Source organism: Nocardia sp. NPDC004573, from assembly GCF_053602135.1.
In genome coordinates, this window is record NZ_JBSGDA010000002.1 from 344,891 (window position 1) to 460,233 (window position 115,343).

Annotated in this window: 82 protein-coding genes and 2 pseudogenes (2 of these 84 running past the window's edge); 36 read left to right on the top strand and 48 right to left on the bottom strand. The window is 68.1% G+C overall.

Translation table 11 applies throughout. The features are described from left to right. A protein-coding gene (locus ACWEKR_RS04940; protein WP_452353351.1) for an AMP-dependent synthetase/ligase crosses the window boundary here: on the top strand, positions 1 to 1,083 show its 3' portion. The gene continues 750 nt to the left of window position 1, outside the view; 1,083 of the gene's 1,833 nt are visible here — the last part of the coding sequence; the start codon falls outside the window, past its left edge; its stop codon occupies positions 1,081 to 1,083. A gap of 50 nt (positions 1,084 to 1,133) precedes the next feature. Here ACWEKR_RS04940 and ACWEKR_RS04945 read toward each other — a convergent pair whose 3' ends face one another. Both ACWEKR_RS04945 and ACWEKR_RS04950 read right to left on the bottom strand, forming a co-directional pair. After that, complete coding sequence (locus ACWEKR_RS04945) at positions 1,134 to 1,382, bottom strand: hypothetical protein (protein WP_452353352.1); 249 nt, start codon at positions 1,380 to 1,382, stop codon at positions 1,134 to 1,136. Positions 1,383 to 1,456: 74 nt separating this feature from the next. Further along, entirely contained in the window at positions 1,457 to 1,831 is a 375-nt protein-coding gene (locus tag ACWEKR_RS04950; protein WP_452353353.1) for a DNA-directed RNA polymerase subunit beta, read from the bottom strand. Between the two features lie 345 nt (positions 1,832 to 2,176). On the opposite strand from ACWEKR_RS04950, the gene ACWEKR_RS04955 reads away from it, so the two are divergent. From ACWEKR_RS04955 to ACWEKR_RS04970, 4 genes are all read left to right on the top strand, one after another. Continuing rightward, complete coding sequence (locus ACWEKR_RS04955; RefSeq protein WP_452353354.1) at positions 2,177 to 3,055, top strand: helix-turn-helix domain-containing protein; 879 nt, start codon at positions 2,177 to 2,179, stop codon at positions 3,053 to 3,055. Further along, positions 3,052 to 3,258, top strand: coding sequence for a DUF397 domain-containing protein (locus ACWEKR_RS04960; RefSeq protein ID WP_452353355.1), 207 nt, complete (start codon positions 3,052 to 3,054; stop codon positions 3,256 to 3,258). The genes ACWEKR_RS04955 and ACWEKR_RS04960 overlap by 4 nt, the downstream gene beginning before the upstream one ends. Before the next feature lie 113 nt (positions 3,259 to 3,371). Continuing rightward, on the top strand, positions 3,372 to 3,779 hold the full coding sequence (locus tag ACWEKR_RS04965) for a YciI family protein (RefSeq protein ID WP_452353356.1): 408 nt from the start codon (positions 3,372 to 3,374) through the stop codon (positions 3,777 to 3,779). Continuing rightward, positions 3,776 to 4,948, top strand: coding sequence for an RNA polymerase sigma factor (locus tag ACWEKR_RS04970; protein WP_452353357.1), 1,173 nt, complete (start codon positions 3,776 to 3,778; stop codon positions 4,946 to 4,948). The genes ACWEKR_RS04965 and ACWEKR_RS04970 overlap by 4 nt, the downstream gene beginning before the upstream one ends. A gap of 136 nt (positions 4,949 to 5,084) precedes the next feature. Here ACWEKR_RS04970 and ACWEKR_RS04975 read toward each other — a convergent pair whose 3' ends face one another. From ACWEKR_RS04975 to ACWEKR_RS04990, 4 genes are all read right to left on the bottom strand, one after another. Beyond that, complete coding sequence (locus ACWEKR_RS04975; protein ID WP_452353443.1) at positions 5,085 to 5,504, bottom strand: hypothetical protein; 420 nt, start codon at positions 5,502 to 5,504, stop codon at positions 5,085 to 5,087. Positions 5,505 to 5,748: 244 nt separating this feature from the next. Continuing rightward, positions 5,749 to 6,282 (bottom strand): YbhB/YbcL family Raf kinase inhibitor-like protein, encoded by a 534-nt coding sequence (locus ACWEKR_RS04980; RefSeq protein ID WP_452353358.1) that lies wholly within the window; start codon positions 6,280 to 6,282, stop codon positions 5,749 to 5,751. Between the two features lie 23 nt (positions 6,283 to 6,305). Beyond that, positions 6,306 to 7,667 carry a M20/M25/M40 family metallo-hydrolase gene (locus ACWEKR_RS04985; protein ID WP_452353359.1) on the bottom strand — a complete coding sequence of 454 codons (1,362 nt, stop codon included), beginning with the start codon at positions 7,665 to 7,667 and terminating at the stop codon, positions 6,306 to 6,308. A 105-nt stretch (positions 7,668 to 7,772) separates the two neighbouring features. Beyond that, complete coding sequence (locus ACWEKR_RS04990; protein WP_452353360.1) at positions 7,773 to 8,294, bottom strand: GtrA family protein; 522 nt, start codon at positions 8,292 to 8,294, stop codon at positions 7,773 to 7,775. A gap of 107 nt (positions 8,295 to 8,401) precedes the next feature. Here ACWEKR_RS04990 and ACWEKR_RS04995 point away from each other — a divergent pair, with 107 nt between their 5' ends. The 3 genes from ACWEKR_RS04995 to ACWEKR_RS05005 all read left to right on the top strand — a co-directional run bounded on the left by ACWEKR_RS04995 (position 8,402) and on the right by ACWEKR_RS05005 (position 13,009). Next, positions 8,402 to 10,792: a beta-ketoacyl synthase N-terminal-like domain-containing protein gene (locus tag ACWEKR_RS04995; protein WP_452353361.1), complete on the top strand. Its 2,391-nt coding sequence runs from the start codon at positions 8,402 to 8,404 to the stop codon at positions 10,790 to 10,792. A 185-nt stretch (positions 10,793 to 10,977) separates the two neighbouring features. Then, the gene (locus ACWEKR_RS05000) at positions 10,978 to 11,382 is read left to right on the top strand and encodes a VOC family protein (protein WP_452353362.1); all 405 of its coding nucleotides are present in this window, start codon (positions 10,978 to 10,980) and stop codon (positions 11,380 to 11,382) included. 169 nt (positions 11,383 to 11,551) lie between these two features. After that, positions 11,552 to 13,009: a serine/threonine-protein kinase gene (locus ACWEKR_RS05005; RefSeq protein ID WP_452353363.1), complete on the top strand. Its 1,458-nt coding sequence runs from the start codon at positions 11,552 to 11,554 to the stop codon at positions 13,007 to 13,009. A 256-nt stretch (positions 13,010 to 13,265) separates the two neighbouring features. Here ACWEKR_RS05005 and ACWEKR_RS05010 read toward each other — a convergent pair whose 3' ends face one another. From ACWEKR_RS05010 to gmd, 8 genes are all read right to left on the bottom strand, one after another. Continuing rightward, complete coding sequence (locus ACWEKR_RS05010; protein ID WP_452353364.1) at positions 13,266 to 14,615, bottom strand: cytochrome P450; 1,350 nt, start codon at positions 14,613 to 14,615, stop codon at positions 13,266 to 13,268. Between the two features lie 11 nt (positions 14,616 to 14,626). Then, positions 14,627 to 15,904, bottom strand: coding sequence for a flavin-containing monooxygenase (locus ACWEKR_RS05015; protein WP_452353365.1), 1,278 nt, complete (start codon positions 15,902 to 15,904; stop codon positions 14,627 to 14,629). A gap of 109 nt (positions 15,905 to 16,013) precedes the next feature. Further along, positions 16,014 to 17,582 carry a glycosyltransferase family 87 protein gene (locus ACWEKR_RS05020; protein WP_452353366.1) on the bottom strand — a complete coding sequence of 523 codons (1,569 nt, stop codon included), beginning with the start codon at positions 17,580 to 17,582 and terminating at the stop codon, positions 16,014 to 16,016. Between the two features lie 56 nt (positions 17,583 to 17,638). Next, positions 17,639 to 18,817: a nucleotide disphospho-sugar-binding domain-containing protein gene (locus ACWEKR_RS05025; protein WP_452353367.1), complete on the bottom strand. Its 1,179-nt coding sequence runs from the start codon at positions 18,815 to 18,817 to the stop codon at positions 17,639 to 17,641. A 4-nt stretch (positions 18,818 to 18,821) separates the two neighbouring features. Continuing rightward, positions 18,822 to 20,006, bottom strand: coding sequence for a class I SAM-dependent methyltransferase (locus ACWEKR_RS05030; protein WP_452353368.1), 1,185 nt, complete (start codon positions 20,004 to 20,006; stop codon positions 18,822 to 18,824). 1 nt (position 20,007) lies between these two features. Further along, positions 20,008 to 20,955, bottom strand: coding sequence for a GDP-mannose 4,6-dehydratase (locus ACWEKR_RS05035; RefSeq protein ID WP_452353369.1), 948 nt, complete (start codon positions 20,953 to 20,955; stop codon positions 20,008 to 20,010). A 1-nt stretch (position 20,956) separates the two neighbouring features. After that, on the bottom strand, positions 20,957 to 22,210 hold the full coding sequence (locus ACWEKR_RS05040; RefSeq protein ID WP_452353370.1) for a class I SAM-dependent methyltransferase: 1,254 nt from the start codon (positions 22,208 to 22,210) through the stop codon (positions 20,957 to 20,959). Beyond that, positions 22,207 to 23,229, bottom strand: a complete 1,023-nt coding sequence (gmd, locus tag ACWEKR_RS05045) for a GDP-mannose 4,6-dehydratase (RefSeq protein ID WP_452353371.1) — start codon at positions 23,227 to 23,229, stop codon at positions 22,207 to 22,209. Before gmd ends, ACWEKR_RS05040 begins: the two co-directional genes overlap by 4 nt. Before the next feature lie 86 nt (positions 23,230 to 23,315). Between gmd and ACWEKR_RS05050 the strand changes: the two genes are divergently transcribed. Further along, a complete protein-coding gene (locus ACWEKR_RS05050) occupies positions 23,316 to 24,074 on the top strand; it encodes a polyprenol monophosphomannose synthase (protein ID WP_452353372.1) in 759 nt (252 codons plus the stop codon). Here ACWEKR_RS05050 and ACWEKR_RS05055 read toward each other — a convergent pair. The 6 genes from ACWEKR_RS05055 to ACWEKR_RS05080 form a co-directional block, all read right to left on the bottom strand. After that, positions 24,052 to 24,777, bottom strand: coding sequence for a hypothetical protein (locus tag ACWEKR_RS05055; RefSeq protein ID WP_452353373.1), 726 nt, complete (start codon positions 24,775 to 24,777; stop codon positions 24,052 to 24,054). The two genes, ACWEKR_RS05050 and ACWEKR_RS05055, sit on opposite strands and share 23 nt — an antisense overlap. Before the next feature lie 109 nt (positions 24,778 to 24,886). Continuing rightward, positions 24,887 to 25,303, bottom strand: coding sequence for a cupin domain-containing protein (locus ACWEKR_RS05060; protein ID WP_039798180.1), 417 nt, complete (start codon positions 25,301 to 25,303; stop codon positions 24,887 to 24,889). Positions 25,304 to 25,318: 15 nt separating this feature from the next. Then, positions 25,319 to 27,193, bottom strand: coding sequence for a thioesterase domain-containing protein (locus ACWEKR_RS05065; protein ID WP_452353374.1), 1,875 nt, complete (start codon positions 27,191 to 27,193; stop codon positions 25,319 to 25,321). After that, positions 27,190 to 39,354 carry an SDR family NAD(P)-dependent oxidoreductase gene (locus tag ACWEKR_RS05070; RefSeq protein ID WP_452353375.1) on the bottom strand — a complete coding sequence of 4,055 codons (12,165 nt, stop codon included), beginning with the start codon at positions 39,352 to 39,354 and terminating at the stop codon, positions 27,190 to 27,192. The genes ACWEKR_RS05065 and ACWEKR_RS05070 overlap by 4 nt, the downstream gene beginning before the upstream one ends. Beyond that, a complete protein-coding gene (locus tag ACWEKR_RS05075; protein ID WP_452353376.1) occupies positions 39,351 to 60,875 on the bottom strand; it encodes an SDR family NAD(P)-dependent oxidoreductase in 21,525 nt (7,174 codons plus the stop codon). Before ACWEKR_RS05075 ends, ACWEKR_RS05070 begins: the two co-directional genes overlap by 4 nt. 167 nt (positions 60,876 to 61,042) lie before the next feature. Continuing rightward, complete coding sequence (locus ACWEKR_RS05080) at positions 61,043 to 61,402, bottom strand: winged helix-turn-helix transcriptional regulator (protein ID WP_452353444.1); 360 nt, start codon at positions 61,400 to 61,402, stop codon at positions 61,043 to 61,045. 142 nt (positions 61,403 to 61,544) lie between these two features. Between ACWEKR_RS05080 and ACWEKR_RS05085 the strand changes: the two genes are divergently transcribed. The 4 genes and pseudogenes from ACWEKR_RS05085 to ACWEKR_RS05100 all read left to right on the top strand — a co-directional run. Beyond that, positions 61,545 to 62,414, top strand: coding sequence for an NAD(P)-dependent oxidoreductase (locus ACWEKR_RS05085; protein WP_452353377.1), 870 nt, complete (start codon positions 61,545 to 61,547; stop codon positions 62,412 to 62,414). 213 nt (positions 62,415 to 62,627) lie between these two features. Further along, the gene (locus tag ACWEKR_RS05090) at positions 62,628 to 62,846 is read left to right on the top strand and encodes a DUF2945 domain-containing protein (RefSeq protein WP_452353378.1); all 219 of its coding nucleotides are present in this window, start codon (positions 62,628 to 62,630) and stop codon (positions 62,844 to 62,846) included. 16 nt (positions 62,847 to 62,862) lie between these two features. Next, a complete protein-coding gene (locus ACWEKR_RS05095; protein ID WP_452353379.1) occupies positions 62,863 to 63,192 on the top strand; it encodes a DUF3140 domain-containing protein in 330 nt (109 codons plus the stop codon). Between the two features lie 300 nt (positions 63,193 to 63,492). Beyond that, positions 63,493 to 63,609, top strand: a pseudogene (locus ACWEKR_RS05100) (MerR family transcriptional regulator); the annotation flags it as partial. A gap of 167 nt (positions 63,610 to 63,776) precedes the next feature. Here the strand turns inward: ACWEKR_RS05100 and ACWEKR_RS05105 are convergent. Further along, positions 63,777 to 64,898, bottom strand: a complete 1,122-nt coding sequence (locus ACWEKR_RS05105; protein WP_452353380.1) for a helix-turn-helix domain-containing protein — start codon at positions 64,896 to 64,898, stop codon at positions 63,777 to 63,779. 140 nt (positions 64,899 to 65,038) lie between these two features. Here ACWEKR_RS05105 and ACWEKR_RS05110 point away from each other — a divergent pair, with 140 nt between their 5' ends. Then, positions 65,039 to 65,416, top strand: a complete 378-nt coding sequence (locus tag ACWEKR_RS05110; protein ID WP_452353381.1) for an ester cyclase — start codon at positions 65,039 to 65,041, stop codon at positions 65,414 to 65,416. Between the two features lie 53 nt (positions 65,417 to 65,469). Here ACWEKR_RS05110 and ACWEKR_RS05115 read toward each other — a convergent pair whose 3' ends face one another. Next, on the bottom strand, positions 65,470 to 65,829 hold the full coding sequence (locus ACWEKR_RS05115) for an Rv2640c family ArsR-like transcriptional regulator (RefSeq protein WP_452353382.1): 360 nt from the start codon (positions 65,827 to 65,829) through the stop codon (positions 65,470 to 65,472). Positions 65,830 to 65,927: 98 nt separating this feature from the next. Here ACWEKR_RS05115 and ACWEKR_RS05120 point away from each other — a divergent pair, with 98 nt between their 5' ends. The 3 genes from ACWEKR_RS05120 (at position 65,928) to ACWEKR_RS05130 (ending at position 69,238) form a co-directional block, all read left to right on the top strand. Next, the gene (locus ACWEKR_RS05120; RefSeq protein WP_452353383.1) at positions 65,928 to 66,458 is read left to right on the top strand and encodes an ArsI/CadI family heavy metal resistance metalloenzyme; all 531 of its coding nucleotides are present in this window, start codon (positions 65,928 to 65,930) and stop codon (positions 66,456 to 66,458) included. A 307-nt stretch (positions 66,459 to 66,765) separates the two neighbouring features. Next, positions 66,766 to 67,545: an enoyl-CoA hydratase-related protein gene (locus ACWEKR_RS05125; protein WP_452353384.1), complete on the top strand. Its 780-nt coding sequence runs from the start codon at positions 66,766 to 66,768 to the stop codon at positions 67,543 to 67,545. Positions 67,546 to 67,669: 124 nt separating this feature from the next. After that, positions 67,670 to 69,238: an esterase-like activity of phytase family protein gene (locus tag ACWEKR_RS05130; RefSeq protein ID WP_452353385.1), complete on the top strand. Its 1,569-nt coding sequence runs from the start codon at positions 67,670 to 67,672 to the stop codon at positions 69,236 to 69,238. A gap of 163 nt (positions 69,239 to 69,401) precedes the next feature. Here the strand turns inward: ACWEKR_RS05130 and ACWEKR_RS05135 are convergent, their stop codons facing one another. The 7 genes from ACWEKR_RS05135 to ACWEKR_RS05165 form a co-directional block, all read right to left on the bottom strand. Next, on the bottom strand, positions 69,402 to 70,139 hold the full coding sequence (locus ACWEKR_RS05135; protein WP_452353386.1) for an alpha/beta hydrolase: 738 nt from the start codon (positions 70,137 to 70,139) through the stop codon (positions 69,402 to 69,404). Positions 70,140 to 70,338: 199 nt separating this feature from the next. Continuing rightward, positions 70,339 to 70,986 carry a hypothetical protein gene (locus tag ACWEKR_RS05140; protein WP_452353387.1) on the bottom strand — a complete coding sequence of 216 codons (648 nt, stop codon included), beginning with the start codon at positions 70,984 to 70,986 and terminating at the stop codon, positions 70,339 to 70,341. After that, complete coding sequence (locus tag ACWEKR_RS05145; protein WP_452353388.1) at positions 70,983 to 71,969, bottom strand: hypothetical protein; 987 nt, start codon at positions 71,967 to 71,969, stop codon at positions 70,983 to 70,985. The genes ACWEKR_RS05140 and ACWEKR_RS05145 overlap by 4 nt, the downstream gene beginning before the upstream one ends. A 440-nt stretch (positions 71,970 to 72,409) precedes the next feature. Continuing rightward, positions 72,410 to 72,673 carry a hypothetical protein gene (locus tag ACWEKR_RS05150; RefSeq protein ID WP_195087374.1) on the bottom strand — a complete coding sequence of 88 codons (264 nt, stop codon included), beginning with the start codon at positions 72,671 to 72,673 and terminating at the stop codon, positions 72,410 to 72,412. A 109-nt stretch (positions 72,674 to 72,782) separates the two neighbouring features. After that, entirely contained in the window at positions 72,783 to 74,054 is a 1,272-nt protein-coding gene (locus tag ACWEKR_RS05155; protein WP_452353389.1) for a PucR family transcriptional regulator, read from the bottom strand. A 243-nt stretch (positions 74,055 to 74,297) separates the two neighbouring features. Then, complete coding sequence (locus ACWEKR_RS05160; RefSeq protein ID WP_452353390.1) at positions 74,298 to 74,747, bottom strand: MarR family winged helix-turn-helix transcriptional regulator; 450 nt, start codon at positions 74,745 to 74,747, stop codon at positions 74,298 to 74,300. 198 nt (positions 74,748 to 74,945) lie between these two features. Continuing rightward, the gene (locus ACWEKR_RS05165) at positions 74,946 to 75,128 is read right to left on the bottom strand and encodes a hypothetical protein (RefSeq protein ID WP_452353391.1); all 183 of its coding nucleotides are present in this window, start codon (positions 75,126 to 75,128) and stop codon (positions 74,946 to 74,948) included. Between the two features lie 702 nt (positions 75,129 to 75,830). Here ACWEKR_RS05165 and ACWEKR_RS05170 point away from each other — a divergent pair. Beyond that, positions 75,831 to 78,086, top strand: coding sequence for a SulP family inorganic anion transporter (locus tag ACWEKR_RS05170; protein WP_452353392.1), 2,256 nt, complete (start codon positions 75,831 to 75,833; stop codon positions 78,084 to 78,086). Between the two features lie 142 nt (positions 78,087 to 78,228). Here ACWEKR_RS05170 and ACWEKR_RS05175 read toward each other — a convergent pair whose 3' ends face one another. Beyond that, a complete protein-coding gene (locus tag ACWEKR_RS05175) occupies positions 78,229 to 79,626 on the bottom strand; it encodes an ABC1 kinase family protein (RefSeq protein ID WP_452353393.1) in 1,398 nt (465 codons plus the stop codon). Between the two features lie 483 nt (positions 79,627 to 80,109). On the opposite strand from ACWEKR_RS05175, the gene ACWEKR_RS05180 reads away from it, so the two are divergent. Both ACWEKR_RS05180 and ACWEKR_RS05185 read left to right on the top strand, forming a co-directional pair. Continuing rightward, a complete protein-coding gene (locus tag ACWEKR_RS05180; RefSeq protein WP_452353394.1) occupies positions 80,110 to 80,463 on the top strand; it encodes a hypothetical protein in 354 nt (117 codons plus the stop codon). A 406-nt stretch (positions 80,464 to 80,869) separates the two neighbouring features. Beyond that, a complete protein-coding gene (locus ACWEKR_RS05185) occupies positions 80,870 to 82,099 on the top strand; it encodes a PucR family transcriptional regulator (protein ID WP_452353395.1) in 1,230 nt (409 codons plus the stop codon). 43 nt (positions 82,100 to 82,142) lie between these two features. Here the strand turns inward: ACWEKR_RS05185 and ACWEKR_RS05190 are convergent, their stop codons facing one another. The 3 genes from ACWEKR_RS05190 to ACWEKR_RS05200 all read right to left on the bottom strand — a co-directional run bounded on the left by ACWEKR_RS05190 (position 82,143) and on the right by ACWEKR_RS05200 (position 84,620). After that, a complete protein-coding gene (locus ACWEKR_RS05190; protein WP_452353396.1) occupies positions 82,143 to 82,775 on the bottom strand; it encodes a TetR/AcrR family transcriptional regulator in 633 nt (210 codons plus the stop codon). A gap of 83 nt (positions 82,776 to 82,858) precedes the next feature. Beyond that, positions 82,859 to 83,569, bottom strand: coding sequence for a TetR/AcrR family transcriptional regulator (locus ACWEKR_RS05195; RefSeq protein ID WP_452353397.1), 711 nt, complete (start codon positions 83,567 to 83,569; stop codon positions 82,859 to 82,861). 133 nt (positions 83,570 to 83,702) lie between these two features. Further along, complete coding sequence (locus ACWEKR_RS05200) at positions 83,703 to 84,620, bottom strand: hypothetical protein (RefSeq protein WP_452353398.1); 918 nt, start codon at positions 84,618 to 84,620, stop codon at positions 83,703 to 83,705. Between the two features lie 341 nt (positions 84,621 to 84,961). On the opposite strand from ACWEKR_RS05200, the gene ACWEKR_RS05205 reads away from it, so the two are divergent. Next, positions 84,962 to 85,456 carry an NUDIX domain-containing protein gene (locus ACWEKR_RS05205; protein WP_452353399.1) on the top strand — a complete coding sequence of 165 codons (495 nt, stop codon included), beginning with the start codon at positions 84,962 to 84,964 and terminating at the stop codon, positions 85,454 to 85,456. Between the two features lie 139 nt (positions 85,457 to 85,595). Here ACWEKR_RS05205 and ACWEKR_RS05210 read toward each other — a convergent pair whose 3' ends face one another. Next, the gene (locus ACWEKR_RS05210) at positions 85,596 to 85,994 is read right to left on the bottom strand and encodes an OmpA family protein (RefSeq protein WP_195087352.1); all 399 of its coding nucleotides are present in this window, start codon (positions 85,992 to 85,994) and stop codon (positions 85,596 to 85,598) included. Between the two features lie 445 nt (positions 85,995 to 86,439). Here ACWEKR_RS05210 and ACWEKR_RS05215 point away from each other — a divergent pair, with 445 nt between their 5' ends. Next, a complete protein-coding gene (locus tag ACWEKR_RS05215) occupies positions 86,440 to 87,324 on the top strand; it encodes a hypothetical protein (RefSeq protein WP_452353400.1) in 885 nt (294 codons plus the stop codon). 29 nt (positions 87,325 to 87,353) lie between these two features. On the opposite strand, the gene ACWEKR_RS05220 is transcribed toward ACWEKR_RS05215, so the two are convergent. From ACWEKR_RS05220 to ACWEKR_RS05235, 4 genes are all read right to left on the bottom strand, one after another. After that, complete coding sequence (locus ACWEKR_RS05220) at positions 87,354 to 89,000, bottom strand: MFS transporter (protein WP_452353401.1); 1,647 nt, start codon at positions 88,998 to 89,000, stop codon at positions 87,354 to 87,356. A gap of 162 nt (positions 89,001 to 89,162) precedes the next feature. Next, positions 89,163 to 90,563, bottom strand: a complete 1,401-nt coding sequence (locus ACWEKR_RS05225) for a DUF2252 domain-containing protein (RefSeq protein ID WP_452353402.1) — start codon at positions 90,561 to 90,563, stop codon at positions 89,163 to 89,165. Between the two features lie 36 nt (positions 90,564 to 90,599). Further along, positions 90,600 to 91,043, bottom strand: coding sequence for a DUF7144 family membrane protein (locus ACWEKR_RS05230; RefSeq protein ID WP_452353403.1), 444 nt, complete (start codon positions 91,041 to 91,043; stop codon positions 90,600 to 90,602). A gap of 174 nt (positions 91,044 to 91,217) precedes the next feature. Continuing rightward, on the bottom strand, positions 91,218 to 91,754 hold the full coding sequence (locus ACWEKR_RS05235) for a hypothetical protein (RefSeq protein WP_452353404.1): 537 nt from the start codon (positions 91,752 to 91,754) through the stop codon (positions 91,218 to 91,220). A gap of 318 nt (positions 91,755 to 92,072) precedes the next feature. Between ACWEKR_RS05235 and ACWEKR_RS05240 the strand changes: the two are divergent. From ACWEKR_RS05240 to ACWEKR_RS05250, 3 genes and pseudogenes are all read left to right on the top strand, one after another. Continuing rightward, positions 92,073 to 92,456 (top strand): annotated as a pseudogene (locus ACWEKR_RS05240) (trehalase-like domain-containing protein); the annotation flags it as partial. 100 nt (positions 92,457 to 92,556) lie between these two features. Continuing rightward, positions 92,557 to 92,931, top strand: a complete 375-nt coding sequence (locus tag ACWEKR_RS05245) for a glycoside hydrolase family 15 protein (RefSeq protein ID WP_452353445.1) — start codon at positions 92,557 to 92,559, stop codon at positions 92,929 to 92,931. Further along, on the top strand, positions 92,877 to 93,224 hold the full coding sequence (locus tag ACWEKR_RS05250) for an MFS transporter (protein ID WP_452353446.1): 348 nt from the start codon (positions 92,877 to 92,879) through the stop codon (positions 93,222 to 93,224). The genes ACWEKR_RS05245 and ACWEKR_RS05250 overlap by 55 nt, the downstream gene beginning before the upstream one ends. Before the next feature lie 125 nt (positions 93,225 to 93,349). Here the strand turns inward: ACWEKR_RS05250 and ACWEKR_RS05255 are convergent, their stop codons facing one another. Both ACWEKR_RS05255 and ACWEKR_RS05260 read right to left on the bottom strand, forming a co-directional pair. After that, positions 93,350 to 93,640 carry an SHOCT domain-containing protein gene (locus ACWEKR_RS05255; protein WP_195087340.1) on the bottom strand — a complete coding sequence of 97 codons (291 nt, stop codon included), beginning with the start codon at positions 93,638 to 93,640 and terminating at the stop codon, positions 93,350 to 93,352. 12 nt (positions 93,641 to 93,652) lie between these two features. Further along, the gene (locus tag ACWEKR_RS05260) at positions 93,653 to 94,102 is read right to left on the bottom strand and encodes a DUF6325 family protein (protein WP_452353405.1); all 450 of its coding nucleotides are present in this window, start codon (positions 94,100 to 94,102) and stop codon (positions 93,653 to 93,655) included. A gap of 539 nt (positions 94,103 to 94,641) precedes the next feature. On the opposite strand from ACWEKR_RS05260, the gene ACWEKR_RS05265 reads away from it, so the two are divergent. Next, a complete protein-coding gene (locus ACWEKR_RS05265; RefSeq protein WP_452353406.1) occupies positions 94,642 to 96,078 on the top strand; it encodes a hypothetical protein in 1,437 nt (478 codons plus the stop codon). Positions 96,079 to 96,946: 868 nt separating this feature from the next. Further along, positions 96,947 to 97,360 carry an SHOCT domain-containing protein gene (locus ACWEKR_RS05270; RefSeq protein WP_452353407.1) on the top strand — a complete coding sequence of 138 codons (414 nt, stop codon included), beginning with the start codon at positions 96,947 to 96,949 and terminating at the stop codon, positions 97,358 to 97,360. Between the two features lie 328 nt (positions 97,361 to 97,688). Here ACWEKR_RS05270 and ACWEKR_RS05275 read toward each other — a convergent pair whose 3' ends face one another. After that, the gene (locus ACWEKR_RS05275) at positions 97,689 to 98,399 is read right to left on the bottom strand and encodes a maleylpyruvate isomerase family mycothiol-dependent enzyme (RefSeq protein ID WP_452353408.1); all 711 of its coding nucleotides are present in this window, start codon (positions 98,397 to 98,399) and stop codon (positions 97,689 to 97,691) included. Positions 98,400 to 98,615: 216 nt separating this feature from the next. Then, the gene (locus ACWEKR_RS05280; protein WP_452353409.1) at positions 98,616 to 99,722 is read right to left on the bottom strand and encodes a LuxR C-terminal-related transcriptional regulator; all 1,107 of its coding nucleotides are present in this window, start codon (positions 99,720 to 99,722) and stop codon (positions 98,616 to 98,618) included. 156 nt (positions 99,723 to 99,878) lie between these two features. On the opposite strand from ACWEKR_RS05280, the gene ACWEKR_RS05285 reads away from it, so the two are divergent. Next, positions 99,879 to 101,339 (top strand): FAD/NAD(P)-binding protein, encoded by a 1,461-nt coding sequence (locus ACWEKR_RS05285; RefSeq protein WP_452353410.1) that lies wholly within the window; start codon positions 99,879 to 99,881, stop codon positions 101,337 to 101,339. Between the two features lie 2 nt (positions 101,340 to 101,341). Here the strand turns inward: ACWEKR_RS05285 and ACWEKR_RS05290 are convergent, their stop codons facing one another. Both ACWEKR_RS05290 and ACWEKR_RS05295 read right to left on the bottom strand, forming a co-directional pair. After that, positions 101,342 to 101,677: a hypothetical protein gene (locus tag ACWEKR_RS05290; protein WP_452353411.1), complete on the bottom strand. Its 336-nt coding sequence runs from the start codon at positions 101,675 to 101,677 to the stop codon at positions 101,342 to 101,344. Beyond that, the gene (locus tag ACWEKR_RS05295) at positions 101,674 to 102,300 is read right to left on the bottom strand and encodes a hypothetical protein (RefSeq protein WP_452353412.1); all 627 of its coding nucleotides are present in this window, start codon (positions 102,298 to 102,300) and stop codon (positions 101,674 to 101,676) included. The genes ACWEKR_RS05290 and ACWEKR_RS05295 overlap by 4 nt, the downstream gene beginning before the upstream one ends. A gap of 624 nt (positions 102,301 to 102,924) precedes the next feature. On the opposite strand from ACWEKR_RS05295, the gene ACWEKR_RS05300 reads away from it, so the two are divergent. Continuing rightward, positions 102,925 to 103,080, top strand: coding sequence for a hypothetical protein (locus ACWEKR_RS05300; protein ID WP_452353413.1), 156 nt, complete (start codon positions 102,925 to 102,927; stop codon positions 103,078 to 103,080). 61 nt (positions 103,081 to 103,141) lie between these two features. Here the strand turns inward: ACWEKR_RS05300 and ACWEKR_RS05305 are convergent, their stop codons facing one another. Then, the gene (locus tag ACWEKR_RS05305) at positions 103,142 to 106,078 is read right to left on the bottom strand and encodes a helix-turn-helix transcriptional regulator (protein ID WP_452353414.1); all 2,937 of its coding nucleotides are present in this window, start codon (positions 106,076 to 106,078) and stop codon (positions 103,142 to 103,144) included. Between the two features lie 795 nt (positions 106,079 to 106,873). Here ACWEKR_RS05305 and ACWEKR_RS05310 point away from each other — a divergent pair. The 6 genes from ACWEKR_RS05310 (at position 106,874) to ACWEKR_RS05335 (ending at position 111,889) form a co-directional block, all read left to right on the top strand. Next, the gene (locus tag ACWEKR_RS05310) at positions 106,874 to 107,209 is read left to right on the top strand and encodes a hypothetical protein (RefSeq protein ID WP_452353415.1); all 336 of its coding nucleotides are present in this window, start codon (positions 106,874 to 106,876) and stop codon (positions 107,207 to 107,209) included. After that, positions 107,206 to 107,925 carry a maleate cis-trans isomerase family protein gene (locus tag ACWEKR_RS05315; RefSeq protein ID WP_452353416.1) on the top strand — a complete coding sequence of 240 codons (720 nt, stop codon included), beginning with the start codon at positions 107,206 to 107,208 and terminating at the stop codon, positions 107,923 to 107,925. Before ACWEKR_RS05310 ends, ACWEKR_RS05315 begins: the two co-directional genes overlap by 4 nt. Next, positions 107,922 to 109,058, top strand: coding sequence for an FAD-dependent oxidoreductase (locus tag ACWEKR_RS05320; RefSeq protein WP_452353417.1), 1,137 nt, complete (start codon positions 107,922 to 107,924; stop codon positions 109,056 to 109,058). The genes ACWEKR_RS05315 and ACWEKR_RS05320 overlap by 4 nt, the downstream gene beginning before the upstream one ends. An 11-nt stretch (positions 109,059 to 109,069) precedes the next feature. Further along, positions 109,070 to 109,861 carry an aspartate/glutamate racemase family protein gene (locus tag ACWEKR_RS05325; RefSeq protein WP_452353418.1) on the top strand — a complete coding sequence of 264 codons (792 nt, stop codon included), beginning with the start codon at positions 109,070 to 109,072 and terminating at the stop codon, positions 109,859 to 109,861. Further along, positions 109,858 to 110,835: a porphobilinogen synthase gene (gene hemB, locus ACWEKR_RS05330; RefSeq protein ID WP_452353419.1), complete on the top strand. Its 978-nt coding sequence runs from the start codon at positions 109,858 to 109,860 to the stop codon at positions 110,833 to 110,835. The genes ACWEKR_RS05325 and hemB overlap by 4 nt, the downstream gene beginning before the upstream one ends. A gap of 211 nt (positions 110,836 to 111,046) precedes the next feature. Further along, positions 111,047 to 111,889, top strand: a complete 843-nt coding sequence (locus tag ACWEKR_RS05335; RefSeq protein ID WP_452353420.1) for a hypothetical protein — start codon at positions 111,047 to 111,049, stop codon at positions 111,887 to 111,889. A 229-nt stretch (positions 111,890 to 112,118) separates the two neighbouring features. On the opposite strand, the gene ACWEKR_RS05340 is transcribed toward ACWEKR_RS05335, so the two are convergent. The 3 genes from ACWEKR_RS05340 to ACWEKR_RS05350 form a co-directional block, all read right to left on the bottom strand. Further along, entirely contained in the window at positions 112,119 to 112,298 is a 180-nt protein-coding gene (locus tag ACWEKR_RS05340) for a hypothetical protein (protein ID WP_452353421.1), read from the bottom strand. Between the two features lie 772 nt (positions 112,299 to 113,070). Then, positions 113,071 to 113,706, bottom strand: a complete 636-nt coding sequence (locus ACWEKR_RS05345; RefSeq protein WP_452353447.1) for an AAA family ATPase — start codon at positions 113,704 to 113,706, stop codon at positions 113,071 to 113,073. 744 nt (positions 113,707 to 114,450) lie between these two features. Next, positions 114,451 to 115,128 (bottom strand): FadR/GntR family transcriptional regulator, encoded by a 678-nt coding sequence (locus tag ACWEKR_RS05350; protein WP_452353422.1) that lies wholly within the window; start codon positions 115,126 to 115,128, stop codon positions 114,451 to 114,453. A 191-nt stretch (positions 115,129 to 115,319) separates the two neighbouring features. Here ACWEKR_RS05350 and ACWEKR_RS05355 point away from each other — a divergent pair, with 191 nt between their 5' ends. Beyond that, positions 115,320 to 115,343, top strand: the start of a protein-coding gene (locus ACWEKR_RS05355) for an amino acid permease (protein ID WP_452353423.1). It continues 1,452 nt past the right edge of the window; only the first 24 of its 1,476 coding nucleotides appear in the window; it begins with the start codon at positions 115,320 to 115,322; the stop codon falls past the right edge of the window.

The window sequence follows — 115,343 nt, forward strand, 5'->3', positions numbered from 1 at the left end:
CCCGACCCGCGCGAAGTCGCCGCCGCCCTGCCCGACGCGCGCCCGACCACCTTCTTCGGCGTCCCGCGCGTCTGGCAGAAGATCAAGGCCGGTGTCGAGGGCAAACTCGCCGAAGAACCGAGCCCGGTCAAGAAAGCGCTGGCCAACTGGGCGATCGCCACCGGCGTCGCCGCCGCGCGCGCCGATCTGGCGGGCAAGGGCCGCGGTCCGCTGCTGAGCGCGCAGCACAAGATCGCCGAGACGCTGGTGCTGGCCAAACTGCGCCACGCCCTGGGCTTGGAGCAACTGAAAGTCGCCTCCTCCGGCGCCGCCCCCATCCCGCCGGAGACCCTGGAGTACTTCCTCGGCCTCGGCTTCACCGTCAGCGAGGTGTGGGGCATGTCGGAAACCACCGGCGTGGGCACCTACACCGAGCTCGACAAGCCGCGCCCCGGTTCGGTCGGGCGCGCGGCCGACGGCGTGGAGCTGCGGCTGGACGCCGACGGCGAGGTGCTGGTGCGCGGCGCGATCGTCACCCGCGGCTACCGCAACATGCCCGACAAGACCGCCGAGGCCATCGACTCCGACGGCTGGCTGCACACCGGTGACATCGGCACCCTCGACGCCGACGGTTACCTGCGGATCGTGGACCGCAAGAAGGAACTGATCATCAACGAAGCGGGCAAGAACATCGCCCCCAGCAATATCGAGAACTCGGTGAAGGCCGTCTCCTCGCTGATCGGCCAGGTCGTCGCCCTCGGCGACGCCAAGCCCTACATCGCGGCCCTGATCGTGCTCGACCCCGACGTCGCCGCGCTGCGGGCGAAGGAACTCGACGCCACCGGCGAGGACATCGCCACTCTGGCCACCCGCAAGCAGATCGTCGACGAGGTACTCGCCGCGGTCCAGGCGGGCAACGCCAAACTCTCCCGCGTGGAGCAGATCAAGCGGTTCACCATCCTGGGCGCGGTCTGGGAACCCGGCGGGGACGAGCTGACCCCGAAGATGTCGCTCAAGCGCGCCCCCATCGCGGCCAAGTACCAGGCCGAGATCGAAGCGCTGTACGCCAAGGAACCGTCCGAACGGGTGATCAGCGTCAAGTAGGTTCGCGGGAAGCGCTGTGGCCTCGGGTTTCCCGGGGCCACAGCGCTGTCTCACGGCTCCAAATACAACCGCTCGCACGGCAGTCGCGGATACCCGTCGGTGCCATGCATCGACACCTCGACCGCATCGTGCCAGTGCCGGGCACGCCACTCCTGGACGAACAAGCACGCGGCGGTGACGCAGGCGACGAAGTCCATCCGCACGCCGTGCCAGAACACCGACAGATGGACATCCGGCTCGGACGGCCGCGGAGAGCCACGGCGCTCGGCACGATTCGCCGCCGCTTCGTCATCGCGCATGAGCACCGTCCTCCTGGCGTCCGAATGCCACCATTCGGCAGTGCGGCAGCATCTTCCGGATCTCGGTGGCACTCTCAGCCATACGCCAGTCCCCGCCTGCGCCGCTGGACGCACTCGGCAACGCATCCACGGATCGCCGCCACCACAACACTGCCGGAAGGACGGAAAGCGCTGTCGGGCCGCTCGACCCACGCACGGAACGTCGTCCCACGATCGGCCGGACTCGGCAACGCCACGGTGCCACCCGCCCGCACCACCGACACGTTGAGCCGGAACATCTCCGCGAACAAGGCCCTGTCGTCCGGTAGATCGGGTCGCGTGAGATAGGTCCATCGCTTGGACCGAGGATGGGACATGATCGGCCCGACCGCGTAGCCCTTCCGCTGCATCCAGATTTTCACATCCTGGCCCAGCGTGGCGGGCATGATCACCGCCCACGCCACTCCCATGCGTAGAACTATGCGCCCCAGCTGAGGTGGATCTACCTCAGTGGGCAGGTCGCACACCCGCCGGTAGTAGGCGCACCGTGACAGTGGCGTGTCGCCAAAAGGTACATGGACCATCGAACCCCCTACTCGATCGCGCAAATGGTTGAGGTGCGCCAGCTTCGTGTGTCAGGCGAGATGCCTACCGACACTTGATGTTTCCGCTCACGTGGCTGGCCGCTTTCTCAGTAGACCCCCGAGCGCGGCATTTTGGAATATTCCATGGCGCGAGTAGCCTGACTTTCTCCTCATCTTCCAGGCTTACTGCAAAGACGATTCCAAATTCACACAGCACCGTGAGGTGGGCTAATGACTGAGAGTCCGGGCTCCGCAGTTCCTCGCCGCATGCTGGGGCGCCGACTGCGTCAGCTACGTGAGGCGTCCGGCGCGACCGTCGCGCAGGCGTGCAAGGTCATCGAGGTGTCCCCGCAGACGATGTGGCGGCTGGAGGGCGGCCAGGGCGTAAAACTCAAAGACATCTACATCAAAGCCCTCTGTGAACTGTACGGAGCAACGGAGGACGACACGGCAGCGCTGATGGGCCTGGTGCGGGAAACCAAGAGGACCGGATGGTGGCACGCCTACGGCGATGCGGTACCGACCTACTTCGATCTGTATCTCGGTCTCGAAGAAGCCGCCCGGAGGCTGACCACCTTCCATCTCACCTTGCTGCCCGGCTTGCTCCAGACTCCTGCTTACCGGCGCGCAGTGATCTGGGGTGCTTATCCAGGTATGCCCACCGCCGATGTCGAGCGTCGGATCGAGATCGCCACCAAGCGTCAGGAGCGCCTACAGGAAGCGCGCAACCGCTTCGCCATGAACGTATTCCTCGGAGAGGCGGGACTGAGGTATCAGGTTGGCGGACCACCGGTCATGACGGAACAACTGCACCACCTCTTGGCCGTTTCGCGGCTACCAACCGTCACGCTGCGTGTGGTGCCGTTCCGCACCGAGCGCGTATTGCCGCTGGTAGCAGGGTCTTTCACGCTGATGGAGTTCCCAGCGCTGCAGTCGTTTACCGAGCCTCCGGTGGTGTACGTTGAGGGCTACACGGGTGCCCTCTACCTGGACAAGCCCAGTGAAATCGATCAATACACGACAGCATGTAAGGCGGTTCATGCCGCCGCGCTGGATGAGCAGGAAACCAGGGAACTGGTGTCGAAGATCGCTAAGGAGTACGGCGAGTGAGTACCGACCTGGCCAAAGCGGCGTGGTTCAAGAGCAGTCGCAGTGGGCCGAACCAGGATTGCGTCGAGGTGGCATACCTGGAGGACGGGACGATCGGTATGAGGGACTCCAAGAATCCGGCGGGCCCGGCGCTGGTGTTCACCCCCCGGGCGTGGGACGCGTTCACGGCTCGGCTGGCGCGAGGCGTGTTCGATCAGCCTTAGACGAATCAGAAGCTCGAGAATCAGTTCGCCGACGGATGTCGAGAACGTCGTGGCGGCTCCGTCCCAGGGGTGAGCGACCAACCGGGGTCGCGGGTTCGGGAAGGATGAATGTCATGGCGAAGTACCTGCTTCTCAAGCACTACCGCGGCGCTCCGGCGGCGGTCAACGATGTGCCTATGGACCAGTGGACGCCCGCCGAGATCGAGGCGCACATCCAGTACATGAACGATTTCGCCGCCCGCCTGGAGAGCACCGGCGAGTTCGTCGACGGCCAAGCCCTGGCGCCGGAGGGAGCGTGGGTGCGCTACGACGGCGAGGGCAAGCCTCCGGTGACCGACGGCCCGTTCGCGGAGACCAAGGACCTGATCGCGGGGTGGATGATCATCGACGTCGACTCCTACGAGCGCGCCGTCGAACTGGCCGGCGAGTTGTCCGCCGCGCCGGGGGCGGGCGGCAAGCCGATCCACGAGTGGCTCGAGGTGCGGCCGTTGCTGACCGCCGCGCCGACCGTCACCGAATGACGGATGCCGACGCGGTGGACGAAGCCCAGCTGCGGGACCTGATCCCGGGCGTCCTGGCGGCCGTCGTCCACCGCGGGGCGGATTTCGCGACCGCCGAAGACGCGGTGCAGGAAGCGCTGATCCGGGCTGTCGAGGCGTGGCCGAAGCAGCGCCCCGGTGATCCGAAGGGGTGGCTGATCACCACGGCGTGGCGGTGTTTCCTCGATCTGGCCCGCTCCGACCTCGCCCGGTACCGCCGGGAGCTGCGGGACTGCGAGGAGCCACCGCCCGGACCCACCACCTCGGTGGACGAAACGCTGCAGCTCTACTTTCTGTGCGCGCACCCGAGCCTCACCCCCGCCTCGGCTGTCGCCCTGACATTGCGGGCCGTCGGCGGTCTCACCACCCGCCAGATCGCGCAGGCCTACCTCGTGCCCGAAGCGACCATGGCCCAGCGGATCAGCCGCGCCAAACGCACCGTCGCCGAGGTCCGGCTGGACCGTCCCGGAAACCTGAGCACCGTGCTGCGGGTGCTGTATCTGGTGTTCAACGAGGGATACAGCGGCGATGTCGACCTCGCCGCCGAGGCGATCCGGCTTGCCAGGCAGCTGGCCGCGACCACCGGGGACCCGGAGGTCGCGGGCCTGCTGGCCCTGTTCCTGCTCCACCACGCCAGACGCCCGGCCCGCACGCGCGCCGACGGTAGCCTGGTGCCGCTGTCCGAGCAGAACCGCAGCCTATGGCGGCGCGACCTGATCGCCGAAGGCGTGCTGGTGTTGCAAGCGGCGCTGGCCCGCGACCGGCTCGGGGAATACCAAGCGCAGGCCGCGATCGCGGCCCTGCACGCCGACGCGCAGACCGCCGAGGAAACCGACTGGGTGCAGATCGTCGAGTGGTACGACGAACTGCTCCGGTTCACCGACAGCCCGGTGGTGCGGCTCAATCGCGCCGTCGCCGTGGGTGAGGCGGACGGACCGCGGGCGGGGCTGGCCGCGCTCACCGAGCTCGACCCAGCGCTGCCGCGGTACACCGCCTCGTCCGCTTACTTGCATGAGCGGGCCGGAGACCTCGCCACGGCGGCGCAGCTCTACGCGCGGGCCGCCGCACAGGCGCACAACCTGGCCGAACGCAACCACCTGACCCTCCGGGCGGCAACCCTGCGCCAGCGCATGTCGAGTGAAGGAGGATGAGCGACCGATCGCGCCCCACTATTGCCGAAGAGGGCCGGTCGGCGGTTGTCCCCGCGCACCCCTGGTGTGCGCTCTCGGGCGCCGCCCTCGCGGTCGCCCTGCTTCGACGCGGCACCGCATGCACTCCGAGGCGGGGCTACCCCAGTTGCTCCACGGCGAAGCCGACCAGCAGCACGGCGAATCCGCCGATCTCGCCGATGATCAACGCGGCGAGAACGAACCGCATCGACGGCGGTGGATTGCGCATCTGGTTGTCGGTCTCCCGCTGCAGGCCGAGCCGGATGTAGTTCGCGATCGTTACGACGAACAGCAGGATGACGGCCCCCGCCGCGACGGCGTTCACCGCGGTCGGCCAGCCGGACAACTCGACGAACCACGCGATCAATCCGGTCGCGAAGGAGTACAGCAGTGCGGCTCGGTGGGCGATGTCCACGTAGGGGTGGGCCAGGCCGTCCGGCGAGGTGGTCATCGCCTGCCACTTCCATACGCCCAGTACCAGCGCCCACAGGAAGATGAGCCCGGCGAAGAAGAGCACCCAGGCCGTTTCCGTGCGAATGATCAAGTTCGTACCCTCATCAGTCCTCACACGCCCTCTTGGGCGGCTGTCCAGCGGCAGCGTAGTCCCCCCGGTCGGGTCGCGGCTCGGCGAGAATCGAACCAACGCTGGGAAGACCAACCGGTCGGATCGGGTTGCGGTCTACACACCCGTCGTTCACCGCTCCGGAGGCCGCCTCGCAACCGCGCTGCGGAAAGCATTGTGGCCCCGAGCTTTTCGATCGGGGCCACAATCATCTCACGGGCTACTTCTGCTCGTAGGTCGCGATCAGGGTGGCGCGCGCGAGCGTGTGGGAGAACAAGTTGAAGCCCAGATAGGCGGGAGTGGCGTTCTCATCGATGCCGAGGCTCTCGACGTCGACGGCGTGCACGACGATGAAGTAGCGATGCGGGCCGTGGCCGGGCGGCGGAGCCGCGCCGACGAAACCGTGGAAGCCGCCGTCGTTGCGCAGGGTGATCGCACCGGTCGGCAGCGCGCCGCCCTCCTCGCCGCTGCCCGCGCCCGCGGGCAGGGAGGTCGCGCTCACGGGAATGTCGGCGACGGCCCAGTGCCAGAAACCGGAGGCGGTGGGCGCGTCGGGGTCGTACACCGTCACCGCGAAGCTCTTGGTCTCCGCAGGGAAACCCGACCAGGACAGCTGCGGGGAGATGTCCTGGCCTCCCGCCCCGAAGACACCGCTGACCTGCTCGTTCTTGAACGGCTGCCCGTCGGTGACATCGTCGGAGGTGAGCGTGAACGACGGCACCTGCGGCAGCGCGTCGTAGGGGTTGTAGGTCATGGAACCTCTCTTCGGTGATCGGATCAGCTGTGCAGTAGGAAGTGTTCCAGCACGCGGGTGCCGAATTCGAGCGCCTCCACCGGCACCCGCTCGTCGACGCCGTGGAACAGGGCGGTGAAATCCAGCTCCGGCGGCAGCTGCAGCGGTGCGAAGCCGAAGCAGCGAATACCCAAGCGGGCGAACGCTTTCGCGTCGGTGCCGCCGGAGAGCATGTAGGGCACGGTACGTCCGCGCGGATCGTGGGCCAGCACGGCGTTGTTCATCGCGTCGACCAGATCGCCGTCGAAGGTCGTCTCGTAGGAGTCGAGCTTGGTGATCCACTCCCGTTCGACGTCGGGACCGATCAGCTCGTCCACCTCCCGCTCGAACGCCGCCTGCCGCCCGGGCACCACGCGGCAGTCCACCACCGCCTCGGCGGTCTGCGGGATCACGTTGGCCTTGTAACCGGCCTGCAGCATGGTGGGGTTGGCGGTGTCGCGCAGCGTGGCGCCGATGATGCGGGAAATGGTGCCCAGCTTCGCCAGCTGGCCCTCGATGTCGGGACTCGCCGGATCGAACGCCAGACCCGTCTCCTCGGCGACGGCGGCGAGGAACGCGGCCACCGAATCCGAGAGCACCAACGGGAAGGTGTGTTTGCCCAGCCGGGCCACCGCGTCGGCGAGGATGGTGACCGCGTTGTCCTCGTGCAGGAAGGAACCGTGACCGGCGCGGGCCTTGGCGCGCAACCGCATCCAGCCCAGGCCCTTCTCGGCGGTCTCCACCAGGTACAGCCTGCGCTCGCTGCCGTCGGGCCGCGGGACGGTCAGCGAGAACCCGCCGACCTCCCCCACCGCCTCGGTGACGCCGTCGAACAGATCCGGGCGGTTGTCCACCAGCCACTGCGACCCCCACTTGCCGCCGTTCTCCTCGTCGGCGAGGAAGGCGAAGACCAGATCACGCGGCGGCACCGTGCCCTCGAGCTTGAACTGGCGGGCCACCGCCAGCGTCATCCCGACCATGTCCTTCATGTCGATCGCGCCGCGACCCCACACATAACCGTCGCGCACCGCGCCGGAGAACGGGTGCACGCTCCAGTCCGCGGCCTCGGCGGGCACCACGTCCAGGTGCCCGTGGATCATCAGCGCGCCACGGCTGCGGTCGGCGCCCTCCAACCGTGCGAAGACATTGCCGCGCCCGTCGGCGCCGGACTCGACGTATTCGGTGACATATCCCGCTTGATGCAGCTGATCGGCCACCCACTGGGCGCATTCGCGCTCACCCTTGGTGGTGGCCAGCTCGCCGGTGTTGGAGGTGTCGAAGCGGATCAGCGTACTGACCAGCTCCACCACTTCCGACACCGCGCGGGAGCTTCTGTTCGGGTCGATTCCTTCGCCAGTTGCGGACACGCTCCCTTTCCTACCACCCGCGCGGCCGGGCAAACGTCCGGCCGGGGTGTCGAGGCGAGGCGATTCGGCCCGCACGGTGCGCCATCACGCACGACAGGTTTGTCGTCAGGGTGAGCGGAACTCACCCGCCGCGCCGGGGGGCTGCACCTGATCGGGGAACACCACCCGCACGAAGGCCCAGAACCGGAACACCATGCCCAGCGCTGTGCCGATCAGCTGCGCGGCGACGAAGTCGGCCAGGTTCTGGGTGAAGCGGGAGACCTCGGGCACCTCGAGATGCAGCACATACCGCGACACCCACAGTGGTGCGGTGTTGATCGCGACGGCCAGGAAACTGACCAGATAGAACAGCGCGGCCTCGTGATGACCGCGCCGCCCGCCGCGCCCGTCGAAGGACCACTGCTTGTTGAGCACATACGACAGCGTGATCGCCGCCAGCACCGCGGCCACCTTCGCCGTGACCGGATGCGCCTCGAGCACAGTGCTCTTCAAGGTCAGGAACACCGCGGTGTCCAGCGTGAACGCGGCGACACCGACAGAGGCGAAACGCAATAGTTCTCGACGCCGTGCCTCGCCCCCCAGCGCGGACGTCACCCGAGCGAAAACGGGACGTTCGGAAAACAGCACAGGTAAAGTCTCCGGCACATGTCCCTCCCCCACAACAAGATCGGCGGATTCACCGCGTCACCCGCTGCGCGGGTGTACGACCGGTGGATCGCGGGCAGGTGAATAGCGTGAAGAAGGCCAAGCGGCGCATCCGTCCGCAGCCGGAGGTCGACGTCGCGGCGCGTGCCGCGGAGCCCATCGCCGTGATCGGCATGAGTTGCCGATTCGCCGGAGGCGCCGATTCGCCGGAAGCGTTGTGGCGGTTGCTGATCGAGGAGACCGACGCGATCGCCGACGCACCACCGCCCGGCCGCTGGCCGGGGAACCATCTCGGCTCGGACCGAGCGGCCGCGGGCAAGACGGTGTCGGTCGCGGGTGGGTATCTGGCGGATGTCGCCGGCTTCGACGCCGATTTCTTCGGCATCACCCCGCGCGAGGCCGCCGACATGGATCCGCAGCAACGCTTGGCACTGGAATTGGCGTGGGAGGCATGCGAAGATGCGGGGGTCCGGCCCGATCGGGCGCCGCGCACCGGCGTGTACTTCGCCAACAAGTTCAACGATTATCGCGCCGTCAAACTCGCCAGGGGCGCCACCGCGATCACGCCGTTCACCAGCACCGGAGATGTCGAAGGTGTGATCGCCAATCGGGTGTCGTACGTCCTGGGTTTCGACGGACCCAGCATGACGGTGAACGCCTCCTGCGCCGGATCGCTGGTCACCGTGCATCTGGCCTGCCAGGCCCTGCGAGCGGGTGAGAGCGCGCTGGCCCTCGCGGGTGGCGTGCAACTGAACCTGATACCGGAGACCGCGATCGGATTGTCCGCGCTGGGTGTGCTGTCCGCCGGTGGCCGATCCCGCACCTTCGACGCCTCCGCCGACGGCTACGTGCGCGGTGAAGGCGGCGCGGTGGTCGTGCTCAAACCATTGCGCCAGGCCCTGCGCGACGGCGACCGCGTCTACTGCACCCTGCTCGGCAGCGCCACCAACAACAACGGCAGGCACCACTCCATGCCCGCCAGCAGCGCCGACGGGCAGCGGCAACTGCTGCGGCGGGCGTGCGAGCGGGCGGGAGTGGACCCGTCGACGATCGACTACGTCGAGGCGCACGGCACCGGCACCGCCGTCGGTGACCGTGCCGAACTGTCCGCGTTGGCAGCGGTTTACGGCGCGGGCAGGGCTCCCGGCGCACCGCTGATCGTCGGCTCCGTCAAGACGAACATCGGGCACACCGAGGCGGCCGCGGGCATGGCCGGACTGGTGAAAGTCGCGCTGGCCGTGTGGCGTCGGCGGATCCCGCGCAGTCTCCATTTCGACCGGGTGCCCCCCGAATTCGATCCCGCCGCGACGGGAGTGCGGGTGGCCGACACCGCGATGGCGTGGCCGCGTCACGACGGCCCCGTGCGCGCCGCGGTGAGCGCGTTCGGTTTCGGCGGCTCCAACGCCCATGTCATCGTCGAAGCAGCGCCCGCGTCCGAACCGGTCGGCGACGGCAGCGTCGCGGAGCGGCTGGTGGTGCTGTCCGCTCGCAGCGAAGCCGCGCTGCGGGAACACGCGCGTCGGCTGCGCGAGTATCTCGTGGACCATCCGGACACCCGCCTGGGGGACCTCGCGCACACCTTGGCTTCGAGAGCCGCTCTCCGACAACGCCTCTCGACGGTGGCCGACAACGTAGACCAAGTCGTCCAATTCCTCGGCACCTATCTCGATCAGGCCGCCGAGGATACCGACGCAGACGACAGCGAGGTACTGGGCCTCCTGCTGTGCGCGGCCCTGCGCCCCGGCGCCGTGGCTCATCGCGACCTACTGCGCGCGGCGGGCACGCTGTTCGAGCGTGGCGTGGAACCCGACTGGGCGGCGGTGAACCCGCCGGGACGCACGATCTCGCTGCCCACCTATCCGTTTCAGCGCGAACGGCACTGGGCGGACCCGCATACCCCGGACGAGGCACCCGGCGTCGCCGCACCCGCCACGCCTGCGCGGGATGAATCGCTCGCCGCAATCGCGTCGCCCGACGAAGCGGTTCGAAGGTCGCCGGCGGTGCCGTCGGCGACGACTCCAGGAGGAATCGGACCCGCCGCGACCGATGCGGACTCGTCACCGGGCCCGGCAGCGGTCGCGCTGCCCTCCGGATCCGGCGACCACGCATCCACCCCCGCGCCCGGCGTCGCGGCGCTTGCCGCACTGGTCACCACCGAACTGGCCGAAGTCGTCGGCATCGCGCCCGACCGAGTGGCCGCGCGGCAGAACTTCGAACAGCTCGGGATCGGCTCGGTGCACGCCGTGGAGCTGTCGGCCCGCCTCGGAGCCCGCCTCGGTATCGACCTCCCCGCCGCCGTCATCTGGGGCTGCCCCACCGTCGAGCTGTTGGCGGCCGAACTCGACGTCCGACTCACCCCGGCGAAGGAGACGGCGTCCCCGACCCCTCCCGCGGCGGAGGCGGATCGGCGACCGCCGGTGGAGGAAGAAGTCCTGTCCACCGCTGAACTGCTGGCGTTGAGCCGGGAACTGCTCGGCTGAGCCGGACCCGCGAGCGTCGCCGCACTCGACGGGGACGACAGTGGGCATTCCTACCGGGTGGTTACGTGACAGCCGGGCAGGGTCGAATGCGGCTGGACGCGAGGAGTCGTGCTCGGTGCCGCGAAAAGGGTGACAACCCGAAGGGATCGCCGTTCGCACTGTCGTGCACGCGTAGTGTCGCGTGCATGGCTTGCAGGATCACCGAACTCGTCATCGACTGTGCCGATCCGCAGCGGCTGGCGGACTTCTGGTGCGAAGTTCTCGGTTACGTCGAACTCGGCTGGGAGGGTGACGACGCTCTGGAGATCGGCCCGCCCGCAACCGGCTTCGGCGGGCCGCAACCCACGATGGTGTTCCTTCGCAGCACCGAGCCCAAACGCGGGAAACTGCCCGTGCATTTCGACGTGAATCCCACCGACCGCGATCAGAACGCCGAACTGGAGCGGCTGCTCGCCGCCGGCGCGCGCAAGGCCGACATCGGCCAGCCCGCAGGCGTACCGTGGCACGTGCTGGCCGACCCGGAGGGAAACGAATTCTGCCTGCTTCGCCGTCGTGTCGAGGCGTTGGAAGGCGATCCGGGCACGCGGTGACGAACCCGACCCGGGTGCCGGTAGCGATCGATCGAGACCGAGCCGGTCTGCCGGGAAGGTCCACAGGACGGATCGGCCGCGTGATCGCAATGTGAACGCCGCTGGTCCGGAAACGGGGGGTTATGCTGCCTGCGGTCCGGGTGGGCTGGGATCTGGAAGGGGGCCATGGGTGTTGAGGCAGCACGAGTCGTTCGCCGGGTATCTGATCGAGGGCGTGCTCGGGCAAGGCGGCATGGGGACCGTCTATCTGGCCCGGCACCCGCGCCTGCCACGACTGGTGGCGCTCAAACTGCTCAATCGCGCGGTGTCCGAGGACGAGGAGTTGCGCAGACGTTTCGAGCAGGAAGCCAATGTCGTTGCCCGCCTGGACCATCCGGGCATCGTGGGCGTCTACGATCGCGGCACCCACGACGGGCACCTGTGGATTTCCATGCAGTATGTCCGCGGCACCGACGCCGCCCGGCTCGGTCCCCGGTCCACCCGCCCGCAGCAGGTCCTGCAGATCGTCGGCGATACGGCGAAGGCGCTGGACTACGCCCACAGCCGAGGTGTGCTGCACCGTGACATCAAACCGGCCAACATCCTGATCGCCGAGCCGGAGGCCGTTCGCGAAACACGCGCTGTGCTCACGGATTTCGGCATCGCGCGATTGCTCGACGCCGACACGAAATTGACCGCCACCGGAACGTTCACCGCCACCCTCGCCTATGCCTCACCGGAACAACTGTCCGGTGAGCCGGTCGATCACCGCGCCGATCAATACTCCCTCGGCTGCACCCTCTACACGATGCTGGCCGGGCAACCACCGTTCCCCTCGACCAATCCCGGTCAAATCGTCGCCGGGCACATCGCCAAACCGGTGCCGCGCCTCAGCGATACCCGCCCGGAGTTGCCACGGCGGCTCGACGAGGTCATCGCTCGCGCGCTGGCCAAGCATCGGGACGAACGATTCGCCAGTTGCGGCGATTTCGCGGCAGCCGCGGCGGCGGCCCTGCGCGGCGACGCTCCCGCCGCGGCGCCCGCGCCGAGCTTCGTCGACCAGCGCTCCGCCCACCCGGCCACGGCGGTCGACCCGCGGCCGCGTTCGGCCCCGACCCGGCTGAACCAGCCTTCGGAGCCCCGGTGGCGGGCCGAACACCTACCGCCGCTGCAACCTCTCACGCCCATTCACGATCCGGTCCGGCCCTCCGGCGCCGTTGCCAGGATCGGCGCCGTCGTCGCGTTCGGCTTCGGTCTGGTCTTCTGTCTGATCGTCGCCAACGGGGTGATGGAACTGACGACCCCGCACATCGAATACGGTCGCCGCCAGACGCTGCGTGAGGTCGCCCTCGAACTCCTCGCCCCCATGGCGATCTCCACCGCGATGGCATTGTTGCTGCTCGGCGGCTCGATCGGACTGTTCCGGCGCAAGCGAGCGGGGCGCGTCGCCGTGGCGCTGGGTACGGGGATCATCACGCTGGTCGGCTTGGTCGGAGTCGGAGCCGGCCTGAGTGGCGACAGCCGCGTCAGCGACTTGGTCTTCGTCGGCACGGTCCTGCTGTTCTCCTGCACAGGGCTGCTGTGCACCGTGTCCCCCGCGACCAGGCGCTGGCTCGCCGACAAACGTCCCAGCTCACCGGTTCGGTGACCCGGGGATCCGATGAACGAGAAGCGCGCAGCGCGCCGTTGCGAGGGCTCGGGACGCGCAGGCGCGGTGGCGGTTTCGGCGGTGGCGATGGTCCGCAGCCGTAGCGCGGGGGTTCGGCGGCGGCTCGCGAAACACCCGTGCGGAACCTTGTCGAGCTGAGCCGATACGGGCCGCCGGCAGCACGCCGCGGTTCACCGGCTCGCTGCTGGGCAGCATGCTCGAAGCTCCTGAGGTGTGCGGGCCACGGCAGGCGAGCTCAGGTCGTCACGGGCTCGGTGACGCGGCGGACCGGGCGGACGCGGATGCCGAACTCCGGGCGCAGGTTCACCGAGGCCAGCGGCACCACCGGATGGGTGGCGTCGAGTTCGAGCCGGAAGCGCTGCACCGTCATGGCCAGGATCAGCACCATTTCCGTCATCGACATGTCCTTGCCCAGGCAGATGCGCGGGCCGCCGGAGAACGGGAAGAACGCGAACTTGTGCCGCTCGGCCACCGCGGCGTCGGTGAAACGCTCCGGACGGAATTCCTCGGGGTCCTCCCACAGCCGCTTGTCGCGGTGAATGTAGTACATGCACAACGTGACTCGCGCACCCGCCGGTACGTGGTAGCCGCCGATCTCGTCATCGGCGATGGGCGTGCGCTCGACGATCCAGGCGGGCGGATACAGCCGCATGGTTTCCTCGATCACCATGCGGCAATAGCTCAGCTGTCCGAGATCCGCGAAGGACGGTGTGCGGTCGCCCAGTACGGTGCGCACCTCTTCGGCCAGTTTCTCCTGGATCTCGGGGTGGGTGGCCAGTAGGTAGCACGCCCACGACAGGGCGTTGGCCGGAGATTCGTGCCCGGCCACGAGCAAGGTTTTGATCTCGTTGAGCAGGTCCTCTTCGCGCATGCCCTGGCCGCCTTCGTCGCGGGCGCGCACCAGGGCGGTGAGCACGTCGGTGGTGTCGCCGCCGCGGCGGCGTTCCTCGATGAGATGGCGCACCACATCGTCGAGTTCGCCCACCTTGCGCGCGACTCGGCGGGCCTGCGGGGTGGGGAACGACTGCGGCAGTTTCACCGGCGCGTTCACCCGCTTCATGATGAACGCGAACGCCGCGCGCATCGCGTCGGTCACCTGGGTGGTGCCGGTGGACAGGTCGATACTGAACAGGATTCGGCCGGTCACCGCGAGCAGCAGTTGGACGAAGTCGTCGTAGATGTCGCGGAACTGCCCGGCCGTGGCGTCCCAGCCGTCGAGCATCGCCGCGGCGCTGTCGGTGATGTCGTCGGCGAAACCCTTGACGTGCGAGTGGGAGAACGCCGGGGAGATGAGTTTGCGCTGTTTGCGCCAGTACTCCAGGTTGTTGGTGGTCAGCTGCCCGTCGCCGAGCAGGATGCTGAACTCGTCGTAGATCGGGCTCTTGCGGTAGTTGGTGTAGTTGTCCTTGAGGACGTATTCCGTCATCGCCGGGTCGGCGACGAGGTAGACCAGCATCGGGCCCGCCTTGACCCGCACGACGTCACCGTAGCCGTCCAGCAGCGCGCCCACTGTTGTCAGGGGGTTCTTCGCCAGTTTCGGGAGCATACGTCCGGTTTCCACCAGACCGGGCCCGGGTGCTTTCATGGTCCGACCTTTCACTTCAAGAGCTTGGCGTGCTTGCGCAGCTGATTCACGTAGTCCTGTTTCTCCACCACCAGCGGGTACTGGTCGGCGTGATAGAGCCGCAGCCCGGCATACAGGTCGGGCTGGCGGCCCTGGGTGGCGCGATCGAAACGCTCGACCCGACGGGGATCGCTCGCTTTGGCACGCAGGTACTCGGCGACCAGTCCGGCTTGTTTCTCGTAGACGTCCCAGTGCGAGCCGATCGGGCGCACCATTCCGACCACGAAAAGATTCCGAGTGTGCGGCGGAAAGATGTTGAGATACAGGCCCGGTCGCAAGCTGCCCTCCGACCAGTTCAGCTCGGCTCGGTCGACGACGGGATAGTTCGGCACGAATCCCGTCGCCAGCACCACCAGGTCGACTTTCTCTTCGGTGCCGTCGGCGAAGGTCACCCGGTCGTCGTCGATCGCGGTGACATCCGGTTTGGGCGTGATGTCGCCGTGGGTGTAGTGATGATGCAACTGGTCGCCGAGCATCGGGATGACGATGCCCGCACCGAAATCGGGCACCGGCAGCCCGAACGAGCGGGAGCGGCTGCGCAGATACGAGAACAGCCGCTCGAAGGCCCGCTTGCGCAGCGGCCGCCACATCCGGCCTTGGAGCATGCTGTCGGTCGGGCGGCCCAGCATGTACTTGGGCATGCAATAGAACCCACGCCTGCTGCTGTGCAGGGTCAGCGCGGCGTTCACTGCGCAGTCGGACAGGATGTCGGCCGCCGACTGGCCGGCCCCGATCACCAGGACCCGCTTGCCGAGCACCTGTTCGGGCTCGCGGTACTCGCTCGAATGCAGCACGGGCACCGTGCCCGAGCCGGGGATGTCGATGCGACGCGGGGTGCGGTCGTGGCCGGTGGCGATGACGACACCCGCGTAGCGTCGCTGCGACCCGTCGGCCAGCGTGACCGACCAGCCGTCCGCGCCCGGCTCGACGCGCTGCACCGCGGTGTTCAACCGGATGCGTGGCCACAGATCGAAGGCGTCGGCGTAGGAGTGCAGATAGCGCAGCACCAGTTCGTGTCCGGGATAGTCGGGATAGTCCTCGGGCATCGGGAAACCCGAGAACGCCTGCACTCCTTTCGAAGCGATCACGTGGGTGTTGCGGCTGACCGGTGAGTCCGGGCGCCGGGCGTCCCAGATCCCGCCGATGCCGTCGGCCGCCTCGAGCACCTCGAAATCCAGACCGGCCGCCGCGAACTCACGTGCGGTGGCCAAACCGGCCGCGCCCGCGCCGATCACGCAATAGGTGCTCATCTGTTCCCTCTCCGCTGCCCGCAAGCCTGACCGCTCATGCTGTGTCCGATTTCGGCATGAGCGGGGCCCTGCGTGGTCACGCTGCGCTGCCGCCTCCAGGCCTGACCGCTCATGCCGCGCCGACCCGTTCGGTTCGGGGAGTGTCTTCCCGCGGCGGCGCGGCTTCCGGCTCGGTGCCCGCGCTCGCCCGCCAGGCCGCGACGAAGCAGGCGACGTAGACGACCGTTTGCGCCACCAGCGTGAAGTAGACGTTCTCGTTGTAGACCGCGATGATCAGCCAGGTCACGGTGAGCAGGGCGACGGTGCGTTTGCCGCCGCGCATCAGCCCGGCGTAGACCGCCAGCATCCACACCGCGCCGACGGCGATGTACACCCAGGGCCCGAACGGGGCGCGGAACGACGCCAGCGTCAGCACCGCCAGCCAGATGGCCAGCTGCTCCGCGCGTACCCGAGGCCCCTCGGCCCCGGCGGAGAGCCGCCGGTGGATGCGGATCGCGGTGACCGCCACCAAGATCAGCAGCAGCAAGGTGTAGATGTTGGTGATCACGCGGGCGGGTCCGACGGGATCGCCGATGTCCCAGCCCATGATGTTCGCCTTGTACGGCAGCCCGAACGGCGAATAGTTGACCAGCTGGTTGGCTCGTTCCACCAGCACGAACTGGTGGAACTCACCGCTGGCCAGCCGCTGCCAGGTGCCGTCGGACAGGAACTGCCGCCACGGCTGCCAGCCGAAGATCGCCAGCGTGGCCAGCGAATACAGTCCACCGAACACCGCGGTCCACACCGCGGGCCGCCACCGTCGCTGGACCAGCAGATAGACCAGCAGGATCGCCGGGGACACTTTGGCGATGATCGCGAACGCCAGCGCCGCGCCGCCGAAGATGTTGCGCCGCACCTGGAACAGGACCATGGCGCCCGCGCCACCGACATACAGCACCAGCACGTGGATATTGCCGATCTGCAAGGTCGCCAACGTCGGCAGGCTCAGCCACACCACCGGGGTCAGCGCCGCCAGCACCCCGCCCTGCCTGCCGCCGATCCAGCGGGCGATGGCGAACATGGCCACCAGCACGATCGCCACGTACAGCGAGTAGTACAGCGCCCGCAGCGTCGCGAAATCATGGCTGAACAGCAGCAGCAACCGCGGCAGCAGCAGGAACGGCGGCGGGTAGAGGTAGGCGTCGCGATCTTGCGGGGTCACCGCGGGCAGCACCGAATCGGCCTGAGGCGATTCGTAGCGGTGACGGTCGTAGAGACCGGCCGGGTCGTGTTCGGCCATGAGCGCGCCGCTGATGTAACCGGACAGGTGGGACTTCTTCACCAGGAAGTCGTCGTCGGCCGACAGCGAGGCGTCCACGTTGTCGGCGTCGAGGATGAACTGCGTCAGCCGGGCCAGCACCGCGACCACGAGCAGGATTACCACGCTCCACAGCACCCGCACCACGATCGGTTTGCCGCGCACCACCTGCCGCCACTCGTCGGGCACGGTGGGCACGAACAGCACGAACAACACCGCCGCGCACGCGACACCGAGCGCCGCAGTCACCGGCCCCGGTAGGCCGGTGAGCGAGAGCACGATCATCACCACGGGGACGAGAATGCCCACGACGAACACCGCGTACATCGCGGCGAAGTAGTCGAGCGAACCCCGGAACCGGGTCCATGTCCTGGATATCATCTGCAACCTACGGCTTTCGGTTCCCGCGTCAGCCCGGTTCGGGCCGCGCGGACGGTCTATCTGGTCGCTGCTGCGGTGCGCTCGGCCAGCAGCGGAACGATCTGCGACACCACCTCGCCCGGGGCGGGAGCGGCACGCAGGTCGGCGCCGATCTGCTCGGCGGCGGCGCGGAAGCGGGGTTCACGCAGCAGCGCCCGGATCGAGGTGGTCAGCGCTTCGATGTCGCCTTGGCCGGTGGGGGTCTCGGCGGCCAGGCCGGCCCCGCTGCGCACCACGCCGCGGGCGTAGTCGAACTGGTCGAACATCTGGGGCAGCACCAGCTGCGGCAACCCGAACCACCCCGCGGTGAGGCCGGTGGTCGAGCCACCGTGGTGCACGAGCAGATCGCAGCCGGGCAGGAAGAGATTCAGCGGAACCTCTTCCACGACCCGGACATGGCCGGGCAGTTCGCCGACCGTGGCCCGGTCGCGTGCCGACAGCGCGACGACCACCTCGGCGTCGTCGACGACGCCGAGCGCCGCGAGCACCGACTCCAGGGGTCGCGGCCCGGTCAGGTTCAGCGTGCTGCCGCCCATGCACACCGCGATCCGTTTGCGGCCGTGCTCGGCGTGGTGCCAGGTCGGCAACGTGCCGGTGCCGTTGAACGGGACGTAACCCAGCGGGGTGCCCGCCGCGGCGTCGGGCGCCTGTAGCCGCGGCGGGCAGATGTCCAGCACGGCCACCGGATCGGCCAGCCGCGTGCCCGCCTCGGCGGCGAGCGCTGCGGTGCGTTCGGTGAAGGGTCCGCCGGTCGGGTCGATTCCCCAGCGGTGCACCAAGACCGGTAAATCCAGTTCGGCGCCGAGCGCACGGCCGATAGTGGCCAGCGGGTCGGTGAGCACGACGTCGGCTTGCCAGTCGGCGGCGACCTCCGCGAACGTCTGGAGGTATTGGCGGGCATGGTTGTGCCAGTTCTGCGCGGCGACCTGCCACAGGCCCTGTCCGCTGGACTGGTCGCGGTCGGCGAACAGCGGAAGCGGGAACATGCCCGGATTCACCTGGGTGCGCAACTGGTCCATCGGCACGTTCAGCGCGGTCAACTCGACGGCGTTGAGGCCGGAGCGCAGCGCCGTGGCCGTCACGTCGTCGCGTGAGGCGACCAGCACTTCATGGCCGGCCAGTCGCAGCGCCCAGCAGAACGGCACCATCGCCAGCAGGTGGCCCGACGAGGGCACCGGCACGACAAGAAACTTCATCCGATCACTCCTTCGGCTTCATCCACTCCATCGGATTGGTGTGCCGAGGCACCCATGATGGAGCCGATTGCTCGGCATTGCGGCGTTTTTCGATCACCACGATGTTGTGGTAGAAGTGCAGCGCCCCGATCCAGTCGTCAAAAGCCCCTGTCGCGCGGCCGGATTCCTTCTCGAATTCCTGCTGGTGCAGACCGTCCACCAGGGTTTTCAGGTAGCCGATGGTGGTGGCCGGATCGTCGGTGGCGGTGCTGCTGCCGCCCCAGCCCGACCAGTAGGAGGTCTGGGTGTCCTCCACCACGTACAGCCCGCCCGGTCGCAGGTGCGCGAACAGCGCCTGGAACGAGGCGATGACGTCGCCGCTGATGTGGCTGCCGTCGTCGATGATGATGTCGAACGGGCCGAGCGAGCTGCCGAGGCCGTCGAGGAACGCCGGATCGCCCTGATCGCCGCGCAGCGGTTGCAGGCGGGGCTCGGCGATGCCGGACTTGTCGAAGAAGTCCAGCCCGAAGATCAGGCCGCGGCGGAAGTACTGCTTCCACATCCGCAGTGAGGCGCCGCCGACATCGGGCGCGGTATATCCGCCGATGCCGACTTCGAGGACGCGCACGCGGCTGTCGCGCAGGGGCGCGAAGTGGCGCTCGTAGTGCTGGGTGTACCAGTGTCCGCCCCACTTGTCCGAACCGAAGTGCAGCGACAGCGCGTTGAGGTCGTAGTGGTGCGGACGGCAGGCGGTGACGATGCGGTCGGCGGCGACCGCCGCGGCGTCGCGGGCCAGCCGCCACGGATCGTCCGGGGCGAAGCTGCCCGGCCCCGGCTCGTCCTTGATCGCGATGGCGCGCGTGCCGAGCGCGGCGTCGGGCGGGCCGTAGACCGCGCGCAGCAGCTCCACCAGATCCTGCCGCACCACCAGCCATGGATCCGCCAGCGTGCCGGGAGCGACGGCGGGGTCGTCGGCGCCCACGGTGAGCAGGTAGTCCAGCTGCTTGCCGTCGTGGGTCAGCTCGAACACCGCCGTCACCGGTTGTCCGGGCCGGGGACCGTAGTTCGCGCGCCAGGCGATCTCTTTCAGCACCGCGTCGGCGACGGTCTCGGTGCCGATCTCGCCGATCCGCGCGGCGGTCTCCTCGTGGACACCGTCGGCGACGGAGATCAAGTGGGCGGCGAGGACATTCTCGTCGTTCAAGGTCACGTCATCCATCCGTTCCGCCGGTGCGCACCGGCCTCGATTCCTCCACCAGGCGCACGCCCTCGGCGACGAGCATGGCGCGCACCATGCCGTGGAAATCCACCGAAGGACGCCACCCGGTCCGCTCGCGCAGCCTCGTCGCGTCGCCCGCCAGCGGTTGCCCGCTGCGGGTGAGCACCGAAGAGCGTTCGCGGACGTGGTCGTTCCAGTCCAGTCCGGCCATGCCGAACGCCGCCGCGCAGAACTGCGCGACCGTGTGGTGTTCGCCGGTGGCGACGACGAAGTCGTCCGGCTCGTCGAGAGCCAGGATCCGTGTCATCGCATCGACGTAGTCCGGTGCGTATCCCCAGTCGGCGCCCGCGTCCACCCTGCCCACCTCCACCGTGGCGGCCTCGCCGCGCTGGATCCGGGCGACGGCGCGCGCGATCTTGCGGGTGACGAACTTCTCCGCGCGCAAGGGCGATTCGTGGTTGAACATGATCCCCGCCGCCGCGAAGACGCCCCGGGCGCGGTAGGCGCGGCAGGCCAGCAGGCCCGCCGCCTTGGTCACGCCGTAGATGGAGTCCGGTCGCAGCCCGCTGCGCTCGTCGCACATCGTGGCGGCGTCGGAGCCGAAGATATGCGACGAGGCCGCGTAGAACAGCCGGGTTCCGGTGCGGTGGCGGTCGATCGCCTCCGCGAAGTGTTGCACCGGCAGCGTGTTCACCCGGTGCGAGGCGCGGGCCAGCTCGCGTGGGTCGCCGTGGTCGTCCTGCGAGGAGTGCTGCACCGCCGCCAGCAGGTACACCTGCGCGGGGCGTTCGGTGGCGATCAGTTGTTCGACCGCGGCCGCGTCGGTGATGTCGACGGGGTCGGCGCGGCCGATCCGCAGCACACGTTCGCCGCGCGCGGCGAGCAGATCCGACAGCAGCGTGCCGTCCTGCCCAGCCGCGCCCGTGACGACGACGGTCATCTCACACCACGTCCAGTTCCGGCAGCGGGAATACCAGCCGCCCGCCCGCCGCGCGGAAGGCGCTCTCCCGCTCCAGCATCATGGTGCGGAAATGCCAGGGCAACACGAAGAACTGGTCGGGCGCCAGCTCTCGCGCCCGCGCCTCGGAGACGATCGGGATCGCGCTGCCCGGGGTGAACTTGCCGAACTTGTCGTCGTTGACCTCCGCGATGCACGGCAGGTCCTCCGGGCCGATCCCGCAGTGCTGCAGCACCACGTTGCCTTTGGTGGAGGCGCCGTAACCGAGCGTGCGCAGACCGGCCTTACGGGAGCGGTCGAAGAAATCGCGCACCTGTTCGCGGTGCTGGTCGACCCGTTTGGCGAAGTCCGCGTACGGCTGGGAGGTGTGCAGCCCGAGCGCTGACTCCTCCTGCCGCATGCGGTCCAGCACCGCGGCATCGGCAGCCGAGGCGACGCCACGCTTGCCCAGCGTGAGCGCGAAACTGCCGCCGTTGACGGCATTGCGTTCCACCTCGAGCACCACGAATCCGCACCGCCGCGCCATCCACTCGATCTGGTCGAGGGTGTAGTACTCCAGATGTTCGTGACAGATCGTGTCGTAGGAGGTGGTGGCCAGCATCGCCGGCAGATAGCTCTGTTCGAGCACCCAGACGCCGTCGTCGGTGAGACTGTCGTACACCGCGCCCATGAACTCCAGCGGATTCGGCACGTCGTAGAACATGGCGATCGAGGTGATCACCTTGGCCCGTCGCCCCTCCAGCACCGATTCGGCCAGTTCGCGGGTGAAGTACCCGGTGACCAGCCGCACGTGCGGCGGATAGAACCGGCGGAACTTCTCCCCCAGCGGGTCGATGCCCACAATCGTCGCCGAGCCTTCCGGGTAGGCGCGCAGCAGCGTCGCGTCGTTGCTGCCGATATCGATCACCAGATCCCGCGGCGACAAGGGCACCCGCTGCCGGATGCGCGCCACCCGGTGGGCGAGGTGGTCGATCATCGAGCGGTTCAGCCCGGAGCGGTATCCGTAGCCGGGGGAATACATCTCGTCGAAATCGGCCGTGTGGCGCAACTGCACCAGCCCGCACTCCGCGCTGCTCTCGGGCACGCAGCGCACCAACTCCAACGGGTAGCGCGGCACCTCGGTCGGATCGGTGGCCGGGAACACCCCGGTCAACGCCATGGTGCCGAGATCGACCACCGACTCGAGCCGGGTGTTCCCGCACACCCGGCAGGCCTGCACCGCCACTGTTTGCGTCACGCGTTCTCCATATCGTGGGCGACCATCAACTCGACGAGTTCGGTGAAACTCGTCCGGGGTTCCCATCCGAGCTTCTCGCGCGCCTTGCTCGGATCACCGGTGAGGTGATGGACCTCGGCGGGCCGGAAATAGGTCGGATCGACCTCGACCAGCACCCGCGACGTCCGCCGGTCGATCCCTTTCTCCGCCAAACCGGTTCCTTCCCAGACCAGTTCGACACCGGTGGCCGAGAAGGCGGTCTCGCACAGCTCGCGCACGCTGTGTGTCTCGCCGGTGGCGATGACGTAGTCGTCGGGCTCGGCCTGTTGCAGCATGAGCCACATCGCCTCGACGTACTCCTTGGCGTATCCCCAGTCCCGGCGGGCATCCAGGTTGCCGATGAAGAGCTTGTCCTGTTTGCCCTGCGCGATGCGCACCGCGCCGCGAGTCACCTTGCGGGTCACGAAAACCTCGCCGCGCCGGGGTGATTCGTGGTTGAACAGGGTGCCGTTGACCGTGTACATGCCGTAGGCCTCGCGGTGGTTCACCGTGATCCAGTACGCGTACAGCTTCGCCACGGCGTACGGCGAGCGCGGATGGAAGGGTGTCTGCTCGCTCAGCGCCACGTCGTGCAGCCCGCCGTACAGCTCCGAGGACGAGGCCTGGTAGAACCGGGTCGCGATGCCGGTCTTGCGGATAGCGTCCAGGATGCGCAGCGTGCCGATCGCGTTGGTCTCCGCGGTGAACTCCGGGATCTGGAACGAGATGTGCACGTGCGATTGCGCGCCCAGATTGTAGATCTCGGCCGGCCGCACGTCCTCCAGGATCCGGTTGAGACTGCTGGAATCCATGAGGTCCCCGTAGTGCAGAAACAGCCGGCGTTGGGAATGCGTATCGGAATACAGGTGGTCTATCCGATCGGTATTGAAATTCGAGGCACGCCGGATAATCCCGTGCACCTCATATCCTTGCTGCAACAGGAATTCCGTCAGATAAGATCCGTCCTGGCCCGTGATGCCGGTTATCAGCGCCTTTCTCATCAAACCTCCAACCCCGAGACTAACGGGTCGTCAAAAAGCGGGCAATACCTATCTTTCGGTCGCCGCCGGTATTAGAATTCGATTGCATGAGCGCGGCCTCCGAAAAAACTCTGGTAATGATTCCGACGTACAACGAGCGTCGCAACGTGGGCCCGTTGCTCGCTCAGATCCTGGAACAGGGCTCCGATTTCGACGTCCTGTTCGTCGACGACAATTCCCCGGACGGCACCGGGGATCTGCTCGATGAGCTGGCCCGACAGCACGCCCCCCGCATCCATGTGCTGCATCGGGCCGGTCGCAAGGGGGTGGGCTCCGCGCATCAGGCGGGTATCCGCTGGGCTTACGCGCAAGGATATGCGCACATCATCACGATGGATTCCGATTTCGCGCATCCGCCGTCGTATCTTCCGGCATTGCGCGCCGCCGCTGCCGGGTTCGATGTCGTGGTCGGATCGCGGTATCTGAAAGAGGACAGCCTGGCCGACTGGACTCCCTTCCGCAAGGTCCTCACCCGGGTCGGGCATTTTCTGACCGTGACACTGTTGCGGATGCCCTACGATGCCACCGGCGCGTTCCGATACTACCGGCTGAATGCCGTCCCGGTGGCGGTTTTCGATCGCGTCCGATCGACCGGATACTCCTTCTTCTTCGAAAGTCTCTACATTCTCGCCGCCAATGGCTTCCGGATCGAGCAGGTGCCGATCCACGTTCTCAATCGCACCGCGGGCGCGTCCAAGATGCGCACCCGTGACGTGGCGACCAGCGTGCGTTTCCTGCTCACGCTGTGCGCGGAGAAGTACTTGCGGCCCAGCAGGCATCGCGTCACCTCGCCTGGGCATCGCTGACCCTGCGCCCGGCCAGCCAATCGATCACCGCCGCCGCCTCCGGCCAGTCGGAGCCGGTGGCGGTGACCGGGAACTGGTCGTCGACATAGTCTTTGGCGAAGTGCGAGTGCGAGCCCACCGCGTCGCGCACCTCGGCCAGCGTCACGGTGGTGCGTGCGCCGACCTCGCGCAGTCCGGTGTCGTCGAGGTGGCCGGTGATCCACTCGGCACACCAGTCCACCGGGGCGAAGCTCTGCCGCGAGCGGCCACTGGCGAACACCGGACGATCGGCGGCCATGTCCGCCAGCACGCCCTTGCGGTAGTCCCCGCCGTACATCGGGCCCAGCCGCACGACGAGCGTGTCGGCGCCCGAACACAGCTGCTCGGCCTCCGCGCGATGGCGGCCGTAGACCGTGTCCAGCTGGGTGCGCGCGGAGATGCTGCTGATCTGCACGAAGCGATCCCAGCGCCACTGCTCGCGCAGCAGGCGCGTTTTGTCCACCGTCTCCCGGCGGTCTTCGCCCGGGTGCTGCTCGGCCCGGAACCGTTTCGACGGGCAGGCGGCATTGATCAGCACGTCGTAGCGACCTGCCGTGCGATGCCGTTCGTAGTCGGCGCGCAGCACCGGCACCACCTCCGCCCGGCCGCTCCGCTCCAGCGCTCCCACCAGCGCGGAGCCGACGTATCCGGCCGCGCCGGCCACGGCCACACGTAACCGGCTCACCTCGACTCCTTCCCAGGCGGCACGAGACTCCGCCGCCGCGCACGGGGGCCGGGCACACTCGGCCCGTACGCGAGCGCTGCTGCGTGGCTCGGCCGTCCGGTCGCGGCGTTCACGCGCCGTTGCCTTCCAACGTGTGCGGCAACGGCGCCACCTGCACGATCGGCGGATCGCACTCGTCCCACGGCTTGGTCAGCATGGCGACGAACGTCAGCGGGGTGATCGAGTACACGGTGTGCATCACCCCGATCGGCGTGCGGGTGCAGATGCCCTTGCCGACATGGATGAACTCCTCGGGGCAGTCCGGATCCTCGTGGTCGTCCTTGGTCACCAGCACGCCGTTGCCCTCGACGAACAGCAGGTACTCGACGAAATGCGGGTGGTAGTGCAGGCCGCGCACCTTGCCGGGGTGCATGTAGATCAGGTTGAACTCGAGCAGGGGCTCGGGCGGGACCCAGGTGAAAATGCCGCCGCGCCCGTCGCGGACGGTGTCGAGGTTGCACGACGGGGTGAGGACTTCGACCTTCATTACTGCATCCCTTCATCAAGCGGAGACCGCGTCGGGGCGGACAGCGGCGAGCTTGTCCGCGAGCGAGTCGAGCAGCGCGGCGCGCTGCTCCACGAGAAAGAAATGACCGCCGGGCAGCAGCTCGGTGGAGCGCAGCCCCGGCAGCACGTCGCGCCAGGCCTCCAACTGGGTGACCGCGACCTGACGGTCGTCGCGGCCGCCGAACAGGTGGGCCGGGCACGTCGGCGCGGCGGCGGGGGCGAAACGGTAGTCGTCGAAGATCTCGAAGTCGCTGCGCAGCGCGGGCAGGAACAGCGCCATCACCTCCGGGGTCTCGCGCACCTCCGGCGGGATCCCGCCGTAATGGCCGACCGCGGCGGCGAACTCGTGATCCGGCAGTTGCGACAGGCGCCCCGGCCTCGGTAGGTGCGGGGCCACCGCGCCGCCGAGCAACAGCGCCCGCGGCGCGATGCCCTCGGGTAGCCGGCGGGCGACCTCGTAGGCGGTCAGCGCGCCGAGACTGTGGCCGAAGAAGGCGAACGGCAGATCGGTCAGCGGCAGCACCCGGGCCAGCGCGACGTCGACGAGGTCGGTGAAGCGGCGGATCGGTGTCTGCGCCAGATGCCGCTGCCGGGCGGGCAGTTCGATCACGCAGAGCTCCACCCAGTCGGGCAGGCTGCGCCGCCACGGGGTGTAGGCGGCGGCTTTGCCCCCGGCGAACGGCCAGCAGAACAACCGCAGGGCCGGGGCGCCCGCGGTCTTGCGGTGGATGGTCAGCCCGCCCGCCTCGGTCGGGCGCGGTTCGACGGGTGCGGCCGACGGCGCGACCGCAGCCGGAGCAATCTTCACCGCAGCGGGTTCCGGTTCGATGGTGGCCGAAGGTGTCACCGTTACGGCGAGATCGTCGGCCGTGATGCTTCCGAGCTCGGGCACGGCCGGTGGTGCCGCCGAATTCGAAACAGACGCGGCCCCAGCGGTGGTCGCGGCCGATTCGTCGAGCAGCGCACGCAGATCACCGACCGTCGCGATCCGGGTAACCGGTGCACCCAACGTCGCGAAGAACTTCGACAGCGGCGCGGACGGACCGACCTCGTAGCGCGGTGTGCCCATGCGCAGTAGTGCGCGCATGTTCGCGGTCCAGCGCACCGGCGCCGAGATCTGGCGGACCAGATGCTCGGCAACGGTTTCGGGCCGGTGGAACTCCCCGGTGTAGTTCGAGGTCACCGCGACCGCGCGCTCGACGCGCATCCGCGGCGCGCAGTCGGCGAGGTGTCCGGCGAATTCGGCCTCGATCCCGCGCATCCAGCGGGAGTGGAACGGCGCGCTCACCCGCAGCGGAACGAACCGCAGATCCGGATGACGTTGCGCGAGCACGACGCGCGCGGCCGAGATCGCGTCGCGCGCCCCGCTGATGACCAGCTGGTCGGTCGAATTGTCGTTGGCCACCTCGGCGCCCGCCTCGGCCACCAGTTCGGCCACACCGGTGCCGGCGATGCCCGGCAGGATCAGCGCGGCCATCGCACCCGCGCCCTCCGGCGCCGCGCGTTGCATCAGCGCGCCCCGGCTGCGCACCAGCCGCACACCGTCGGCGAGTTCGACGACGCCCGCCGCGACCAGCGCCGCGTACTCGCCGAGACTGTGCCCGCCGAAAGCTACCGCCCTACTGCTGAATTCGGTCACCAGCACCCGGTAGGCGGCGATCTCCATCGTCAGCACACACGGCTGGGTGTACTCCGTGCGATGCAGTCGCGGATCCCGCTCGGCGCAGATCCGCAGCAGGTCCTCGCCCACCGCGTCGCTCGCCTCGGCGAAGGTGTCGCGTGCGACCGGGAATTCGGCGCAGAAGTCCGCGCCCATCCCGGTCCGCTGGGCGCCTTGGCCCGGGAAGACGACCGTGTACTCGGCGCTCATCGCAGCACCTCCGCGGTCGGTTCGGCCCCGCGCGGCGCGGGAATGTAGCCGACCTCGGCGCAGTGCGCGAGGTAGGTCCGCACCAGGTCCTCGGTCGGCGGGCAGTCGATGCCCGCCGCGCCGAGCACCCGCCGGGTGTAGGCGCAGTCGGCGTAGGAGCTTTCCTCGTAGTGGATCGTGCCGAACAACTCGATGCCGTACTTGAACATCTCCAGGGTCTGGCTGTCGTAGACCTCGTCGGTGCCCAGCCGGTAGATCTGCCGGTCGGTGGCCCTGCGATGGAATTCCTCGAGCGGCACCAGATCCACCTCGTACCCGGCGCGCTGGACATAGCGCACCACGTCGTAATAGCGGCGGATGTCCGGATTGGTCAGGTGGTAGGTCTCCCGATAGGTGGGACGCTGCGTGGCGATGTGCACCATCGCGGCGCTGACGTAGTCGACCGGGGTGATGTCCCAGTGCACCGGCGTCAGCATCGTCTCGCCGGTCTCGATCATCGTCTTGAGGATGTCGTAGTACGCGCCTTTGACGCTGACCTCGGAGAACGGGTAACGGCCGGTGCGGCTGTCGCCCATGATGTTTCCCGGGCGCACGATGTCCCACAGCAGTCCGCTCTCGCTCGCCGCCCGGATCAGTTTCTCCGACTCGTACTTCGTCTGCTGATAGGGCAGGTGGTCGTAACCCTGGCCCAGTTCGAGATCTCGCTCGGTGAACGGCGGGTTGTTGAAGTTGAGCCGGTCGCCCAGCGCGCTGAAGCTCGACACGTACAGCAGGTACTTGCCGCGCGAGCGCAACGCGAATTCCACGGCGCGGCGGGTGCCTTCGACATTGATCGGGGCCAGCGCGTCGTAGAAGGTGACCAAGGTGGTGCGGCCCGCGGCGTGGATGGTGAGGTCCACGTCGTCGGCCAGGCGCCCCCAGGCGACCTCGTCCAAGCCCAGTCGTTCACTGGAGACGTCGCCGAGCACCGTGGTGACGCGTTCGGCGAACGCCTCGTCGAGGGTCGCTTCCGGATCGTAGGTGCCGAGGAAATGCTTGATCCGGCGCTCGGCCGCGGCCACGGTCTTCCCGCGCACCAAGCAGGTCACCCGCACATCGGTGCGGGTGAGCAGATCGTGCAGCAGTTTGCCGCCCAGCACGCCGGTGACGCCGGTGATGAACACCGACCGCACCGGGATGGGGGCGTCCATGGTCACCACGGGGATGTCCTGCTGCGCCGCCGTGGCCGCGGCGACCGTGGTGGGGCGCGGGCCCTGCTCCCGCGCCACGCCGGTGATGATGCCTTCGGACACCAGATAGCGCGACAGCGACGCGATGGTCGGATACAGCTCGGTCGACTCCGCCGGGATCTTCACGTCGTAGTGCTTCATCAGGCGGTTGAGCATCCGGACGGTGGCCACCGAGTCGAAACCGAAGTCGGCGAACTCGGCGTCGAGATCGAGGTCGTCCGGGTCGGTCTTGGTGAGATCGGCGAAGATGTCGCGGATGTGCTCGGCGAGCCGATCGCGCAACGCGATGTCTGATTCGTCGCCGGACGGCTCGGTACAGGATGATTCGGGAGAAACGAGCGCCGGTGTCTCGACCGGTTCGCTCGGACTCGTCTGGTTCGCATTGCCATTGGTGGCGTGGCCGTTGCGCAGCTGTGGCTGCGGCGGTTCGGCTTCCTGTGCGACCACCGTTTTCGCGACCACCTGCGTCGCCGGGTGCGTGCGTCTGCGGTAATCCTCGGGCACGATCCAGTACCTGCGCCGCGCGAACGGATAGCCGGGCAGGCCGACGATCCGGCCGAAGGGCTGCTCGTAGCCCTGTTCCCAGTCCACGGTCCATCCGCCGGCCCACAATTCGGCCACCCGCGGCAGGTTGCCCGAGCGCAGCAGCGCGCGCACCTCGGCGCGGTCGGCGTCCGACTCGCCGGGCAGTTCGTCGAGGTCGCGGTGGGTGCGTGCCACGCCGTGGAAGACCAGCAGACCCTCGGCGGGCGCGGGGACGCCGGCATCGGCGGTGCTGTCGAGCAAGGCGACCAGTTCGGCCGTGGAGGTGGCCACCACCGCGAGGCGATGGTCGAACGCGGCCCGGCCGACGGCCAGCGTCCACGCCACGTCGGGCAGCGACAGCGGATTGTCGCGCAACCGGTCGGCGGTACGGGCGGCCAGTTCCGCGAGCCGGTCGGCATCGCGCGCCGACAGCACCACGATTCTCGGTCGTCCGTCCTCGGGGGTGGGTGCGATGGGCTCGGCGTCGGTGAGGATCAGGTGGGCGTTCGATCCGCCCGCACCGAACGAGCTGACGGCGGTGACGCGCGGCTTGGCATCGCCGGGGCGCGGCCACGGCGTGGCCCGATCGATGACGCGGAACGGTGTGGCCGCGAAGTCGATTCCCGGGTTCGGCGGGTCGCTGTGCAGGTTCGGCGCGATGGTGTCGTGGCGCAATTGCAGCAGTGCCTTCACCACGCCCGCCGCGCCCGCCGCTGCCTCCAAGTGCCCCACACCGGATTTCGCCGAACCGATGCCGCAGTAGCCGCGCTCGGCCGTCGAGCGGCGATACGCCTTGGTCAGCGCGGCGATCTCGATGGGATCGCCCAGCGCGGTCCCGGTGCCGTGGGCTTCCACATAGCCGATGTCGCCTGCCTCGACGCGCGCCGCGGTCAGCGCCCGGCCGATGAGATCGGCTTGGGCCACGGGGTTGGGCACGGTGAAACCGTTCGTGCGTCCGCCGTGGTTGAGCGTGCTGCCCCGGATCACGCCGTGGATGCGGTCACCGTCGGCGCGGGCGTGCCGCAGCGGTTTGAGCACAAGGGTGACCACACCCTCACCCGGCACGTAGCCGTCGCCGCCCGCTCCGAACGACCGGCAGCGGCCGTCGGTGGAAGCCCAGCGGCCGTAGCCCAGCAGCAAGTATTTGCCGGGGTGGATCGACACGTTCACCCCGCCGGCCAAGGCGTAGGCCGCTTCGCCGCGGCGCAGGCTCTCGCATGCCAGATGCAGCGCCGTCAGCGACGCCGAGCACGCGGTGTCCACCGCGAGACTGGGGCCGGTGAAGCCGAGGTGGTAGGAGACCCGGTTCGCCACCGCGAAGTATCCCGAGATCGGCACGCCGACGAACGCCTGGTATTCGGCGTAACCCACCCCGGCGAAGACTCCGGCATCGGGCAGGCCGCGCGCCGCGGCGCTGCGGCGCACGCGATCCGGCGAGTAGCCCGCGTCTTCCAGCGCGGCCCAGGATGTTTCCAGGAACAGCCGTTGTTGCGGGTCCATCTCTTCGGCGTCCTTGGGGGTGATGCCGAAGAAGCGGGCGTCGAACTTGTCCACGTCGTCGAGGAATCCGCCCCAGCGCGCGTAGGTGGTGCCGGGTTCGTCCGGGTCGTCGGAGAGGTATTCGCGGTGGTCCCAGCGTTGCGGTGGGACCTCGACGATGCAGTCGCGGCCGGCGACCAGATTGGCCCAGAATTCTTCGATGTCCCCTGCCATCGGGAACTTGCCCGCCATGCCGATGACGGCGATGTCCTGGGCGTCGTCCGCGCTGCCGGGGGCGGAGGCGGGTACGGCCGTGTGCGCGGGTGCGACGACGTCGCCGGGCGAAATCGTCTCGGGCTTCGCATCGGTGAGCACGGCCAGTCGCGGCGCGTGCTCGTCGGCGAGATAGCCCGCGAGGTCGCGGACGGTCTGGTATTCGAAGAACAGGGTGCTCGGCAGCGGGCCGAAATCGGTTTCCAACCGGTCGTTCATCTTGCTGATCAGGACCGAGTCGATGCCATAGTCCTGCAACGGGATACGGGTACGGATCCGTTGCGGGTCGAGCCGGCAGTATTCGGCGAGCAGACCTTTGAGATAGGTCTCGGCGGACTGCCGCACGGGCAGGGAACCCGACGACGTGGACCCGGCATCAGGCGACGCGAATCCGTGCGCCGGGTGGTCGGCTCCGTTCCGAAGCAGGCTGTCGTTGGGCGGAGCAGCCGTCGCGGGTGTCTCTTCGGCACTCTGCATCGGTGCCGAGAGGTGTTCGGGAACCGGCTCGACCGTGGGCGGGGCGGGAAGCGTCCCGTCGGCGGTGTCGGACGCCTGTAGCTTTCGCGCGCCGGTCGAGGGGGCCGGTGCACGCATCGCGGCGCGGGCCGGGGCTTCGCTGTCGGCCGGTTGGAAGCCCCCTTGCGGCGAGCGCCCGACCGCAGCCGGCCGGGTGGACGAAGACGCATCCACCTCCGGCGCCCAGCACCTTTCCCGGTCGAACTCGTAACCGGGCAGGTGAATACGGCGCGCGGCCGGATCGGTCCAGCCCGCGAATTCGACCTGGACCCCGTCGACCCACGCGTGCGCCGTCGCTGCCGGGTCGTTCAGCACGGTGGCTCCGGTTCGGTCGGCGGGCGCGTCGATCGTGCCGGTGAAGACCCCGGCGGGCCGATCACCCTCGGCGAAGGCGGCGAGCCGGGCCACGAGGGCGTCCACCGTGTCCGCGACCACCGCGAGGCGATGCTCGAAGCCGCTGCGCCCGAACGCCAGCGTGCGCGCGACGTCCGCGAGCACCGCATCCGGATGCGCGGACAGATGCCTGCGCAGAGAGCGTGCCATTCGGGTCAAGCTCGTCGCACTGCGCGCGGAGAGCACGACCACCTGCGGTGCGCCCGGCGCCGCAGCCCCGGCGGCTGCCGCGGCCGGTGCGTCGTCGACCACCAGGTGCGCGTTGGTGCCGCTGAATCCGAAGGAACTGATCGCGGCGCGCCGCGGCGAACCGTCCCACGCGCGCAGTCCGGTGTTGACGAAGAACGGCGAATCCGCCAGCCCCAGCAGCGGATTCACCGCGGCGACGTGCAGCGACGGCGGCAACTGTCGCGCGTGCATCGCCAGCAGCACCTTGAACAGGCTGGCCATGCCCGCGGCATGCGAGGCGTGCCCGATGTTGGATTTCACCGATCCCACCGGGATGGCGCCGACCGCGCCGGTGTAGCGGCGGAAGGCGGCGGTGAGCGCTTCGATCTCGATCGGATCGCCCAACCGCGTCCCCGTGCCGTGTGTTTCGACGTAGCCGATGGTGGACGGATCGATCCCGCCGTCGCGATACACCGCCAGTTCCAGTTCGGTTTGCGAGCGCACGCTCGGCGCGGTGATGCCATTGGTGCGGCCGTCGTGATTGATGCCGATCCCGCGGATCACCCCGTGGATCGGGTCGCCGTCGCGTTCAGCGGCGGCCAGCGGCTTGAGCACGACCACACCGACGCCCTCGGCGATCACGAAACCGTCGGCGCCGGCGTCGAAACTCGCGCACCGCCCGCGCGGCGACAGCATGCCCATCGACGAGGCGAGCAGGTGGTATTCGGGCGTCACGAACACCGCGACCCCACCGGCCAGCGCGAGTTCCGACTCGCCCGAGGCGAGGCTGCGGCAGGCTTGATGCAGCGCGACCAGCGCGGAGGAGCACGCGGTGTCCAACCCCAGGCACGGACCGGTCAGATCCAGGTGATACGCCACCCGGGCGGGCAGGACGGCCGGGCTGTTGCCGGTGAACAGGTGATGGGAGCCGACCGTGCCACGGTTGCGCAGCAGGGTGGCGTAGTCCGACCCCGGTGATCCGGCGAACACGCCGCATCGGGTGCGCCGCAACGACTTCGGATCGATGGCGGCGTCTTCCAGGGCCAGCCAGCTGTGTTCCAGGAACAACCGCTGCTGCGGGTCCATGTAGTCGGCTTCGGCGGGTACCAGGTCGAAGAACGCCGGATCGAACTCCTCGACGCCGTCGAGGAAGCCGCCCCACTTGGAGTAGGTCTTGCCCGGTATGGCGGGCCCCGGCCGGAAGTGGTCGGCGATCGGCCAGCGCGTCGCGGGGATCTCGCTCACCGCGTCGTGCCCGGCGGCGAGATTGCGCCAGAACTCGTCGAGGTTCGCCGCGCCCGGGAATTGCCCGGACATGCCGATGATGGCGATGTCCATTGATGCCGACCTCTCGCTGGGCCGCTCGGCGGCGGTTCGGGCGCCGGGCGTCGGCACGTCGGAGACGGGAGCCGTCCGGGCGGGCGCCGTCGCCACGGATGCGCTCGTCGCCTCGGCGCCCTCTTGGGCCAGGCGAGCGCTGAGCAGCCGTACCGACGGATGGTCGAACACCACCGTGGGGCGCAGCGCCGAGCCGTACCGCGCGTTGACCCGGTCGATGATCTTCACCGCGAGAATGGAGTCGACCCCATACTCCGAAAGCGGCAAATCCACCCGCACCTCGCTGCGTGCCACACCGAGCCCGTCGGCGACGATGGCCGCGAGCTCGGCCTCGAGCGCCTGCGCAGTGCCGGGCTGTGCAGGTGCGGTCACCGTGGATTCGGTCCGCGCCTCGGCCGCTGGTCGGGCGGCGCCTGCTGGGTGGAGCGGCGCAACGGGGGCCGATTCCACGGCAAGCGCGGGTTGGACCTGCGGTTCGGCGGCGACCGTCGGCTGGGACTGCACGCCGGAGACAGCCGTGGGCTGGCCCTGCAAGTCGGCGACTGTGGGTTGGACCTGCGGATCGGCGGCAACTGTCGGCTGGGACTGCACACCGGAGACGAGCGCAGGCTCCACGTGCAATTCCGCGGCGGCGGCGACCGTCGAGCGAGACTGCGCGACGGCGGGCACGGAGGCGCTGACGGCGGCCAGCAGCCGGAAACTCGGCTCCGGGTCCATGGACAGGCCGGGCCCCCACGAGCGGATCCCGGTGAAACCCGCCGCGGCCAGCGCTGTGTTCCATTGCGACTCGGACAGCAACGGCGAGTGCGGAAGCCGCGCCTCCGGATCGCGGTAGGCGTGCCAGCCCTCCAGCAGCCCGAAAGTCAGCGCGAGGACCTCGAGGTCGGTGGTCGCCTCCGTGCACGCGAGCACACCGCCGGGCGTCAGCAGCCGCCGGACGTTGCGCAGCGTCGCGTCGATCGACCGCGTCGCGTGCAGGACGTTGGCGCAGAGCACCAGGTCGGCTTCGTGCGCGGGGAATCCCTGCGCGACCGGATCGGCTTCGATGTCCAGCACCGCGAAACGAAGATTCTCGCGGTTGCCGAAGGTGCGTCGTCCGTGCGCGACGAAACTGTGCGAGACGTCGGTGTAGAGATAGTCGAACGCGATCCCGCGCTCGGTGAGCGCGTCGAGCACCGCGTGCGTGGAACCACCGGTCCCCGCGCCGATTTCGATGACGCGCAGCGGCCGCGCCGGGCCCGGCCGCTGCGCTACCGCCGACACCAGCGCGGCGAGCAAGCCGTTGGTGAAATCGTAGGCGGCGTTGCCACGGTAGATCGCGCCCACCAGTTCGAGGTCGCCGCCGGGGAACAGCACCTCCGTCGCGGACAGCTCGCCGCGCAGGACGCGCGGATACGCGGTCAGGCAGGCGTCCAGCAACGCGACGTACGGCTGGGTTTCCGGGAAACGCGCGAGCAGGTCGGCGCGCATCCCGCCGGTGCCGGGTGGCGGGCCGGGAACCACGATCCGGCCGTCCTGCGAGCGCACCAGCTCGTGCCGCCGGAGGATGTCCAGGCAACTGGTGCGCAGCCGGTCGAACTCCGGTCGTACGCCCAGGCGCGCGTCCACCGACCGCGCGGTCCACTCCCCCGGCGTGAGCCCCATGCCGGCGAGCGTGGCGAACAGCCGCATCGCCGCGTAACGGCCGAGTTCGGCCTTGCCGGGCTCCACGACGCCCGCGGGCTCGACGGCCGCCTCGAACCGCTCCACCGCGGCGTCGAAGCCCGATCGCGGCGGTGCGATGATCCAGTAATCGGCGCGTTCGAAGGGATAGCCGGGCAACGGGATCCGACGCCACGGCCCGCCGCGCCCACGCCAGTCGACCTCCGCGCCCGCAACCCACTGGCGGGCCAGCTCCTGGTCGTCGTCCGGGGGCGCGGAGAGCGGCGGCCGGGTCTGCGCGTCGACGGCGCCCGTGACCACGGGTCCGAGCTGGTCGGTGCGGAACTGGTCGAGCGCGTCGGCCACCTCGGCAGGTGCGGACGCGACCACCGCCAGGCGGTGCGCCAGGGCGGGCCTGCCCACCTGCAAGGTGCGCACCGCGTCACGGAAATCCGCGGGGTCGAGGGTGCGGAAGTGCCGGGCCATGGTCTCGGCGTACCGGCGCAGTCGCTCCGGGGTGCGCGCCGACAGCACGAAGATCTCCGGTTCGCCCGTGGCGGCCGGGCGGACCCGGTCGTCGAGGTATTCGGCGAGCACCACATGGGCGTTGGCGCCGCCCGCGCCGAACGCGCTGATGCCGGCGTGACGCGCCACGGCGACGCCGTCGACGGTGCGGCGCGGCCACTCCTGCACTTCGCGTGGTAGGCGGAACGGCACGGAGTCGAAGGCGATGGCCGGATTGGCTTGTTCGGCATGCAGTGTCGGCGCGATCCGGCCGTGACGTATCTGCAACAGCACCCGGGTCAGGCCCGCGACGCCCGCAGCGGCTTCCAAGTGGCCGATGTTCGACTTCGTCGACCCCAGGGCGCGGAAGCGCCCGCTGTCGGGAGATCCGCCGAAAGCGGCGGCCAGTCCGGCGATTTCGATCGGGTCGCCGAGCGGGGTTCCCGTGCCGTGCGCCTCGAGGTAGTCGATCGCGGCGGGGTCGACCCCGGCCGCGCTCAGGGCCTCACCGATCACCTCGGCCTGCGCGCCGGGGTGCGGCACGCTGTATCCGGACGTCTGGCCACCGTGGTTGACCGCGCTGCCCAGGATCAGCCCGTGAATGGTGTCGCCGTCGGCGCGGGCGGCCGACAGCGGTTTCAGATACAAGGCGCCGACCCCTTCGCCGGGCACGTAACCGTCGGCCGCGGCGGCGAAGGGTCGGCACCGTCCGGTGCCGGACATCATGCCCAAGCTGTGCAGCAGCAGGAATTTGTCCTCGTGCAGCAGCAGATTCACCCCGCCGACGAGCGCCGCGTCGCATTCGCCGTCGAGCAGGCTGCGCCGCGCCAGGTGCAGCGCGGTCAGCGACGCCGAGCAGGCGGTGTCCACGGTGAGGCTCGGCCCGCGCAGGCCGAGAGTGTAGGAGGTGCGGTTGGCGATGGACGACGGGATCGAGGCCACCGCGACCGGATCGCCTTGGCGGCCGGCCGCGACCCCGAGCAATCGGTAGTCGCTCCAGGTGGAGCCTACGAACACGCCGACGCGGCGATCCCGCACTGCCGGATCGGTGTGGTGGTAGCCGGCGTGCTCCAGCGCCGCGTACGCCTGCTGCAGGAACAGCCGCTCCTGGGGGTCCAGCAGCGGCGCCTGGACGGGTGGGATGCGGAAGAACTGCGGGTCGAAACCACCGACGTCACGCAGGAATCCGCCGATCATCGGGGGCGCGCCGGGCGCGTCGCGAGCGGCGGTGAGCCACCAGCGTTCGGCGGGGACGGGGCCGACCGCGTCGTGTCCGTCGCGCAGGTTGCGCCAGAACTCCTCGATGTCCTCCGCGTCCGGGTAGCGACCGCTGATTCCGACGATCGCGATGGGCTCCGCGACGGACGGGCGATGCCCGGCCGGTGCGGGCTCGGTGACGGTGGCGGTCGGCCGCGCGGCTGCCGGTTGGAGTCGTGCGCGCAGCGCCTCGGGCTCGCCCCATACCGCCGCCGAGTGCGCTCGGTTCAGCGTGGCGCAGGACAACAGCAGGTCCAGTCCGGTCGCGGTCGGCAGCAGTCCCACACCGGCCCGCCGCAGCGCGGCGATCTGTTCGGCGGGTGGACGCATGCCGCCCTCGGCCCACAACGGCCAACCGACACTGATGGTTCTGCTTCCGGCCTGATCGCGCTGTTCGGCGAAGACATCCAGATAGCGGTTGGCCGCCGCATAATCCGCTTGCCCCGGGTTGCCCAGCACCGCGGAGACGGAGGAGAACAACACCGTCAGGCGGACCTCCGGCAGCGCCCGTGCCAGGTGTGTGACGCCGTAGACCTTCGGCGCCAGCACCGATATCGCGTCGTCACGGCCGGTGCCCGCCAGCAGTCCGTCGCGCAGCTGTCCGGCGCCGTGATAGAGCACCTCGACGGGGCCGAACGTGGCGTGCGCGATCGCGGCGACCCGGTCGGCGTCCGCGGCCACCGACACGTCGGCGCGTACGTGCACGGCTTCCGCGCCGAGGTCGCCGAGTTCGGCGAGCAGCTCGGCGGCCGCCGCGTCGAGCGGACGGCGCGATACCAGCACCATCCGGGCCCGGTATGCGGTGGCGAGGCGGCGGGCCAGCTGCCTGCCGATTCCGCCGAATCCCCCGGTGATCACGACAACCGACCCCGGGCGCGGCACCGTGCCCCCGGACCTCGGGGTGTCGGCGATCAGCCGGGATCGGCGGATCTGGCGTCGCCCGCCGAGATAGCGGATCTCGGTGGCGAAGTCACGTTCGTCGACGCCGAGTTCGACGGCCACGATGTCCTCGATCGCACCGCCGGGCTCGCGCTGAACGGCCCGCAGGATCGGTTGTGGCTGCTCGAGCCGCAGTGTGCGTGCCAAACCGCCCAGGAGGGCGCAACTCGATTCACCGGCGCGGGTGGCGGGCGTGAGAGCGAGGATCCGCCGCATCGGCGGTTCGGGCGCCGAGGCGGCCGCGCGCAGCAGGTCACGCAGCGGCAGATACACCCGTTCGACCAAGGCTTGCGGGTCGGTCTCGGTCACCGCTTCGGGCCACAGATACACCGCGGCATCGAAGCGCACCCGCCGGGATGCCAGTTGAGCGACCAGCCGCTCCATGTGCTCTGGGTTCGCCGGGTCGACGTCGAACCCGTCTGCTCCCGCCAGGAACTCGTTGCCGGGGCGAACGCGGACGACCGTGGCCGCGCCGTGCGGGTAAGGGTGGTCAGTGGTATCGAAGACGAGCAAAGCGGCCGGTTCGCGACGTGCGTGCGCGGTGGGGTCGGGTTCCCAGTCGAATCCGAAGGTGATCAGATCCTCCGCCGCTGAGGGCGGGGCGGATGCCACCGGCGTGGCGACTGTTTCCGATGCCTGGGCGCTGGTAGTCGATAGTGTTGCGCTCGAGACTGATTCAGTGGGATTGGCATTCGTTCCGACAGGCGCCGCCGCCGGGACGGCGGTGTCACCCGGTCGGTAGTTCGCGCCGACGGTGTCGGTGAGGTGCCCGGCGAGCGCCTCGATGGTCTGGTATTCGAACAACAATGTCGGGTAGAGCGGCTCGCCGACCCGGGCCTCCAGTTCCGCGGTCAATCGCAGCAGGCGACCGGAATCCAGGCCGAGTTCGTAGAAGCCCACGTCCGTCGCGATGCCTGCGGGCTCGGCGCCGAGTTCGCCCGCGACGAGTGCGGCCAAGTCGGCGGTGATCATCGCACGCGCGTCGCCCGGGGCGGTGGGCGCGGACACAGCGGTGGGCGCGGCCGGTCGCTGCGGGGACGCCACGTCCGGCTGGGTCAGCAACCGCTGGATGTCCGCGCTGCCACGCACACGCTTGGATGTCAGCCGATACCGCGCCACCGGTGACCCGTCCGGATCGTAGAGCGCCACTTCGGCTTCGAGCAGATCCCCACCCTGCCCGCCGCGGAGCGAGGCCCGCACGAAGACCTCCTCGGGAGTGGCCCGCCAGGCGCGGACGTCACCGAAGTAGATCGGGATGAACGCGCTGTCGGCGTCCACGCCGAGCCGGTGCGGGTCGATGAACGGCACGATCGTGGAGGCGTCCAAGAAGGTGGGATGCAGCAGGAAGCCGGGGAGATGCGCGGCTGCCTCGGGGCCGAGCGCCAGCGTCGCGGTGACCACGTCGTCTCGGCGGGCGAAATGCCCGGTGGCGCGCATGAACGCGCGATGCTCGATACCCCGGCTCCCGCTCTGGGCATACATCTCGGCGATTCCGCGCTCCCCCGCCGACGCCCGGAATCCGGTGACATCGATTCCTCGCGGCTGCCCTGCTGACTCCGTCTGCTGTACAACGCATTCCGCGACCGGCTCCACCGCCCCGACGGGCACGCCCACGGCATCCAAGCGCTGCACGTCGATGGCGACTCGGCCGGTCGGGCGATCGACCCGGAACGCGATGCGCGCCGCGCCGTCGTCGGCGAGGGCGACCGGACGCTGGAACAACGCTTCCCGGATCGTCAGGTCACCGGGCTGGTACCCGGCCGCCATCGCCGCGCGCAGGATCATGTCGAGATACACCACACCCGGCAGGATCCGTACACCGTGCACTCGGTGGTCACGCACCACCGGGTCCTCGGCCCGCAGGGTGGTGGCGAAGCTGTTCAGGTCGATCCCGCTCATACCAGCGGCTCCACCCGGAGGAACGACGGTGCGGGGGCGCTCGTCGTCATCGGCACCACGATCCGCGGCGCGGGCTCCGTCGATGTGCTGGGAACCGTTTTCGGCAGCATGAAGCTCCTCTTGCGGAATGCGGGTGGATCCAGGGGACGGCGCGTCGGCCGGTGCCCGTCGGGTGCCTGCTCGATGACGAGGTGGGCATTGGTGCCCCCGAAGCCGAACGAGCTGACGCCCGCCGCGCGGGGCCTGCCGTCGGCGGGCCGCCACGGGCGCAGTTCCCGATTGACCTGCAAGGGCGAACCGGTGAACTTGAAACGCGGATTGAGGTTGTCGCAGTGCAGCGACGGCGGCAGCGCCGCGTGGTGGACGGCCAGGATGGTCTTGACCGCTCCGGCGATGCCCGCCGCGGAAAGCAGATGTCCGATATTGGTTTTCACGCTGCCGACCGCGCACGGCTCCGGACCGCGCGACCGGTCGCCCAGCACGGTCGCCAGCCCCTTCAGCTCGATGGGGTCGCCGATCATGGTTCCGGTGCCGTGCGCTTCCAGATACGACAGCGCGTCCGGCGACATGCCCGCTACCTCGAGCGCCGCGGTGACCACCTCGATCTGCGCCCGCATGTTCGGTGTGGTGATACCCATGGTGTGCCCGTCGTTGCCGATCGCCGAGCCGCGCAGCACCGCGTAGACCCGATCGCCGTCGGCGAGCGCGTCGTCGAGCCGCTTGAGCAGCAGCAGCGCCGCGCCCTCGCCCGGTACGAAACCGTCGGCGTCCTCGGAGAAAGTCGCACACCGTCCGTGGGGTGAGAGCACGCCCGCCGCAGACAGGGTGACGAACGGCATCTCGTCGAGCAGCACCTCCACCCCGCCGGCCAGCGCGGCGTCCACCTCGCCCGAGCGCAGTGCCTGGCAGGCCAGATGCACCGACAGCAGCGACGACGAGCACGCGCTGTCGAGCACGACGTTGCCCGCGTGCCAGTCGAAATAGTCGGAGATGCGCGCGGCGATGAAGTTCTGGCCGATGCCGATGACGGTGTGCCGGTCCGGTATCGGGATCCGGTGGAAGTAGTTCGCCGCCCGGCTGCCCGCGTAGACGCCGACCCGTTTGCCCGCCAGTTCCTCGCGCCGGTATCCGGCGTCGGTGGTGGCCAGCACCGAGGTCTCGAGCAGCAACCGCTGCAACGGGTCCATCTGCCAGGCCAGTTCGTCGGTGACCCCGAAGTACTCCGGATCGAACAGATCGACGCCGTCGACGAATCCGCCCCACTTGCTGTTGGTCAGTCCGGGTCCGCCGGTCGGGCGGTAGAAGCGGGCAGGATCCCAGCGAGCCGGGTCCACCTCGCGGATGCCGGAGGCGCCGGTGGCGAGCAGACGCCAGAACGCGTCCGGAGTGTCCCCGCCCGGCAGGCGGCAACCGATGCCGATCACGGCGATCGGCTCGGCGGCCCGGCCGCGGCGGGCATCGGCGGCCCAGGCGGCTGTGGTGGGACGCGACTCCCGCGTTTGTTCCGCGGGCTGCGGAGCGCTCGGCGTCCGCTGCGTTTCGGCAGCCGGGGCCGCCGCGAAACGTTCCGGGTACTGTTCGGTCAACAGCCCCGCCAGCGCGTCCAGCGTCGGGAATTCCAGCACCAGTGCCGGGTCGAAGGGCTGGCCGACGACCTGCTCGATCCGGCGCACCGCAGAGGCGATCAGCACCGAGTCCGCGCCGTACTCCTCGAACCGCTTGTCACCCTCGAAACGGGCCGGAGCGAGTTTCAATTCGTCGGAGAAGATCTGCAACAGTTCCTGATACGCCGCCGCGGATCCGTTCGCCGCCATGGGCCGCGCCGCCGGGACAGCCTGCGGTGCGAGGCGACTCGTGCGTGTCGAAAGGGTCAGTGCCGCACCGTGATACGGCAAAACCACCGGATCCGGCAGGCCGAGGACCGCGTCCAGCAGCTCGAAACCCTCCGCGGCGCTCAGCGCCGGAAGCCCGGTGGCCCGGTAGGCCGCGCTGGTCACCTCACCGAAACCGGTGCCGCGGAACGAGGGCCATTCGATCGACCGGAAATACGGCCGTCCGACGGCGTGCTGGGCTTCGGCGAAGCGGTCGAGGTGCGCGTTGGCCATCGCGTAGTCCGACAGGCCCACCGCCAGACCGGGCAGCACCGCCGACACCGAGGAGAACAACACGAAGAAATCCGGACGGTCGGCGGCCAGTACGTCGGCGAGGACCGCCGTGCCCGCCAGCTTGGGTTCGAGCACGGTCGCGACGGCGGGTCCGGTCTTGCGCACGAACGCCGGACTCTCACCGGAGACGCTGCCCGCGCAGTGCAGCACGCCGCCGATCGGACCCAGTTCGCGCCGCACGCGTTCGAAGAAGCCGGACAACGCCGTCTCGTCGGTGAGACTGCCGAAGTAGGTCCGCACCGCGACGCCGCGATCGCGCAACGCGACCAGCCGCCGCACCTTGCCGGCCACGGGCCCGGAGCCTGCGGCCACCCGGTCCCAGTCCGCTTCCGGGGGTAGTGTTTCCCGGCCGAGGACGGCCACGCGGCGCGCTCCGCGTTCGACCAGCGCCGCCACGAACTCCGCGCCGAGCCCACGGGTACCCCCGCTCACCACATAGGTGCGAGCGGGATCCACCACGAGACCGGCGCGCGGCCTGGCGTCGGCGAGTTCCACGGCTTCGCGTCTTCCGTTGCGGTACCGCACCCGCGGGGCGCTGTCCTCGGCGCACTCCGCGCCGAGGATCGCCAGCAATCGCGTGGGATCGGCGCACACCGCCGCGCGCTCGGCGACCACATGGACGCTGCGTGTGCGCACGTCACGGATCTCCTCGGCGAGCGCCGCGACCAGACCACCCAGCGGCGCCGACTCCGGTCCGTCGGCGCCGGGATGTCCCGCCGCGACGTGCACCAGCGCGAGCGCACCGGTGCGCGCCTCGATCACACCCTGATACAGCCCCATCCGGCCGAGGTCGCCGGTGGGCCGACCCGCCGGCGCGGGAACGAGGTCGCCCACGTCGAGCACGCAGTCGGTGCCGGGATATCGCGCCGCCAGCTCCCGGCCGAGCGCGGCGCCCGCGCCGAAGTCGTCACGGTTCAGGTCTCCCGGCAAGTCCGACAGGCGCACCAGACGGCCGGGATCGCCCACCGCGTCGACGAGCGCTTCGATCAGCGGCTGCGGGGTGCGCGCGTCGTACACCACCAAGGCGCGGCGATCGCGCAGGTCACCGGAAGGCAGCGGAGTTTCCCGCCAGACCGGGATCAGCAATCGACGTTCCGGCAAGGCGGTTTGCCGGGTCGGCGCAGGCTGTGGAGCGGGTGCGGGCCACGCGGCCGACGCGGATTGCGCCGGCCCGGATTCCGCTGCCGGATGGTCCGCCGGAAGTGGCGGCGGCGCGGCGTCGGACCATTGCCCTGACGCGAGTTGCGGCGATTCCGGCGGGCGCGCATACCTCGGATCGAGAGCGGGCTGGGGCCCGAGGACGAGATTCGCCGCTGATTGTTGTGGCAGCGACGCGAGGTCAGGCCCGGACGTGGACGGCTCTGCGAGTGCGGACTGTGCCACCGGGTCGGTGCCCGCTCCGGCCTGCCGACTCGTCGTGAACTGCGGCGCGGCAACGGTTCCCGCGGTCGGAGCGCTCCGCAGGGCCGGCACGGAATCTGACCCGGGCGCAGGCGTGAGGTCCGGAATCCAGTACCGCTCACGCGCGAACGGATACGTGGGCGCGGGAATACGGCGTCGAGGTCCGGGATCACGAACGGTCGCCCAGTCGATGTCGCCGCCGCCGAGCCAGCGCGCGATCCGGGAATCCTCCCCCGCATCCAGGCACGCCCTGGCGCCGGGTGCGTCATCGACCCACGCGCGGACGGCGGCGCGCAACTGGTCGACGTCCCGTGCGACGAACGCGGCGCGAGCGCGGCCCGCCTGACGGCCCACCTGCATGGTGTAGGCCAGATCGGCGAGGTTCGGCTGCTGCGCGGCGAGGTAACCGTCGAGTGCGGCCACGTACTCCGCGAGGCGCTCGCGATCGCGTGCGGAGACCGGGACGACCTGCCCGCCGCTGAACCGGGTCGGCGGCCTGCGGTCGACATACTCTTCGATCACCACGTTCGCGTTCGCCCCGCCCGCGCCGAACGAGCTCACCGTCGCCCGGCGCGGCCGCGCCGGATCGCCGCCTGGCCAGGGCAGCGGCTGGGCCGGGATCCGGAACGGGGTGGCCGCGAAGTCGATATTCGGGTTGGGCGGCGTGGCGTGCAGGGACGGCACGATGGTCCGATGGCGCATCTGCAGCAGCACCTTCGTCAGCGCCGCGACACCGGCGGCCGCCTCGAGGTGGCCGACATTGGACTTCACCGAACCGATCGGCAGCTCCGACACACCCGACCGACCGAAAACTTTGGCCAGACCCGCGATTTCGATCGGATCGCCCAGTGCGGTGCCGGTGCCGTGCGCTTCGACGTAGGACACCGACGCCGGATCGACGCCGCCCGCGCGCAGCGCGGAACGGATCACCGCCGCCTGCACGTCGGGATTGGGCACCGTGAACCCGTTGACTCGGCCGCCGTGGTTGATGGCCGAACCCTTGATGACGCCGTAGATGGTGTCGCCGTCGGCTTCGGCGTCGGCCAGCGGCCGCAGCACCATCGCCCCGACACCCTCGCCGGCCACATATCCGTCGCCGCCCGCGCCGAAGGAGCGGCAGCGGCCGTCGGTGGAGGCGAACTGCCCTTGGCTGAGGGCGACGAATTTGTAGGGGTGCAGTGACAGATTGACCCCGCCGACCACCGCCAGCCTGCATTCGCCGGTGCGGATGCTCTGGCAGGCCAGGTGCAGCGCGGTCAGCGAGGACGAGCAGGCGGTGTCCACCGCCATGCTCGGCCCTTGGAAGTCCAGGGCGTGCGAGACACGGTTGGGGATGCTCCAGAACGTCGACCCGGGCAACGTGCCGCGCCCGAGCCGGGACTCCTCGGCCCCGAACATCTGGTAGGTGCCCCACATGACGCCGACGAACACACCGGCCTGTTCCGGGCGCAGGCCGCCGCGCGCCAGATCGGCCCGGGAGTGCCCGGCGTCTTCCAATGCGGCCCATGCGGTTTGCAGGAACAGCCGCTCCTGCGGGTCCAGGATCTCCGCCTCGCGCGGGGAGATCGCGAAGAACAGCGGGTCGAAGCAGTCGACGTCGTCGAGGAATCCGCCCCATTTGGTGTAGGCGGTGAACGGGTTGTTCCGGTCCGGAACGAAATAGCGGGTGTGATCCCAACGGTCGCGGGGGATCTCGGTCACGCAGTCGCGTCCCTCGATCAGCACCCGCCAGTACTCGTCGAGACCCTTCGCACCCGGGTAGCGTCCGCTGACGCCCACGATCGCGATATCTCCTACCGCGCCGCTGGGGTGGCCGGAACTCGAGGCCTCGGCCGCATCAAAGGCGGCCGGGTTGTCCGAAACGTGCCGGGTCATCGGCCGCGAGGCGGGCCGAGTGTCGTTCATGGGCGGGCGCTCGATCGCGCTCGCCGCACCGTTCGCGCCCGGCCCGTCGGTGTGCGCGGCGAAACCCTCGCCCGCAGCCTGCGATCGAGCAGCTACGGCTCCGTTCGATGCGGTCGAAGTCCTCGTGGGCGTCCGCGCCGCCGCCCGATCGGAGGAATCGCCACGGCTCTCGACCGACGGCGGCGCGGACGGATCGGCGGCGGAGCCCAGCCGCACCAGCAGGCCGACCACCGCGCGCGGAGTGGGGTACTCGAAAGCCAGCGTGGCGGGCAGGCGGTGACCGCTGGAGCGCGACAGTTCATCGCGGATCTCGAGCGCCGCCACCGAGTCCAGCCCCAGTTCGTGCAGCGGACGATCCAGATCGTCACCGGGCGCCAACCCCAGGCAGCGCCGCACGAGAGCCTCCATCCTGTCGGACAGTTCGGCGGTATCGGTTGGCACGGCCACGTTCTCGACCGGCGCGGCGAAATCCAGCAGCACATCCGGCACGTCGGCCCCGGTCGTTTCCGCAAGCGCGAGCGGCATCGCCGTGACCGCCGGTGTCGGGGAACCGATCAGGCGGGCCAGTATGTCCAACGCCTGCGCGGGGCGCAGCATCCCGTAACCACGGCGGGCCAGCCGCTGTACGGCGCCGCTGTCGAGCTGCTCGACCATGCCGGTGTCCGCCCACGGGCCCCACGCGATCGACAGCGCGGGCGAGCCCGAGGAGCTGCGCGACTCGGCCACGCCGTCGAGGAAGGCGTTGGCGGCGCCGTAGCTCGACTGGCCGGGCAAACCGACCACCGCCGCGGCCGAGGAGAACAACAGGAAGAAACGCAGGGAGCGATCCGCCGTCAGTTCGTGCAGGTGCCATGCCCCGAAGGTCTTCGGTGCGAGGACGCGCCCGACCCGCGCGGCCGTCTGCTCGGCGATCACGCCGTCGTCCAGCACCCCGGCCAGATGGGCCACTCCGGCCAGCGGCGGCAGCTCGCGGTCGATCCATGCCAGCGTGGCCGCGACGGCGTCGCGATCGGCGACGTCGAGCGACCGCACCCGGATCCGGGCGCCACGCTCCCGCAGTTCGGCGATGGCCGAGCGGGCTCGCGCGTCCGGCGCCGACCGCCCCGCGAGCACCAGCTCCTGCCACCCCCGGTCGACGAGCCAGCGGGCCAGTCGCAAGCCGACTCCGCCGAGCCCGCCGGTGATGAGGACGGTCCGTCCCGCTCCGGAAACCGACTCGTCCGGCACGGCTTGCATCGGAACGAGCCGCGGCACGCGACGACGTCCCTGACGCAGCGCGAGCTGGCGTGGCGCGTCGGGGACGACGAGTGCGTCGGCGACGGTTCCGGCATCGGTCACCTGATCGATATCCAGTACGCGGCAACCCATTTCGCGGTGCTCGAGCTGCGCACTGCGGGCGAAGCCCCACAGCGCGGACTGCTCGGGCGCCACCGGATCGGTGGAACCGACCCGCTGCCCGTACCGGGTGACCAGCCACACCGCGGGTTCCCCGGCCGCCGCGGCGGCCTGCACGAGGTGCACAGCGCCGACCACCAGACGTTCGGCGACGACCGGCGCGGGCGCGTCGTCGGCCGAGAGCGCGACCGCCGAGACGATCCCGCGCAACGGTATGCGTCCGTCGCGCACCGCACCCAACAGCGCGCGCACCGCCGCCGGTACGCCCAGGTCGACCTCGAATTCGTCGTCTGCGCGGAACGCGAAACCACGGCCGGGACGGGCGAATACACACTCCCCGCCACGCGCCCGCACGGCGTCGGCGAGCCCGTCGGCGAAGTCCCCGGACGCGCCGATGATCAGCCAGCGTCCGGCCGCCGAGGCGGGGAGCGCGGCGTCGGTCTCCTGCCAGGCGATGCGATAGGTGTCCGCCAGGAACCGATCGGGCAGCGCACGGGACGGCTGCCCGCCCGAGTGCGGTGTGGGGCTCGGCATCACTCGCAATCCGTTCGCGACCAGCACCGGGTTACCCTCCTCGTCGAGCAGTCGAACATCGGCGACGCACAGCTGTGGCGTCTGCTCGACGACGCGCACATGGCCGAATCGAACGGTGCCCGCGGCGGGCGAGACGAGCACTCGGTCCACCGCGAACGGCACCCACGTCTGCTGCTCGGCGCGCGGCGACATCGCCGCGTAGGTGGCTTGGAACGCCGCGTCCAGCAGCACCGGATGCACCGGCGCGGTGCCGGTGCCTGTCTCCGGATCCGCCAACGTGACCAGGGCTTCGTGCCGGCCGAAGCGCACGTCGACGACGCGGCGGAACGCCGGTCCGTACGGCAGGCCCGCTCCGGCCAGCAGCTCGTAGAAGGCCGCCGCGGCGAGATGTTCCCGGCAGTTGCCGAGGACCTCGGCCAAGCCCGCGCCGTCCGGGATCCGCTGCGCTGCGGCACGGACCTGAGCACGCGCGTGCGTGCCGGAATCTTCGGTCGTCACCCGCACCGCCAACCCGTCGGCGAGCGGCTCGAAGCCCACCCGCACCGGTCGCGGGCCGGTCAGGGTGAGTCCGCGGGTGATCACGAGGTCGTCGATCGCGATGACCGCACCGGCCACCAGGGAGCGCGCCCTGTCGGCGATGGTCGCGACGAACCAGGCGCCCGGTACGACGACAGCGCGGTCCACGACGTGGTCGGCCAGGTAACTCGGTTCATCCGGCGCGAGTCGCACATCGAAAGTGGCTGCGCCGCCGTCCGATCGAGCGGTGATCGAAGCCGCAGCCTCTTCCGGGCGCGCTGAAACGTCCGTGTGCGGAGGGAGAGTGCCGCTCGGGGGATACGGAACGCCGAGCCGCGTCGAACCGGACGCCTCGGCGACGGCAGTGCCCTCCGCAAGCGTGCCGAGGTTTTCCGACTGCCCCCGGTGGTCCGAGAGTGCGGTTGGGGGCAGTGTGGCGAGCCTCGCATCCGGCTCACCCGCGATAGTCGTATGCCCGGAGACGACGGCGCTCGGAACCGCGAGCGGCGCATTGCCGGTTCGTGGTGAAAGGCCCATGGATCGTGTGGGTGCGGTCCCCGCATGTGCGTCTTCGAAACGCATCGCATGATCGGGGTCCCCGGCCGGAGCGCCAGATACCGCGAACTCAGCGGTATCCGATCGCTGCTCGAACCAATAGCGTTGCCGCTGGAACGGATAGGTCGGGGCGAGCACCCGTCGTCGCCCGTGCGGCCGGTGCACCTGCTCCCAATCCACCGGAACACCCGCGACATACAGCTGTCCGAGCGCGGTCATCATCGTCTCGCGGTCACCGCGGCCGCGGCGCAGGGACGCGGCGAACCTCGCCGAGTCGCCCAGCACGCGCCCGGCGAGCGCTGACAACGTCGGCTGCGGACCGATTTCGAGGAAGTCGCCGATGCCCAGCTCGGCCATGGCCCGCATCCCCTGGGCGAAGCGCACCGGCTGACGCGCATGCCGTGCCCAGTACTCCGGGGTGAGGTCGCCCGCCCGCAGCGGTGCACCGGTGAGATTCGACACCAGCGGAATCGCGGGGTCGGTCATCGTCGCCCTGGCCGCTGCGAGGGCGAGGTCGTCGAGGATCGGATCCATCGCCGCGGAGTGGAAGGCATGCGACACGGTGAGGGCGGCGGACCGGAAACCGCCGGCCGCCAGTTCGTCTCGGAGCCGGTCGAGCGCGGCTTCCGGTCCGGCGATCACCACCTGGGCCGGTCCGTTGTATCCCGCGATCGACACCGCCGGCCCGTACCGCGCGACCGATGAGGAGATCTGCTCGGCGGGAGCGTCGACGGCCATCATCGCGCCGCCCTCGGGCAGGCGCTGCATCAGCCGCCCGCGCACGGCGACGAGCTGTAAGGCGTCCGCCATGGTCATCGCGCCCGCGGCGCAGGCGGCGACGTATTCCCCGACGCTGTGCCCGAGCACCGCGGCCGGGGTGATCCCCCATGCCCGCCACAGCTCCCACAGCGCCCACTCGACGGCGAACAGCACCGGCTGGGTGAACGCCGTCTGCCGCAACAGCTCCGGACCGTGGTCGCCGTAGACGGCCTCGACCAGCCCGATGCCGTCCGCGATCGGTCCGAGCACGGCGTCGCAGTTGCGCAGCGCGTCCCGGAAGACCGGTTCGGAGTCGAACAACTCACGCGCCATGCCGGGGTACTGCGATCCCTGCCCGGTGAACAGCAGGGCCACCTTCGTCCGTGCTGTTCGTTCCACACGGCCGTGGATCAGCGTCGGCGGCCGGTCCCGCAGTTGCCGCGCGGCCGCCGCGCCGGTATCGGCGACCACCGCTAACCGCTCCTCGAAATGGGTCCGCGCGGTCGCGGCGGTGTAGGCCAGATCGCCGAACGACGCGTGCTCCGAGGAGATTTCGTCTGCCCAATTCCTGGCGGTGTCGTCGAGGGCGGTCCGGTCGCGTGCGGACAGGACGAGCAGTTGCGCGCCCGGTGATTCCGTGGGCGGCGCCTGCGCCGGGTCACCCTGGGCGAGCACGACGTGCGCGTTGGTGCCGCTCATCCCGAAGGAACTGATGCCGATCGCCGGGTCGTGATCGGTACGGGGCCACTCCCGGCCCTCGCGCACGACCTCCAGCGGCAGACCGGCCCAGTCGATCAGCGGGTTCGGTGTCCGGAAGTGCAGGCTCGGCGGAATCCGGCGGTGCTGCAACATGAGCACGGCCTTGATGACTCCCGCGACGCCGGCCGCCGCCTCCGTATGCCCGATGTTGGTCTTGACCGACCCGATGAGCAGCGGCCGCGCACGGTCGGCGCCGTACACCTCGGCCAGTGCGGTGGCCTCGATCGGATCACCGAGCGGGGTTCCGGTGCCGTGCGTCTCGACGTAGTCCACCGCCTCCGGCCGCAGCCCCGCCCGCGCCAGCGCATCGCTGATGACGCGCTGCTGAGCCGGGCCGTTGGGCGCGGTGAGACCGTTGGATCGTCCGTCGTGGTTGACCGCGACGCCACGAACGACGGCCAGCACCCGATCACCGTGGCGGCGGGCCTGCGACAGTCGGGTCAGTATCAGCACGCCGCATCCGTCGGCGCGGACGTAGCCGTCGGCGTCGGCGTCGAACGCCCGTGACCGTCCGTCGGGCGACAGCGCGGCCAGACGGCAGAAGCCGACGGTGGTCTCCGCGGCCAGCTGGAGGTTGACTCCGCCGACCACTGCCAGGTCGCACCGGCCTGCGCGCAGCCCGTCCTCGGCTGCTTGCAAGGCCACCAGCGACGACGAGCATGCCGTATCCAATGTCATCGCGGGGCCTTGCAGCCCGAGGACGTAGGCCAAGCGACCGGCCGCGACGCTCGGCGCCGAACCGATCACCGAATAGGCGCCGATCGCGCTCGGATCGGCGGCCCGGATCGGCGTCGCCGGATACTCGCTGAAGCACAGACCGACGAACACGCCGGTGCGGCTGCCCGCCAACGCGCCGGGCGCGCGACCGGAGCGCTCGAGCGCCTCCCAGGTGGTTTCCAGCAGGAGGCGTTGCTGCGGGTCCATCGCCCGCGCCTCCGCCGCGCCGATGCCGAAGAACGCGGGATCGAATTCGTCGGCGTCGTCGACGAACCCGCCCCAGCGGGTGTACATCGTGCCCAGCGCTGCCGGGTCGGGATCGTAGTAGTCGTCGATGTTCCACCGCTGCGGTGGCACCTCGGTGATCGCGTCCCGGCCGTGCCACAGCAGCTCCCAGAAGTCCTCGGGCGTGCGTACTCCGCCCGGGAAGCGGCAGCTCATGCCGACGATGACGATGGGATCGTCGTCGGGCTGGTCGCTTCCGGAGTCGGCTTCGGCCGAAGAATAGTGCTTCACAGGCTGTTGCGAGGACGATGTTTCCGCAGGTGCGGACGGGAGCGCAGACGCCTGGGCGGCGGTCTGGTGCTGTGCCGCCGCGGGAGCGGACGCACCCTTGCGGTGCAGGAACCGCGCGATGTCACGCACGGTCGGGTAGTCGAAGACGAGCCCGGCGGGCAGCGGCATCCCGGCCTCGGCGGCCAGTGCCGCACGCAATTCCATCCCGGTCAGCGAATCCACGCCCGTGTCGTGCAGTGGGATCTCGGGATCCAGTGCACCGGTTCGATCCAATACCCGCATCGCGACGCGCTGGACGAGCGCCTCCCAGGGTGCGACATCATCGGGTGTCGCCGGGGAGTCGGCAATCTCCGGTCGAGTCCGCAGCGGGGCGACCGCCGTGACGTGCGGCGCCCGCTGTGCGTACCACCGTTCGGGCGCGAAGTCGAAGACGCCCGGGGCGGTGCTGCCGGACCGGACGAGATGATCCAGCGCCGCGGCCGCGTCCCCCTCGTACAGCGGCGGCAACCCACGTCGAACGAGGCGCGCGGTGACGTCGGCCCGGCCTGCGGCCATACCCACATCGGCGAATGGTCCCCACCCGATGCTCAGTGCGGGCAGTCCCTCGGCCCGCCGCCGCCAGGCCAGCGCATCCAATGCCGCGTTGGCCGCGGCGTAGTTCGACTGGCCCGGGGTGCCGAGCACGCCTGCCACGGACGAATAGATGAGGAAAAGTTCCAGCGGCCGGTCGCGGGTGAGTTCGTCGAGGTGGCGCGCGGCATGATATTTGGGTCCGAGCACGGTCTGGAACCTCGGCCAGCTCTGCTCGGTCACCACGCCGTCGTCGAGCACTCCCGCGCAGTGGATGACGCCCCGCAGTGGCGGCAGCCCGGATTCCGCGATGCCTCCCAGCAGCGCCGCGACGGCACCACGGTCACCGACATCCGCCTGCCGCGCCGTCACCCGCACACCGGTGGCGCGCAGCGATTCCATCAGGCGCGCTCCCGCCGCGTCCGGTGCGCGCCTGCCCACCAGCACCAAGTGCCGGACACCGCGATCGGCCAGCCACCGCGCGGCCGCGGCCCCGAGGCCGCCGAAACCTCCCGTGACCAGATAGGTGCCATCGGGCAGCCGGTCTCCGTGCGCGGCGGCGGAGGCGTCTCGGCCCAGCACCACGACACGACCGGGATGATCTCGTTGCGCCATGGCGCGGAACGCCTCGGCGGCACGATCGATCCCGTGTACCGCGTGCGGCAGCGCAGTCAGCGCACGCTGCGCGAACAGCGCCATCACGGCGCGGAGGGCAGCGCCGAGCCGCGATGGGTCGACGGTGGCCGGATCGAAAGCCCGAGCGCCGATCTCGCCGTGGCGTTCGATCGCGCCGGTCTGCACCGGGTCGACGATTTCCACCACGCGACCGTCGGCGTGCAGTACCTCGGAGGCGCGCGCCGCGAAGCCGTCGCCCAGGGTGTGCACGACGACATCCACCCCGTGCCCCGCAGTTGCCGCCCGCACGCTCTCGCCGAACCCGTGGCTACGCCAGGTATCGATCTGTGTCACGGGGACGCCCGCGGTCTCCGCCCAGCGACGCAGCGCGGCGGGTGCGTACACCTGCGCGCCTGCGTGCGCGGCCAGCTGGACCACAGCCATACCTATGCCGTCGGCGGTGCCGTGGACCAGCACCCGGTCCCCGGCGCGCAGGCCGCCGAGATCGAACAGCGCATGCCACGCGGCGGTGAAGGCGTAGGGCACGGTGGCGCCTTCGGCGAAGGACAGGTGATCCGGCAGCAGTGCCACCATGCCTTGGTCGACCGTCACGTGGCGGGCAAGGCTCTCGCTCGCCAAGGCCACGACGTGGTCACCGACCGCGAGCCCGTCGACCCCGGCGCCGACCGCGGTGATCCGGCCCGCGCATTCCGCACCCAGCGGCAGCACGCCCTGCGGATGTATGCCCGAGGCCACCCACAGGTCGTGGGCGTTGAGACCGGCGGCGGCGATGTCGATCTCGACCTCCCCCGCCGCCGGTGCACGTCGGACACCGGAGATCAATCGCATCCGGTCGAATTCGCCGGAGCGGTCGGCGACCAATCGGTACTCGGCGGACGGCGCGGGTCCGTCGGCGAGACGCGCGGTCAGCCAACGGTTGTCGCGAATCGCGAACTCACCGGAACGCCCCCCGAGCAACCCGTCGACGACACTTTCCGCGGCGAACCCGGCGGACAGATCCAGCAATCGGCACCCGAACTCCGGATGCTCGGTCCTCAGCGTGCGCCCGAGACCCCACAACAGGGCCTGGTCGGGATCCGGCCGGTCGGCGGGCGCGACGTGCTGTGCGTCGACGGTCAGCAACCACAGCGCGGACGGCCGGTGCGCCGCCGCGTCCAGCGCGCGCGCCAACCGCAGGACGGCTTCGACGCGGGTCTGGGCGGACGCCGCGGTCCACGCGAAGACGACACCTCGCAGCGGCGACGAGAGCGGATCGGCCGCGTCGTCCGGGCGTACGACCACGGTGTCCGCGCCGCGCGCAGCCAGCTCGGCGGCGACGCCGTCACCGACCGGCCCGTCACCGAAGATCAACCAGCGGCCCGGGGGATCTTCTGCTCCGAGGGCGCCGCTCTCGGCGGGAACCCACTCCACGTGGTGCAGCAGACGTGTGAGCCGGGACGAATCCGATTCGCCGGCCGACGAGTGCGGCGCAAACCCTGGCTCCGTAGCCATCAGCTCGACCCCGTGCACACTGGCGAGAGGTCGCCCGGAGAGTGAGTGCAGTGTGGCGTCACCGACGATGACGCGCGCCCCTCGTTCGGTCACCCGCACCCGGCACCGGACGGTCGTCTCCCCGGCCTGTGGTCCGTCGAAGAATCGAACTCTCCCCATACCGGACGGCAGGAACAACCGCTCGGCCCGAGCGGTCACCACGATGGTGTGCAAACAGGCATCGAGCAGGATCGGATCGAGCGCTGTCGCGCGGTCACCGGGCAGCCGGAACACGGCTTCGGCTTCGGTGTCGCCGATCCGCCGGAATTCGAGTGCGCAGCGGTAGTCGGTACCCAGATCCAGGCCAAGCCCTGCCACCCTGTCGTAGTAGGCGGGCCAAATCCCTGGCTCGGAGCCACGCGCCACAGCCGCGAGCGATGCCATCGAATCGGATTGCGCGACAGCGAGATTCGCCTGCGCATAGCAGGTGACGTCGTCATCGCGGCGAAGGAAACGCACGCCATGACCATCCGGGCGGGGCTCGAGCTCCACCCGCAGCACCGTTTCGGTGGTGACCTCCAGCGGCTGCAGCAGTCGCAGCCCGGTGACCTCCCACGCCCCGGGCAATCCAGCGGCGATCTCCTTCAGCTGAGTGCACAGCCACGCCGCGGGCACCGTGGGCACACCCCGCAGGCGGTGTCCTGCGAACATCTCCGGAGTGAGTCGTACCGTGCGTGCGGAGGGCGTGTCCGTGGAGCGCGGCGTCAGCTCCAGCCAGTGCCGTTTGCGCTGGAACGGGTAGGTCGGCACATCGACCTGACGCCAGTGGCGAGTAGAATACACAGCCGCCCAGTCGATCTCGGAACCATCGACGTAGCGGCGAGCGAGGTCTGCCGAACCGATCGACTCCGTGACGACCGATCCGCTCGCGATCGTCCCCGAGGCGACATTCCCGAGCGCGCCGCGCAGCTGCGCGGCGGTGTCGAAGCCGATGGCCACACGCTCGCCGAAGTGGGTTCGGCCCACCGCGGCGGACGCGCACAAATCCCCCAGCGCGGTCGCCGGGCGGGTGGCCAGCAGATCCCGGTAGCGAGCAGCCAGTTCACGCAGTGCCTCGGCGCTCTTCGCCGAGAGGACCAGCAGATGGGGTCCGGAGTCGTCGGCGGATGCGTGCTCCGATTCCTGCGGCGCTTCCTCGAGCACCACGTGCGCGTTCGTCCCGCTGATACCGAACGCGCTCACACCCGCCCGCCGCGGTCGCCGCGAACGCGGCCACGGCCGCTGCTCGGCGACCACGCGGATCGCGACCGAGTCCCAGTCGATATGCGGATTGCCCGACCGGAAGTGCAGCGAGGCGGGAATGCGCTCGTGCCGCATCGACTCGATCACTTTGATGATGTTCGCGATTCCCGCCGCGGCCTGGGTGTGCCCGAGGTTCGATTTCACCGATCCGATCCACAATGGGGTCGCTTCGGTGCGCCCCTCCCCCAGCGCCGAGGCCAGCGCGTTCACTTCGATCGGATCGCCAAGCGCCGTGCCGGTGCCGTGCGTCTCGACGTAATCGATGTCCTCCGCCGCGAGCGCCGCGTCCGCGAGCGCCGCGCGGATGACCCGTTCCTGCGCCGGACCGCTCGGCGCGCTCAACCCCTGACTGCGGCCGTCGGAATTGACCGCCGATCCGCGCACCAGCCCCAGCACCCGATCGCCGTCGCGCCGGGCATCCGACAGTCGCTTGAGCACCAGCATCCCCGCGCCGTCACTCCAGACCACGCCGTCGGCGCGCGCGTCGAAGCTCTTGCACCGGCCGTCGGCGGCCAGACCCCGCGCCCGCGCGAAATAGATGTCGAGCGAGGGCGTGAGCACCACGGTGGCGCCACCGGCCAGCGCCAGATCGCATTCGCCGCTGCGCAGGCTGCGTACCGCGGTGTGCACCGTCACCAAGGACGACGAGCACGCGGTGTCGATGGTGAGGCTGGGCCCGTGCACGCCGAGGAAGTACGACAGCCGCCCGGAGGCGACGCTGGAGAGATTGCCGGTACCGAACCAGGCGTCGGGCGCGAGGTCGGCCCGCGCCATCCGCTCGGCATAGTCATTGGACATCACCCCGACGAAGACACCGGTCCGGCTGCCCTCCAGACGGCTCGCGGGGTATCCGGCGTGTTCGAGTGCCTCCCAGGTTGTTTCGAGCAACAAACGCTGCTGCGGGTCCAGCATCCGCGCCTCGCCGACGGAGATGTCGAAGAATCCGGCGTCGAATTCCTCGACGCCGTCGACGAATCCGCCCCAGCGCGTGTAGGTCTTGCCCTCGGCGTCCGGGTCCGGATCGAAGAAGGCGTCCGCATCCCAGCGGTGCGCGGGGACCTCGGTCACCGCGTCGGTCTCGGTGGCGAGTACGCGCCACAAATCGGACGGCCCGCGGACCGCGCCCGGATAACGGCAGCCCATGCCGATGATCGCGATGGCCTCGGCGTCTTCGTCCGGGGCGGTGCCGGTTTGGCGCTTTGTGAGCTGCGACACGTTCGATGTCATAGGTGTAACCGGGAGTTCGGTTGGGTACACGGAGGTGGTGAGCTGCTCGGAGGTGCGCGTGATCGGTCGTTGTCCGGCCTGCTCTCGCGCCGTGCGGCCAGGGGCGGACCGCGCGCCGAGCCGGGCGATCTCCTCGGACACCGCGGCGACGGTCGGATGATCGAACAGCAGGGTCGCAGGCAGCCGCACGCCCAGATCGGCGGAGAGCGCGTCGCGCAGTTCCACGGCCATCATCGAATCCAGTCCGAGTTCGCGCAGCGGCGTGCGCTCGGAAATCGTCGTCGTGCGCCCCAGCGCGGTCATGGCGTGGCCACGCACCAGTTCGAGCAGATCCGCCGGTTCGCGCGGTGGCCGGGTGTCGTGCGCGTGCACCTCGGCGATCGATCCCGCCTGCGCGGGAACCTCTGCGACAGCGGGGAATACCGCGACGACGCCCTCGGCCGCCAGCAGCGAGCGCAGCGCTCGGGCGCCGTCCTCGACGGCCAATTCGGCGACGCCGTGGCGCAACCACGCGCGGCGGGCCGCGTCGCTGAGTCCCCCGGCCATGCCGGTGTTCGCCCACGGGCCCCACGCGATGCTCACCGCGGGCAGCCCGCGCGCCGTGCGCAGGCGAGCGAGGGCATCCAGATACGCGTTCGCCGCCGCATAGTTGCCCTGGCCGGCGGTGCCCACCGCGGCGCTGACCGACGAGAACAGCACGAACAACTCCAGCGACCGGTCCGCGGTCAGCTGGTGCAGGTGCCACGCCCCCGCGACCTTCCCCGCGAACACCCGATCGATGTGCCCGGGGGTCTGCTCGACGAGCAGGGCGTCGTCCAGGACGCCCGCACAGTGCACCACCCCGGACAACCGCGGCAGTTCGTCATCGAAGCGAGTGAGCAGGCGCGACAGCGCCACTCGATCCGCGACGTCGACCACCACGGTCTCGACGCGCGCGCCGAGGGCGGCGATTCGCGCCATCTCCCGCTCGTCCCCCGGTGCGGGGGCGCTGCGGCCGGCCAGCACCACAGTTCCGGCACCGGCTTCGGCCAACGTCCGCGCAGCGGACAACCCCAGCGCTCCGCGCCCGCCGGTGATCAGATACGCGCCGCCACGATCGAGCCGAGGCAGGGCGCCGAGGTCGTCGGAGGGCTGCAATCGCGGCGTGTAGCGGTGGTGCCCGCGCAGCGCGACCGCCTCATCCGCCGCGCCCGAGCAGATTTCGCTCACCAAGCGGTGGTCGTCGCAGGGTGCGTCGACGGGCAGATCGATCAGGTGGCAGCGCAGTTCGGGCAGTTCGGTGCGCGCGACCGCGCCCAATCCCCACAGCGCCGCGGCAGCAGGGCGCACGGGTTCGCCGGGCAGCGCCCCGGTTGCCCCGAGGGTCACCAGGTACAAGGGTGCGTCGGCGACGCTGCGAGCCATCCGTTGGATCACACTCAGGGCGAAGTGCGTTTCCCGCCGCGCCGCGTCGGCGCTGTCGTCCGCCTCGACGTCGGCGAGGTAGATCACCGCGCGGTCGTCGTCGGGCCGGACAACGTAATCCGTGGTGCGTTCCACCGCCACGGCATCGGCACCGGCGGCGCGCAAAGCGGCGGCGAGCCGGTCGGCTTGCCGACCGACGCCGATCACCAGGGCGGCGGTGGGTCCCTGTCCGCTCGGCGACGCCGCGGCGGGCGTCCAGGTCGGACGATGCGTGCGGCCGGACATGCGATCCCGATCCTGCGACTGTCCGGCGGCGCCGGACTCGGCGAACCATACGTCTTCGATATCGCAGATCATGGCGTCGGCGGTATCGAAGACCGTGATGCGAACTGTGCGGCCGGTGCGCTGGGCCAGCACCCAGGCGGCGGCATCCGCGTCTTCGCGGGCCAACCGGAGACGGCCGATCCCGACCGGCAGTCGAGCCGCGTCAGTGTCCCTGGAAGCCAACGCCAGGCCGGTCTGCACCGCGGCGTCGAGCAGGCACGGCAGCCAGGCGTCCGGTTCACCGGCGAGTTCGGCCGGTCGCCGCACTTCGGCGAGCACGCTGCCGTCGCCGGCCTGCAGCCGCGTGATCCAGCGGAATCGCGGGCCGAAGGTCAATCCGGCGTCGGCACACCGCCGGTAGAAGTCCGCGACGTCCCATTCGGTGCTCACCGCGCGCCGCGCCTCGGGCAGGTCCCCGGCTTCGCGCGGGCCGGCCGAAGCGGCTCGAACCGCAGCGGACACCGCGGTGACACTGCCGTTCTCGACTTGGAACCGCACTTCGGTGCGATCCCCCGCTTCGGACACGGCCGGCTCGGCCAACTCCTCCAGCGGCACCGGCCGCGCGGCGACGAAGTCGATCAGCTCGTGGTCGGTGTCTCCGGCCGCCCGCAGAGCACGCAGCGCGAGAGCCGCCGCGGGCACCACCGGGCGGCCCCGGAACCGGTGCTCGGCAAGAAATCCGGTGCTCGCCGACGTGCTCGCGTTCGGCACGGCGAGTTGCTCCCGCTCGAAAGGGTAGGTGGGCAGGTCGTTGCGCCGTCGCGCGCCCTCGGGCACCACCGCGGTCCATTCGATCTCCGCACCGGCGCAGTACAGCTGCCCCAGACCGGTCAGCAACACCTCGTCGTCACTGGAACTTCGGCGCATACTCGGCAGCCACAGGGCGCCGGGGTCGGTGTGCCGCCCGAACTCCAGCAGCACCGGGTGCGGTCCCACTTCGAGATAGGCGTCCACGCCCGACTCGGCGAGCGAGCGCACACCGTCGGCGAATCGGACGGTGCCGCGCGCGTGCGCCCGCCAGTACGCGGCGTCCATACGGGTCTCGATCGGCGCGCCGGTCACGTTGGACACCAGCGCGATTCTCGCCGCGCGCGGGTCGGGCACCAGCTCGGCGACCCGGGTCTCGAAGTCCTCCAGCATCGGATCCAGCAGCGGCGAGTGGAAGGCCGTCGCACCGGGAAGCCGCACCGTGCGGATCGACCGTTCCGCGGCGGCGCGCACGATTCGATCCACCGCGTCCACCGCACCGGAGACCACGAACTGTCCGGGACCGTTGACCGCGGCTACCGACACAGTCGCCGCGAGCGCGTCCATCAGCGCTTCGAATTCCGCGGGCGCGGCGAACACCGCCGCCATGGCCCCGCGCTGCGCGACCGCCTGCATCAGCCGGCCACGCTCGGCGGCCAGACACAACCCGGTGGCGAGGTCGAACACTCCCGCGACGGTCGCCGCCACCAGTTCACCGAGGCTGTGGCCCAGTACGACGTCGGGACGCACGCCGAATGCCGACCACAGTTGCGCGCAGGCCCATTCGATCGCGAACAGCGCCGGTTGTGCGTACTCGGTGCGGGTCAGCAACTCGTCGTCGGCATCGAACAGCGCCGACCGAAGGCGCATGCCGCCGGGAAGCGGTCCGAGCAACTCGTCACAGCGGTCGAGCGCCGCGTGGAAGGCCGGATACTTGCGGTCGAGTGCCGCGCCCATGCCCGCGTACTGTGCGCCCTGCCCGGTGAACAGCATCGCGACCCGCGGCTTGCCCGCGTCCGAGTCGGTCGACCGACCTGACGGAGCCGCGAGTTCGCGGGCTCCGTCCTCGGCGGTGCGCGCCACGACCGCGCGCCGATGCGCGAAATGCGTGCGCCCCAGCGCCGCAGTGGCAGCGACATCGGCGAGGGGCACCTCCGGCCGGCTCAACTGCTCCGCGTAACGGCGGGACACCGCGTCGAGCGCAGCCGGGGTGCGCGCCGAAACAGTGAGCAGCGCGGGGCCTTCCGGTATCGCGCGCGGCTGCGGCTCCGGCGCCTGTTCCAGCACCACATGCGCGTTGGTGCCCGCGAAACCGAACGAACTCACCCCCGCCAGCCGGGGCCGCTCCGTACGCGGCCAGCCGACATCGCGGGTCGGGAGCGCCAGCGCCGTGCCGTCGAGCGAGATCTTCGGGTTCATCGTGGCGAAATCGTGCTGGCGCGGAATTCGTTCATGCTGCAGTTGCAGCACCACCTTGATCAGCCCGGCGATGCCCGCCGCCGCCTCGAGATGGCCGATCTGCGACTTCACCGAACCCAGCAGGCATACCGACCCATCCGGACGCGGCGCGCCGAGAACCCTGGTCAGCGCCTCGATCTCGATCGGATCGCCCAGTGGCGTGCCGGTGCCGTGCGTCTCGACGTAGCCGATCCGGTCGGCGGTGCACCCGGCGTCGGCCAGCGCGTCGAGCAGCAACTCGCGCTGTGCTGTCGGATTCGGCGCGGTGAGGCCCATGGAACGACCGTCGTGGTTCACGCTCGAGCCTCGGATGAGCGCCCTGATCGCGTCGCCGTCGGCGATCGCCCGCGAAAGCGTTTTCAGCACAACGACACCCGCGCCCTCGCCACGCACGTACCCGTTCGCGCGGGCGTCGAAGGGACGACAGTGCCCGTCCGGCGACAGCGCGCCCATGCGGGCCAGCGCCTCGGAGGTGAGTTCGGATTGCAGCAGATTCACCCCACCCGCCAAGGCGACGTCGCACTCGCCCGCGCGCAGGCTGCGACACGCCTGATGCACTGCCACCAGCGACGACGAGCACGCCGTGTCGATCGCCACCGCTGGGCCGCGCAACCCGAGCGCGTGGGACACCCGCCCGGCCACGATGCTCGACATCGTCCCGGTGAGCGTGTGCGCGTCCACCGACCGCACCCAGTCCGGGGTGATGGTGCGCTGGTATTCCTGCCAGCTGACGCCGAGGAACACCGCCGCGCGTGCCGCGGCCGGGCTGTCGGGCCGCAGTGCCGCGTCTTCCATCGCTTCCCAGGCGATTTCGAGTGCGAGCCGCTGTTGCGGGTCCATCGACGCCGCTTCGCGCGGTGCGATCCCGAAGAACCCGGCGTCCATGGCATCGATCGGCCCGGCCAGCAGGCCGGCTCGCCGCCGCGCCCGCCGAGGCGCCGAATCCGTGACAGTCCAACGGTTTTCCGGCGCCTCGACGATCGCGTCGCGGCCCGAGGACAGCAGTTCCCAGTACTGCTGCGGGGTTTCCGCGCCGCCGGGCAAGCGGCAACCGATACCCACGACGGCGATCGGCTCACGCTGTGGCCGTGCCTCCAACTCCTGAATTCGGCGGAGCGCCCGCGTCAGCAAGACCCGTAGGTCATACCCATCATCCGACATCCGCGCCGCCACCCACATCTTGCCAAAGTTGTGACGTGGAACATACGACGGGCCCGGTTATGCGTCAATTACACGCCGTATGCACAAAATTAACTCAAGTTACCAACTAGTAGCTTGAACTTTCGCTCAACGATGTTGCCCGGGTGGAACATTCACTTTTGAAGGATTCACTCCGACTGGTGCTGCACGCGACGCGCCCCGATCCGATCGATCCGGTCGCATCCCCACGCGCCCAACGGTTCCAGCGCGGCGTTGAGCGCGACCCCGATCTCGGTGAGCCGGTACTCCACCCGCGGCGGCACTTCGCGGTACACGGTCCGGCTGACGATGCCGTCCTCTTCCAGTTCGCGCAGTTGCTGGATCAGCATCTTCTCCGAGACCCCCGGCAGGCCCTTGCGCAGCTCGCCGAAGCGTCGTACGCCATGGTTCTCCAGCTCCCACAGGATCAGCGCCTTCCACTTGCCGCCGACGACATCCATCGCCGCGTCGATGCCGCAGAAGTACGGCCCTGATCTTTTCGCGCCCATCGCCACCCTCTCCACCTGTTCACCAACCAATAGGTAAGTACCGGACAAAATAGTAGGTACTTGCCTCCTTGTCGGACAGCGAGCAATCTTGGTCCAGCGCGCTGACCAGGACGTTCCTCTACCCCAAGGAGTTGATTCCGCAATGGCGGAAACCATGAAGACCCCGGTGACCATCCTCGGCCTCGGCGCGATGGGCCGCGCACTCGCCGCGACATTGCTGAAGGCCGGCGTGCCGACGACCGTCTGGAACCGCACCGAGGGCAAGGACGCCGAGCTTCTCGCCGCCGGAGCCGTCCGCGCCGCGACCCTCACCGAGGCGGTCGAGGCCGGTGGTCCGATCATCGCCGTCCTGCTCGACCACGCGTCGGTGCACGCCACCCTCGACCCTGTGGCCGAGCGACTGGCCGGACGGCAACTGATCAACCTGACCAGCACCGCCCCGGGCGAGGCGCGCGAACTCGCGGCTTGGGCGGCCGGCCTCGACTGCGCCTACCTCGACGGCGGGATCATGGCGGTGCCACCCATGATCGGCGGGCCCGGCGCCGCGATCCTCTACAGCGGCTCGCGGGCGATCTTCGACGCGCACCGTGAAACCCTGGAGTTACTCGCCGCCGCAGAATTTTTCGGCGAGGACGCGGGCTTCGCCTCGACCTATGACTTCGCCCTGCTCGCGACCATGTACGCGATGTTCGGGGGTTTTCTGCACGGTGCGGCCATGATGCGCTCCGTCGGCGTCTCGGCCGCCGAGTTCGGCGGGCGGGCCGCCGCGTGGGTCAGCGCGATGGCGGAGTCGCTGCCACACCAAGGCGCCGTCATCGACGCCGCCGCCTACACCGATCCCGTCCAATCGATCGCCTTTCACAAAACCGCGCTCGACGCGATCAGCCGCGCCAGTCGCGAGGCGAATGTCACCCTCGATTTCGTCGCGCCGTTGAAAAACCTTCTCGACCGTCAGGTGGCCGACGGCCGCGGTGCGCTGGGGTTTGAACGAACTTTCGAAGAACTCCTTTGACCCGTGCTCCAGGATTTCGCTTCTCATGGTTGTCGAATTTCTCGGCGTCACGAGCGGCTGACGTGCTCGCGCGTCCGCGACGCCTGTTGTTCGGTCCGGCCGGACGCTCCCGGCCTGGCGCTCGAGTCGATGCAGTATCGGTTCAGCTATCGGTTTCCGGTGCGTTCCCAGGGGTACCACGTGCACGTCGGACCGAGCAGATGGAGGAAGTCCATGAGCAAGCGATCCTTCAGCAAAGGTGACGAGGTGGAATGGAACAGCCACGGCAGTACTGCCGAAGGCGAGGTGGAGGAGGTGATCACGTCCGACACCGAGGCCGCGGGCCGGACCGTCCGGGCATCCGAGGAAGATCCGCAGTATCGCGTGCGTAGTGCGAAAAGCGGTCGCGACGCGGTGCACAAACCCGACGCTCTTCGTCCACGGAATGATTGACCGGGCGGTCGGAACCATGACGGCAGACAACGAAGACACGCGCGCGGAATTCGACGACGTGGTCAATATGACGGCGAAAGAATTACGTCGGTGGCTCGATACCGACGAGTCGAAATCGGTGGGACAGAAACCGGAGAACGGCGGTGAGTCGACCGGGCACCGGAGCGGACGCCGCATTGTGGCCATCCTCGAGAAGAAGGACCTGACCGACGACGATTACGCGCATATGCGCAAAGTCGTCGGCTACGCGCACCGCCATCTCGAACAACGACCCTCCGGGGAGATCGAGAACAGTAAGTGGCGGTACTCGCTGATGAACTGGGGTCACGATCCGCTGAAGAGCTGACAGGCCCGCGACACGACATCGGGTCCGACCGCGATCAAAGTCGATCACGTTCCGCCGCCGATGCCGCCCCATCGCCGGTGAGCCGATCCCACCCTTCCCCGCGACCGGTCACGACCAGCAGGTGAGAGCGGCGATCGGGCCGGTGACGACCGCTCCCTCGCCCGCTGCCCGCCAGATCTGCTCGGCGCTCATCGTCGGGTGCTCGGTCATCGGTGTCACTCCTACTCTCGGTGCGGTAGGAACTCCACCGGAGTGGAGGTTCCAGCGCTCGCGACCGAGAACACACACCATGACGCCCTGGTGAGCATCGGGGAACTGTCGCGCTCGACCGGCGTGCCCGTCCGCACGCTCCGCTTCTACTGTGACGAAGGGATTCTGGAGGCACGGCGTAGTTCCGGCGGGCACCGATTGTTCGATCCAGCGACCGTCGTGGACCGGGGTACTGACCACCGAGAATCATCGGAGCCACCACGTCCGGAGCCGCTCAATACTGGCTCTACCGAGCACTTATCCGCTGGGCCGATGAAAACGCAGGCAAGGAGCAGTGACGCACGTCCGCCCCGGCAACGTGAGAAGCGTTGCCGTCAGGGCTGGTCGCCCGGTGCCCGGAGCAACAGTGCTTGCAAGGCCAGATACAACAGCGCCGCATCGGCCGGTACCGCGAATGCCGAACCGGTGAGCCGCTCTATCCGTTTGAGACGGTGTAAGACCGTGTTGCGGTGCAGGTGCAGGCGCTTCCCCACCGCCGATGTCGAACCGCCGAGCTCGTACCAGGCCAGAGCGGTCTGCACCAGAGCGTCGGCGTCATCGGGGTGGAGTCGGTCGAATGCGGTGAGCGTCTCGGCGAAGAGGTCCGCGGCAAGCCCGGGTTGGGCCGCGATCAAAGCACGGGCCGGCGACGAAGCGTAGGTGTGGATTTCGGTGTCCGAAGGGCTCAGACACCGGAACGCAAGGCGGGCTTGGTCGAGTGCGGAAGGCGCGGAGACCAGGTCGGTGAACGGTCTGCTGGCGCCACCGCGCGTTGCGGCGCCGTGAAGTGCCCGGAGGAGCACGAGTGGCGAGTGCGCGGCGGCGAGGGTGACGCGATCGTCGGCGAGCATCGTCCGCACGGTGATCACTTCGGCTGCGGCCAAGCGCATGTCCCCGACCAGGATGACGAACGTGCCGCGGACGGGCAGCCGCATTCGTGTGCCCACGTCCTCGCGCTGCGCGGGTGGGAGGTCGGGATCGAGCAGTGCTCGCAACAGCCGTTGATCGCGGTGATCGCCCCCGGTGAAGGCGACGCGCCGATAGGTGTCGGCGGCCGCGACGGAGTACTCGTCGACAGTGGCCCAGACGCGGGTGGACAGCTGCGGCAGCGCGGAACGGTCGTCGGGCCGAGCGCGTTCGACGATGACCTCCCAGAACGCCATGCCCGCGACGCGGAACGCGTGCAGCAAACTGTCCAGCGGAATGCCACGCTCGGCTTTGAGACGTCCGGCCCGGTGCGCGGGTTCGAGTGAGTACCGGCTGCCGGCGATCGCGTCCAGCAATGCCGCGAGACTGTCGGTGACGAGCGTGGTCAATTCGTGGTGAGCGAGGACGGCGTCGCCGTAGTCCTGCTCATCGTGTTCGATTCTCGTGGTGATCATCTCGGAGATCGCAGCCAGGTCCGCCCGCAGCTCGCGAAGCAGGCGCGGGTGCGCGAGACGAGTGTCCTGGGTCACTGCCGTCAACCTAGCGCGCATTGTGCACGGGCACAACGAAAATGGATGAAGTGGAGGCGTGCGCCTGTCGCCGCGACGGACCACCGCCGACGACACTGAGGTGACATGGTCCGCACGACGGAGTACCGGAGATCACCATCATGACCACTGCCACGCGCGAACTGTTCGAGCGCTACCACGCCTGCTGGGTAGACCGCGACCCGGACCGAATCGCCGAACTCCACAGCGTCGACTCGGTGTTCCACCTGCACTCGGGCCAGGAGCCCGCACGAGGCAGGCCCGCCATCCGCGAGGCCGCGGCAGGGACCTTCGCCCTGGTTCCCGACCTGGCCTTCCACTTGGTGTCACTGCGTGTCGGGGAGGATTTCTGGGTGGTGCAGTGGCAGCTGACCGGAACCTCCGCGACCGGCAAGCAGGTCCACGTCGATCTCGCGGACTATGTCCTGGTCGAGGACGGAGCGGTCAAGGAGAAGCATTCCTACGTCGACGGAGTGGCCATGCAGCAGGCCCTGGGGTGAGGGCGCGCTTCACCGACTCGGGGTGAGGACGCGATCCGGCCGGGGCGCACAGGTCAGCGGCAGCAGTTGGGGTCCAACACCACGCACAACGCCGCGAGTGCGTCGCGGCGGGCGCGGTGGAAGGTGTTCATGCCGCGGCGTTCGGATGCCACGAGTCCGGCCTTGCGGAGCTGGCCGAGGTGATGGCTGACCGTGGACTCCGACAGCCCGACCTCCGCCGCGAGGTCGCCGCCGTTCTCCTCGCCCGATGTGCTGGTCAACAGTAGTGACAGCAGTTTCACCCGGACCGGGTCGGCGATCGCTTTCAGCCGCAGCGCCACTTCGAGCGCGGCGGCGTCATCGACCGGTCCGGCCGCGACCGGCGCGCAGCAGACCGGGGCGGACATGTCGATCATGGGCAGCGTCTTGGGCATGTTTCCCACCCTACCGATTTTGTTGACATATGTCGAAAAGGTGGCAGACTCGGCATCGAACCGGTTCTTCGATATATGTCACACAAATGGAGGTAGTCATGTCCCGCATCCAGCTCGCCCTCGACGTCGACGACATCGACCAGGCCGTGCGGTTCTACTCGACCCTGTTCCGGACCGAGCCTGCCAAGCGCAAGCCCGGCTACGCCAACTTCGCCATCGCCGAACCGCCGCTGAAACTGGTGCTGATCGAGAACCCCGGCCACGGCGGCGGCCTCAACCATCTGGGCGTCGAGGTCGAAAGCTCCGACCAAGTGCACGCGGAGATCGCCCGCCTGTCGGAAGCGGGGCTGTTCACCGAAGAGCAGATCGCCACGACCTGCTGCTTCGCCACACAGGACAAGGTCTGGGTCACCGGACCGAACGACGAGCGCTGGGAGGTCTACACCGTCCTGGCCGACAGTGAGACCTTCGGCACCGCACCCGCACTCACCGGCGCGGCCGGGCCCGCCGAGAACGAGGCGGTTCAGGCTTGCTGTGGCACCACAGCGGAAGCCGCCGCCGAAGGCGCGTGCTGCAGTCCGACGGCAAAGAAGGAAGCGATCGACTCCGGCGCCAGTTGCTGTAGCTGACCGATGGCGTGGCTCCCGGCGTGACCTCACCGTTCTGTGAGGTCACGCCTCTCGTCCGCCGGCGGCCGGCTACAGCCGCGAGCCGGCCTGGTCTTCAGAACAGTGCCGGACCCGGTACGGTCGCGGCTGCTGCCGATCGTGACCAGCCATGCCAGGCGCGAAGCCTGCGTCCGCGATTCGGTCGACGTTTCGCCGAGTCGGCCATGGGGGCGCCGTCTCATCTCGAACGGCAGCGGGGTCCGCTGCTCGGCCATGCCTACCACCGGCGATCGCGACATGACGTGTCGTCGCGTTCTACGGTGGAGATATGACCGCCTTGGAGTATCGGCATCTGCTGGTCGCGCGGGACGGCGACACGGTGCGCATCACCATGAACCGGCCGGAGCGGCGCAACGCGCTGTCGGGCGAGCATCTCGCCGAACTGCTCGCCTCGTTCCGGGCGGCCGGTGAGACCGACGCCACCGGCATCGTGCTCGGAGCGCACGGTCCGGTGTTCTCCGCGGGACACGATTTCGCCGACGTCGCCGCGCGCGACCTGCTCGGCGTGCGGGAATTGCTCACGCTGTGCACCGAGCTGATGTCGACCATCCAGTCGGTGCCGCAGGTGGTGATAGCCCGGGTGCAGGGTCTGGCCACGGCTGCCGGTTGCCAACTGGTGGCCTCCTGCGATCTGGCCGTCGCCGCCGAATCAGCCGGTTTCGCGCTCCCCGGCGGCAAGGGTGGCTGGTTCTGCCACACCCCCGCGGTGCCGGTGGCCCGCGCCGTGGGCCGTAAACGACTGATGGAGTTGGCCCTGACCGGCGACCCGATCGATGCCCGCACCGCCGAAGAGTGGGGGCTGATCAATCGAGCCGTGCCGGACGCCGACCTCGACACCGCCGTGGGCGAGTTGCTCGCCCGCGCTACCCGTGGCAGCCGAGCGAGCAAGGCACTCGGCAAACGCACCCTCTATCGCCAACTCGACCGCCCCGAAGCGGATGCCTACACCCTCGCCCTGGAAGTCATGGCCGCCGCCGCGCAACTTCCTGGCGCCCGGGAAGGGATGGCGGCTTTCCTCGCGAAGCGCCCACCCGTCTGGCGCGACTAGAGGTGTCTGCCCACCCTCGCCAATGCTGGTGGCACGGCACAATCATCGGATGGTTGTGGGGATCGATGGTTCGTGTTCAGCTGGATGCCAACCGATGGTGGGGCTGGGACTGTACGCATCGGTGGTGAGAACGCACCGCAATATCCGAAGCGCACTCGTCATGGCCGCGGTGTGCGCGACCGCCGTCCTGTCCGCTTGCTCGCCGTCTAGTTCGGAGGCGGACTTCACCGCCGCCAGGGATCAGTCCTTGGTGATCTCGCTGGATGATCTGCTCGCCGAGACCGGCGGCAGCGCCGCGGTCGGGATCGCCGATCCGCAGCACGGCACGATCACCCGGCGCACCGACGGCGCGGTGGTGTACACACCGGCGGCCGGATACACCGGGCCCGACAGCCTCACCGTCACCACCACCGACGCCGTCAAGGTATTCACCACCGATGTTCCACCGCTGGGCGATTTCGGCGGGGTGAGCCTGCAGGGCAGCGGGTACGGGTCGGCCTTCACGCCGGTGCCCGGCTCGACCGACGAGTTCTACGGCCTGACCGACCGCGGTCCGAACGTGGACGGCAAGGGAAAGAACGAAAAACTCTATCCGGTGCCGACTTTCACGCCCGCCATCGCCGAACTCAAGGTGGTCGGCAACAAGATGGTGCCGACAAGCACCATCTTGTTGAAGGATTCGGCGGGCCGGCCGTTCAACGGCCTGGTCGATACCTCCGCAGGCACCGGCGAGACCCTCCGCGACCTCGACGGCACCATCCTGCCGCCCACCGATCACGGCATCGACAGTGAGGGTCTGGTGGCGCTGCCCGACGGGACCTTCTGGGTATCCGACGAGTACGGACCGTTCATCGTCCACTTCGACGCCAACGGCACCGAGCTGGAGCGGCTGGCGCCGGGACGCGGCCTGCCCGAAGAGCTTTCACTGCGCACTCCCAACCAGGGCATGGAGGGGCTGACCGTCACCCCGGATGGCAGCACGCTGGTCGGCATCGTGCAGAGCGGGCTCAGCGCGCCGGGTGTCGCATCGGCGCGCGAGGTGCCGATGACCCGAATCGTCACCGTGGACCTGAAGACCCGCGACGTCAAGGAATTCGTGTATCCGCTCGAGGAGCCGAAGCAGAAACTCGCGGTCTCCGAGATCACGGCGCTGAGCAACACCACCTTCCTGGTCGATGAGCGCGACGGCAAACAAACGCCCAAAGCCGACAAGAAGCTGTGGACGATCGACATCACCGGTGCCACCGACATCGGACCGCAGGCGAAAGTGCCGGGCGCGCAATATTATTCGGAGCTAGGCCTGCTGGTCGATGGCAAACCGCTTGAACTCCTCGTCGGTGCAGTGCCGACCGCGGACGGCGTCGCCGCGTTGCGGACGGCGGGCATCGCCCCCGTCGCCAAGAAGTCCAACCTGGACCTCGGCGGCCTGCTGGACGGTCTGAATGCCGACGGCGAGTTCTTCGGCCACGACAAGATCGAGGGCATCGCCACCCGCGACGGCGGCAAGACCCTCTACATCGCCAATGACAGCGACTTCGGCATCGATGCCGCCACCGGCGATCGTCCACCGTTCGGGTTGAAAGCGAAACTGCTCGCCAACGGCATGCAGGACTCCGGCGAGGTGCTGATGATCGATACCACCAAGCTGCCCGCCAAGACGCAGACGAGGACGGTCACGATCGCCGTCTCCTAGCCGTTCGGGAAGGTCGGTACCGCGCGGACGCGGATCTCGCCGGGACAGGTAGCCCAGCGGAGATTCGGGCCGCCACCGCCATCGAGGAGGGCCGGGCCTGTCCTCGATGGCGGCGTCCTGGCCGGCGGTTCCTACCGTCTGCTGCCGGCCTGACGGCCCGGCCTCACTTCAGGTGCCGGGCGAAGAACCGGTTGCCTGCGTCCCCTTCGAACTGCGGGACGCCGGTGTGTCCGCCCATATTGGCGTGCAGCGTCTTCTCCTTGGAGCCGAAGGCGTCGAACAGGTCCAAGGCCATCTGCCGGTCGTTTCCTTCGTCGTCCCACTGCAGCAGGACCTGCAGCGGAATGGTGACCTGCCGGGCCTCCTGGAACATGCTGCGAGGGACATAACTTCCAGCGAACAGCAGGGCGGCCGAGATGCGTGGCTCGACCACCGCCAGCCGCAGGCCGATGGATATCAGCCCTCCCGAGTACCCGACCGGGCCGCCGATCTCGGGCAGTGAAAGCAGGGCGTCCAGAGCGGCCCGCCATTCCGGGACCGCTTGTTCGACCAGCGGGAGGACGAGCCGTTCGACGATCTCGTCGTCGACCTGCTCGCCGGCCATCACCGCCCGGCGCAGGTCGGCGCGGGCCTGCTCGGCGGCGGCCGACCGGGGCCGGTCACCGCTGCCGGGCAACTCGATGGTGGCCGCGGCGAAGCCCTCCGCCGCGGAGTGCCGGGCTCGGCCCACCAGGCGGGGATACATCTGGCGCAGCCCGCCGGGGTGGCCGACCAGGATCAGCGGCGCTGGTGCGGATACGGATGCGGATCCGGGCGTCCACAGGATGCCGGGGATCTCGCCGAGGGTGAATTCGCGCTCGAGGACATCGTCGTCGAAGCGCTGTTCGGAAGTGAATTGCACGGTCGTGCCTTTCGGGAGTGCTGTTGGACGGCGCTCCCGGACGACCTATCGCCCGACCGTGACCCCAGAGGGGAGCACCCATGTCGATACTGCGTTCACGGGTACCACCTCCTCGGTCTTTCGCACGGCTCCCGAAAAGTAGCAGTGGTCGCCGTGGTCCGGCAACGGCTTTTCGGAGGCTCGGTGGCCGGCGAGTCCCTCAGCCACCGGCCCACCTCGGTTGCGGAGACCGGACTCTCGGTACGACGCCGGGCGCGGTCGGAGGCTGTTCGACGAGCGGTATGGGCCACCGCAGGTCGATCATCGTCGCCGTACGCAGGGTGCGTTCGCGCGTCATGATCGGGCCCAGGTCCGGCGCGCTGATCGATACCGTCACGGTGCAGTCGCCGGGGCCCAGTGCCACCAGCGTCCCATTGCGGACGGTGGCGGCGAGCGGCTGGAGCAATATCGCCACGCAGAGTTCTATGGTGAACTCTCCCACCGGCTGTTCGTCGATGGTGACCTCCAAGCACGGACGGTAGGTCTGGGTGATTTCGTGCTCGAGCAGCGTGACCTGTTCGGCTCCTCCGGCGCGGGTGCGCATCGCCGCCCTGCGCAGCAGGTCGTAGCGGCGCCACCCTCCGATCGCCACAGTACCCAGGTCGACCTGGAGGAGCCCGTCGATGGTTTCGGCCACCTCGTGCAGCGCCGCCGACGCCAGTATCGGGGCCACGCCCGGCGCCCGACGCAGGGCCACGTGTTCGGCACCTCTTTCGTGCAGGCACTCGGCCAGTTCGCCCACCCCGGCTTCGCGCGGGGCATTCTGGAACAGAACTGTCCGAGCCCTGATCGACGCTGGACTCGTCATCGGAGCACCTCCTTGACAGTCAGCCACGGTTCGCAGGCCCGCAGCCGGACCCGCACGCCCGGAGTGCGGGCGAACTGGCGAACGTGGATTGTCGGGGGGCCGTCGGCGACCACGCGCACATGCACGCGCGGCAGAGGCGGTTCCGCGTTGCGTGGCGCTTCCGGGCGTTTCCGGCGGCTGCGTACGACCAGCGCTGCGGCACCGAGTGCGACGAGGAACCCTCCGAGGCCCAGCATGTCGCCGGCACCGGTGTCCCGGTCACGGTCACCGGCCTGCGACGACGAGTTCGTACGGTCATCGGTCGGCTCTGTGTTCGTGGGTTCACCGGTAGTTGGACCCAGCCGCGCGGGGATGACCTCGACGGATGCCTTCACGACGATGCGCTGAGCGGTACCCAGGCAGGCGGCGGGAACGGAGTGCACACCAAGCTCGACTCCGTCGGGAACATCGACGCGCGCATCGAACGAACCGCCTCGGACCCGGGCGTCCACGGTCTCGGACCAATCAGGAAAGGCGCGCACCGAGTCGCAGGGCCAGCCCTCGCCGTGCACGGTGATGACGGTGCCCCGTTCGGCGGTGGCCGGCGCGACGAGAGTGGGTGCGGGAAGCACAGCGGAACTTCCGCTCGGAACGATGGACGTACCGGCGGTTGTCGGTCGCGGAGTCGTCGTGGGCGGTTGCCCGGTGGTGGTTGTCGGCTCCGGCTTTGTAGTCGTGGTTGTCGGCTCGGGTTGCGTGGTCGTGGTTGTCGGCTCGGGTTGCGCGGACGTGGTCGTGGTCGTGGTCGTTTGCGGATCATGCCCCTCGGTGGTGGGCAGCCGGAAATCCGTCGGCGTGGTAACCGGCCACGCCGGTCTCGGCGTGCTGGGCGGCGGGGCGGGTGCGGTGGGTATCTGCTCCGGTGCCGCGACCGATACCGGCACGGCGCCCAGCAGTCCTGCCATGGCCGCCGCGACCAGTAGTATTCGCGAGTCGTTTCTCATGATCGCCTCCCCCCGAGACCGGCATCCTCTCGAGGTCCAGTCGAGTCTGGCCCCTTCCCGCCCTGCGCGACGCGAGTAGCTAACTACTCGTTTCCAGCCCGCCTACCTGGGCATCGCGCCGAGACCGTCACTGCGCCGGAATCGGCTGAAGCTAATCAGACGCCTTTGGGCAGCTCAGGATCTCGCTTGGATATTCATGCCACCCAAACCTCGACCTGCCGCATCGCCGATCGCGGCTCGGCTTGCGTCGACCGAGCGCATGCGGCAATTGGCCAGCATTCTCGACTCATCTCCGCTGACACATGTCCATACGAGTTCGAGTAGCGGCTACGTGTACGCGCCCGCCGCCTTGCGCGGAGTTCGAAGAGGTCCGGCGGTGCGTCGGCCGTCGCTGCAAGCGTGCGTCCGCGAGGCGCGCAGCAGTGGGCGCAGCGTCGTGATCACAGCCATCGCCATTGTCGACACCGTGGTAGCGGAGGAATGATCCTGGTCCAGAAATCGTGGCGTACGGCGTCCCACAAACCGTTGAGTTCCGGAAGGAGTTCTCGCGCTCGTGCGAGATCCGGAAAGTCGTCGGGACCGAAGGATGCGATCGTCATGGAGCCGGATACATCGTGGACGGCGACGATAGAGATCAGATGTTCCTGAAACAGCAGCCATGTCGCACGCAATCCGTCTGCTTCAGTTCGTCGAATGTCGTCCATGTTTCTTTTTTGCCTTGTCGACCATGCTCCACACCGTTTCCGACGTCATCGATACCGACGGTGCGCAAACATTCCACTATCTTCAACTCGAGGCGTGCTCATACCCTGCTCACCCTCGATAAGTGCGGGCAACCAATGCCGAACGCAGGTGCCACAGCCCACTTGCCTGGGTGGGATCGAATCCCGTGAGCTGACCTATCCGCTTGAGCCGGTAGTCCACGGTGTTGGTGTGTAGGTGCAGTAGCCGCGCCGTGCGCTGGCGGTTCAGGTTGTGCGCGATATGGATCTGCAGGGTCTCCAATAGTTCAGGATGTTCGTCCAGTGGATCGAGCAGCGACCCGACACGGTCGCGGGCGGGTCCGGGGCGAGTGAGCTGGTATTCCAGAGCCAGATCGTCGAAGCGATACAGGCCTGGCTCCGAGCGCAAGCGGGCGACCATGTCGAGGAGCTGATGGGCTTGATCGGCGGCGGCGGGCACGGTGTCGGTGGCGGTGGTGACGACCGCGGCGGTGATGGGCACGCGGGCCGCATGCGACAGGTGCTCGATCAGTTCCTCCAGAGCGCGTTCGGTGATGTGATCGGCGGGGATGAGCAAGGTGCCGCCGTCGATCGACAGAAGTGACAGCACGGTGTCGTCGCAGTGGGTGGCCAGTTCCGCCTGCACGCGCCGGAGCTTGCGGCGGGCGACGACTTTCGCGTCCAGTATCGGGTTGGTTTCGTCCGGATGCGACGGAATGGCGAGGGCTATCACGCGATAGTGGTCGGAAACCTCGATGCCGCATTCCCGAGCCATGGTGGAGGTGGGATGACCCCCGAGCAGCGCCGAGGTGAGCGTGTGCACCGCGGTGTGATGCTCCGACACGACCGCGCGCAGCTCTCGCACATAGGCCACCGAGACCGCCATGGTTATTGTGTCGAGCATTTCGACGACCAGTTTGGCGCCGTCGAGAATGCTTTCGTAGTCGGCCATGCTGATGGCGAGCATCGGGTCGGGGTCGGCGGAGCCGGCCGCACGTTGCTGCGCCAAGGCGGTGGACACCACCAGGTCGAAGCCGATCTTGAAGCCTTCATGGATCGCGTGGTGGACGGTATCGATGGGCACGCCCTCGCGTGCCCATTGGGCGGCGGCGCTCTCGAGCCGTTCGGTCTTCTCCGGAATATTGCTGCCGTCCAATATGCTGACGGCCAGTTCCAGGCACACGCGGGTGATGGTGGTGATGTCGCCGTGGATCGCGTCACCGGGCAAGGTGCCGCAGGGGGCGACGGTTTCGACGAAGTGCCCGACCATCTGCCGTGACAAGGACCGCACGTCTTTCAACGGCGAGGATATGGGCCGTCCGGATACAGTGAGCCCTTGTCGGCGTGGAGAGGTGACAGACATAGTCGAACTTCCTTCCATCCCCGTTAGCTGCACTATTGCTACAGCGTAACCAGAATCAGATCCGCAAGATTGGTTTACTCCGGGTAACGTGAATTTCGGGTGGGCAGGCCAGTTGCGATGGTGATAGTTCACAAGGACGGTCGGCCGGAGCCTCGACCTGACTTGCCGAGCGGCTGGTGAGCAGTTCAGCGCCCCTATCGGCGTGCGGTCGCCTGCTGCGGGCGAGTGAACGGCGTGCGTGGATCACTCGTATGCGATTCTCTCCAGCAGATCCAGCGCTTCATGCACCTTGTTCAGTTGGTCGGACGGCCAGTTCTCCGACAGCATTTGCGCGAGAGCATTGTTCAGCAGCCCCCGTTGTCCGCAGACCCAGGCCAGGCCGTCATCGGTGAGCATCAGGTTCACGCGGCGGCCGTCGATCGGGTCGCGTACGCCGATGATCAGCCCTTGGTCTCGTAACCCGTCGATGACATTGCGCATCGTCTGCGGGCGCAACATCTCCAGGCGAGCCAGATCGACAGCGGCCATGGCTCCGCATCGATGCAAGCGTCCCAGCACCGCCCACTGCGTCGCGGATAATCGACATTCATCCGGATCCCTGCGCGTGCGGCGCAAAATCACGGTCAATGCAATGCGCAGGCGCGCCGCGGTGGCGGCCAGCACTGTGGCGTCCGCGCCATCAAGGGCCGACATGCAACTCCTAATTCGGCGGCAAGCGATTTATGGGGTGGTGTCCGATGCGCGGTCGCCGGTGCGCCATGCCCGCAGTCGCTCAGCCGGCCGCTGTTTCGATCTTGTTGCACAGGCTGCGCGGCGGTGACGGCTTCGAACTGGAAAGCGCGCCGTTGTGCTCACCCTGGACCATGTCGGCACCGCCGCGTGCCACTCGAGCTAGCCGATAGGCAGGCAGAAGGTGTTCTCGGCCGAGCCGAGGGGGATGGGAATACACAATTCCACCGAGCCCGCGACGGGGGTGGCCGCGGACACATCCGCCGAGGCCGTGCCGACACCGAGGGCGGTGGCCGATAGTGCGAATGCGGCCACGGCGAGCGGGCGGATAATTCTCGAGTTCATGCAGTCATCCTCAGTCGTGTTGATGGGAATTTCCCGGGTTCGGGACGGAACGATGAGATCACGGACCGGGCGGCCGTTGCACGTCGTTTTCCGGACTTTGGATTTCTGGCCCAACCCCTTCCGAAACAGTAGTAGATCGTCACAGTATCCAGTGACATTCCCGATAACTGTGACCCGAAAGTACACGATAGTTCTGTCCATGGCTTGTAGCATTTCGTCGCCGGGCACCGAGAATCGCGGCGCCTACCATGGGGCCCCGGCCGGGCCGAACCCCGGTACCTGTGCTGCCAGGCGATACTTCTGCACAGCGGTGCGCACACTCGCCGAATTCGTGGCGTGTCAGAAGTCCGCGGTGGATGCCGTACGGACCGTGCAGCAGGTGTGCAGTCCTCGTTGTAAGACATTCCCGCGGCTTGTCGCCGAACCCACCGTCACTCGAAGTCTTATTCCTCGCATCAACTTTCGTCGATGGCGCGTTGTGATGCCGAGGAAGGTGCGATCCTTCAAAATAGTTCCGGTCACAAAAATCCGTTCGGCCCGTTTTTCGCTGCGATTTCGCAAGTACCTTGATGTCGGAAAACCCCATGCCTGAGAGGCTGTTGGACACTCATATCTCGGAACCTTGGTGCCGCAGCTGTTTTCGATCCCTGGAGAACATGTTCGAACGACCGGACCGGCCCGTTGGGCTGGTGAAGGAGAAATATGTCCACCGACACCGATGCGACCCCCATATCGGCCCCTCCACCGGGAAGTCCCTGGTGTGATCGGCTTTCGTCGATCCTCCGCCATGATCTGCCCGCCTCGATAGTGGTGTTCCTTGTCGCCCTGCCGTTGTCGCTGGGCATTGCCATCGCCGCGGACGCCCCTGTTGCCGCCGGCCTGATCGCGGCCGCCGTGGGCGGCATCGTGGCCGGCTTGCTCGGTGGGAGCCTGCTACAGGTCAGCGGGCCGGCAGCAGGTCTCACCGTCGTCGTCGCCGAAACCATCCACCAGTTCGGCTGGAAGACAACGTGTTTCATCACCGCTGCGGCCGGGCTGCTGCAGATCGTGTTCGCATTGAGCCGGATCGCGCGCGCCGCGCTGGCGATAGCGCCGGTCGTCGTGCATGCCATGCTCGCCGGTATCGGTATCACCATCGCGCTGCAGCAGGTGCACGTGCTGCTGGGCGGGGCGTCGCGCAGTTCGGCCTTCGAGAACATCACCGAACTTCCCGGTCAGCTGCTGAACGCGCACGGTGACGACTTCGTCATCGGCGCGATCGTCATAGGCATCATCGTCGCCTGGCGCCGGGCTCCAAAGAAGATTCGCGTGATCCCGGGCCCGATAGTCGCGGTGCTGGTAGGGACGGCGCTGTCGCTGGTGCTGCCCGGGAATCCGGACCGGATCAAGATCGACAGCTCGCTGTTCGACGCCATCGGCCTGCCTGTCCTGCCCGGCGGCAACTGGGCCGCAGTAGCGCCGGCGGTGCTTACCATCGCCCTGATCGCCAGCGTGGAGAGCCTCCTGTCGGCGGTGGCGGTCGACAAGCTGCACACCGGCGAGCGCACCCACTTCGACCGCGAGCTGATGGCTCAGGGCGCGGCAAACATGACCTCCGGCATGCTCGGTGGACTCCCGATCACGGGCGTGATCGTGCGCAGCTCCACCAACGTGGCCGCCGGTGCCCGCACCCGGGCCTCGGCGATTCTGCACGGAGTATGGATTTCGGTGTTCTCCCTCGCCCTTGTCGGCGTCGTGCAGCAGGTCCCGAAGGCCGCACTGGCCGGGTTGCTCATCGTGGTGGGCGTCCAGCTGGTGAAACTGGCCCACATCCAGCTCGCCCATCGCACCGGCGACCTGGTGGTGTACACGGTGACCATGGTCGGCGTGGTGTTCCTGAACCTGCTCGAGGGCGTGCTGATCGGGCTGGCGCTGGCGTTCGCGATGCTGTTGTGGCGAGTGGTGAAGGTGCCGGTACAGGCCGCACCGGTGGCGGGGACCGACCGGTGGATCGTCGGCGTCGACGGTACGTGCACGTTCCTGGCGCTGCCGAAGCTGACCAAGGAACTGGCCAAGGTGCCGACCGGCACCGACGTGCTTGTCGAGCTGACCGTCGACTTCCTCGACCACGCTGCCTACGAGGCCGTCCACGACTGGGCCCGTCAGCACGAAAATGTCGGTGGCAAAGTGGAATTCGTCGAGATCGGTACCGCGCGCATGGAACACGCCATGACCGGCCCGCCCCGGCGCGGCCGGGCACGCGGCATACTCGACGAGGTGCTCGGCCCGTGGCGCGAGCGCAGCGGCGACGCGGTCGCAGCCGGCGTGGTCGCCTACCATCGCAGCCACGCCCACGTGATGCGGCCGCACCTGGATCAGCTGCGGGACCGACAGCATCCGCACTCGCTGTTTCTCGCCTGTGCCGACTCGCGGATCGTCCCCAATGTGATCACCAACAGCGGTCCTGGTGATCTGTTCACCGTCCGCAACGTCGGCAACCTGCGTCCCGCGGATGGGTCGGACGCCTCGGTCGAGGCGGCCCTGTCCTTCGCGGTGGACAACCTGAAGGTGCGCAACGTGGTGGTGTGCGGCCACTCCTCCTGTGGTGCCATGAAGGCCCTGCTGACCGGCAGCTCCACCGGACCTGGATTGGACAACTGGCTCGTCCATGCCCGCCCGAGCCTGGATGCCTACCGTGCTGGGCACCCGGTGCGGGCCGTCGCGGCCGCCGCGGGTTATGACGAAACCGCCCAGCTGAGCATCGTCAACGTCGCCGTTCAGCTCGAGATGCTGCAACGCCACCCGGTGATCCGTCAGGCCGCCGCCACCCGCGGCTTGACAGTATCGGGCCTATTTTTCGACATCTCCACCGCCTGCGTACTCGAGGTCACCACCGACGACATCAGCGAATTCACCGACCAGCCCGCCGAACCGGTCATCGTGACCGATCGGGCGCGAGTTCGCCCGCCCGTCGGATGAACCTACGACCCGTGGTGGCGGCAACACGAGTGTTGTGACACACCGCGACCGCGTGGCACGGCCCGCCGTGATCCGCCCGCCAGAAGCAACGACGAGATGGCGAGAGGCAGATCAATGTCCAGGTGGCGCGGTGAAGACCGGGTCATCGGTGAGAAGGTGGTCCCGACAGTCGCCCGGCACGCCACCGTGCCGTTGCCTGCCCGATCTCGGTTGCCGGAGGCTCGCCGTAGAGCCATTCACGGGCGAGTCGATGCCAATTGTTGGTCGTCTCGAGCTGGCCGAGGGCAGCGAAGGTGAACAATTCCGCCCGCCTGGAGAACACGTGCTCAGCCGGAAGCAGCTGATGCCGCATACCCCGGAATTCATCCGCCCTCGGGTCGACGGCGAGCACCACTGCCGCGGTGGCCAGTTCGGAGGTGATCGTGATCTCCTCGTCGAGCAGATGCCAACCCGAAGCGGCCCACACGTATTGCAGGCATTCCTGTGGTGTGACGCTCGCGTCCGGGTCGATGATGCCGCGGCCGACCCACGCCTGGTACAGATCCTCGGCCCGGTGTTCCCCGGCCGCGAGCAGGGACGCGCGCTCGAACTCGGCGTCCGCAGGATTCATCCGGTAATAGAGCCCAAAATCCACGAAGGCGAGGCGACCGTCCCTGTCCAGGAGAATGTTGCCGGGGTGTGGGTCACCGCAGAACTCGTAGTCGGAGAACAGCGAACCGATGTAGAAACGGTAGATCAGTTCACCGATCCGATCTCGGTCGGCTCCAGGCAGAGCCTGTATCTCCGGGAAGGACCTTCCTTCGACGAACTCTGTCACAAGGACGTGGTGCGTGCAGTGTTCTCCGACACTGTCGGGGACGGTGATGAAGGGATGCTCATGGAAGCGCGACGCGACTTCCCGCTGAGTCCGCGCTTCGCGCAGGTAGTCGAGTTCACCGCCGATGTTGCGTGCGATCTCGTCCAGGACGGCGGCGTCGGCCGCGCTCGGCAGCACAGATCTCCACAGTTTGGCGAACAACTGCAAGTTACGCATGTCCGCCTGGACGGCCTCGTCCACACCGGGGTATTTCACCTTCACCGCTACCAGGCGCCCGTCATGCAACTTCGCCCGATACACCTGGCCGATCGAGGCCGCGGCCACCGGCGTCTCCTCGAAATCGGCGAACACTCGGGACATCGGCCCGAGATCGCCCTCGATGACCTTCCGCATGGCCCTGAACGGAACCTCCGGCGCGCGATCTCGAAGTTCGGCGAGCTTCACCCGAAACAGTTCACGGTGGGATTCGGGAACGAGGTCGACATCGAGAACCGACAGCATCTGGCCCAGCTTCATCGCCGCACCTTTCATGCCGCCGAGCACTGCGACCATTTGCTGTGCCGCTTGCAGAGCGGACCGTTCGGCGAGTATCTGCCGCGCTTCGTCCGGCCGGCCGATCATGGACAACCGGGTCCCGACTCCACGCGCAGCCTGCCCGGCGACCAGCCGGCCCAGCCGAGTGCCCCGCACCAGTCGACCTCTGGGCAGTTGGCCGTCCGCCATCAGCACCTCCGTGGGCCGGCCCATGACCTGCATCGCGCGCCGCTGGTTTCGGCCGGTCCGCCGACGTCGGCCGTCGATTCAACGGTCCAACAATCTACAACAAGCGGTAGTGAAATTCGACAGCTGAAGTCGAAGTGAGCAAAGCTCATTTCGACGGTCCGGACAGGGAAGTGTGATGCGGCGGAAGCCTCCTCGACTGCGCCGGCGCCCGACCAGCAGCGCGCGAAGGAAACGAGGGAGCGGATACTGGACACCGCGGCGCGCTTGTTCGGTGCGTGTGGAATCAGCGGAACCTCGACGAACTGAATCGCAGCGGAGGCCGGGCTGAGCATCGGCACGGTCCATCGCTACTTCCCCGATCGGACCGCAATCGTCGATGAGCTGCTCGAGCGCCTTCTCGAAAACGCGGAGCGGCGCTTTACACACTGGGTGTCCGACTTGTCGCAGCGCCCGCTTCCCCAGTTGCTCCCTTCGGTTCCGAAGGTGCTCACCGAGATGTTGGAGCTGTTCACCGAAGAGTTGGTCGCCAACGCGCCTCTGGTGCGCGCGCTGGGCGGCGAAGCCCGACCCTATGGCAGCCGCGTCCCCGAGTTCGAACCACGTCTGCGCTCGCTGGTCAAGGTGCTGCTGATCCATCTCCTCGGTCCGGGAAACGATCACAAGTACGACGTGATGGCATACGTGCTGGTCGATATCGGCTCGACGGCGGTGGTGCGCACAACGGTCCGGGAGATCGACGACCACAAACGCCGCGAGGCCATCGCGATGACCGCTCAGATGATCAGCCCATGGCTCGAGACCGAAGTACGTGCTGCTGATCAAACGTCGCTGCCCTGACTCCTGCGGTCAGGACTGTGTCAGCGCGTCCTGGGAGTGGCCACGGGAGTGCGTGCCGATCGGCTGGAGGTCGAAAGCACCACTCCAGGCCGAGGTTTCCTGCCTTCTCGGCTCGTGAACGATACGGCAAAAAATGAGCAACCGTCGCGCGTAATCGCTGGAGAATTTCTACGACTGCCGGGACGAACGATGCTCCGCCGCATGTCACCGTCGCGATTCGCCGACATCGAGGGGTCGGGCAAAGAAGAGTGGAAGGTGAGTTCGAGATCCTCTTATCGTTGGACCCCGACCGATCAAGGGTTAGAGGTCGAAATGCGTTCGCCGTGGGAGTTGGGCCGCCACGCGCGGCGGCCGACCGCACCATAGGCCGGCAGAACCGCAGCAACTGGGCGGAAGGGAGTCGACGATGACAGCCAACGGGGCACTTCGAACTGGTTTGACCGCTTCGGGCAATCAGATGCCGATACCCGCACAGGGCACGCAGGAGGTGTCTCGGCAGCCGGCCGAGCACTCTATCGACAACGCGATGACCTTCGCCATGCTGCCCGGTGACGACGTCACCCGGGCCTGCCTCGAACTGTCTGCCGGCATGCTGGACGGGCAGGATATTCCGGCGAAGACCGGCCGGCTGGCCGATGCGGCATCCGAGTGGGCCCGGGAGGGCGTGCCGATCGACACGATCCTGCATGCCATCCATGAAGGATTGAAGCTCGGTATGGATCTCACCTTTTCGAACGCGACGGTGAAGGACTACGCCGATCTGGTGGACGGCGTGAAACTGGTGGTGGAATTGCTCGACATCATGAGCGCGACTGTCGCCCGCGCCTATGTCCGTGAGCACAAGGCGGCCGCCAGTGAGCACCACACCGCCGTGCATACTCTGACCTCCGCATTGCTCGGGGGATACACCACCGCAACAACCGCCCGCGAGGACGGAATAGGTATTGCCGAGCAGTATTCGGTTCTGGCAGTGGATGTCCCGAAACACCCGGACGAGCTACATCCGATGCTCGACGGCAAGGTCGTCGCCCGCCGTAAACTGCGCCGCCTGCAGGCCGAGCTTGCTACCCGCTGCGGCGAGAACGCACTCGCGCTGCTCAGTGTGGACGGCGGGACGATCCTGATCCCGACTGCGACGCTGAGCGATGAGCGCCTCGACGAACTGCTCGCCGAGCTGTCGGCGGCCGCGCGCGTACCGGTGACAGCGGTCGTTGTCACAGCGTCGGCCACGGCAGTGCCCGGTGCAGCGGATCGTGCTCACGAACTGCTCGACATGGTGCGGCGGCTGCAATGTGCCCCCGCTCTATACCGTTTCGCCGATATGGCGCTGGAATATCAGCTGACCCGGCCGGGTCCGGGGCGTGAAAGTCTCGGGTCGCTGCTGGACCCTCTCGACGATCACCCCGAGCTGTTCCAGACCTTGCGAAGTTATATCAGCAACAACCTCAATCGCCAACGCACCGCCCGCTCGTTGCAGATCCACACCAACACCGTCGATTATCGGCTCAGGCGCATCAGCCAGGTCACGGGACTGGATCCCACCACCACCACGGGAGTGTGGCAGCTCCGCTCGTCGCTCGTCGCCCGCACGTTCACCAAGCGCAGCCGATCCGATATCCAAGTCGACGCCGTGTGAACCTGCCATTACGGATTCCGATGCAGCCGGTGGCCGGCCCAGCTCAGCCCCGGCCGGACGATGCCACGATTTCGGCTTCGGCCCCTGCTGCGATCAGACGAGCGGTCATGACGATGACTTCCTGGCGCTCGCCGGTGTCGGCATCGAGCAACGCGGCGCGGACTGCCGCCGCGAAACCGACATTGACGAGTGCGAACGCTATCGCGTCATGGTCGTTTTCATTGCCGGGGCCGAGCACCTGGATGAGCAGCACTTTCAGCAGCGCGCGCAGGCGTGGTTCGAATTCCGGGAGGCCGCTGTGGTAGTAGGCCAGCCCTCCCGCCAGGGCCCGCACCAATGTAGTGTTCGCCACCAGTTCTTCGGTGATGGCCCCGAGAACGGTGGTGGCCAGTTCCAGAACGGTTCTGCCGGCGGAATCGGACACGCTCCGAATGAGGTGCTGTTCGATATTTTCCAGCAGCCTCTCCAATAGTTCATCGACCATGACCGCACGGTCGGTGAAGTGTCGGTAGACGGTATTGACGCTCACCCCGGCCTCGGCGGCGATCCGGTTGGTCGAGGTGTTGGCGATCCCATGTTCGCCGAACAGGCGTGCGGCAGTTTCGAGGAGGTGCTCCCTGGTGGCCTTCGCGCGGTCCTGTATCGGACGACGAGTCGCTTTCTTCGGCGGGGTCACCTACTCGCTCCTGTACGTCGGCCCGGGAGCCCCGGGTGTTGTGCGACCTGACGGTGTTTCGATTGTTCCGTGTTCGGCCTGCGTCATGCCGAGTCCTGCGTGCGTTCGCTTTCGATCCACGCCGCGACCGCCCGCGCGGTGATGGTGAGGGCTCGGCTACGTTGCTGGTTGTCGATCTCGAACGCCGACGCGCGGAGCGCTGCCGCGATCCCGGTGTTGACCAACACGATGCTCATGATGTCGTATTTGTGGTCGTCGCCTGGGCCCAGCAGCTGGATGACCAGCACCTTGGCGAAAAGACGTAGACGGAGTTCCAGCTCGGGAATGCCGGTGTCATAGAACGAGACCCCGACCGCGAGCGCACGTATCAACTGTGCGTTCGCCGCCAACTCGTCGGTGATGACCTCCAGAATCGACGCCACCAGCGCCGTGGTGGTTTGCCCGGCGAGGCCGAAGACATGCTGGGTGAAGCGTTGTTCGGCATTTTCCAAGAGCCGCTCGATCAGCTTGTCCACCATAACCGTGCGGTCGGTGAAGTAACGGTAGACAGTGCCAACACTGACTCCGGCCTCGGCGGCGATCCGGTTGGTGGAGGTGTTGGCGATCCCGTGTTCGCCGAACAGGCGTGCGGCACTGTCGAGGATGAGCTCGCGGGTCGCCTTCGCACGTTCCTGTGCCGGACGACGGGTCCCACGTTTCGGGGGCATAAGACCCTCCTGCCTGCTGCGCTGCGAACGGCCACCGCCGCCAACCCTACGGTCCGTACCAGCGGCCGCAGCTCGGAACTGCCCCAACGAAGGGGCGGCTGAGCTTCAGCCGAGCACGATCGGATGAAATCGAGCTCCCGCTCGTGGACCGGGAAAGGCAGCGCCGCCTCTAAGAGGTCTCCGAGATGCTGACCGCAGTCCGCCACTGCGGCTGAGTGGTTCAGAACAGGCTGGTCTGCGCGGCGACGGGGGCGACGGTGATCGAGTCGTCGAGCTCGATACGTCGCCCGATGAGCTGAGTATCGTTGACCAGCAATAGTTCTCCGGACTCGGATCCGTGCAGGCAGGCGATGGTGTGCCCGTGCGCGGTCACCGCGTCGAGGACGTACTCCCCCGGTCGCGCCCCGCCGAAATCGACGACGGTCGCGTAGCGGCCTCGCTGCGCGACGGTGCGGTAGAACTCGCTGCCACCCGACCACGTGGTGTCGGTCCGCGTCGTCCCGGCGGGCAGCACAGCGAGCGCATCGGCGGCTGCGGCGGCTACCGCCGCCTCCACTGCCGCCCACGGAGCCAGCGGCTTGGTCAGGACGCGGGTTTTCGCAGCGCTGCCCACGGCCTGCCGGAAACCGGCTTGTGCCGACACCACCCGCTCCAGTTCGCGCACATGCAAGCCGTCCGGCGAGTCGGCGACGAATCGTGCGGCGAGCGCGCCCTGTTCGTACAGGCGGCGATGCCGGCGTACCGCCGAAGCCGTACCCACTTTGGCCAACCCGTCACCGAAATAGGCGATGTAGAGATGGTGCGGCTGCGACACGTAATCGCGGATCTGCTCGGGCAGTGCGGAAATCGGGCCGCGGTGCGTGTGCACCGCTGTCCACCCTTCCAGTGCCCGGCACTGCGGACACTGCCGGCCGCTCTCGACTTGCACGGAATCCGGACACGCTCGCCGCCCTGGGAACCTGCCGAACCCGTGGTATCCCAGGCAGTACCGCGCCGTGTCACGGACCCGGAACGCCAAGCGCGCGCCGGGACCGGGCACCCGTTCGGTCGTGCCGTCGGCGCGGATCAGCTCGTAGCACCAGCGGCCGCGCTCGTCCCATCGGGTGCCGCCGTACAGCAGGGTATCGGTCGTGGTCATCGGCTCACCGCTTCGCACATCGTGTTGGGTCGTGGTAATCACCATGATGGGTGATGCGGCCGAAACATGTTGTGTGCGTGTCGTTATCCGGCACCGTCCCACCCCGAGCCCGAAGCCGGTCGCTCGCCCGGCACGGCGCAGGCATCAGCCGCGGCGCACGTCGGGTGCCGGTCGTCGATGACGCCGACCGGGTTGCTGTCGATGTGCGGCCATCACCCGCGCCGGGAAGGCACCGGCGGCGCGGGTCATACGCCGCGGAGACACGCGCGGCGAGGTGGAGCCAGGGAGGTCTTCGCGTAGGCGGTCGAGAGTAGACCAGTAGGGCTCGATAGCCTGTCGTGATGTCCTCGCCCCGGCTGCGTCACGCGGTGCGCGCGATCGTTCTCGATGCCGACGACCGCATCCTGTTGTGCGGTCACTCCGTGACGGAGCCTGCGGCAACAGTGGTGTGGGCCGCTCCGGGCGGGGGCATCGAACCCGCAGAGGAACCGCTCGTCGCGCTGCGGCGTGAGCTGAGCGAAGAGATCGGCCTCGCGGTCGAGGCCGAACCGCCGCACATCTGGCATCAAGAGGTCCACGCGCCCGATCACGCACCGGGTTTCGACGGCGTGGTCAACGACTTCTACCTTGTCCGGACCACGTCGTTCACCCCGCGCGGCGCGCTGACCGACCAGCAACTGGCGGCCGAGAACATCACGGCATTCCGTTGGTGGCGATTACCGGACATCTCCGGGTACCGCGGCGCCGACTTGTTCGCACCGCGCGATCTCGCGACCCTGCTGCAGGCGCTGATGACCGACGGTATTCCGCGACGCCCGGTGCTACTGGGCCTGTGACGCCGCGCCACCGTCGGGAACGGTCTTCCGGTCGCGGACCGACCGCGGAGCCGACCCGATGGGATCAACGGTCCGACACCTCGGACACGTCACCCGCCAACCCTGGATGACACCGGCGGAAGTGCCCGCGTGCTCGCGCCTATCCGGCGACCACCTCGATCTTCGCCTCATCGACTTCGACGTCCGGCGCTGTCGGGTTGGCCTCGGCGCGGACAAGGACGCGCGCCCTATCGATTCCTTCCGACTCCAGCTGGGCCGCGATGTTGTCGCCGCGGGCCTTCGCCAGCGATTTGGCGGCAGCGGCATTCGAGTCCTGGGCGTAAGTCGTGACCTGTATCTTCGTGTCGTTCCCTTTCAGGGGAATCGCGACTGCTTTGATGGTGGCGACGTCCCCCGCGCCGAGATCCGAGCTTCCACTGTCGAAGGTGATCGGCGCGGCGGCGATCGCCGCGTTGATCACGTCCTGGATCTTCTGCTGCGCGGTATCGAGCGCCGAACTCACGACAGAGGACGCCGTCGCGCCGATACTGCTTCGCATATCGTGCGTCGTCTCGCTCGTCGACGACGTCGAATTCGACCCGCTGTCGGACCCGCACCCAGCGGCCACGATCAGAATCACCGCGGTCGCCGCAATTCCGCTGACGCTTTTCCTGGCTCTCATCGGCCTACTCCCGTATTCGGTGGAGAATTCCGCTTGCGCCTTCGATGCGTGGACACCGGCGTTTCCACAGGGACCGGATCGTGGGTCCCACGGATACGTCGATCGGTGACCCTCGCACGATGATCCTGGCACAGGTAGGCCATCCGATGTGCCGTTTCCGCGGCGCTCGGCGATCTCGTCGGGGTGGGTTCGGCTTGCCATCGGAATCGACCAAGTCGACGTGGTTGCCGGGTGGTCGGCGTAGCGTTCGTTTCGTCTCCACCGAGACCATTGCGCACTATTCGACATCCTGACGGAAACGAGCAGAAGGACAGTGAGCGCGGTGCGGTCCGTGAAATTGTCGGTGGCATTGGCCCGCGAAGTGTCCATCGCGCGTACGCAGGCCGCGACCGGCCGGCTGCGCGGAACGCCGTACGGCCGGACGCTGCGCCGCGTGATCGAGGGGCTGGCCGAGATCCAACTGGTGGATCGGTCGCTGGCGCTTGCCGCCCAGATATTCACCTCGGTGTTGCCGGTGATGATCGCCGCGTCCGTCTTCAGTGGCTGGCACGCGCCGGCGAAGACGATCAACGACCAGTTCGGTTTCGACTCCAGAACGCTGTATCCCGACGGCGGATCCCTGTCCGCCGATCCGGCGATAGCCGCGTTCGGTGTGGTCGGCCTGCTGATGGTCCTGCTCGGCGGTACTTCGTTCGCGCGGGCTCTCGCGCGGGTGTACGAGGCGGTCTGGAAGGTTCCCGCGATCGGTCCGCGAGAGGCGTGGCGGTGGCTGGTCGCGTTGCTCGCGGTGGCGCTCGCCGCCGGGCTGGTGGGGCAGATCCGCGACCTCGAGCAAATCCGCTACGCCGGTCGGCTGCTCGCCCTGCTCGGCGAGGTGGTCATCTGGGTGTTCGTCTGGATGCTCGCTCCTTATCTTCTGACGAAGGGAGCGCTGACCGGGCGTCTGTTGTGGGTGTCCGGGGTGCTCACCGCGATCGGCTTGACCGCGGTGCACGCGGCGGGCCGGGTCCTCTTGCCTCGGATCACGTCGAACGCCCAAGAGCATTTCGGTCCGCTGGGGCTGGCATTCACCTCGGTGAGTTGGCTTTTCGTCCTGTCTGTGGTGATCGTCGGCGCGGCATCGATCGTCAAGGCACTGGCTCTGGACGAGACCACGATCGGCCGCTACCTGCGCGGCCGGGACAACGGCGACGGCGAACGACGCTAGCCGGGCGCGGACATCCGAGGCCACCCCGGTCATCGCTCGGCATCGGGCTCGGCTTTCCCTGACGAGAACTGGTCCTTCCCGTCGCGCAGGGCAACCGGCCGGCGAGGCAATAGGCCGGTGCCGAACAACGCCGCGATCGCGAGCAGGGCGGTGACAGCGAACGCCGCTTGCAAAGCCTCCAGGCGGGCGTCGGAGTTGACGGTGAGAACGGCGTCGGCGGTGGCGTCATCGATACCGGCGCCGTCGAGCGCGGCCACCAACTGGCTGTCGGACAGGAACGGCACCCCGGCAGCCAGTTCCGTGGTGGCTTGTTCTTGCACGGACACCGGAACAGCCGGATTGTTCTGGATGCCGCTGACGACGCTCGAAGTGAGGGTGGCGATCAGGATCGACCCGATCAACGCGGTGCCGAGGGACGCGCCGAGAGTGGTCGCGGTGTTCTGCAGTCCCCCGACTTCGGAGCTTCGCGAATCCGGCACGGCGGACACCGTGACGGCGCCCAGTTGCGAGGCCAACGCACCCAAACCCAGTCCCATCAGCAGCATCGGGATGGACACGACGCCCGCGTTGGCGCCCGGATCCATCCCGGCCGCCAGGATCAGAACGCCGATGATCATCGCGATCAGACCCAACCGAACGACCCGGCGCGGGTCGGCATGTGGCAGGAACCGGGGAATGCCCGCCGCGGCCAGGACGAGCGCGACCGACAAGGGAAGGATCCGCACACCGGTCTCGAGCGCGCTGAGTTCGAGCACCACCGACAAGAACAGCGGCACGGCGAAGAACACTCCGGCTTGTACGGTGAATTGGGCGAAGAACATGCTGCAGCCGCCGACGAGTTGCCGGTTCCGCAACAGACTCGGATCGACGAGCGGATCGCGGCCCCGCCGCACCAGAAATGTCTGTCTGCGCAGGAACAGGTACAAGGTCAGCAAGCCACCGATCAACAGCCAGATGACCGGCGACAGACCGAGCACGGCCGGTCCGTCGGACTCCGCCCGTACCCATCCCCATTCGCTCGACCGCAACACCCCGTATACGACCGAGCCCAGACCGATCACCGACAGAAGCGAGCCGACGACATCCAGCCGGACCCGGCTCGCGGGGGCGTCCTCGACCCGGCGCAGCACCAGCAGGATCAACACGACGATGACGACCTCGCCGAAGAAGACGTACCGCCATGACGCGAACGTCGTCACGGCGCCACCGAGCAACGGGCCGACGGCGACCGCCATCGCCCCTGCCGCCGCTATGAGACCGTAAGCCGCGGAACGACGTTCGGGCGCGAAGTTCCCGGCGACGAGGGCGACGATCGCGGGCATGATCAGGGCGGCACCGATTCCCTCCAGGAGCGACCACCCCACCAGGAGGGTCGTCAGGTTCGGGGCGAGACCGGTGATGAAGGAACCGGCGCCGTAGAGGACGAGACCGAGCCCGAACGTCCGGCGTCGGCCGAGGATGGCGCCCACTTTGCCACCCGTGATCATCAATGAAGCCATGACCAGCGTGTACAGGGTGATCGCGGTCTGGATGCCGGTGATCGTGGTACCGAGATCCTGGGCGACAGTGGCCATGGAGACATTCATCACGGAGCTGTCGAGCGTCATCAAGAACTGCCCCGACGCCAAGACGGCCAGCACGAACTTGCTCGACCTCACTGTGGGCGCCGACGACATCGGATGCTCCTCTCCTGGACAAATCCTGGTTCACCGGTGGCAGGCAGCGGCGACTCCTCTGCCAACGCCACGAGGACGGCCGCAGCGAGTGCCGTGCGCCCGCGCCGACACCGGGACGGGGGTACCGCGTCGGCGGGAACGGCTTGGTCGCCGTGCACCGATCTACACCCCCGTTCGGGCGATTATCGTGCCGTCATCGATCGCCTTGCGCAGCGCGGCGTGATCGCGGGCGTTCTGGTCGGCGTAACTCTCGGCGAACATGGACATCGCTTCCTCGAAGTCGTCGTCCGTGCCGAGGTAGCCGGCGATCGCGAATCGGTCACCGGCGCGGGCGTGGGCATAGGCGAGAACGCGTGCGCACAGCCTGCCGTAGCGAGTCATCAGTTCGGGAGACATGGTTTGGATGTCGGCGGATCCTTTGCCGTCGCGCAGTTGACGGACGTAGTAGTCCCGCACCGCTCCGTCTTCCCCCGCACCTTGCTGCCAGCCCAGGAAGATATCGCCGGCAGCTTGCATCAGCCGCTGCCCGGCCACCACCCGTTCGCCTTGGCCGGTGAACGACGGACCATCGAGGTGCTTCGCGAGAACCGATGGCTGGGCTTCTTTGACCTGGAGGAACAGCGGGTCGTCGCCCGGCCCGCGGAGCAGGATGATCCAGGCCCGGGTGCCCACGCTGCCCACGCCGACGACCTTCCGTGCTGCCTGGACGTATTCGAATCGGTCGAACAAGGCCCGGCAGTGGGGCGGCAGCGTGTCGCGGTAGTGGCCGAGCCGTTCGATCAATGCCCGGTTCACCTGCGTGGCGTCGGCGCCGGTGAAGATCTCCTCGACAGGGACGATCAGCGGCGGCATGCTCGTGATCCTCGGCTGCCCGTCCACCACGGTGGTCAGCTTGGACAAGGCCTGGACGCTGTCTCGGCGCCAGGACTTGTCGACCGTCTTCTTGATGCGTTTCCTGGTCGGGGAATCGAGAACTTCGCGCAGTTCGTCGAATTGGGTCTCGGCATCGATATGGGCGTACCAGACCGCGAGTTCTCCGCGCGCGGACTGGGAGTTCATGATTTCGCGGTACTCGGCGGCGCAGGCCCGCAGGTACTTTCTGCGTTGTTTGCCGCTGTGGTCGTTGTCGCGCCCGGCGACCGCCAGGCTCGCGACGAGTCTTCGGACGTCCCATTCGAAGGGGCCGGGGTAGGTTTCGTCGAAGTCGTTCAGGTCGAAGGCAAGGTTGCGTTCCGGTGTCGCGAAAAGGCCGAAGTTGCTGAGGTGGGCGTCCCCGCACAGTTGAGTGATCAAGCCGGTGGTCTGGGCGCGGGCGAGATCCTCGGCCATGACCACGGCGGCGCCGCGGTAGAACGCGAACGGCGCGGCGGCCATTCGCCCGTAGCGCACCGGAACGAGTTCGGGAATTCGCGTCGCGGCCTGGGCTTCGAGCAGTGCGAGCGGGTCGCGATCAGTGCTGGGCTCGAATTCGGCCATCCCGCCGACGGGTGTTCGGCGCCGTGCCGATCTGCCGTATTCGGCGCGCTCGGCCCTGCTCCAGCGGTCGCGCGCGGCTGTGCGCACGTCAGGCTCCGCGGCGGGAGGAGCCGTCTCGATCGGTCATGGCCGCGGCCCACCATGGGCGAACTCGCTCGAGCGCGGTTCGCTGGAGACGTCCGGCGTCCAGGTGGTGACCGCCCAGATCACAACGACGTCGAGGGCGATGATCAATACCGACCACCACGGGTAATACGGCAGCCACAGAAAGTTCGCGAGAATGGAAAACGACGCGATGACGATCGTCGCAATTCTCGCCCAGCGCGCTCCCGTGAACAAGGCGATCCCTACCGCCACCATCAGCGCTCCGAGCACGATGTGGATCCAGCCCCACGCGGTGAAATCGAACTTGTAGGTGTACTCGACGCCTACGACGAAAACCTCGTCCTCCGCCACCGCCGCAATGCCTTGGAACACTTGCAGTAGACCGACGGTGACAAGGATGATCGCGGCCCCGAGCGAGGTTCCCGCCGCGACTCCTTGTTTGACCGATGAATTCTCGGACATGATGCGCTCCCTTCCTCGACGAGCGGCTCGGATATGCGCGATTCTGCACCGGACCCACTTCCCGCGTGCGCGGGATCGCGTAACTGCGGCTCGATCGCGACCCAATCCGAGGAAGTCGGCGAAGAACACGTGGACGCCGCTTCGCGGCGGTGCCGATTCCGCGCCCCGGTGGGATCAGTGGGTCAGGATGATCTTGACCGCCACGACGGTCGTGGCCGTGCAGGCCAGCAGGACCGCTCCCAGCAGCGTCGAACGTCGGGGTCGCTCGCCGTGGAGTCGGCCGATGACGAAGACGATTCCGCCGATCCGCACCAGCATGGCCGACTCCGCGAGCACCTGCGCGAGACGCGGTTCGATCCACCCGACCGCCGCGGCCGCCAGGATCGCGCAGGGCAGCACGGCCGAGCTGAGGATGGGCACGGAGTCACGCAGGTCCGCCCATCGCTCCTGGGGCGACAAGCCATGGCTCTGGCGCACCGATTGACCCACTCCTTCGGCGAAAGCATGTGCGATGAACGTCGAGAGGGCTGTTCCGAGGACGACCAAGATGCCGACGTGGTCGGCGGACGGCGCGACCGGGATCAACGCGGCGAGGATCAGGACGTTGCCGTAGACGTATGCGCTGATCCGGCTCGCCGCGTTTCGGCGGTCGAGCGGAACGCTGCGGGTGAACAGCGGCCCGTGCAAGAGCTGGTGTCTGCTGCGTTCCATCGGTCCTCACAGTGTTCGTCGGGGCGCCCAGCGCCGACGCGATCGAGGTTGTCGAATGATTGCTGGTCCATTCAATCCTCATGCCTTGCTCGGCATAGTCGAATGCAAGACATGGTCGAGGTGCAACTTCGGAGGCAGTTGAGACTGTCAGCGCAATCGCCGCAGATTTGCCGATGAGCGGAACTTCTTTCTTCAGTCCCACCCGTTCATCGACGGCGCGGCGCACACTGTGAAGACAGTTCTTCCGGCGAGGAGGTGCCGACGCTCGGGCGGGCCACGTCTGGCCATCCGGTTGTCCCCGGTACGAAGGAGTGAGTTGTGAACGCCTCCCCCCCGATCGCCGAGCACGGCATCGTCGGCGACCTGCAGACTACGGCACTGGTCTCGTCTGCGGGCACGATCGACTGGTGGTGCACGCCGCGGTTCGATTCCCCCAGCATCTTCGCGTCGATACTGGACAGCGAGCGGGGCGGGCATTGTCGGCTGGCCGCCGATCTCGCGACGGAGGACGTGGCGATCCGCCAGCTCTACCTGCCGGACACGGCCATTCTCGTCACGCGGTTCATGGCGCCCGAAGGCGTCGGCGAGGTCGCCGACTTCATGGAGCCGATCCGCGATTCCGAACCCACCGACCGGCACCGGCTGGTGCGCCTGGTCCGGGTGGTGCGGGGAAGTCTGCCGTTCACCCTCGCCTGCCGCCCGCGATTCGACTACGGACGCGCCGGGCACAGCTTGGAGCGGCTCGGCGACCGGGCCGCGGTCTTTCGCGGTCCGGGCACGGATCTGCATCTGCAGGCGACTGATGACGTGGGTGGCTTTCGATCGGGGCATCCGGTTGGCTACCGAATACTCCCGGCCGGCCGACGTGGCTCGCTGGATCCAGGTGCGGGACGCGGTGTTCGCCCAGATCGTCGAACGCGGCTGGAGTGCGAAGCGACAAGCCTTCGTGCAGCACTACGCCACCGATGTGCTGGACGCTTCCCTGTTGCTGATGCCACGCATGGGGTTCCTGTCACCGCGGGATCCGGCCTGGCTGAGCACTCTCGACGCGATGGACGACGAACTGGTGCGAGACAGCCTCGTCTACCGCTACGCTTCACAGCGGCCACCCTGGGCCTGCTGGTGTCGTCATTGGCCGCAGCGCGGCTGGCGCGCCGGCGTGCCCAGCGCACCTTGATCATGGCGGGGTTTCTCGTGACCATCGCCGGCATCGGCGTACTGATCGGGCTCGCGGGGAGTTTTGCGCATCCATGGGCGTTCGCGCCCGGACTGCTGCTGATCGGCCTAGGGCTCGGCGTCATGCTGACCCCGGCGGTCAATGTCGTCCAGTCCAGTTTCGGTGAGGACGAGCAAGGCGAAATCTCGGGGCTGTCGCGCAGCGTGTCCAACCTCGGCTCCTCGCTGGGCACCGCCATCGCGGGCACCATCCTCGTAGCCGGGCTCACGGCCCACGCCTATGCCGCGCGATGATCGTCTTGGCCGCCATCGCGGTGGCCGGATTCGTTGCCGCAGCGATGCTGCCTCGACAAGCCGCCGCGAGCCCGGGAGCCGGGTGACGGACGCATCGTCGCCCCTCGGCTGTTCGAGCGAAGCGGTCAGGACTCGAGGATTCTGGCCTTCTCGGCTTCGAACTCGGCGTCGGTGAGCACGCCCTGTGCCTTCAGTTGGGCGAGTTCCTTCAATGCCGTGATCCGGTCCATTCCCGCGCCGCCGCCTGAGGGCGGCGCGGGCGCGGGCTGCGGTGTCGCATATTGCGCTTCCGGTGCGTATTGCGCATCCTGTGCGGCCCAGCGCTGTCCCTGCCGTCGGGAGACGCGGTTGGACACGGCGGTCGCGGTTCCGGCGACCATGGCGGTGCGGGCTACGCCGCGGAGCAGTCCGGGCATCACATTCTTCCTTCAGTTCTTCGTCTCGACGACATCGAGGGACGACAAGATGCTCTGTACGGGGATCCGACCGGCGGCAACGAGTTCGGCGCCGTTGCGGCGCAGCGCGGACGCGAAGGGCGCCGCCCACCTGTTCTCGTACACGAGTATCGCGGCCGAACGTCCCGGCTCGAGCGCGGCGCCGGCCTCCCTGCGGTCGGCATCGTCGAGCAAGCCGGATCCCGCCTCCGCGAACAGGGTGATGTCGAGGTCTCCTTCGAGACCGACATCGGCTATGTCGATTCCGGAGAGTGAACCGTCTGTGTCCTTGCGGACGAACGCCAGATCCAATACGCGGATAATGCCACGCTCGACGAGGTCGCGCAGCAAGGGCAGCGCCGAACCGTTCGGAGGTCTATCGGCCGGGAATTCGATCACGAGATAGTCGATCGGGCCTAACACGTCGATATCGGTTTCGGTCACTGTAGCCCACTTTCGTCACAGCAAAGGACGTCGTAGCAGCCCGACTCTTTCGCAGCTCGATCGAGAATTCATCCCGGCCGAGTGTCGCCGGTAGCAGAAGAATCTGCGACTTATCGGCGCGGGCGGTGCTAATGTCAGTGTCAGCGTACGCCGGTGATCGCCACCAGGTCATTATTTTTCGGCTCGGTTCGGGAGCGCTGACCGGATTCGATCCGAAATATATCAGCGCATGCCTTCGATGCGAGTGCTGTCTCGAAAGACTGCGTACCGGCTGCTGTGCTCGACTCGATCACCGCTCTCGGCATCTGGGGCCCTCTCGAGCTGGAACCCTCAGCTCACCGCGCCCTCGGCGGTTCGCCCGCCGAGACCGGGGTGGCGCCGCCCTCGCCCGAGACCGGGGTGGCGCCACCCGACCCGACCGCACGAGCGCGGTCGCCTCGGTTGGTCGTGACCGACCGGGACAGCCTCGGCCGCCGAAACCGTCGATCTCGGCGACCGCGGCGAACAACCCGTATCCGTTCTTGCAGTGAGGGTTACCGATGGCTTCCGATGCGTCACATAACGCACCTGGCGGCAGGTTGAGCGCCGACGAGCGCGCCGAGTTGGAGCGGTTACGTGGCGAACTGGAGCGGCTGCGTGGGGAGGTGGCTGCGCTTCGGACCAAGGGCCGCGGTGCGGAGCCACCGGTTCGCCGTCCGCCGCGGCATGCGTGGCGATGGACAGCGGTAGCGATCTTGACGGTGTTGGTCGCGGTACTCGCGATCACCACGGTCGTGTCGCGGTTCGTGCGCGGCGAGGTCCTCGACACCGATCGGTACCTGAGCACGGTGGCGCCGCTGGGCTCGGATCCGGTGTTGCAGACGGAGGTCTCGAAGACGATCACCGATGAGATCTTCGCCCGCGTCGACATCGAGGGGCTCACCGCGGACGCGCTCGCCGCACTGACCGACGCGGTCCCGGCGACCGCGAACCGACCACGGGTGGATCGCGCGGTCGAAGGGCTGGCGCCCGTGATCACGCAGCAGGCCCGCGGCTTCGTCAACGACACCGTGCTGTCCTTCGTGCGCAGCGACCAGTTCGAAGACTTGTGGCTGCAAGCCAACCGCACCGCCCACACCACGTTGGTGGCGGTGGCCACCGGGCATGTCGGCCCCGAGTCGGTGACCGTCGACGAGAACGGCACGGTGACCCTCTCCCTGCGCACGGTGATCGAGAACGTCAAAGCCCGGCTGCTCGACCGCGGATTCACCTTCGCCGAGAAGATTCCCGCGGTCGACAAACAGTTCGTGTTGTTCCGATCTCCGGAGCTGGTCCGGGCACAGCGAGCGGTCGACAATCTCGACAAAGCTGCGGCGGTGCTGCCGTGGGTGACGATCGCGGCCGCCGTGGCCGCGATCGCCGCGGCGCCTGCGGGGCGTCGCAGGCGCGCCTTGGTCTTCGTCGGGCTCGCCCTCGCGGCGGGCATGCTGATCCTGGCCATCGCGTTGATCGTGGCCCGGGCCCGGTATCTGGACGAGATCCCGGCCGACGTGCTGGCACCGGAGGCGGCCACCGTGATCACCGACACGCTGCTCCTGCCCCTGCGGACCGCGTTGCGCGGAGTCGCCGTGCTCGGCCTGGCGATCGCACTGGTCGCTTACCTCAGCGGCGGTTCGGCTTCGGCCACGGCGATACGCCGTCAGTTCGGGCGCGGGATGGACTCGGTGCAGCAGCTGCGGCGATCGCGTCCGCCGAATCGAGTGGAGATGTGGGCCTTCCGAGCCCGCACGGCGCTGCGCTGGACGATTGTCGGCGTCGCCGCGCTCCTGCTGATCTTCTGGCGCTACCCCACCGGGCTCGTGGTGGTGTGGATCGTCCTCGGCGCACTACTGGCCCTGCTCGCGCTGGAACTTCTGCTTCGCCCTGTCCTTGCCTGGGAATCGCGGGGAGGCGGGACGAACCACGATGCCGAGGCCACGGTGCGGGCCGACACCTAGTCCTAGACGCGGGTGGGTTCCCTGCTGTTTCCACCCCGGCGGTGCGGTTCAGGTCAGATTCGGCCGGGCCGCCGGTACGTGTAGTTCGGACACGAGAACCTCGTCTTCGGCGAGCGCGGAGATTCCCTGGAAGATCGACAGGATCCCACCGGAGAGCAGAAGCACTGCCGCGCCGATCGACGTTACCGCGGCGACCGCATGTTTGACGGAATGCTCGTCGGTGGCCGGCCGGGGAATGCGGTTTCACCGGATGAGCGCTCGAGCAGCTCCCGCCGCAGGTAGTGCAACCGCAGCAGACTGCGGGGTTCCCTGCACCGCGGCCTCGCTATCCCTCCCGTGCTCTCGGATCGCCTGCGCGTGACCGGGTTCGACCACGGGATGATCGAGAAGCCGTAATCCGCCGATGGCCTTGAGCTCTCTCGCGTCAGGCTTATTGCTTCTTGTTCGAATCGAAATCAACGCGGTATCGAATAGATTCCGAGGAGCGCCGCACCGGGGGTGCGACTCCTGGTAACGACAGCTGGGCACGCCCGGTCTCCGGTACCGCAGACTTGCTCGGCGGCGGTTACCTACGTGGCGGAATAGTCAGCGCCGCATCGTCGACGATCGCGTTTTCAGCCGAGCGCTGGACAGCCGGACCTCCGGTACCCCGGCAAGAGGCGCGAACTCATGTACCGAATTTCGAACAATTCCGTCGTTCTGTGGCGCCGATGTTGCTCTGTGCTTATTTTCGAACTGCGCTCCTATGCTGTCACCACAACGAAGGTCTGTTTTCGCCCCAGCGGCCGACCGGCGGTTCGATCACTTCACAGCCGGAATCCACCGCCTGCTACGAAACGGGAAAGATCCGCCCGAGGAGGTTCACAATATGGATTCGTTCTGGGATTACGTGTGGTACACGATCCTCGTGTTCGCCTTCGTGGCGTACCTGATCGTGCTGTTCCAGATTCTCGTGGATCTGTTCCGCGACCACTCCGTATCCGGCGTCGCCAAAGCGCTGTGGGTGATAGCCCTGGTGGTACTCCCCTACCTCACGGCCCTGGTGTATCTGATCGTCCGCGGGCGCGGCATGGCGCTGCGCGCCCAACGCGCACAGGCGGAAGCGCAGAAGGCCACGGATCAGTACATCCGGGAGGTGGCGGGTAAGTCCCCCGCCGAGAGCATCGCCGACGCCAAAGCCCTCCACGACTCCGGTGTCATCACCGACGCGGAATTCGAGCAACTGAAAGCGCAGGCGCTGGGGCGTCCCGTGTCAGCGCACAACGCGCCGACCGGTCAGTGACACGACGGTCCGACCTGATGCACGACCAGGGCGAGAAGTCTACTCATGTCATGCGAGTGGGCACGGTGCGATGCCCGAGCGCGGGGCCGTTCGGCGACGGAGTCCGGTCTTCGCCGTCTCATCCATTGCCGAGTGAGAATCATGACGACGGCGCACCCGATCAACCCGACCACGAGCCCGCGCAATGGGCGACCGGTCCGGTGCGCGATGATCGCGGCGGCATAGCCGCGGCCGGCGAACCAGCCACGCATGCTCTGCGCGCGGCCGTCCGCCTGTGTGATGCCGTTTGCCCGGACGCGATCTCGCCGATGGCGAACCACTCGTCCAACTAGCCGAACCGTCTCCAGGTGATGTCCAGGCGCGCGAGTTCGGCCGACTCTTCGGCGGAGAGCGCGGCGCGGCCGCCGGCTTTGGCCAACGCAGTCCGGCGGTCCCAACCCAGGTGGGTGGCGGCAGGCTCGATCTGCAAGAAGTCACACACGACCGCAGCGGCTTCCGGTGCGGTCCATGCCGGCACGCCGAGCGCGATCGCGATGTCGAGGCCGTGCAGAACCAGTTCCGCCACGCGGGTGATCAGGAACTCGCGCAACTGGATCCCGTCACCCCATCGGGTGGTGACCAGGCGGTCGGAGGGTTGTCCCGATATCGCCGTGTCGGTCTGCCGCCAAGTATCGTCGAATGCCGCGGCGATCGCGGTCGCGTTCCGATAAGTGGCGGCGTCACGTTGAGCCATACGAACCCGCTCGGCATTGGCGGTGTCGTCGAAGATCGCGGGCCGGTAGTAGTCGGCGGCGGTGATATCCGCTCGAGGTGGCGCGGGTGCGGCCAGGCCCGCGAGGACACGGGAGACAGCGGAAGTGATGTGCACCGCCAATTCGGCGACATTCCATGGCGGGCACGGAGCCGGCAGGGCGAATTGCTCCTCGGTCAGCTTCCCGAGCACCTCGGACAGTCGCGCGCTCTCCGCAGAGAAAGCCCGCAGCACAACATCGTCCGCGGTCGTGTCGGACATGACGACACGTGGCTGTTCGGCGTTCATGATCAACATTGTTCCATCGGAGAAGATGCGCGGCGCATAGCCGCGTGGGGCGGGCAAGCGCCAGATCGAGGTAACCGACCGAGTATCCCGGCCAGCCTCTCGGCGATCACGTGGAGGTGTGGTTTCGCACCAGGATGACTGGTCCAATCGAAATGGCGGATGAGATACCAGCCGCTGCTGAGCCACTCCTTCCGGGACGCGTCGACCCGCTGTTTGCTACGGGTGGCGAAGGCGGGCCCTTTCGGGCGCCACGAGCGGCTCGTAGTGCTCGGTGTACAGCTTCGCGACCAACTCCCCCCGACTCGCTACGGCAACCTTCTGGAAAATCGTCTTCACATGGTCTCGGACGGTGTGCGGCGACAGGAACAATCGGCTCGCGATCTCAGTGGTGGACAGGCCGCGCGCGATAAGTTCGGTGACTTCGCGCTCCCGGGATGTCAGCTCGTAGGCGGCGATGACCAGCGTGGCGATCTCCGACACCGGCGCGGGCCCGATCGTCATCGCGGTCAGCTCGTCGGTGCCATCGGCACCGCGCAGGCACGAGGCATGACACACCAGCCATCCGCCGGTGCGCGCCCGCATGCGGATTCGCGCATTCCCACCCGTCTCGCGCGCACGGCCGACGGTGCTACGAATCCACACCGGCAGGGGCAGGTCGATCCCGGACGGCGTCGCCGCGCGGGGGCCCGGCGGCATATCGGCGAGGAAGTGGCGGGCCTCGTCATTGATCGAGGCCAGGTTTCCCGCACGGTCGAACAGCAGCATTCCCGGCGTATCGGAGGACCGACGCGGCGGCTCCGCCGATTGGGCGTACGCGCGCAGCCGCTGCGCCATCGGACTCGACAACGAGCCGACCATCGCGATCTCCTCGGCCCGGAAGGGGGCTCGACCGCGCTCGCGGAACAGACTCAGCTGTCCCCACGGCCTGCCATCGACGCGGAACACGGCACGCAGTTCGTCGTCGAAGCCTCTCGGCCGCATGAAGTCTCGATACAACGGGCTCGACAACGGACGATCACCGGTGGCTTTGCGCAATCCGGCGGCCGGCACCGGAGACTTCGTCAGATGCCGAAAGGGATTGACGGCATCGGCGAGGAATTCCGATTCCCAGTAGATGCCGCACCCGCCCTGCCGGAGGTTTTCGATCCGCACCGGCGCGGCGGTCAATCCGTTGATCGGATCAGTGGCAACCCATACGGCCGCGTCGAAGGGCGTGATGCGGCGCAGGCGGTGCGACGTCACGGCGAACAGGCTCGCCGCGTCGGACGCTGCGGCGATTCCAGCCAGGAGACCGCCCGACGGATCACTGCTCGACCTGCTCATGCCCGCCATGATTCCCGCGCACGAGGAGTCCGACAACCCCTCACCTGAGGGGTTGTCGGACGGTTTCGAACCCCCCGATCGAGGGATGGGATGTCGCACGGTGACCCGCAAGGCTGGTCGACGCACATCCGTCAAGACTCGAAAAGGGAATCGACCATGCATATCGGAATCGTCGGCGCAGGAATGGCTACGGTGGCCCTGCTCGACGCGCTCGCCGGCTCGGCCGCGAAGCCGGGCGCAATCACGGTCTTCGAGAACTCATCCGCCGTCTGGCGCGGCCGCGCATACCAACGCGACCAAGACTCCGTGCGAGTGAATGCACCACCGATGGCCATGACCGCCCGCGGCGGAGACTTGGATCATTACCTGCGCTGGTTGCGGGAACGCCCGGAACTCGCCTGTTACCTCGACGACGGACTCGGCCTGCCGGTCGTTCCGCGCGCGGTGTACGGACGATACCTGGAACACACTGCGCATACCGCCATCGCCGACCTGCGCGAGAACGGGTGGCGGGTGAGCGTCGTCAATTCCGGCGTCACCGGGTTCTCTCGACACCCCGTCGCCACCTTGCACACCGCCGCCGGCGGCGCGTACACCGTGGATCGCGCGGTGCTGTCCATCGGCGGCGGGCAGCCACACGACAGCTATGGGCTGGCCGACACGCCGGGTTATGTGCATGAGCCGTACCCCCTGCACCGCAGATTGGCAGGAGTTCCCGCGGACCGGCACGTCGCTGTCATCGGCAGCGGATTGACCGCCGTCGACATCGTCACCGGGTTGGTCTCCAATGGACACGCCGGTCCGATCACCCTGATGTCACGAAGCGGCGTGCTGCCCGCCGTGCAGCAACGTCCCCTCCCATATGAGCCGCGGTATCTGACACCCGAATACGCGTTGCAACGAGTTCGCGACAACCAGGGGCAGGTGACACTCACCATGCTGATCGAACTGATGAAGGCGGAACTCTCCGAGCTGGGGCACGATTTCCGGACACTGACCGAGGAGGTCATCGGCACCGACACCGAACCTCCCGTGCAACGGCTGCGGCGCCAGCTGTCCTCGGTTGCGGACCCGCATCAGGGGCGGCGACTGCTCGGTCGGGCCATCCGAACCGTCGTGCCTGCGGTGTGGCCGCTGTTTCGCGAGCAAGACAAGACCCTGCTGCGCAGCGCACACTTCCGCACCATCAATTGCCTGAGTTCACCCATGGTGCCGTACAACGCGAATATCCTGCTGCGGCTGTTGGATTCCGGCCAGGTACGGCTGCGGGCGGGACTGCAGAAGATCCACCCGCGCTCCCGCGCCGGATTCACGGTGACCGACGACACCGAATGGACCGCCGACGTGGTGATCAATGCCGTCAACCCACCGGCCTACACCGTGCCACAGGCTGCCGAGGGGTTGGTGCGTACGCTCCTGACCTCCGCGTCCGCCGAACGCCACCCGTTCGGGGGCCTGACCACCGAACCCGGCACCGGCAGGCTTCTCATCTCCGGTCGGCCTCGGGGCATTTGGTACGCACAGGGCAATATCGCGAGCACCTCGACCTTCATTGCGACCGACCCCACAGGTCTCGCGCACGAGGCGGCGCGACTCGCCCGCGCTCTCATCGCATAGTGCTAAGTCTTCCTCAGCCCATCCAGCGCTTTGCGGGCTTGGTTCTCGGCGATCGTGGCGAGGTCGGCTCGGTTCACCGGAGGTTCGCCCTTCGCGCGCAGGACGGCGACTTCTACTCGCACGGAGACATTGCTGTCCTGCGCGCCCAGGATGTAGGTCATTCCGTTGCTGGTGTCCGTGGTCGCGGTGTGCCAATAGCCCTGGGTGCCGATTCCGGTGACCTCCCCCGAGGCCCGCCCCGGTCCGATGGCGCGGGTGTCGGTCTGTTTCCAACGGTCGTATTCGAGCCACCGTCGGTCGTCCGCGCCTACTGGTGCGCGCGACTCGCCGGTCGTCAATTCTCGCGTAGACCGTCCAGCGTCCTGCGCGCTTGCGACCTGGCGATCGAATCGATTTCATCCCGCCGCACCGCCGGAGAACCCTTCTCGCGAGTGAGGAGGATCCGCACCCGCACCGAGACATTCCCGTCCTGTACACAGACGACGTAGGTCATGTTCGCGACGAGGTTGCCTCTGACTTCGGAGTACCAGTAGCCCTGATCGCCGATTCCGGTGACCGTACCGGAATCCGACTCCGCCTCGGGTGTTTCGACGTCGGCATGTTTCCAATGGTCGTAGAAGGGCGCCGCCGCACCGTTGGTGAACTGGGCCTCGACGCTCATCGCGGCCTTGTTCATAGGGAACTCGCCGACGGTCGCGCTGGTATATTCGGCATCGCACTTCAAGCTGCCGCCTGCGTAGGCGGTGGGCCGAGTTTCCTTGTGCTCGGGAGCGCCTTTCGGCGTGGGCGACCACGTGGTCAACGGCGTGGGATCGACAAGGTCGCAGGCGTTGGTGATCGCATCCATCGAATAGGTCTTCGCCACCGGCGTGGAGGCAGCCGACTCGCTGCTACCGCCGCCACGTCCGACGAGGACGCCGATAATCACGCCGAGCCCCAGCATCACCACCAGCCCGAGCACACTGGTGATGATCAAACCCGTTCTGCGGCTGCCGGTCGATGGTGGCGGATACGACGCCGTCGGCCCGTACCCCTGACCAGGCGGCAGGTGAGGCATGACCCAGCCGCGGTCCGGCGGATCCGGTTGACTCGCAGCGGGATCGACGCCGCCCGGCACAAGTGGTCGACCGCCAGGTCCGTGCTGGGAATCGGTCACCTTGCTGCCCCTTCGATTCCGCAACGGACTCTCCGTCGAACGGCAACGCCGAGCCGATTGTATTCCGCCACCGCCATCACAGGCAGTAGCGGTCCTGGGCGGCCACGGCCCATCCGCACCGTGGTCGACAAGTTCATTCGGTCGATATGGTGCATCGCCCTGCCCCGACGACCGAATCGCAGTCCTGGTCGTAGAGTTCAATTGCGTTGACGAACGGGGTCGACGAACCAGAGCACCGGTCCCCATCGAGGATTCGGCCGGAACAGCGCCGCATACCTGGCCGCAGGAGGGTTCACGAATCCCGCGCGGGAGTGTCGAGAGCGCGCAGCCGCGCTGCTGGAGATGGTGCGTTACCGTCCTGCGAAGTCAGCTGCACGACTGCCGTGCCAATTGCTGGTCTGCGCTGCCGCCGATGATCACGAGACGCCGGTGGAGACGAGTCGCGCGCTGGCCGACGCCGCGCCGCGCGGCGAGTTGCGGGTATATCCCGGCACCCATTTCTCCTTCTACACCGACCCCGCTCTGCGGGACACCGTCGTTGCCGACCAGATCGACTTCTTCCGGCAGGCACCGGTCGGCAGCTGACAGTCCCCGCGCCGGTGCGCCCGCGGACCCGAGCATCGGACCAGATGGCGCGCGCTGCAGGTCAGATTCGAGGCTGAATGCGATCGCTGGCCGCCAGGGCGGCGAGTTCCGCCCGTGAGGAGACGCCGAGTTTGGTATAAAGGCGGGTCAGATGGGCCTCGATAGTCTTCTCGCTCACGTAGAGTTCCTGTGAGATCTGGCGGTTCGTCCGGCCGAGCACGACCCGATCGACGATCTCGGATTGCCGCTCGGTCAGATCGCCGAGCCGCACCGTGGTCGCGCGGGAACGGCTTCGTGGTCCGGACGTCTGCCGCTCGCCTACCCGGTGCAGAGCCAGACGAGCACGCTCGGCGAGCCGTTCCGCGCCACAGAGTTCGAATGCCAGCAGCGCTGCGTCGAATTGGGCTTTTGCCGCGGTGAGGTCGTGCAGATCGGCAAGCGCGTGTCCGAACAGCAGACGAGCACGAGCCGCATCCAAAGCAGTGCCGCCGGCGGTGTACTCGATGACGGCCTGCTCGGCGTTGTCGGCGGCCGCCCGTACCTCCTCGCGGGTCAGCTGTACGTGCGCGCGGCAGTATCGCGCGTCGCCGAGCCGCATATGCATCGTCGGCATGCCCTCGACGATCGTTTCGACGCGTCGAGTCGTCTTCTCCGCGGCGTCGATCCGTCCGAGAGCGAGTTCGGCATCGACCAGATACCGATAGAAATGTGGCATGAGGGTCGGGTAGATCTCGCCGGGGACCGCGTCGGCGATCTTGATGAGTTCCTGGCGCCCGCGCCGATAGCGGCCGGCCTCGATCAAGGTGGAGCCGTAGACCAGCGGTGCGTGCCAGGCGTACAGAGCATCGGGCCTCTGGGCGTTGAGGCGCATGCTGAGCGCGCCGGACGCCAAGGCTTCGGTGGTGCGGCCCATCAGTGTCAGCACCCAGCAGCGGGTCGCCTCGGTCAGCGCCATCAGCGGCGAATTCTCCAGCAAGGATGCGGTTTTCGCGGCGTTTGTCGCGGCGGAAAGGCCGATATCGAGTCGGCCCTGGAGCATAAGGCCCAGCGCCCGCAGATGCTGGAGCTCGACCAGATGCCTGCCGTGTCCGGTGTGGCGGCACAGTCTTATGCCCCGATCCGAATGCGCCACCGCATTACCCCACCGCTCCAAGGAAACCTCGGCGTAGGCCACGTCGGTGAGCCCGTCCAGCAGCGCCGGCGCGACCTCGGTGTCGGTGAGGGAGTCCAGCGCCTTGGCCGCCTCGTCCAGATACCGGCGACCGTCGCTCAGCGACTGTCCACAATGCAACGTACCCATGAACGCGCTGGCCGCCGTTGCCATGAGATACAGCCGCCGGTCGTCGCGCGCCGTGGTCGACTGCTGTACCTCCGCCGTGAGCCGGGCTGCCTCGCACCAGTCATGCATCATCAGGTGGCTCTTCGCCAATTGCAATCGGAGGCGGGCGGCCTCGAGACTGCCCGGCACGCTGAGCGACAGTGCCGCGGTGAGCAACCGCCGTCCCTCTGTGGCATTGCCCAGCCCCTGCTCGGTCAGGGCGATCTGTGCCAGGACCCGGACGCGATCGCCCGCTTCCTCCGGTGGAACGAGTTCCAGTGCCTGCCGTAGCACAGCGCTGCATTCGTCCAGGCGACCGGTCGCGGTGAGCGCATCGGCGAGCGCCATGGTCAGCGAAAGCCGCTGACGCGCCGGGGCGTCGTCGGGTAGCAGACGCAACGCTGCGCGGAACCAGCGCTCGGCCGCGAGTGGTGCGCGCGGCCCAGCAGCCATCCCTGCTTCGGTCAGCAGATCAATGGCCTGCTCGTCTCCCGCCTCTCCGCATTGTTCGAGATGGTGAGCGCGTACGGACACCGCCGCGCCCCGCCGGGCCAGCGCCGCTGCGGCGCGGTGATGCGCTCGCCTCCGCCAGGCGTATCCGCTGCGCTGGTAGATCGCCAGGTGCACGATGGGATGGCGGAATGCGAGCTGTCCAGGCGCTCCTGTCTCGTGCATCAGCCCCACACGAATCAATTCATCTGTGGCGCAGCGCGCCTCGGCCTCGGCCAGATCGGCGACCTCGATGGCCAGCTCGAGGTCGGAGACTCTGCCCGTCACGGCTGCGGATCGCAGCAGCAAACGCGCATTCGGCGAGAGGGTTCGAACTTCCTGCTCCAGCGCAGCCTGGATCGCGGGGGGCACGCCCGAGGAGTCGACAGCATCGCCAGGGCCGCGCGTGAGCCAGCTGGATCCGTCGTGGGCGTGCGCCAATTCTCGGAGATAGAACGGGTTGCCGCCACAAGAGCGATACAACTGCGCCAGTTCGATCTGATCGAGCGGGTAGTCGGCGAGCAGTTCGGCGGCCTCTTCCAGGGACAGCGGACCGAGTTCGAGCGCGGCCATGGTGCCGTTACGGGCAGCGCAGGCCAGGACCGAGGCGTGCGCGTCCGGCAGCTGCCAGGACCGATGGGCCAGCAGCAACGCCAGCCGGGGTACACGATGGCGCAGGAGGTGCGCGATCATCTCCAGCGAGGCGTAGTCGGCGTAGTGCACGTCGTCCAGCACGAGCAGCACTGGTCGCCATGCCGCCAGTTGGTGCAGGACCTTCCGCATGGCGCGGTGGCAGCGGTGCCGCTCGATCTGCAATGGCGTCGACAGGGGGGACACCAACGCGCTCAGCGACGGAAGCAGCCATCCCAGTTCCGCGAGCTCTTCGGCACAAAGAATTCGCAACTCCGTCCGGCGCAACTCGCCGAAGGGCTGATCGAGGGCATCGATCATCATGGCGTACGGAATCTCGCGTTCCAGCTCGGCGCCTTGTCCGTCGAGTACCTGGAAACCGTCCGCTTCCGCTCGCACCGACGCTTCACGGAGCAGCCGGGTCTTGCCGATGCCGGGTTCGCCGGTCACCGAGATCACCGAGGTCCCTCCCTCTCGCACGGCACGGAGTGCCGCGTGCAGGCTGCGGACCTCCGCCGCACGACCCACCAGTGGCCGGACATCTCGTCCCGGCAAGCCCACCGATATCTCACCTCCGGGCGGTCGACAGCCCGGTCCACCTGATCGTCCGAGCTATGCCGGTGCATCGTAATCGGACCCGGTCTCGCTGTCGCACGGTAAGTATTCGCAGGGATGGAACGTCGAGCCCGGCCGCCATTGATCTATCGCAATGCCGGCGTCCACCGTGCTCTGCACGAAAACGCTGCCGCCGCAACCGTTTCGGCTGCGTGCGCGGCCGCTGTGTCGAACACCTCCGGATGACGGGTGAAAGCGTTTTCGATGGAATGCCGGGAAGGACCACAGGGATTCAGGGGCGCCGCGGGTCGAGCTCGACGCCACATCGTGGATCCCTCGGATCGATGTGCAAGTGCGACTGTCCAGCGCCCAGCCCTCTCGCCGCAAATAGGGTTTTCCCTACTACGTCCGAGTGCCGTCCGTGCCCGATCCTTGTTGTGGCGATGCGGCCGAACCCCAAACCTACCGAGGGGCGCGGAGTTTCGGCATCCACCGCGTGTACCCGCACCGGGCTTCGCCGGTCGCCTGTGAACGTCTGGACAGCACCCTGCTGCACAGCGCCGATACTCTTCAGGAGCGCCGGATGCACGTTGATCCCTATCGGCCTCGCCCACTCGTCGCGAGCCCGGCCTGGCGCGACCGAAGAGTCGCCGCACCAATCGAGCCCGACGTGCGCGCGGCCCAGCAGCTCCGGGACGAGTTGGCAGCGATGGCGGACCGCGCAGGTTGCGAGATTCTCGGCAAGGACGAGCGACAAGCGGCGACGGGCACCGCGTGGCCGAGCCACCGATGAGCACCGCGTTGCTGTCCCCCACCGCCGCAGCACGGAGCATCTGGATGAGAGCGTTCGAGCCGGAGGCGGGCATCGACTCCGATCAGGCTGCGGCCGCCGGCGCACCGGAAATTCTGGCATCGCTGTGGAACTGGGCGGCGGCCGTTCGTGAGGCGGAGTTGCGACGCTTGGCCAACCGGGTGCCTGGACTCGACGCCGGCGCCCGCAAAGAGGTCGATCGAGCCATTCAGCGGGTTGTAGAGGGGCTGTTCGGCGATCTCGGATCTCGGTTGGCCCGCGACGCCGCTCTCGTCGATGCGCTCCACGTGCTCTTCGCACTCGACATCTCTGGAGGCAAACCATGACGAGAGTGGGTGTCGTGGTGCCACCGGCCAACCCGGCCGTGGAGCCCGAGTTCGCACGTCTGCTGGCCACGCGGGCCGACCTCTATGTCACCCGCTTCCCCGTACAGCCCGGCCTGTCGCTGGCCGAGCGCTTGGACGCCTACAACGGTGCACTGCCCGATATGATCCGCTCGTTCGGCAGTCTCCCGCTCGACGCCCTTGTTGTGGCCTGCAGTGGTTCACGCTATCTGCTGGGCCCAGCGGAGGACCGGCGCCGCTGTGCCGAGTTGAGCGCGCAGTTCGGGCTGCCCGTTGCCTCCGCTACCGAGGCCACCAGGCGGGCGTTGGAACATCTCGGCGCCGGGGCGGTCACGCTGATCTCGCCCTATCAGCCGTGGCTGACCGCCCGCGCCGAAGAATTCTGGACGGCGGCGGGCGTGCGGATCGCCCAGTTGGTGCCGGTGAAGGCAGGCCGGCGCTTCGCCCCCTACGAGGTAACCACGGACCAGCTCGTCGCGCAGATCGAGCAAGCCGGGGTGGCGCGAGACGCGGTGCTGTTGCTGACCGGCACCGGCATGCCGACGCTGCACGCCATCGCTCGGCTGGCGGAGAACAACGCGCGAACCATCCTTACCTCCAACCTCTGCGGTGCCTGGTGGGCGCTGACCAGCACGCGCCGATGCGCCATATTCGACGGAACCGAGGAGAACGCCTGGGCGGGGCAGGGCGCGCCATGACGACCGACGTCATTGTGGTGGGCGCCGGGCCGGTCGGGCTGGCCGCGGCGCTCACCCTCGCCAGGGCCGGGGTGTCGGTTCTCGTCCTGGAATGCGAGGCCGCGCTGAGAACCGGCTCGCGCGCCGCCACGATCCACCCAGCCACGCTCGACCTTCTCGATGACCTGGAGTTGGCCGCGGAGCTGGTGGCGCAGGGCGTGATCGTGGATCGCATGCAATGGCGCGACCTGTCCGGAACCGTATTCGCCGAAATGACGATGGCCGCGCTGAATGGTCTGACCAGGCATCCCTTCCGATTGCACGTGGAGCAGACAGTGCTGACCCGGCTATTGCTCGATGCTCTCGAACCATACCCGGAGGTGGTTGTCCGGTTCGGCGCTCGGATCGAATCCGTGACCGACACGGGCCCGGCCGTAGAGGCTCGGACCTCGAGCGGACGAGATCGGGCTCAGTATCTCGTCGCGGCAGACGGTGCACACAGCACCGTCAGGACCTCGCTCGGTCTGTCGTTACGGCGGTCGGCATACCCCACGCACGCACTGCGAATCTTCACCCGCTCCCCGCTCGATGAACTGCTCCCGGGGCTTGCTCCGGTGACCTATATCCGCGACCCGGTCCAATCGTGCAGCCTGTTGCGATTACCCGACCACTGGCGGATCATTCTCAGGCTGGCACGCGGCGAGCCTATGCCGCAGCGTGTGGCCGGAGTGGAACTCGGTGACCTGAACGTCATCGGCGTGCACCGCTACCACCTGGCAGCGGGGGTCCTCGGCGTGTTCCACCACGGCCGGGTGCTGTTCGCGGGTGACGCCGCGCACGTCACATCGACCGCAGGCGGTCTCAACATGAACGCCGGCCTCCACGACGCGGTCGATCTCGGCAGAACACTGGCCGGTGTGCTCGCGGGGCTCGCATCATCGGCGGCCATGGCGAGCTGGGCGCGGCGCCGTCGCGCGGTTCTGATCGACCACGTCGTCCCGGCCGGCGAAGCGAGGGTCGTGGGCGTGCAAGACGGTGAGGCCGCCCGATTGCCTGACGCCGTCGCCACTGTGCGGGCCATCGCCGCCGACGATGAAGCGACGAGGGCCTACCTGGCCGAAGCCTCCATGCTCTACCCGAAATCCTGCGAATAAGGCGAACTCACATGCGAATCCGATTCCAAAAACACGCCGTCGAGGGGCGTGTGCCGCTGCTCGACAAGCTCTACGCCAGTCATCTGACAAAAGTCTCGGCTCCGGGCACCACGGTCGAAATCCGCACCCTGCCACCACTGACGTATGCGACGGAGCTGCCCGAGGAGTTGGTCGGCTACGGTTCACTCGGTCTGGTATTCGGCGACTACTTCGCGCGTGCGGCCGTTTCCGCCGAGCGGGATGGCTGCGCCGCGTGGATCAGCGGTGCCGGCCAGGACCCTGGGCTCGCCGCCGCGCGCATCCGGACCACCATCCCCGTCGTCGGTTACGGAGACGCGACCTGGCATGCCGCCCGGCAAGAGCGGCACCGGCTCGGCGTCATCGGCTTCATTCCTCACCTGGCCGAGCCCATCACCGACAACATCGCCTCCGCGGGCGCGACTTTGGCCTCCTACCAGGTGATCGATGACGGTGCCGTAGTCGTTTCCCGGGCGCTGGCAGAGGATTTCGATCCGTTCGTGCGGGCGTACACTGCCGCCGCCGAACGGGCAGCGAAGGCAGGCGCGCAGTGGCTGGTACCCGCGGAGGGCATCCCCAACGAGCTCCTCGTCCACTTGCAGATCCGGCAGCTGTGTGGGCTGCCGGTGATCGACCCCGGCGGGCTGGCGGTCAAGACCGCCGAGCACCTGGTCGGCTTGCGCGAGCTCGGCATAACCGCCAAGACCGCGTCCGGGTATTGGTACCGGCAGCCGTCTCGGGTCGTCGTGGAGCACGTCGAGCGGTCACTCGAGGCTATGCCATGAGCTTCCCCGCGGTCCGACCACGGCGGCTGCGCCGCACCGCCGCGCTTCGTAAGTTGGTGGCCGAGAACAGGCTGCATTCTTCCGATCTCGTCCAGCCCCTGTTCGTGCGTGAAGGCATCCCGGAGCCCCGGCCCATCCCCGCGATGCCCGGCCAGCTGCAGCACACACGCGAAAGCCTCCGCAAGGCGGTGGCGACCGCGGTACAGGCGGGCGTGGGCGGCGTCATGATCTTCGGCATACCCGAGGCGAAGCATCCGGACGGCCGCGGCGCCTGGGACGAACGCGGTATCGCCCAACTGGCGATTGCCGATGCCGTGGCCGAAGTCGGCGACGCGGCCGTGGTGATAGGCGACATCAACCTCGACGAATACACCGACCATGGTCATGTCGGCCTCCTCGGGGCCGACGGCGACGTGGACAACGACGCCACGCTGCGGGCGTACACCCGAACGGCACTGGCACAGGCTGAGGCCGGAGCTCACTTGGTGGCACCGAGCGGCATGATGGACGGCCAAGTCGCCGCCATTCGCGCCGGACTCGACCTCGCGGGACATGAGCGCGTACCTATTCTCGCCTATGCCGCCAAATACGACTCGGCCTTCTACGGGCCTTTCCGTACGGCCGTCGAATCGTCGTTGGTAGGCGGCAGGTCCACCCATCAGCAGGACCCGGCCAACCTCCGCGAGGCACTGCGCGAGGTGCGACTGGATGTCGAGGAGGGCGCCGACCTGGTCATGGTCAAACCCGCCGGACTCTACCTCGACGTTGTCCGCCTGGTGGCCGACACGGTGGATGTGCCCGTTGCCGCTTACCAGGTTTCGGGCGAATACGCTGCGATCGAGGCCGCTGCGCTGCATGGGATGCTGCACCGTGAGCGAGCTATCGAGGAGAGCCTCACCGCGATCCGCCGTGCCGGGGCACGGATCGTCATCACCTATTGGGCCACCGAGGTCGCGCAACGACTTCATGGATAGTTACCAAGGAGTCGCAGCGGTGTCCCGGCTCGAAGTGACACCGCTACCGCAGCAACCCGCACCGACAGATACGCAAGGACAATATCCTCGACGGCAGCTTTCGGCTGGACTCGGCCGTTCCAGGCCGGGGATCACAGGGACACAAAGACATCGGGCGACGGGTGCCGGGAGAAGACTAGGAAGTTGAAACGACCAGGCCGAGGTCGTTGTCTTGCTGACCAGATCCGAATTGATCGCACGGGCATACGCTCGATTCGCCCAGCACTCGAGCAACGAAATCAGGAGACTGGCGACAGCTGACGCCGAACACGGCGTCAGACCTTTCGCCAGGGAAGCCTCGGGTGCGGCCGGGGCGCTTTCCGACGCCGACAGAGGTCTTCGGCACGCTTTCGATACCGGCGACCCGTCGTTCCCGGGACCGCTGCCGCAAGCCGGATCCACCTCGCCGGATCGGTTCTACAACGGAGCACGACTGTGGCAAGTCGATCAAGTGTTTCCCAGAGCTTTTCGCAGAGACGAAACCGCGGCAGAGGAAGGCTATATCCGCACAGCGTCACACAGCACCGCAGGCGACGTCGTCTATCTGACCGACGGCACCGACATCGCCGGCGTGTACGGAACGATCACCAGTTGGACGGATGTCCGTGACGGCACCATGCGGTTCCACCCCGCGGGCATGGTATTGGGTATCGACGCCAACCGTATCCAGGTGAATCCGATGCTCGAAGAAGGGCATTCCGCGGCCAACTTCATCGAAGGTGTCAGCGACCGCGTATTCACCACCGCGGGGCGGGTCGACACATCCAAGATCGTCAGCGTGGAATTCCAAACCTACGACGACATCATCACCAACCCCGACGTAAACCTGGTCGCCGACGGTTTCCCCGGCTTCGACGGCCTTCGGCAGGAGTCGTTACGCGACCCCGCGGTAGTCGCCGACCGCCTCGCCGGTATCGCCGAAGCCGTGCGCCGCAACTACCCGACGATTGATGTCACCGTCGGCTCCAACCGTCTCACCACCGACGAGGCCATCCGAACATTTCTGGCCACATGAGCGAAGCCTTGGCGTTCTCGGTCCGGTCCTTCATGTACCTGATGACACGACTGCCACGGTCGAGCGCGGCGAACGCGGCGTGACGACGATTGAAATGAGCGCGGCGCGGCAGGTCGACCCGTTCTGCCGCGCAGCGGCCGGACCCGGTCGAGCAACTCCGGCGGCATCAGGTGGTCGTTGATGTTGGCGCCCGACAGCGCGACCGCGAGAGGTAGCCCGTTTCCGCAGGTCAGGATGTGGTGTTTCGATCCTGTTTACGGCGGTCGACCGGGCTCGGACCGGTCGCGGCGCCTCCTTTTTTCGCCCGCACGTGCGAGGCGTCGGCGATGACCCGGTCGAAATCGATCAACGCGTCGGCCCCGGCGTACCCGGCGCCCGGACCGGCAGTAGCGGTTCGATCACTGCCCACAACTCGTCATCCACGACCCACGGTGCCGCCACGACGAAACATACTGCACTGCAACAGGAGTCAACGCCACCCGGACGAACCTGTCAGGAGCCGTTAGCGACACCTGCCGGAGCTGTCCGATCCACACCGTGTGTGGCGGCGGACATTACGTCACCCGGTATCAGGAAGGCGAGGGATTCCGTAACCCCTCGGTGTACTGCGCGGACCTCACCAAGCTGATCCGGCACATCGAATCCCGGATCCGGGCAGACGCTGCCGCAGCGGTCGAGGGGGCGGAAACTCGGCCCTGACGACATGACCGCCGTCGAAGCGCGGCTCAACGGAGTCATCGATTCCCGGCCGCCATACAGCCAGTTCCGCTTGCATGGGGCGCCCCTTCGTCGGCAAGCGCGCCGCCGGGCTAGCGGGGCGGCGGTCTCGGGCTCCTCGATCGCGGCCTGCCGCGGGCAAAGCGCAGCGAGCGCGGGGCGCGGCGGAAGCGCCCTGGCCATCACGGACAGCGCGGTGTATCCGGTGAGTCCTCGCTACTGCGGCTTCATGACCACTGAAAGCCACCCCCGGCCGCGCAGTTGTGCGCGCCGCCTGTCCGGAATTCGGCATCGACGGCCGCGACGCGCAACTGCTGCATCATCGGTCGAACGCAGTGTGGTTGCTGCCGCACGCTGACCTCGTCGTGCGCCTGGCACCCAACACTGATGGTGTCGCTACCGACGATGCTCGTCGCGTTCGCCCGCCAACTGAACTCCAGGACGCATGTCGGCTGAACTCGTGCTCACCGACGGGCGTGACGGACAGTGACCGCCATCCGGCGCAGCCTGCCGCGCATCCGACCGTCGGTGTTGGGGGCCAGTGTCACACCGACCCTGTCGGCGATACGGTCGGCTACTGACCTCACCGCGGTTGTGTCGGTCCATATATGTTCGGCGAACTCGGGTCTGCTCAACTGCGCGAGGCAGTAGTCGAGCTTGTCCACAGCGAACTGTTCTCCGCGCAGCAGGAGATCGCCCTGACCGACCAAGTGGAAGAGCGGCGCAAACCCGAGTCCACGATCACGAAGACGACGCAGCACCGTTTCCCGCTCGGCCAGCAGCGCGAAATGACGCACGTCGTGTCCCGCCAACCGCAGCCGTCCCACCGTCTCGGAAAAATACCGAGGATCCACGACAGTCATCGGTGCGATCACCACGCCGTCGTGCTTGTGAAGCACGTGGTCGAGCACCTCGAACACCCCCTGCCGCCAGCTGGGAAAGTCCTGGAAGTCGTCACGCAACGAAGACGGCATCATTCGATGCAGCCCGAACCCCACCTCTTCCGGATCGCATACGACACTGCCGGGAAGACGCCGGTGCAGCTCGAACGCAGTCTGGGTCTTGCCCCCACCAAAGGGCCCATTGATCCACAGCAGCATGGTCACAACACTATCGACGCACAGCCCAGTGTCCCTCGTTTCGAGTCCACAGTTCGCCGGAGCCGGACGCCTCCGCGCTGCCACAGCATGATTCCGACCGATTCCCACGGAAGACGCTTCACCCGCGCTGAATACGCACGGACCTCTGGCGCACGTTAGGAGTTTGTACCTGCCATAGGCTGACGCGGTTCTGTCGTTCCGGCTGGTGCTTGGGCTTGTCCTACAGGCCGTCAACCGCCGTGCCGAGATGCTCGCCGTAGCTGGACCAGCAGTAGATCGGCTCCACTGGTTCGCCCCGACGGCCCATGTACCACTCGCCGTCATCGACACCGCGCGCGAGACACAGACCAGTGAAGCCGATAATCAGCCTCGATGGTCCACTCGTTCGGAAGCGTGCCCTTGTTCACCACCTGATTCTTGCCGAAGCGACGCCATTCTCCTCGTCCGGGTGGACGACCCTTGATGAACGCCTGATCCCTACCGCACCGGATTGCGTCGACATCCGGGCACATTGGTGCTGACAGCCCGGTCGGTACCGCTATCCCGGTGCTGGACACCGTGCCGCCGAACACCGCGTCGTCGCACCGACCGAGCGCGCTCGCTGCCAACCTCACGCCTCGTGCCGGTAGCCGATGTCGGCGCGACGAGTAGGCGCCGATCGGGTTCGCTCAGCAGCGGCCCGGGTGCGATCGCTGGTTCCGACAGAGCAACCCGTCGATGGGTCGCGCCACGATCCGCTTGCTACTACTCGCCGATGCGGGCGATCGTGTCCGCTACCCGTTGCAGGTGGTCGGCCATCGCTTGGCGCGCGGCCTCGGGTGAGCCGGACTCGATGGCTCGGACGATGGTTTCGTGTTCGCGATCGGAGTCGGCGCGGCGGTCTTGGGTCAGATTGAGGAATTCCGATTGCGGGTCCAGCGCGCGGCGGGTGTCGGCGACCACCGCGGTCAGCATGCTGTTTCCGCTGGCGGCCGCGATGGCGGTGTGCAACTCGCCGTCGTAACGGACCCACTCGCGGGCGTCGGTGGCCCCCGCCAGTTTGTCGAGCAGCTCGAAGAGCCGCCGCAGCTGGTCCGGCGTGCGGCGTTGCGCTGCGAACCCCGCGGTGGGGATCTCGATGAGTTGGCGGGCCTCGATCAGATCTGCGGCGTCGACACCGGCGAACGTCAGCTGCGGGCTCTCCTTTTTGGACACGACGAAAGTTCCTCGGCCCGTGTGCGTTTCGGTGAGTCCGAGGGTCGCACAGGCGTGCAGCGCCTCCCGCACCACCGGACGGCTGACGCCGAACTGTTGAGCCAAGGCGAGTTCGGCGGGTAGGCGGTCGCCTACCGCGTACTCGCCGCTCTGGATCAGCTCCTTAAGCCGACGAAAGACCGCTTCCGTAGCGCCGATGCGGTGCACTCGGCCTTCTTCGACTGTCACGTGACCAAGTATGGAGACCCGCCGATAGAGCGTCAAAACGCTAGGTCCAGCATGTTTCGCCCCGAGATCGATATTGACATGGAATGTGACCCCAATTACAGTACAACCTGTCTTACAGCCTGACCGCATGGCAGCCATACTTCTACGAGCCGGCGTGCCGCGCAGGTTGAATCGGCCCGAGGAAGGTTTCCATGACGCAGCACGACGAACTGTCG

Bases quoted from the DNA above. Each gene is read 5' to 3' on its own strand.
- ACWEKR_RS04945 (WP_452353352.1), bottom strand. From the start codon at position 1,382: ATGCGCGATGACGAAGCGGCGGCGAATCGTGCCGAGCGCCGTGGCTCT.
- ACWEKR_RS04950 (WP_452353353.1), bottom strand. From the start codon at position 1,831: ATGGGAGTGGCGTGGGCGGTGATCATGCCCGCCACGCTGGGCCAGGAT.
- ACWEKR_RS04955 (WP_452353354.1), top strand. From the start codon at position 2,177: ATGACTGAGAGTCCGGGCTCCGCAGTTCCTCGCCGCATGCTGGGGCGC.
- ACWEKR_RS04965 (WP_452353356.1), top strand. From the start codon at position 3,372: ATGGCGAAGTACCTGCTTCTCAAGCACTACCGCGGCGCTCCGGCGGCG.
- ACWEKR_RS04970 (WP_452353357.1), top strand. From the start codon at position 3,776: ATGACGGATGCCGACGCGGTGGACGAAGCCCAGCTGCGGGACCTGATC.
- ACWEKR_RS04980 (WP_452353358.1), bottom strand. From the start codon at position 6,282: ATGACCTACAACCCCTACGACGCGCTGCCGCAGGTGCCGTCGTTCACG.
- ACWEKR_RS05000 (WP_452353362.1), top strand. From the start codon at position 10,978: ATGGCTTGCAGGATCACCGAACTCGTCATCGACTGTGCCGATCCGCAG.
- ACWEKR_RS05010 (WP_452353364.1), bottom strand. From the start codon at position 14,615: ATGAAAGCACCCGGGCCCGGTCTGGTGGAAACCGGACGTATGCTCCCG.
- ACWEKR_RS05015 (WP_452353365.1), bottom strand. From the start codon at position 15,904: ATGAGCACCTATTGCGTGATCGGCGCGGGCGCGGCCGGTTTGGCCACC.
- ACWEKR_RS05020 (WP_452353366.1), bottom strand. From the start codon at position 17,582: ATGATATCCAGGACATGGACCCGGTTCCGGGGTTCGCTCGACTACTTC.
- ACWEKR_RS05025 (WP_452353367.1), bottom strand. From the start codon at position 18,817: ATGAAGTTTCTTGTCGTGCCGGTGCCCTCGTCGGGCCACCTGCTGGCG.
- ACWEKR_RS05035 (WP_452353369.1), bottom strand. From the start codon at position 20,955: ATGACCGTCGTCGTCACGGGCGCGGCTGGGCAGGACGGCACGCTGCTG.
- gmd (WP_452353371.1), bottom strand. From the start codon at position 23,229: ATGAGAAAGGCGCTGATAACCGGCATCACGGGCCAGGACGGATCTTAT.
- ACWEKR_RS05050 (WP_452353372.1), top strand. From the start codon at position 23,316: ATGAGCGCGGCCTCCGAAAAAACTCTGGTAATGATTCCGACGTACAAC.
- ACWEKR_RS05060 (WP_039798180.1), bottom strand. From the start codon at position 25,303: ATGAAGGTCGAAGTCCTCACCCCGTCGTGCAACCTCGACACCGTCCGC.
- ACWEKR_RS05065 (WP_452353374.1), bottom strand. From the start codon at position 27,193: ATGAGCGCCGAGTACACGGTCGTCTTCCCGGGCCAAGGCGCCCAGCGG.
- ACWEKR_RS05070 (WP_452353375.1), bottom strand. From the start codon at position 39,354: ATGAGCGGGATCGACCTGAACAGCTTCGCCACCACCCTGCGGGCCGAG.
- ACWEKR_RS05075 (WP_452353376.1), bottom strand. From the start codon at position 60,875: ATGTCGGATGATGGGTATGACCTACGGGTCTTGCTGACGCGGGCGCTC.
- ACWEKR_RS05080 (WP_452353444.1), bottom strand. From the start codon at position 61,402: ATGGGCGCGAAAAGATCAGGGCCGTACTTCTGCGGCATCGACGCGGCG.
- ACWEKR_RS05085 (WP_452353377.1), top strand. From the start codon at position 61,545: ATGGCGGAAACCATGAAGACCCCGGTGACCATCCTCGGCCTCGGCGCG.
- ACWEKR_RS05090 (WP_452353378.1), top strand. From the start codon at position 62,628: ATGAGCAAGCGATCCTTCAGCAAAGGTGACGAGGTGGAATGGAACAGC.
- ACWEKR_RS05095 (WP_452353379.1), top strand. From the start codon at position 62,863: ATGACGGCAGACAACGAAGACACGCGCGCGGAATTCGACGACGTGGTC.
- ACWEKR_RS05110 (WP_452353381.1), top strand. From the start codon at position 65,039: ATGACCACTGCCACGCGCGAACTGTTCGAGCGCTACCACGCCTGCTGG.
- ACWEKR_RS05115 (WP_452353382.1), bottom strand. From the start codon at position 65,829: ATGCCCAAGACGCTGCCCATGATCGACATGTCCGCCCCGGTCTGCTGC.
- ACWEKR_RS05120 (WP_452353383.1), top strand. From the start codon at position 65,928: ATGTCCCGCATCCAGCTCGCCCTCGACGTCGACGACATCGACCAGGCC.
- ACWEKR_RS05125 (WP_452353384.1), top strand. From the start codon at position 66,766: ATGACCGCCTTGGAGTATCGGCATCTGCTGGTCGCGCGGGACGGCGAC.
- ACWEKR_RS05140 (WP_452353387.1), bottom strand. From the start codon at position 70,986: ATGACGAGTCCAGCGTCGATCAGGGCTCGGACAGTTCTGTTCCAGAAT.
- ACWEKR_RS05145 (WP_452353388.1), bottom strand. From the start codon at position 71,969: ATGAGAAACGACTCGCGAATACTACTGGTCGCGGCGGCCATGGCAGGA.
- ACWEKR_RS05150 (WP_195087374.1), bottom strand. From the start codon at position 72,673: ATGGACGACATTCGACGAACTGAAGCAGACGGATTGCGTGCGACATGG.
- ACWEKR_RS05155 (WP_452353389.1), bottom strand. From the start codon at position 74,054: ATGTCTGTCACCTCTCCACGCCGACAAGGGCTCACTGTATCCGGACGG.
- ACWEKR_RS05160 (WP_452353390.1), bottom strand. From the start codon at position 74,747: ATGTCGGCCCTTGATGGCGCGGACGCCACAGTGCTGGCCGCCACCGCG.
- ACWEKR_RS05165 (WP_452353391.1), bottom strand. From the start codon at position 75,128: ATGAACTCGAGAATTATCCGCCCGCTCGCCGTGGCCGCATTCGCACTA.
- ACWEKR_RS05170 (WP_452353392.1), top strand. From the start codon at position 75,831: ATGTCCACCGACACCGATGCGACCCCCATATCGGCCCCTCCACCGGGA.
- ACWEKR_RS05175 (WP_452353393.1), bottom strand. From the start codon at position 79,626: ATGGCGGACGGCCAACTGCCCAGAGGTCGACTGGTGCGGGGCACTCGG.
- ACWEKR_RS05185 (WP_452353395.1), top strand. From the start codon at position 80,870: ATGACAGCCAACGGGGCACTTCGAACTGGTTTGACCGCTTCGGGCAAT.
- ACWEKR_RS05200 (WP_452353398.1), bottom strand. From the start codon at position 84,620: ATGACCACGACCGATACCCTGCTGTACGGCGGCACCCGATGGGACGAG.
- ACWEKR_RS05205 (WP_452353399.1), top strand. From the start codon at position 84,962: ATGTCCTCGCCCCGGCTGCGTCACGCGGTGCGCGCGATCGTTCTCGAT.
- ACWEKR_RS05210 (WP_195087352.1), bottom strand. From the start codon at position 85,994: ATGCGAAGCAGTATCGGCGCGACGGCGTCCTCTGTCGTGAGTTCGGCG.
- ACWEKR_RS05220 (WP_452353401.1), bottom strand. From the start codon at position 89,000: ATGTCGTCGGCGCCCACAGTGAGGTCGAGCAAGTTCGTGCTGGCCGTC.
- ACWEKR_RS05230 (WP_452353403.1), bottom strand. From the start codon at position 91,043: ATGTCCGAGAATTCATCGGTCAAACAAGGAGTCGCGGCGGGAACCTCG.
- ACWEKR_RS05235 (WP_452353404.1), bottom strand. From the start codon at position 91,754: ATGGAACGCAGCAGACACCAGCTCTTGCACGGGCCGCTGTTCACCCGC.
- ACWEKR_RS05245 (WP_452353445.1), top strand. From the start codon at position 92,557: ATGACGTGGGTGGCTTTCGATCGGGGCATCCGGTTGGCTACCGAATAC.
- ACWEKR_RS05255 (WP_195087340.1), bottom strand. From the start codon at position 93,640: ATGCCCGGACTGCTCCGCGGCGTAGCCCGCACCGCCATGGTCGCCGGA.
- ACWEKR_RS05265 (WP_452353406.1), top strand. From the start codon at position 94,642: ATGGCTTCCGATGCGTCACATAACGCACCTGGCGGCAGGTTGAGCGCC.
- ACWEKR_RS05270 (WP_452353407.1), top strand. From the start codon at position 96,947: ATGGATTCGTTCTGGGATTACGTGTGGTACACGATCCTCGTGTTCGCC.
- ACWEKR_RS05275 (WP_452353408.1), bottom strand. From the start codon at position 98,399: ATGAACGCCGAACAGCCACGTGTCGTCATGTCCGACACGACCGCGGAC.
- ACWEKR_RS05280 (WP_452353409.1), bottom strand. From the start codon at position 99,722: ATGAGCAGGTCGAGCAGTGATCCGTCGGGCGGTCTCCTGGCTGGAATC.
- ACWEKR_RS05285 (WP_452353410.1), top strand. From the start codon at position 99,879: ATGCATATCGGAATCGTCGGCGCAGGAATGGCTACGGTGGCCCTGCTC.
- ACWEKR_RS05315 (WP_452353416.1), top strand. From the start codon at position 107,206: ATGACGAGAGTGGGTGTCGTGGTGCCACCGGCCAACCCGGCCGTGGAG.
- ACWEKR_RS05320 (WP_452353417.1), top strand. From the start codon at position 107,922: ATGACGACCGACGTCATTGTGGTGGGCGCCGGGCCGGTCGGGCTGGCC.
- ACWEKR_RS05325 (WP_452353418.1), top strand. From the start codon at position 109,070: ATGCGAATCCGATTCCAAAAACACGCCGTCGAGGGGCGTGTGCCGCTG.
- hemB (WP_452353419.1), top strand. From the start codon at position 109,858: ATGAGCTTCCCCGCGGTCCGACCACGGCGGCTGCGCCGCACCGCCGCG.
- ACWEKR_RS05345 (WP_452353447.1), bottom strand. From the start codon at position 113,706: ATGCTGCTGTGGATCAATGGGCCCTTTGGTGGGGGCAAGACCCAGACT.